General features: G+C 65.3%; 99 protein-coding genes, 7 tRNA genes, 3 rRNA genes and 1 pseudogene (1 of these 110 cut by a window edge). 31 read left to right on the top strand and 79 right to left on the bottom strand.

The window, feature by feature from the left end; translation table 11 throughout:
- The 6 genes from murJ to rplU all read right to left on the bottom strand — a co-directional run.
- On the bottom strand, positions 1-1303 hold the 5' portion of the coding sequence (gene murJ, locus OCT48_RS01610) for a murein biosynthesis integral membrane protein MurJ (RefSeq protein ID WP_263592554.1). The gene continues 221 nt to the left of window position 1, outside the view; 1303 of the gene's 1524 nt are visible here — the first part of the coding sequence; its start codon is at positions 1301-1303; its stop codon lies beyond the left edge, outside the window.
- Between the two features lie 211 nt (positions 1304-1514).
- A complete protein-coding gene (gene rpsT, locus OCT48_RS01605) occupies positions 1515-1781 on the bottom strand; it encodes a 30S ribosomal protein S20 (protein ID WP_263591029.1) in 267 nt (88 codons plus the stop codon).
- Positions 1782-2003: 222 nt separating this feature from the next.
- A complete protein-coding gene (proB, locus tag OCT48_RS01600; RefSeq protein ID WP_263591028.1) occupies positions 2004-3143 on the bottom strand; it encodes a glutamate 5-kinase in 1140 nt (379 codons plus the stop codon).
- Between the two features lie 42 nt (positions 3144-3185).
- Positions 3186-4373 carry an Obg family GTPase CgtA gene (cgtA, locus tag OCT48_RS01595; RefSeq protein ID WP_263591027.1) on the bottom strand — a complete coding sequence of 396 codons (1188 nt, stop codon included), beginning with the start codon at positions 4371-4373 and terminating at the stop codon, positions 3186-3188.
- A gap of 85 nt (positions 4374-4458) precedes the next feature.
- Positions 4459-4716 (bottom strand): 50S ribosomal protein L27, encoded by a 258-nt coding sequence (gene rpmA, locus OCT48_RS01590; protein WP_097790539.1) that lies wholly within the window; start codon positions 4714-4716, stop codon positions 4459-4461.
- 34 nt (positions 4717-4750) lie between these two features.
- Positions 4751-5062 carry a 50S ribosomal protein L21 gene (gene rplU / locus OCT48_RS01585; RefSeq protein WP_183384360.1) on the bottom strand — a complete coding sequence of 104 codons (312 nt, stop codon included), beginning with the start codon at positions 5060-5062 and terminating at the stop codon, positions 4751-4753.
- 305 nt (positions 5063-5367) lie between these two features.
- On the opposite strand from rplU, the gene ispB reads away from it, so the two are divergent.
- From ispB to brxL, 13 genes are all read left to right on the top strand, one after another.
- Positions 5368-6375, top strand: a complete 1008-nt coding sequence (ispB, locus tag OCT48_RS01580; protein ID WP_263591026.1) for an octaprenyl diphosphate synthase — start codon at positions 5368-5370, stop codon at positions 6373-6375.
- An 86-nt stretch (positions 6376-6461) separates the two neighbouring features.
- Positions 6462-6538 (top strand) — tRNA-Pro (locus OCT48_RS01575).
- Positions 6539-7228: 690 nt separating this feature from the next.
- Complete coding sequence (locus tag OCT48_RS01570; RefSeq protein ID WP_263591025.1) at positions 7229-8053, top strand: hypothetical protein; 825 nt, start codon at positions 7229-7231, stop codon at positions 8051-8053.
- The gene (locus tag OCT48_RS01565; protein ID WP_263591024.1) at positions 8040-8591 is read left to right on the top strand and encodes a DUF1788 domain-containing protein; all 552 of its coding nucleotides are present in this window, start codon (positions 8040-8042) and stop codon (positions 8589-8591) included. Before OCT48_RS01570 ends, OCT48_RS01565 begins: the two co-directional genes overlap by 14 nt.
- A gap of 50 nt (positions 8592-8641) precedes the next feature.
- Positions 8642-12076, top strand: coding sequence for a BREX system P-loop protein BrxC (brxC, locus tag OCT48_RS01560; RefSeq protein WP_263591023.1), 3435 nt, complete (start codon positions 8642-8644; stop codon positions 12074-12076).
- Between the two features lie 14 nt (positions 12077-12090).
- Complete coding sequence (locus OCT48_RS01555) at positions 12091-13803, top strand: RNA-binding domain-containing protein (RefSeq protein WP_263591022.1); 1713 nt, start codon at positions 12091-12093, stop codon at positions 13801-13803.
- A 104-nt stretch (positions 13804-13907) separates the two neighbouring features.
- Positions 13908-17378, top strand: coding sequence for a BREX-1 system adenine-specific DNA-methyltransferase PglX (locus tag OCT48_RS01550; RefSeq protein ID WP_263591021.1), 3471 nt, complete (start codon positions 13908-13910; stop codon positions 17376-17378).
- Between the two features lie 35 nt (positions 17379-17413).
- On the top strand, positions 17414-18520 hold the full coding sequence (locus tag OCT48_RS01545) for a hypothetical protein (protein ID WP_263591020.1): 1107 nt from the start codon (positions 17414-17416) through the stop codon (positions 18518-18520).
- A 25-nt stretch (positions 18521-18545) separates the two neighbouring features.
- Complete coding sequence (locus tag OCT48_RS01540) at positions 18546-19787, top strand: hypothetical protein (protein WP_263591019.1); 1242 nt, start codon at positions 18546-18548, stop codon at positions 19785-19787.
- A gap of 1 nt (position 19788) precedes the next feature.
- Positions 19789-21675, top strand: a complete 1887-nt coding sequence (locus tag OCT48_RS01535; protein WP_263591018.1) for an Hsp70 family protein — start codon at positions 19789-19791, stop codon at positions 21673-21675.
- Positions 21676-21816: 141 nt separating this feature from the next.
- Positions 21817-23502: a DUF262 domain-containing protein gene (locus tag OCT48_RS01530; RefSeq protein WP_263591017.1), complete on the top strand. Its 1686-nt coding sequence runs from the start codon at positions 21817-21819 to the stop codon at positions 23500-23502.
- A gap of 3 nt (positions 23503-23505) precedes the next feature.
- Positions 23506-25839 carry a BREX-1 system phosphatase PglZ type B gene (gene pglZ / locus OCT48_RS01525; RefSeq protein WP_263591016.1) on the top strand — a complete coding sequence of 778 codons (2334 nt, stop codon included), beginning with the start codon at positions 23506-23508 and terminating at the stop codon, positions 25837-25839.
- Positions 25840-25867: 28 nt separating this feature from the next.
- Positions 25868-27928, top strand: coding sequence for a BREX system Lon protease-like protein BrxL (gene brxL / locus OCT48_RS01520; protein WP_263591015.1), 2061 nt, complete (start codon positions 25868-25870; stop codon positions 27926-27928).
- Positions 27929-28526: 598 nt separating this feature from the next.
- On the opposite strand, the gene OCT48_RS01515 is transcribed toward brxL, so the two are convergent.
- The 7 genes from OCT48_RS01515 to OCT48_RS01485 all read right to left on the bottom strand — a co-directional run bounded on the left by OCT48_RS01515 (position 28527) and on the right by OCT48_RS01485 (position 35662).
- A complete protein-coding gene (locus OCT48_RS01515) occupies positions 28527-30614 on the bottom strand; it encodes an AAA family ATPase (RefSeq protein WP_263591014.1) in 2088 nt (695 codons plus the stop codon).
- A complete protein-coding gene (locus tag OCT48_RS01510; protein WP_263591013.1) occupies positions 30608-30997 on the bottom strand; it encodes a hypothetical protein in 390 nt (129 codons plus the stop codon). The genes OCT48_RS01515 and OCT48_RS01510 overlap by 7 nt, the downstream gene beginning before the upstream one ends.
- Positions 30994-31317, bottom strand: coding sequence for a hypothetical protein (locus tag OCT48_RS01505; RefSeq protein WP_263591012.1), 324 nt, complete (start codon positions 31315-31317; stop codon positions 30994-30996). Before OCT48_RS01505 ends, OCT48_RS01510 begins: the two co-directional genes overlap by 4 nt.
- 93 nt (positions 31318-31410) lie before the next feature.
- Entirely contained in the window at positions 31411-32118 is a 708-nt protein-coding gene (locus OCT48_RS01500; protein WP_263591011.1) for a hypothetical protein, read from the bottom strand.
- Positions 32119-32189: 71 nt separating this feature from the next.
- Entirely contained in the window at positions 32190-33521 is a 1332-nt protein-coding gene (locus OCT48_RS01495) for a site-specific integrase (protein ID WP_263591010.1), read from the bottom strand.
- A 271-nt stretch (positions 33522-33792) separates the two neighbouring features.
- Entirely contained in the window at positions 33793-34134 is a 342-nt protein-coding gene (locus tag OCT48_RS01490) for a YbjQ family protein (RefSeq protein ID WP_263591009.1), read from the bottom strand.
- A gap of 85 nt (positions 34135-34219) precedes the next feature.
- Complete coding sequence (locus OCT48_RS01485) at positions 34220-35662, bottom strand: sigma-54 interaction domain-containing protein (RefSeq protein WP_263591008.1); 1443 nt, start codon at positions 35660-35662, stop codon at positions 34220-34222.
- A gap of 173 nt (positions 35663-35835) precedes the next feature.
- On the opposite strand from OCT48_RS01485, the gene speB reads away from it, so the two are divergent.
- The 4 genes from speB to OCT48_RS01465 all read left to right on the top strand — a co-directional run bounded on the left by speB (position 35836) and on the right by OCT48_RS01465 (position 41398).
- On the top strand, positions 35836-36786 hold the full coding sequence (gene speB / locus OCT48_RS01480) for an agmatinase (RefSeq protein ID WP_183384366.1): 951 nt from the start codon (positions 35836-35838) through the stop codon (positions 36784-36786).
- A gap of 74 nt (positions 36787-36860) precedes the next feature.
- A complete protein-coding gene (locus OCT48_RS01475) occupies positions 36861-38246 on the top strand; it encodes a YjiH family protein (RefSeq protein ID WP_263591007.1) in 1386 nt (461 codons plus the stop codon).
- A gap of 10 nt (positions 38247-38256) precedes the next feature.
- A complete protein-coding gene (locus OCT48_RS01470) occupies positions 38257-39894 on the top strand; it encodes a 5-guanidino-2-oxopentanoate decarboxylase (RefSeq protein ID WP_263591006.1) in 1638 nt (545 codons plus the stop codon).
- Between the two features lie 55 nt (positions 39895-39949).
- A complete protein-coding gene (locus OCT48_RS01465) occupies positions 39950-41398 on the top strand; it encodes an aldehyde dehydrogenase family protein (protein ID WP_263591005.1) in 1449 nt (482 codons plus the stop codon).
- Between the two features lie 84 nt (positions 41399-41482).
- On the opposite strand, the gene OCT48_RS01460 is transcribed toward OCT48_RS01465, so the two are convergent.
- Positions 41483-41671: a hypothetical protein gene (locus tag OCT48_RS01460; RefSeq protein ID WP_263591004.1), complete on the bottom strand. Its 189-nt coding sequence runs from the start codon at positions 41669-41671 to the stop codon at positions 41483-41485.
- Between the two features lie 314 nt (positions 41672-41985).
- On the opposite strand from OCT48_RS01460, the gene OCT48_RS01455 reads away from it, so the two are divergent.
- Together OCT48_RS01455 and OCT48_RS01450 are read left to right on the top strand one after the other, a co-directional pair.
- A complete protein-coding gene (locus OCT48_RS01455; RefSeq protein WP_263591003.1) occupies positions 41986-43179 on the top strand; it encodes a GAK system CofD-like protein in 1194 nt (397 codons plus the stop codon).
- A 213-nt stretch (positions 43180-43392) separates the two neighbouring features.
- Complete coding sequence (locus OCT48_RS01450; protein ID WP_263591002.1) at positions 43393-44835, top strand: amidase; 1443 nt, start codon at positions 43393-43395, stop codon at positions 44833-44835.
- Positions 44836-45021: 186 nt separating this feature from the next.
- Here the strand turns inward: OCT48_RS01450 and OCT48_RS01445 are convergent, their stop codons facing one another.
- The gene (locus OCT48_RS01445; RefSeq protein ID WP_263591001.1) at positions 45022-45942 is read right to left on the bottom strand and encodes a LysR family transcriptional regulator; all 921 of its coding nucleotides are present in this window, start codon (positions 45940-45942) and stop codon (positions 45022-45024) included.
- A 171-nt stretch (positions 45943-46113) separates the two neighbouring features.
- Here OCT48_RS01445 and OCT48_RS01440 point away from each other — a divergent pair, with 171 nt between their 5' ends.
- Entirely contained in the window at positions 46114-47457 is a 1344-nt protein-coding gene (locus tag OCT48_RS01440; RefSeq protein WP_263591000.1) for an aspartate aminotransferase family protein, read from the top strand.
- Between the two features lie 36 nt (positions 47458-47493).
- The gene (locus OCT48_RS01435) at positions 47494-48984 is read left to right on the top strand and encodes a CoA-acylating methylmalonate-semialdehyde dehydrogenase (protein ID WP_263590999.1); all 1491 of its coding nucleotides are present in this window, start codon (positions 47494-47496) and stop codon (positions 48982-48984) included.
- 152 nt (positions 48985-49136) lie between these two features.
- On the opposite strand, the gene OCT48_RS01430 is transcribed toward OCT48_RS01435, so the two are convergent.
- The 3 genes from OCT48_RS01430 to OCT48_RS01420 all read right to left on the bottom strand — a co-directional run bounded on the left by OCT48_RS01430 (position 49137) and on the right by OCT48_RS01420 (position 51508).
- A complete protein-coding gene (locus OCT48_RS01430) occupies positions 49137-49589 on the bottom strand; it encodes a universal stress protein (protein WP_263590998.1) in 453 nt (150 codons plus the stop codon).
- 127 nt (positions 49590-49716) lie between these two features.
- Positions 49717-51288, bottom strand: coding sequence for a phospholipase D family protein (locus tag OCT48_RS01425; RefSeq protein ID WP_263590997.1), 1572 nt, complete (start codon positions 51286-51288; stop codon positions 49717-49719).
- Positions 51281-51508 carry a hypothetical protein gene (locus OCT48_RS01420; RefSeq protein ID WP_263590996.1) on the bottom strand — a complete coding sequence of 76 codons (228 nt, stop codon included), beginning with the start codon at positions 51506-51508 and terminating at the stop codon, positions 51281-51283. Before OCT48_RS01420 ends, OCT48_RS01425 begins: the two co-directional genes overlap by 8 nt.
- Positions 51509-51626: 118 nt before the next feature.
- On the opposite strand from OCT48_RS01420, the gene OCT48_RS01415 reads away from it, so the two are divergent.
- Entirely contained in the window at positions 51627-52427 is an 801-nt protein-coding gene (locus OCT48_RS01415; protein ID WP_263590995.1) for a TlpA family protein disulfide reductase, read from the top strand.
- 131 nt (positions 52428-52558) lie between these two features.
- On the top strand, positions 52559-55492 hold the full coding sequence (gene rapA / locus OCT48_RS01410; protein WP_263590994.1) for an RNA polymerase-associated protein RapA: 2934 nt from the start codon (positions 52559-52561) through the stop codon (positions 55490-55492).
- 174 nt (positions 55493-55666) lie between these two features.
- On the opposite strand, the gene OCT48_RS01405 is transcribed toward rapA, so the two are convergent.
- Complete coding sequence (locus tag OCT48_RS01405) at positions 55667-56572, bottom strand: TIGR01777 family oxidoreductase (RefSeq protein WP_263590993.1); 906 nt, start codon at positions 56570-56572, stop codon at positions 55667-55669.
- An 89-nt stretch (positions 56573-56661) separates the two neighbouring features.
- Here OCT48_RS01405 and OCT48_RS01400 point away from each other — a divergent pair, with 89 nt between their 5' ends.
- The 6 genes from OCT48_RS01400 to fabB all read left to right on the top strand — a co-directional run bounded on the left by OCT48_RS01400 (position 56662) and on the right by fabB (position 62557).
- Positions 56662-57714, top strand: a complete 1053-nt coding sequence (locus OCT48_RS01400; RefSeq protein ID WP_263590992.1) for an NAD(P)/FAD-dependent oxidoreductase — start codon at positions 56662-56664, stop codon at positions 57712-57714.
- A gap of 1 nt (position 57715) precedes the next feature.
- A complete protein-coding gene (locus OCT48_RS01395) occupies positions 57716-58090 on the top strand; it encodes a sirohydrochlorin chelatase (protein ID WP_263590991.1) in 375 nt (124 codons plus the stop codon).
- A gap of 98 nt (positions 58091-58188) precedes the next feature.
- Positions 58189-59103 (top strand): MerR family transcriptional regulator, encoded by a 915-nt coding sequence (locus OCT48_RS01390; protein WP_263590990.1) that lies wholly within the window; start codon positions 58189-58191, stop codon positions 59101-59103.
- Between the two features lie 13 nt (positions 59104-59116).
- Positions 59117-60535, top strand: a complete 1419-nt coding sequence (phrB, locus tag OCT48_RS01385; RefSeq protein ID WP_263590989.1) for a deoxyribodipyrimidine photo-lyase — start codon at positions 59117-59119, stop codon at positions 60533-60535.
- Between the two features lie 278 nt (positions 60536-60813).
- Complete coding sequence (gene fabA / locus OCT48_RS01380) at positions 60814-61329, top strand: 3-hydroxyacyl-[acyl-carrier-protein] dehydratase FabA (protein ID WP_263590988.1); 516 nt, start codon at positions 60814-60816, stop codon at positions 61327-61329.
- A 13-nt stretch (positions 61330-61342) separates the two neighbouring features.
- Entirely contained in the window at positions 61343-62557 is a 1215-nt protein-coding gene (gene fabB, locus OCT48_RS01375; protein ID WP_263590987.1) for a beta-ketoacyl-ACP synthase I, read from the top strand.
- A gap of 78 nt (positions 62558-62635) precedes the next feature.
- On the opposite strand, the gene OCT48_RS01370 is transcribed toward fabB, so the two are convergent.
- From OCT48_RS01370 to OCT48_RS01355, 4 genes are all read right to left on the bottom strand, one after another.
- Positions 62636-63394 carry a lysophospholipid acyltransferase family protein gene (locus tag OCT48_RS01370; protein WP_263590986.1) on the bottom strand — a complete coding sequence of 253 codons (759 nt, stop codon included), beginning with the start codon at positions 63392-63394 and terminating at the stop codon, positions 62636-62638.
- Complete coding sequence (locus OCT48_RS01365) at positions 63391-64284, bottom strand: sugar nucleotide-binding protein (protein ID WP_263590985.1); 894 nt, start codon at positions 64282-64284, stop codon at positions 63391-63393. Before OCT48_RS01365 ends, OCT48_RS01370 begins: the two co-directional genes overlap by 4 nt.
- 35 nt (positions 64285-64319) lie before the next feature.
- The gene (ssb, locus tag OCT48_RS01360; RefSeq protein ID WP_263590984.1) at positions 64320-64919 is read right to left on the bottom strand and encodes a single-stranded DNA-binding protein; all 600 of its coding nucleotides are present in this window, start codon (positions 64917-64919) and stop codon (positions 64320-64322) included.
- 93 nt (positions 64920-65012) lie between these two features.
- On the bottom strand, positions 65013-66407 hold the full coding sequence (locus OCT48_RS01355; protein ID WP_263590983.1) for an MFS transporter: 1395 nt from the start codon (positions 66405-66407) through the stop codon (positions 65013-65015).
- A 159-nt stretch (positions 66408-66566) separates the two neighbouring features.
- Between OCT48_RS01355 and uvrA the strand changes: the two genes are divergently transcribed.
- Complete coding sequence (gene uvrA, locus OCT48_RS01350; protein ID WP_263590982.1) at positions 66567-69428, top strand: excinuclease ABC subunit UvrA; 2862 nt, start codon at positions 66567-66569, stop codon at positions 69426-69428.
- A 146-nt stretch (positions 69429-69574) separates the two neighbouring features.
- Here the strand turns inward: uvrA and tnpC are convergent, their stop codons facing one another.
- The 56 genes and pseudogenes from tnpC to tyrS all read right to left on the bottom strand — a co-directional run bounded on the left by tnpC (position 69575) and on the right by tyrS (position 113951).
- Entirely contained in the window at positions 69575-71029 is a 1455-nt protein-coding gene (gene tnpC / locus OCT48_RS01345; protein WP_263592553.1) for an IS66 family transposase, read from the bottom strand.
- Positions 71030-71069: 40 nt separating this feature from the next.
- Positions 71070-72211 (bottom strand): annotated as a pseudogene (locus OCT48_RS01340) (IS3 family transposase).
- Positions 72212-72443: 232 nt separating this feature from the next.
- Positions 72444-72779: an IS66 family insertion sequence element accessory protein TnpB gene (gene tnpB, locus OCT48_RS01335; RefSeq protein ID WP_263590981.1), complete on the bottom strand. Its 336-nt coding sequence runs from the start codon at positions 72777-72779 to the stop codon at positions 72444-72446.
- The gene (tnpA, locus tag OCT48_RS01330; RefSeq protein WP_263590980.1) at positions 72779-73144 is read right to left on the bottom strand and encodes an IS66-like element accessory protein TnpA; all 366 of its coding nucleotides are present in this window, start codon (positions 73142-73144) and stop codon (positions 72779-72781) included. The genes tnpB and tnpA overlap by 1 nt, the downstream gene beginning before the upstream one ends.
- A gap of 194 nt (positions 73145-73338) precedes the next feature.
- On the bottom strand, positions 73339-73722 hold the full coding sequence (gene rplQ, locus OCT48_RS01325) for a 50S ribosomal protein L17 (protein WP_183384456.1): 384 nt from the start codon (positions 73720-73722) through the stop codon (positions 73339-73341).
- A gap of 39 nt (positions 73723-73761) precedes the next feature.
- A complete protein-coding gene (locus OCT48_RS01320; protein ID WP_183384457.1) occupies positions 73762-74760 on the bottom strand; it encodes a DNA-directed RNA polymerase subunit alpha in 999 nt (332 codons plus the stop codon).
- A gap of 83 nt (positions 74761-74843) precedes the next feature.
- Positions 74844-75464 (bottom strand): 30S ribosomal protein S4, encoded by a 621-nt coding sequence (gene rpsD / locus OCT48_RS01315; RefSeq protein WP_183384459.1) that lies wholly within the window; start codon positions 75462-75464, stop codon positions 74844-74846.
- 12 nt (positions 75465-75476) lie between these two features.
- A complete protein-coding gene (gene rpsK, locus OCT48_RS01310) occupies positions 75477-75863 on the bottom strand; it encodes a 30S ribosomal protein S11 (RefSeq protein ID WP_013331014.1) in 387 nt (128 codons plus the stop codon).
- A 39-nt stretch (positions 75864-75902) separates the two neighbouring features.
- Positions 75903-76259, bottom strand: coding sequence for a 30S ribosomal protein S13 (gene rpsM, locus OCT48_RS01305; protein ID WP_263590979.1), 357 nt, complete (start codon positions 76257-76259; stop codon positions 75903-75905).
- Positions 76260-76382: 123 nt separating this feature from the next.
- On the bottom strand, positions 76383-76496 hold the full coding sequence (gene rpmJ, locus OCT48_RS01300; RefSeq protein WP_008959154.1) for a 50S ribosomal protein L36: 114 nt from the start codon (positions 76494-76496) through the stop codon (positions 76383-76385).
- 75 nt (positions 76497-76571) lie between these two features.
- Positions 76572-77903 (bottom strand): preprotein translocase subunit SecY, encoded by a 1332-nt coding sequence (gene secY, locus OCT48_RS01295; protein ID WP_263590978.1) that lies wholly within the window; start codon positions 77901-77903, stop codon positions 76572-76574.
- Complete coding sequence (rplO, locus tag OCT48_RS01290) at positions 77904-78338, bottom strand: 50S ribosomal protein L15 (protein WP_126485229.1); 435 nt, start codon at positions 78336-78338, stop codon at positions 77904-77906.
- 3 nt (positions 78339-78341) lie between these two features.
- Entirely contained in the window at positions 78342-78524 is a 183-nt protein-coding gene (rpmD, locus tag OCT48_RS01285) for a 50S ribosomal protein L30 (protein ID WP_263590977.1), read from the bottom strand.
- Between the two features lie 5 nt (positions 78525-78529).
- Positions 78530-79030, bottom strand: coding sequence for a 30S ribosomal protein S5 (rpsE, locus tag OCT48_RS01280; protein WP_126485230.1), 501 nt, complete (start codon positions 79028-79030; stop codon positions 78530-78532).
- Between the two features lie 11 nt (positions 79031-79041).
- Positions 79042-79392 (bottom strand): 50S ribosomal protein L18, encoded by a 351-nt coding sequence (rplR, locus tag OCT48_RS01275; RefSeq protein WP_263590976.1) that lies wholly within the window; start codon positions 79390-79392, stop codon positions 79042-79044.
- Between the two features lie 9 nt (positions 79393-79401).
- Entirely contained in the window at positions 79402-79932 is a 531-nt protein-coding gene (rplF, locus tag OCT48_RS01270; protein WP_263590975.1) for a 50S ribosomal protein L6, read from the bottom strand.
- Positions 79933-79941: 9 nt separating this feature from the next.
- Complete coding sequence (rpsH, locus tag OCT48_RS01265) at positions 79942-80334, bottom strand: 30S ribosomal protein S8 (RefSeq protein ID WP_126485234.1); 393 nt, start codon at positions 80332-80334, stop codon at positions 79942-79944.
- Positions 80335-80366: 32 nt separating this feature from the next.
- A complete protein-coding gene (rpsN, locus tag OCT48_RS01260) occupies positions 80367-80672 on the bottom strand; it encodes a 30S ribosomal protein S14 (protein WP_126485236.1) in 306 nt (101 codons plus the stop codon).
- Positions 80673-80682: 10 nt separating this feature from the next.
- Positions 80683-81222, bottom strand: a complete 540-nt coding sequence (gene rplE, locus OCT48_RS01255; protein WP_183384464.1) for a 50S ribosomal protein L5 — start codon at positions 81220-81222, stop codon at positions 80683-80685.
- 18 nt (positions 81223-81240) lie between these two features.
- Positions 81241-81558, bottom strand: coding sequence for a 50S ribosomal protein L24 (rplX, locus tag OCT48_RS01250; RefSeq protein WP_126485240.1), 318 nt, complete (start codon positions 81556-81558; stop codon positions 81241-81243).
- 14 nt (positions 81559-81572) lie between these two features.
- Positions 81573-81944: a 50S ribosomal protein L14 gene (gene rplN / locus OCT48_RS01245; protein ID WP_075571386.1), complete on the bottom strand. Its 372-nt coding sequence runs from the start codon at positions 81942-81944 to the stop codon at positions 81573-81575.
- Positions 81945-81996: 52 nt separating this feature from the next.
- A complete protein-coding gene (gene rpsQ / locus OCT48_RS01240) occupies positions 81997-82257 on the bottom strand; it encodes a 30S ribosomal protein S17 (RefSeq protein WP_263590974.1) in 261 nt (86 codons plus the stop codon).
- Between the two features lies 1 nt (position 82258).
- Positions 82259-82450, bottom strand: a complete 192-nt coding sequence (gene rpmC, locus OCT48_RS01235; protein WP_013331000.1) for a 50S ribosomal protein L29 — start codon at positions 82448-82450, stop codon at positions 82259-82261.
- Complete coding sequence (gene rplP, locus OCT48_RS01230; RefSeq protein ID WP_071943806.1) at positions 82450-82863, bottom strand: 50S ribosomal protein L16; 414 nt, start codon at positions 82861-82863, stop codon at positions 82450-82452. The genes rpmC and rplP overlap by 1 nt, the downstream gene beginning before the upstream one ends.
- 15 nt (positions 82864-82878) lie before the next feature.
- The gene (rpsC, locus tag OCT48_RS01225) at positions 82879-83577 is read right to left on the bottom strand and encodes a 30S ribosomal protein S3 (protein WP_183384465.1); all 699 of its coding nucleotides are present in this window, start codon (positions 83575-83577) and stop codon (positions 82879-82881) included.
- A gap of 11 nt (positions 83578-83588) precedes the next feature.
- Entirely contained in the window at positions 83589-83921 is a 333-nt protein-coding gene (gene rplV, locus OCT48_RS01220; RefSeq protein ID WP_013330997.1) for a 50S ribosomal protein L22, read from the bottom strand.
- A gap of 17 nt (positions 83922-83938) precedes the next feature.
- Positions 83939-84214 carry a 30S ribosomal protein S19 gene (gene rpsS / locus OCT48_RS01215; protein WP_072824351.1) on the bottom strand — a complete coding sequence of 92 codons (276 nt, stop codon included), beginning with the start codon at positions 84212-84214 and terminating at the stop codon, positions 83939-83941.
- A 33-nt stretch (positions 84215-84247) separates the two neighbouring features.
- On the bottom strand, positions 84248-85078 hold the full coding sequence (gene rplB / locus OCT48_RS01210) for a 50S ribosomal protein L2 (protein ID WP_263590973.1): 831 nt from the start codon (positions 85076-85078) through the stop codon (positions 84248-84250).
- Between the two features lie 17 nt (positions 85079-85095).
- On the bottom strand, positions 85096-85392 hold the full coding sequence (gene rplW, locus OCT48_RS01205) for a 50S ribosomal protein L23 (protein ID WP_097790620.1): 297 nt from the start codon (positions 85390-85392) through the stop codon (positions 85096-85098).
- Positions 85389-85997: a 50S ribosomal protein L4 gene (gene rplD, locus OCT48_RS01200; protein ID WP_263590972.1), complete on the bottom strand. Its 609-nt coding sequence runs from the start codon at positions 85995-85997 to the stop codon at positions 85389-85391. Before rplD ends, rplW begins: the two co-directional genes overlap by 4 nt.
- 14 nt (positions 85998-86011) lie before the next feature.
- Positions 86012-86650, bottom strand: a complete 639-nt coding sequence (rplC, locus tag OCT48_RS01195; RefSeq protein ID WP_263590971.1) for a 50S ribosomal protein L3 — start codon at positions 86648-86650, stop codon at positions 86012-86014.
- A 148-nt stretch (positions 86651-86798) separates the two neighbouring features.
- Positions 86799-87110, bottom strand: a complete 312-nt coding sequence (rpsJ, locus tag OCT48_RS01190) for a 30S ribosomal protein S10 (protein WP_045990862.1) — start codon at positions 87108-87110, stop codon at positions 86799-86801.
- A gap of 164 nt (positions 87111-87274) precedes the next feature.
- Complete coding sequence (gene tuf / locus OCT48_RS01185) at positions 87275-88468, bottom strand: elongation factor Tu (RefSeq protein WP_263590970.1); 1194 nt, start codon at positions 88466-88468, stop codon at positions 87275-87277.
- A gap of 29 nt (positions 88469-88497) precedes the next feature.
- The gene (gene fusA, locus OCT48_RS01180) at positions 88498-90618 is read right to left on the bottom strand and encodes an elongation factor G (RefSeq protein WP_263590969.1); all 2121 of its coding nucleotides are present in this window, start codon (positions 90616-90618) and stop codon (positions 88498-88500) included.
- A 30-nt stretch (positions 90619-90648) separates the two neighbouring features.
- Positions 90649-91119: a 30S ribosomal protein S7 gene (rpsG, locus tag OCT48_RS01175; RefSeq protein WP_138181599.1), complete on the bottom strand. Its 471-nt coding sequence runs from the start codon at positions 91117-91119 to the stop codon at positions 90649-90651.
- 128 nt (positions 91120-91247) lie between these two features.
- The gene (gene rpsL, locus OCT48_RS01170; RefSeq protein ID WP_016856424.1) at positions 91248-91622 is read right to left on the bottom strand and encodes a 30S ribosomal protein S12; all 375 of its coding nucleotides are present in this window, start codon (positions 91620-91622) and stop codon (positions 91248-91250) included.
- A 156-nt stretch (positions 91623-91778) separates the two neighbouring features.
- On the bottom strand, positions 91779-95996 hold the full coding sequence (rpoC, locus tag OCT48_RS01165; RefSeq protein WP_263590968.1) for a DNA-directed RNA polymerase subunit beta': 4218 nt from the start codon (positions 95994-95996) through the stop codon (positions 91779-91781).
- An 87-nt stretch (positions 95997-96083) separates the two neighbouring features.
- Positions 96084-100163 carry a DNA-directed RNA polymerase subunit beta gene (rpoB, locus tag OCT48_RS01160; protein ID WP_263590967.1) on the bottom strand — a complete coding sequence of 1360 codons (4080 nt, stop codon included), beginning with the start codon at positions 100161-100163 and terminating at the stop codon, positions 96084-96086.
- Between the two features lie 232 nt (positions 100164-100395).
- The gene (gene rplL / locus OCT48_RS01155) at positions 100396-100767 is read right to left on the bottom strand and encodes a 50S ribosomal protein L7/L12 (protein ID WP_183384473.1); all 372 of its coding nucleotides are present in this window, start codon (positions 100765-100767) and stop codon (positions 100396-100398) included.
- Between the two features lie 89 nt (positions 100768-100856).
- Entirely contained in the window at positions 100857-101357 is a 501-nt protein-coding gene (rplJ, locus tag OCT48_RS01150) for a 50S ribosomal protein L10 (RefSeq protein WP_263590966.1), read from the bottom strand.
- Positions 101358-101616: 259 nt separating this feature from the next.
- On the bottom strand, positions 101617-102309 hold the full coding sequence (gene rplA / locus OCT48_RS01145; RefSeq protein ID WP_263590965.1) for a 50S ribosomal protein L1: 693 nt from the start codon (positions 102307-102309) through the stop codon (positions 101617-101619).
- A gap of 2 nt (positions 102310-102311) precedes the next feature.
- Positions 102312-102743: a 50S ribosomal protein L11 gene (gene rplK / locus OCT48_RS01140; protein ID WP_126485264.1), complete on the bottom strand. Its 432-nt coding sequence runs from the start codon at positions 102741-102743 to the stop codon at positions 102312-102314.
- Between the two features lie 93 nt (positions 102744-102836).
- Positions 102837-103370 (bottom strand): transcription termination/antitermination protein NusG, encoded by a 534-nt coding sequence (gene nusG, locus OCT48_RS01135; protein ID WP_263590964.1) that lies wholly within the window; start codon positions 103368-103370, stop codon positions 102837-102839.
- Positions 103371-103378: 8 nt separating this feature from the next.
- Complete coding sequence (secE, locus tag OCT48_RS01130) at positions 103379-103747, bottom strand: preprotein translocase subunit SecE (RefSeq protein WP_263590963.1); 369 nt, start codon at positions 103745-103747, stop codon at positions 103379-103381.
- A gap of 72 nt (positions 103748-103819) precedes the next feature.
- Positions 103820-103895, bottom strand: a tRNA-Trp gene (locus OCT48_RS01125).
- 151 nt (positions 103896-104046) lie between these two features.
- Positions 104047-104121 (bottom strand) — tRNA-Thr (locus OCT48_RS01120).
- A 31-nt stretch (positions 104122-104152) separates the two neighbouring features.
- Positions 104153-104226, bottom strand: a tRNA-Gly gene (locus OCT48_RS01115).
- Positions 104227-104274: 48 nt separating this feature from the next.
- Positions 104275-104358, bottom strand: a tRNA-Tyr gene (locus tag OCT48_RS01110).
- Between the two features lie 117 nt (positions 104359-104475).
- On the bottom strand, positions 104476-105315 hold the full coding sequence (locus OCT48_RS01105) for a type III pantothenate kinase (RefSeq protein ID WP_263590962.1): 840 nt from the start codon (positions 105313-105315) through the stop codon (positions 104476-104478).
- On the bottom strand, positions 105312-106295 hold the full coding sequence (locus OCT48_RS01100; RefSeq protein WP_263590961.1) for a biotin--[acetyl-CoA-carboxylase] ligase: 984 nt from the start codon (positions 106293-106295) through the stop codon (positions 105312-105314). The genes OCT48_RS01105 and OCT48_RS01100 overlap by 4 nt, the downstream gene beginning before the upstream one ends.
- A 593-nt stretch (positions 106296-106888) precedes the next feature.
- Positions 106889-107004 (bottom strand): 5S ribosomal RNA (gene rrf / locus OCT48_RS01095).
- An 88-nt stretch (positions 107005-107092) separates the two neighbouring features.
- A 23S ribosomal RNA gene (locus OCT48_RS01090) occupies positions 107093-109980 on the bottom strand.
- Positions 109981-110208: 228 nt separating this feature from the next.
- Positions 110209-110284, bottom strand: a tRNA-Ala gene (locus OCT48_RS01085).
- A gap of 105 nt (positions 110285-110389) precedes the next feature.
- Positions 110390-110466, bottom strand: a tRNA-Ile gene (locus OCT48_RS01080).
- 98 nt (positions 110467-110564) lie between these two features.
- Positions 110565-112102: ribosomal RNA gene (locus OCT48_RS01075) — 16S ribosomal RNA — on the bottom strand.
- The 16S, 23S and 5S rRNA genes sit together here with 2 tRNA genes alongside, the layout of an rRNA operon.
- A gap of 649 nt (positions 112103-112751) precedes the next feature.
- Positions 112752-113951, bottom strand: coding sequence for a tyrosine--tRNA ligase (gene tyrS / locus OCT48_RS01070; RefSeq protein ID WP_263590960.1), 1200 nt, complete (start codon positions 113949-113951; stop codon positions 112752-112754).
- A gap of 113 nt (positions 113952-114064) precedes the next feature.
- Between tyrS and OCT48_RS01065 the strand changes: the two genes are divergently transcribed.
- Positions 114065-115195: an anhydro-N-acetylmuramic acid kinase gene (locus OCT48_RS01065; RefSeq protein ID WP_263590959.1), complete on the top strand. Its 1131-nt coding sequence runs from the start codon at positions 114065-114067 to the stop codon at positions 115193-115195.
- Positions 115196-115343 lie beyond the last annotated feature (148 nt).

The raw sequence follows: 115343 nt of genomic DNA, 5'->3' as shown, positions 1-115343 counted from the left end.
GGAAGACCAGCACGCCCTGCTGGCGCAGCAGGTAGCCCAGCAGGCCGGCGTTGAGGAAGGCCGAGAGCGCGGTGGCCAGCGCCAGGCCGGCATGGGCCAGCGGCCAGATCAGGATCAGGTTGAGGACCATGTTGGCGACCATGGCGATGATGCCGACCTTCACCGGCGTCCTGGTGTCCTGGCGGGCGAAGAATCCCGGCGCCAGCACCTTGATCAGCATGAAGGCCACCAGCCCCACCGCATAGGCGCGCAGGCTCATCGCCGCCATGGCGATGTCGTGGTCGGTCATGGCGCCGTAGTGGAACAGGGTGATCAGCAGCGGCTCGGCCAGCACCACCAGCGCCAGGGCCGCCGGCAGGCCCAGCAGCAGGACGGCGCGCAGCGCCCAGTCGAGCATGGCGGCGAAGTGCTCGCCGGACCGCTCGGCGTGGCGCTTGGACAGCGCCGGCAGGATCACCGTGCCGATGGCGATGCCGAACACCCCCAGCGGCAACTCCACCAGGCGGTCCGAGTAGTACAGCCAGGACACGCTGCCCGCCGCCAGCAGCGAGGCCAGCACGGTGTCCAGCAGCAGGTTGATCTGCGACACCGAGACCCCGAACAGGGCCGGCGCCATCAGGCGCAGGATGCGCCGCACCCCCTCATGGGCGAAGCGCGGCCAGGGGCGCGGCATCAGCCCCAGCCGGGCCAGAAACGGCACCTGGAAGAGCAGCTGGGCCGCCCCGGCGATCAGCACGCCCCAGGCCAGCGCCAGGGCGGGCTCGCTCATCAGCGGCGTCAGCAAGAGGGCCGCGCCGATCAGCGAGAGGTTGAGCAGCACCGGGGTGAAGGCCGGCACCGCGAAGCGGTTCCAGGTGTTGAGCACGCTGCCGGCGAAGGCGGTCAGCGAGATCAGCAACAGGTAGGGGAAGGTCAGGCGCAGCATGTCGGCGGTGAGCGCCAGCTTCTCGGGGTCGCGCCCGAACCCCGGCGCGAAGGCCCACACCAGCCAGGGGGCCGCCAGCATGGCCAGCGCCGTGATCAGCAGCAGCACGGCGGCGAGGCTGCCGGCCACGGCATCGAGCAGTTCGCGCACCTCCTCCCGGGTGCGCCGGGTGGCATACTCCGAGAGCACCGGCACGAAGGCCTGGTTGAAGGCGCCCTCGGCGAACAGCCGGCGCAGGAAGTTGGGGACCTTGAAGGCCACGAAGAAGGCATCCGCGCCCTGGCCGGCCCCGAACAGGGCGGCGATCACCACGTCGCGGGCCAGGCCCATCACCCGGGAGAGCATGGTCATGGCACTGACGATCACCCCCGAGCGCATCAGCCCGCCGCCGCCGGGGGCGACCGCACGGGCCGACTCGTCGCACGTCGCCGGGGGGCTGTCGGAGGCTTGCTGAGGATCGGGGTCGGTCACCGCGCTCTTCCTTGCCAGACCTGTGGGGATGTCATCGGGCACAAAAAAACCGGCCGCAGCCGGTTTTTCGATGGTGTGCCCACGTCAGGCGCAGGCACCCATTAGGCGTCCGACGCGCTTACGCTGCCAGGGCCTTGATGCGCTTGTTCAGGCGGCTCTTCAGGCGTGCGGCCTTCTTCTTGGACAGCACGTCCTTGTCGGCGATACGGTCGATGACCGGCTGCGCCTGCTTGAAGGCATCCATGGCCTGGGCGTGGTCACCGCCCTTGATGGCAGTGATGACGCGCTTGACGTAGGTGCGGACCATGCTGCGCTGGCTCGCCTTCAGGACACGACGGCCTTCTGCCTGACGGGCGCGCTTGCGGGCTTGCTTGCTGTTAGCCACTGACTGTCTCCTTGGAGAAAGTTGTCACCGCCGACTCGGGCGGCTTTTGATAACGGTTTGATCCAACAGGGAAATCGAGAAACCCCCGTCGGCTTGGCCATCCGGCCGACTGCGGCTCGGGGACGCAGTCGCTACGGGCCGTGTCTGAGAGGATGGCGTATCCTATCACGCGACCCGGCGGCTTGCCAGCCTCGCCATGGGCCAGCCCGCGTCACGCCTGGCCTAGAGCACCACCAGGTTGTCGCGATGAATGAGTTCCGGGGCCTCCATGTAGCCGAGGATGGCCTCGATGCGATGACTGGGCTGACCCAGCAGCCGCTGCGCCTCGTCGGCGCCATAGTTGACCAGCCCCTTGGCCACCCGCTGCCCCTGCTCGTCGACGCAGAGCACCATGTCGCCCCTCACGAAGTCGCCGGACAGTGCCTTGACCCCCACCGGCAGCAGGCTCGAGCCGCTGCCGCGCAGCACCTTCACCGCCCCGGCATCCAGGGTCAGGCTGCCGCGCACCTGGAGCTGCCCCGCCAGCCAGCGCTTGCGCGCCGCCATGGGCGCCCGCTCGGGGGTGAGCAACGTGCCCAGGCGCTCGCCATCGGCCAGCCGCTGCAGCACGGCCGACTGGCGGCCACTGGCGATGACGGTGACCGCGCCGGAGCGGGCCGCCAGCCGGGCCGCCCGCACCTTGGTCGCCATGCCGCCTCGCCCCAGCGCCCCGCCCCCGCCGGCCACCGCGGCCAGCCGGGCGTCGTCGGCGCGCCCCTCGGCGATCAGCCGGGCATGCGGGTCGTGGCGCGGATCGGCGTCGAAGAGCCCCTCCTGGTCGGTGAGGATGACCAGGGCGTCGGCCTCCAGCAGGTTGGCCACCAGGGCGCCGAGGGTGTCGTTGTCGCCGAAGCGGATCTCGTCGGTGACCACGGTGTCGTTCTCGTTGACCACCGGCACCACCCGCATGTCCACCAGGGTGCGCAGCGCCGAGCGGGCATTGAGATAGCGCTTGCGGTTCGAGAGGTCGTCATGGGTCAGCAGGACCTGGGCGGTGATCAGGCCGTGGCGGGCGAAGTGGCCCTCATAGCACTCGGTGAGGCCGTTCTGGCCCACCGCGGCGGCGGCCTGCAGGGCGTGCACCGCCGAGGGACGCACCTGCCAGCCCAGCCGTACCATGCCCGCGGCCACGGCGCCGGACGATACCAGCACCACCTCCACGCCGCGCCGGTGCAGCGCGGCGATCTGGTCGACCCAGCCGCCGATGGCGGCCTCGTCGAGGCCACGGCCATCGTTGGTCAGCAGGGCACTGCCGATCTTCACCACGACCCGCCGCATGGCCTTGAGGGCCTCGCGGCCGGGCACCTGCTCGTTGCTCACCATCCTTCCCTCGACTCGACCGTGTCTACCGCTTCCCTTCGACCCTCAAGGGGCGTATTCGACCTCGACATCATAATCATCGTCGTCAAAGTCGTCGTCATCCTCGTCGTCACGCTTGCGCTTGCGACCCAGGCGCGCCTCGGTGCGCGCCACCGCCTCGTCCTCCATGCGATGGCGCATCTCGCGCTCGCGCTCGGCGGCCTCCTCGTCCTCGTTCTCCAGCTGGCGCTGCTCGGTCAGCCAGCGATAGGCCGCCTGCACCAGGGCCTCGGTGCCCTCGCCGCTGATCGCCGAGACACGGAACACCGGGCCTTCCCAGCCCAGGCGCCGCACGATCTCGTCGGCCGCCGCCTCGCGCTCCTCCGCCGGCAGCAGGTCGAGCTTGTTGAGCACCAGCCAGCGCGGTCGCTCGGCCAGCGTCGGCGAGAACTGCCCCAGCTCGTGGACGATGGCCTCGGCGGCTGCCACCGGGTCGGACTCGTCGAAGGGCGCCACGTCGACGACGTGGAACAGCAGCCGGGTGCGGGTCAGGTGTTTGAGGAAGCGCAACCCCAGGCCCGCGCCGTCGGAGGCGCCCTCGATCAACCCGGGGATGTCGGCCATCACGAAGTGCTCATGCTGGCCGATCTTCACCACGCCGAGGTTCGGCACCAGGGTGGTGAAGGGATAGTTGGCCACCTTGGGCTTGGCCGCCGAGACCGAGCGAATCAGCGTCGACTTGCCGGCGTTGGGCAGCCCCAGCAGGCCGACATCGGCCATCACCTTCATCTCGAAGCGCAGGTTGCGCCGCTCGCCCTCGGTGCCCGGCGTGGTGCGTCGCGGCGCGCGGTTGGTGGAGGACTTGAAGTGAATGTTGCCGAGCCCCCGGCGGCCGCCCTGGGCCACCAGCACGACCTGGCCGATCTCGGTGACGTCGGCGATCACCTCGAGGGTGTCCTCGTCGATCACCGTGGTGCCGACGGGCACCTTGACGTGCAGGTCGTCGCCGGCCCGCCCGCTCATCTGCCGGCCCTGGCCGGGCTGGCCATTCTGCGCCTTGTAGAAGCGCTGGTACTTGAAGTCGATGAGGGTATTGAGGGCATCGTCACCGATCAGGTAGACGCTGCCGCCGTGGCCGCCATCCCCGCCGTCGGGACCGCCCTTGGGCACGTACTTCTCGCGGCGGAAGCTCAGGCAGCCGTTGCCGCCCTTGCCGGCTTCCACGATGATCGAGGCTTCGTCGACGAACTGCATCTGTCACTCTCCTGGCGGTGCATGCCGCCATGATACAAGAAGGCCCCGCCATGGCGGGGCCTTCTCGCGACAAGTCGTGGCGGTCTCAGGCGGAGACGACGCTCACGAACTTGCGGTTTTTCGGGCCCTTGGTCTCGAACTTGACCACGCCTTCGTCCAGGGCGAACAGGGTGTGGTCCTTGCCGATACCGACGCCGGTGCCGGCGTGGAACTTGGTGCCACGCTGACGGACGATGATGTTGCCCGGGGTCACGGCCTGACCGCCGAACAGCTTCACGCCAAGGCGCTTGGATTCGGAATCGCGACCGTTACGTGTGGAGCCCGCTGCCTTCTTATGAGCCATTGCAAATACCTCGCTCGTTCAGGGGAACTGACGCTTACGCGGAGATCCCGGTGATCTTGACTTCAGTGAACCACTGGCGGTGGCCCTGACGCTTCATGCTGTGCTTGCGACGACGGAACTTGATGATGGTGACCTTGTCGCCACGGCCGTGGGAGACGACCTCGGCCGCCACCTTGGCACCGTCGACGGTCGGGGCGCCGACCTTGACGTCGTCATCGCTGCCCACCAGCAGGACCTCATCGAACTCGATGGTGTCGCCGGTCGGCACTTCCAGCTTCTCGAGCTTGAGAGTCTGGCCTTCCTGAACGCGGTACTGCTTGCCACCGCTCTTGATAACTGCGTACATGCTTGTCTCTCCGGTACTCATCGGGGTTGGCTCTTCATCGGCCTGCTTCGAGTGGCGCCCCTTCCGGCAACCATCTGACAGGGAGCGAGATGAGTGGGTCGCGGATTATAACCGCACCGCCCCGGCCACACAACCCGCAACCCGCCCCGCTCGCCGGCAGGCCGGCCGGGGCTGACGCCCGGACGGCGCCTGCCTTGACGCCCCCCCGGGGGGCCCATAGCATGACCGGCAACCCCAGGCCGGTGCGACAGGCGAAGACGCCCGTTCCGGCCCCCACCTATTTTCTCTTCGTCGATACCGCCTCCATGCCAGCCACCCCTTCGTCGCCACAGCTAGACGCCGCCATCCCCGCATCGCCCATCCATGCGGTGGTCGCCGAGGACTTCGCCGCGGTCAACCGGACCATCCTGACGCAGCTGGCCTCGCGGGTGCCGCTGGTGGAGACCATCGGGCAATACATCATCGGGAGCGGCGGCAAGCGGCTGCGTCCACTGCTGGTCCTGCTGGCCGCCCGCTCGCTGGGTTACCAGGGCGACCGCCACGTGACGCTCGCCACCCTCATCGAGTTCATGCACACCTCGACCCTGCTCCACGACGACGTGGTGGACGAGTCCCGCATGCGGCGAGGCAAGGCCACCGCCAACAACGCCTGGGGCAATGCCCCCTCGGTGCTGGTCGGCGACTTCCTCTACTCCCGCTCCTTCCAGATGATGGTGGACGTGGGCTCGATGAAGATCATGGAGGTGCTCTCGGCGGCCACCTGCACCATCGCCGAGGGCGAGGTGCAGCAGCTGACCAACGTCGGCAACCCCGACGTCGACGAGGACGCCTACTTCGAGACCATCCAGGGCAAGACCGCCATGCTCTTCGAGGCGGCCTCCCACAGCGGCGCGATCATCGCCGACGCCACGCCGGAGCAGGAGGCCGCCCTGCAGGCCTACGGCCGCTACCTGGGCCTGGCCTTCCAGCTGATCGACGACCTCCTCGACTACCAGGGCGACGCCGAGGCCATGGGCAAGAACGTCGGCGATGACCTGGCCGAGGGCAAACCGACCCTGCCGCTGATCCAGGCCATGGCCGCGGGCACGCCCGACCAGGCCAAGGTGGTGCGCCACGCCATCCGCCAGGGCGGCCTGGAACAACTCGACGCGGTGCTGGCCATCGTCAACGACACCGGCGCGCTCGACTACACCCGTGCCCGGGCCGAGGAGATGTCGGCCAAGGCCCTGGCCCAGCTCGATCTTCTGCCCGAGTCCGCCTTCCGCGACAGCATGGCCGATCTGGCCCGCCTCGCCGTGAATCGGCACAACTGAGGATGCGCGGCGAGCCTGAAACGGGGCTTGCATCACCCCAACGAACACGTATAATGCGTCTCCGTTGAGGCGACAGCCCAACGCATCGGAGTATAGCTCAGCTTGGTAGAGCGCTGCCTTCGGGAGGCAGAGGTCGTAGGTTCGAATCCTGCTACTCCGACCAAGAACATCAGTAAAAACCGCCACTTACGGATCATGCCGGGTGGCGGTTTTTCGTTGTCTACGCGTTAGGTTCCATATAGGTTCCAGGCATCTGCAACATACAGCCACCAGCAGCCACACCACTCGACCCGAACCTGCAACCTCACGACGTTGCGCCAGCGGGCAGCGCACCTGGCTTCGCCCCGTCAGTTCGGAATGGCGCGCTACTTTCCTGCCGGCGTGATGGACCCACCGTTCGCCACCCCCCACGCCTACGCGCCTTGGCAGAAGAGACGCCGAGGGACACTGTAGCGGATTAGGGTGCGCATCCACTTGGCGCTCCAGTCGCATGCCTGAGGCGAAGCAAGTCGGCGACGCCCTCTGGGCCCTGCATCGACTCCCCTAAGCACCTGATAACTGGATACCTTATATCCAGGCTGCGCCCTCCCGAAGGTCACAGAGGGCTCCATTCTCCTGTTGCCGGGGCAGTTTTTCGTGACGCCTGATACTCCGCCAGAGCATCTATAGCCAGTGTTATTCCGTTACAATCGCTCGAACAGGATTTCAATCGCCCTCACCTGACTCAGCGGAGCACCACATATGGAGGAAAAATGGCGTCCTGCCGACGAAGTCGGTACCTCCTTCGGGAGAACCAGCCGCGAGGTGAACGACTCGGTCCGCAACGGTGGTGCCAGCGAAGGCAGCAAATCCGATGCATGACCAGGCCACCCTCAAGCGGCTGGGCTTCATGACCCAGCAGGGCAGCACTCACACCGCTCGCACCATCATGCTCAGCGAGCTGAATACCTTGTTCGACCATGTCGCGGCAGAAGCCAGCAAGGCTGAGTATCTGGCTGCCATCCGTGATGCCAACTGCCTCGGCAAACGCTCCGGCCGCAGCCGGAAGCTGACGGCCAGCCACCTGGCCGAGCTCTATGGCCTCGACCCCGCCAACCCGATCCATGCCGGCCTGCGCTACTTCTGGTCGCGTGACGAGGCCGCACGCCCCCAGCTCGCCCTGCTGGCGGGGGCCGCTCGAGACTCCCTGCTCCGGGATCTCGCCCCGGCCATACTCGCCAAGCCGCTCGGCACCTCGATCACCCGCGAATCGGTCGAGCAGGCCATCGAGCAGCACTGGCCGGGGCGCTTCAGCACTGTCACTCGGGAGTCCATCGCCCAGCGAGTGAACAGCAGCCTGGTACAGGTGGGCTACTTGCTTGGCCCCGTCAAGAAGTTGCGCGTCCACCTGGAGCCTGCGACGGGTGCCGTCGCCTTTGCACTCTATCTTGCGTGGCTGCAGGGTGGCCGGGGCGAGCTGCTGCTGCAGAGCCCCTGGTGCAAGCTGCTGGACGCCAGCCAGGACCGCCTGCTGGAGCTGGCAGCCCAAGCCTCGGCCAAGGGCTGGATGGTGATGCGCCGGGTCGACAACGTGGTGGATCTCGACTTCCCTGCCCTGGCCTCGGTGGTCACCCAGGCCCTGACGTCCACCGAACCCGCGACGGCCTCTCAGCAGGAGATCTTCCATGAGCAAAGTTAAGCGTCTGATCGAGTCCTACGGCCGCTTCATTGCCCTGCCCTGGCGCGACGATGCCGCCGCCGCCCAGCGGGTGATCTTCTGCGTCTACCCGGAAACCGAGGAGCTGCGCGTCCGTGCCAACCTGGGTGAATTCGAGCTGACCACTCGCCAGAACGGCCATGAGTGGATGGCCTTCGACCTCACCGACACCTTCGCCCTGTGGATGGCCGAGCAGAAATATGCCAAAGGGTACTTCAGATCGCCGGCCAAGCTGGCTACGGTGATACATCGCTACCTGGACTGGCTGGAGGCCCGCTTCACCGCCGAGCTGTCCACCCAGGGGGCTGGCGACAACCACGTCGTCATGCTCTACGGCGTGGGCAGCCTGTTCGGCATGCTCAAGGTCAAGGAGGTCGTCGACCGCCTGGCCCCCCACGTCAGTGGACGCCTGGCCGTACTGTTCCCGGGCAGCTTCGAGAACAACAACTACCGGCTGCTGGACGGCTACGACGGCTGGAACTACCTAGCCACGCCCATCACCGCCGACGGCGCTCGCTGAGCCGCCGCACCGCACGAATTCGAATTTCGCTTCCGCAGGGGAAAGGACGCATGCGCAACCGCGATATCTACGCCAAGGATCCAGCCCAGCAACGCCTGGAAAACCAAGGTGTTGCCTACGTCAACGACGACACCAGCAGCCGAGGCCAGAAGGTGCTGCGCTACGAGCTGGAGACCTTCGTCTGCGACGGTCAGTACGCCAGGGGCATGCAGGACATCCTGGACACCTACCTGCGCAACCTGAGCGGCGGTGCCTCACAGCAGCCCGGCGTATGGATCAGCGGTTTCTTCGGTTCGGGCAAGTCGCACATGGCCAAGATGCTGCGCAACCTGTGGGAAGACGTCACCCTCGACGACGGCGCCACCGCCCGAGGCCTCGTTCACTTGCCTCAGGAGATCCAGGACCTGTTCAAGGAGCTCTCCACCCAGGGCAAGCGCCACGGCGGCCTGTTCGCCGCGTCCGGCACGCTGGGGGCGAGCTCTCGCGACAAGAGCGTGCGCCTGGCACTGCTCTCAGTGATTTTCCGCGCCGCCGGCCTTCCCCAGCAGTATCCCGTGGCTCGCTTCGTGATGTGGCTGCGCGACGAGGGCATCCTCGACCAGGTGCGCGACGACGTCACTAGCCGGGGCGACGACTGGCAGGAGGAGCTCGATAACTTCTACGTCGCCGAATCGCTGCACGAGGCCCTGGTCCAGGCCAAGCCGAGGATCTTCAGCAGCGTGGAGTCCTGCGCCGAGACCCTCAGCCACCTCTACCCTCACGTCAACGACATCAGCAGCGACGAGATGCTCAAGGCCATCCGCCAGGCACTGAGTCGCGACGGCAAGATGCCGCTCACCCTGGTGGTGCTGGACGAGGTGCAGCAGTACATCGGCACCGATGGGCAGCGCTCCATCGATGTACAGGAAGCGGTAGAAGCCTGCTGCAAGGAGATCGGCAGCCGGCTGATGTTCATCGGTACCGGCCAGACCGCCATCACCGGCACCAGCAACCTGGCGCGCCTGCAGGGCCGCTTCACCACCCGCATCGAGCTTTCCGATGCCGACGTCGATGCCGTTATCCGTCAGGTGGTGCTGGCCAAGAAGCCCGAAGCCAAGGCGCCCGTCACCGAGGTGATGGAGAGCAACTTGGGCGAGATCTCTCGTCACCTCGCCGAGACCTCCATCGCCCATCGCCATGAGGACACCCGCCACTTCGCCCAGGACTATCCCATCCTGCCGGTGCGTCGCCGCTTCTGGGATGCCGCCCTGCGCGTGCTGGACCAGACTGGTACCGACAGCCAGCTGCGCAACCAGCTCAGCATGATCCACAAGGCGATCCAGACCAACCTGGACGCGCCGCTGGGCAACATCATCCCCGGCGACTACCTCTACTTCGACGCCACCGACAAGCTGCTGCAGTTCCGCATGCTGCCGCGCAAGCTTCACGACGCCACCCAGCAATGGCGGAGTGGAAGCGAAGACGAGCAACTGATGGCCCGGGCCTGCGCCGTGGTGTTCCTGATCAACAAGGTCGCCAGCACCAACACCGAGCTTGGCCTGCACCCCACCCTGGCCAATATTGCCGACCTGCTGGTCGACGACCTCAAGGCCGGCAGCAGCTCGCTGCGCGGACGCCTGCCGGGTCTCCTCGACGAGTGCGAATTCATCATCAAGGTGGAAGACGAATACCGCATCCAGACCGAGGAGAGCGCCGCCTGGAACGATGCCTTCCTCTCCCACAAGAGCACCCTAGGCAACGCTACCCACCAGATCGAGGCCGAGCGCGACGACCTGATCCGCCAGCACTTCGCCAAGCAGGTCGGCAACCTCACGGTGAACCACGGCGAGTCCAAGGTGCCGCGCCCGCTGTCGCCGGTCTTCGACGTGACGCTGCCCAAGGATGCCGCCGAGAGGCTCTACGTGTGGGTGCGCAACGGCTGGTCGGACGACATTAGCCAGGTACGCGCCGACGCGCGCCAGGCAGGGTCGGAGTCCCCCACCCTGTTCGTGTTCATCCCCAAGCGCTCCGCCGATGAGCTACGCAACCAGCTGATCGAGTTCAAGGCCGCCAGCGCTACCCTGGAGACCCGCGGCACTCCCGGCACTCCCGAAGGGGAAGAAGCACGGGCCGCCATGCAGACCACCCGCGATGCCGCCCAGCGGCGCATCCGCGAGCTGCTGGACGAAGCCTTCAACGGCGCCCAGGTGTTCCAGGGCGGCGGTAACGAGATCGTCGGTGCCACCCTGCGTGAGGCCATTCAGGAAGGCGCCGAGAACGCGCTCGCTCGCCTGCATCCCAAGTTTCACCTGGCCGACCACGCCGGCTGGGACAAGGTCTACACCAAGGCCAAGCAGGGCGCTCCCGATGCTCTTAAGGCCGTAGGCTTTGAGGGCGAACCCCAGAGCCACGCCGTCTGCAAGGCGATCCAGAGCTACCTCGGCAACGGCAAGAAGGGCAGCGAGATCCGTGATCACTTCGAGCATGGCGACTACGGCTGGCCCCAGGACGCCATCGATGGCGCCCTGCAGGTGCTGCTGGTCGCCGGCCAGATCCGTACCGCCGATGGCACCGCACCCCAGGAGCTCGAACGCCGCGCCATCGGCAAGACCGAGTTCCGCATCGAGGCCACCACCATCTCGGCGGGGGAGCGCATCAAGATCCGCAAGGTGATGCAGAAGCTTGGTGTGCAGGCCAAGTCTGGCGAGGAGTCGGCCAAGGCGCCGGAGTTTGCCGACAAGCTCCGCTCCCTGGCCGAACAGGCGGGTGGCGAACCGCCGGCTCCGGAGGCCCCCCACCTGGATGCCCTGGAAGCCGTGCGTACCAGCAGTGGCAACGACCAGCTCAAGGCCATCGTCAGCAACCAGGCCGAGCTGCTGGCCGCCATCGACGAGTGGCAGGCCACCGCCGAGAAGATCCAGCAGCGCCGCCCCGCCTGGGCCACGCTCAAGCGCCTGGCCGACCACGCCAGGAGCCTGCCCGACGCCGAGCCGTTGCTGGCCCAGGTCAGCCAGATCCGCGAGCACCGCTCGCTGCTGGATGATCCGGACCCCGTCCAGCCCCTGCTGGCCAACCTCACCCAGCAGTTCCGCGACACCTTCAACGAGCTGCAGCAGCGCTACAACGATGAGCATGCCGCCGGCATGCAGCGCCTGGAGGCGGACGACAACTGGCAGCAGCTCTCGCCGGACCAGCGCCACGACCTGCTGGCCGCCAAGCGCCTGACGGCCCACGACGCCCCCGAGATCACCCTCGGTGGCACCGACCAGGTGCTGGAAACCCTAAACCATGTGCGCCCCGACGCCCTAGCCGACCGCATCGCCGCGCTGTCCAGTCGCTTTGATGAGGTTCTGGTCAAGGCAGCCGAGGAGATGGAGCCCGAGGTGCAGTTCGTCAACCTGCCGCGTCGCACCCTCAAGAGCGAAGCCGACATCGACGCCTGGCTGGAGGACGTTCGCCGTGAGCTACGTGAAGCCCTGCAGGACGGGCCGGTGATCACCCAGTAGGAGCGCAACAGTCCATGAGATCACGCCGTGACATCGAGGCGCTGCTAGAGGAACTCGAGCACTGCATCGCCGATGACCTGGAAGACCAGGACCTGGACTTCAAGCAGTGGGACACCAAGAGCCGAGACAAGGCTGTGAAGAAGGTGGTCGAGATGGCCATCTGCATGGCCAATGGCGGTGGCGGCAGCGTGGTGTTCGGCGTGGCCGACCGTATCGCTGGGCGCGAGCAAGCTGTCCTGGGCGTTCCGCCGGAAGTCGACGTTAATATCCTGAAACGGGCCGTCTACGACCAGACCGACCCGCACATCACCCCGGTATTCGAAGAGCTCCACGTGCCGGAGGGCACCGGTCGCGTACTAATCATGCAGGTTTACCCGGGCATGCCGCCCCATACCGACACCAAGGGTGGCGGCACCATACGTATCGGCAAGGACTGCCAACCGCTCACCGGTACCCAGCGTCGCAAGATCGGCGTGGAGACCGGCGATACCGATTACACCGCCGAGACGCTTGGCCCCGTCGACGATGCCCTGTTCTCGCCCGTTGCCCTGGAGGCACTGCGCAACCTCGCTCAGCGTGAAAGAGCCCCCGACGAACTCCTGCGTCGCTCCGACCGGGAACTGCTCGATACCCTGGGACTGATTCGCAAGGGGCAGGTGACCCGCGCCGCCATCCTGCTGGCCGGTACCGAAGAGGCCCTGCGCGAGCATGTGCCCGGGCACCTGTGGACCTTCCTGCAGATGCGCTCCGATACCGAATACGGCATACGCGAGGACCGCGTCAGCGCCCTGCCGCTATCAGTGCAGCGCATCGAGGAGCTGATGGTGCCCTTCAACCCCATCACCACCGTGCAGCAGGGCATGTTCCACTTCGAGTACCGCACCTGGCCCGAGGTCGCGGTTCGCGAGGCGCTGATGAATGCCTTCTGTCACGGAGACCTGCGCCTTGCCGGCCCCGTGATGGTCAAGCTCTATCCCCATCGCCTGGAGGTCAGCAACAACGGTGGCTTTATCGCTGGGATCAGCGAAAACAACATCCTCCACCACCAGCCAGCCGCCCGTAACCCTCTTCTGGTCGATGCACTGGTCAAGCTGCGCCTTGTCAACCGCAGCAACCTCGGGATCAGCCGCATGTTTGAGGCCATGCTAATGGAAGGCAAGGAGCCCCCGGTGATCCGCGAGATCGGCGACTCCGTCGCGGTGATCTTCCACAAGCGGGAGATCAATGCAGCGTTTCGGCAGTTCGTGGCCGAAGAGAACGAGCGCGGCCGCAGCCTCGGGGTCGATCAGCTGCTGCTGCTGCAGTATTTCCTGCAGCACCCCGAGGTGGATACCGGCACAGCGGCGGGGCTCTGTCAGCGCACCGAGCCGGAAACCCGCGAGCTGCTCGCCGATATGGAGCGACAGGGCTACGTGGAGCATGGCGGTAGCGGCCGTGGGGCCTACTGGAGCATTCACCCAGAGCTCTATGCGCGCCTTCGTGCCGATGGCAATGCGGAAACACGCCGCCGCATCGACTGGGATGCCGCCAAGACCCGGGTACTCAGCATCCTGATCGAACGCGCCAGGCGCGGCGAGGCGGGTCTCACCAACAAGGAAATCCGCCAGATCACCCGCTTCGACCGCAACCACGCCTATCGCTTGATGCGCGAGCTACGGGAAGAGAACCCGCAGATCCAGCCCCCCGGAAAGGGCAAGCACGCCCGTTACGAATACCGCAATACGTAGCGCAATGCGCTGCGCATTAGATTGAGCATTAAACGCCGCCCAATGCGCACAGCAATGCTTACGTGCAAATGGATACGCATTCGCAGGGTTAAAAGGACAGCAGCATGCAGCCACTCGACAAGACACTCCGCAACCGGCTCGACCGCACCGTGCGCAAGGCTCGCCCGGTGGCCGAACAGGCCGCCGAGGCCGCCCTGGAGCAGCTTGGCGTCGGCGAGGAAACCCCGCCCAGCTATCTGAGTGACGACCAGCGCGCCCTGCGCCGCCGACTGCGCGCTCACGCCCGTAGCCTCGGCGACCCCCTCAAGGAGGGCGCCCAGGCGGTCACCCGGCTGATGGGCGAGATCGCCTACGAGCACTGGCACCGCATGCTGTTCGCCCGCTTCCTGGCCGAGAACGAGCTGCTGATGTATGACGGCGTGGCCATCACCCTGGAGGAGTGCGAGGAGCTGGCCGAAGAAGAGGCCGAACAGGGCCAGCGCACCAGCGGCTGGGCCCTGGCCGCCCGGCTGGCCAGCACCATGCTGCCCCAGGTGTTCCGCGTCGACAGCCCGGTGTTCGAGCTGACCCTGGCCGCCGAATACCAGCGAGACCTTGAGGGCCTGCTAATTGACTTGCCCGCGGAGGTCTTCCACGCCAGTGACAGCCTGGGCTGGGTCTACCAGTTCTGGCAGACCGACAACAAGGAGCGCATCAACCGCTCCGAGGTGAAGATCGGCGCCGACGAGCTGCCCGCCGTCACCCAGCTATTCACCGAGCCCTATATGGTCAGCTTCCTGCTGGATAACAGCCTGGGCGCCTGGTGGGCGGCCCGCCGCCTGTCGGACACCGACCTGGCCAGCGCCGAGAGCGAGCAGGAGCTGCGCGACAAGGCCAGCCTGCCCGGCGTGCCGCTGGAGTACCTGCGCTTCGTCAAGGACGAGGAGACCGGCAACTGGATCCCTGCCGCGGGCACCTTCGATGCCTGGCCGCAAAGCCTCGCCGAGCTCAAGACCCTGGACCCCTGCTGCGGCAGCGGCCACTTCCTGGTCGCCGCCCTGCTGATGCTGGTGCCCATGCGCATGGAGCTGGAGGGCCTCAGCGCCCGCGACGCCGTGGATGCCGTGCTGCGCGACAACCTGCACGGCCTGGAGATCGACCAGCGCTGCGTGGAGCTCGCCGTCTTCGCCCTGGCCCTCACCGCCTGGCGCTATCCGGAAGCCGGCGGCTATCGCTCATTGCCCGAGCTGCACCTGGCCTGCTCCGGCCTGCCCATCAGCGTGGCCAAGGAGGAGTGGAAGGCCCTCGGGCTCGGAAAGAAAAACCTCACCATCGCCCTGGACTGGCTCTACGACAGCTTCAAGGATGCCCCCATCCTCGGCAGCCTGCTCGACCCCACCCGCACCAGCGCCGCCAAGATCGCCCAGTGGGACGAGCTCTCCGAAGCGCTGAATCAGGCGCTCTCTCAAGAAAGTGCCCAGGAAAGCAGCGACGAGCAGCATGAAACAGCCGTGACCGCTCAGGGCCTGGCCAAGGCCGCGACTCTGCTAGGGGATCGTTACCACTGGGTAATTACCAATGTGCCTTATCTCTCACGTACTAAGCAGCATCCCAAGCTCAAAACCTTCTGCGCCGACTACTACCCGGCCGCCAAGAATGATCTTGCAACGGTCTTTCTCGATCGCTGCCTGGAGCTCTGCGTGGAGGGCGGCACCACCAGCAATGTGCTGCCGCAGAACTGGCTATTCCTGGCTAGTTACAAAAAATTCCGGGAAAAACTACTTCAGAACGACATTTGGCATTTGATTGCGCGGCTGGGGCCCGGCGCCTTCGAGACCATTAGTGGCGAAGTGGTCAAGGCGATTCTGGTCAATATTAGCAGTGGGAGTGGCACGGGGCAGTCAGTGGGTCTGCTGCACTCGGATTGTCAGGATAACTGGATTCGAGGAGTTGATGTTTCTGAACCTCGGACAGCAGCTGAAAAAGCGGATGGACTGACAACAGATAATGCAAAGAGTGTGGAGCAAAAAAAACAACTGGACAACCCAGATGCTAGATTATCCTTTGACGAGATAAGTGGAGATCTTCTGGAACAATACTCCAGCAACCACCAGGGATTATCCACAGGTGACAACCCTAGATTCAGGAGACTCCACTGGGAAATAAGATATTTTTCAGATGAATGGGTAAAAGAGCAATCAACTGTAAACAGCCATAATCTATTCGGAGGCCGTTCAGGAATATTGCTATGGGAAAATGGCGTGGGCCAACTACACCAATTTGGTCGCGAAAATGTCGCAACTCTTCACAATGTTGACCAGCGCGGAAGAGATGCTTGGGGAAAAAAGGGCATAGGAATTTCTCAGATGCAGCTGCTTCCTGCGAGCTTTTACAGCGGCCATCACTTCGATACAAACGTTGCGACTCTAATTCCTCGCGATCTAAATCATATTCCGGCAATTTGGTGCTTCTGCTCATCTGCCGCATATAACAAAGCAGTGCGTCGAATTGACCAAAAGATGAATGTAACCAATGCCACTTTGGTCAAGGTCCCCTTCGACCTCGAATACTGGACCAAAGTCGCCGAAGAGCAATACCCCCACGGTCTCCCAGAGCCCTACTCCGATGATCCCACCCAGTGGATCTTCCACGGCCACCCTTGCGGCTCGGTGATCTGGGACGAGGTCACCAAATGGACCGCCCATGGTCCGCTGCGCACTGACGATACCGTGCTGCAGGTCGCCGTGGCCCGACTGCTGGGCTATCGCTGGCCGGCGGAACTAGACCCGGAGATGGAGCTGGCCGAGGAGCAGCGCGCGTGGGTCGACCGTTGCGAGACTCTGCTCAGCCATGCCGACCGCGATGGTATCGTCTGCCTGCCCGCCGTTCGCGGCGAGCGCCGCGCCGTGGACCGCCTGGAGGCCTTGCTGGCCGACGCCTACGGCGACCAGTGGTCTGCCACCATCCGCGGCAAGCTGCTGGAGAGCGTCGACCATGCCGGCAAGGACCTGGAGAGCTGGCTGCGCGACAAGTTCTTCGCCCAGCACTGTAAGTTGTTCCAGAATCGACCCTTCATCTGGCATGTGTGGGACGGCCTCAAGGACGGCTTCTCGGCGCTGGTGAACTACCACCGGCTCGACTACAAGGCGCTGGAAACCCTCACCTACACCTACCTGGGCGACTGGATCACCCAGCAGAAGAAGCAGATCAGCGATGGCATCGACGGTGCCGAAGCCCGCCTGGCCGCCGCCGAGGCCCTGCAGAAGAGCCTGGAGCTGATCCTCGAAGGCGAAGAGCCCTACGACATCTTTGTGCGCTGGAAGCCATTGGAAGAGCAGCCCATCGGCTGGCACCCCGACCTCAACGACGGCGTGCGCCTCAATATCCGCCCCTTCCTGTCCGTTCCCGACGCCAAGAAGAAGGGTGCCGGGGTACTCGTCCACAAGCCCAACATCCACTGGAAGAAGGATCGTGGCAAGGACGTGGAATCCGCCCCCTGGTACCACCTCGGCCCCCAGTTGGGAGAGTCCAAGGGCGCCCGGATCAACGACTACCACCTCACGCTGGCGGCGAAGAAGGCGGCGAAAACATCATAAGGACAATGCGGTAACGCGCAGGGAGGCTAACAACGATGGCCAAGATCACCGATGCCATTGACCCCGGCAATGCCGGGGGCAGCGTGCTGATCCCGGAAATTCCAACAATACCCAATCGCCCTATCACCTATCAGTGCGACAAGTGCGGCGAGGTCTTCACGGAGCGTGAGGCTCGACGACAGCACATCTTCGACCACCACCCCTTCAAGCGTCCCCAGCTGCTGGTGGGTAGTCGCATGGTCAAGGAGCGGGGCGAGGTGGTAGCCAGCCCATTCCCACCGGAAGACTGGGTCATCCAGCAGGCAGAGCGCATCGAGATCGATTATCAGGCAGTGACCAGCCGCCAGGCATGCCGGCGGCTCAGCCAGCTCTCCTCGGGCTTCCACGAAGTCACCCTGACCAGCGTCGACTACTCGGTGACCTACCACATCGAATTCGATATCCCCACCGAGGCACAGCTGGCAGCGGTCGAGCAGGCCTTCAACATCTTGATCGTGAACCAGCCGCTGGAGAGCGAACGTATCGCCCAGTTCATCACGGTAGCCAAGCAGGAGGATGGCGCCAGGTACTACATCGAGGGCATCAGCGACTTCCTGTACGGCGTGCTGGCCAAGGACCAGCGTGGTGGCACGAGCCTGAACCGGGATGACTACACGGCCAAGTTCCACGCCGCCCGCGAGTCAATGCGCTTCCTGGACCACCCCCTGGCCAACCTGATCAAGGCGCTGGTCAACTTCAACGACAACGCCTTCAGCGAAGCAGAGGTGCTGGCCCCCGACGGCCAGGTCGCGACCGCCTGCCGGATGCTGAACGGTCTTCGCTCCGGCAAACACTGCCCGGCCCCTGAGACCAGGACCGTGTCCGGCCACAACCTGCCGGTGGATACCCTGACCGCCGAGATCATGCGCTTCTGCAGCCTGCCGCTCGCAGAGCAGCAGGAGCAACTGCCTCAGCTGGCGCATCTGGCCAGCAAGCGCCTGACCACTGACCATGACCGGGTGAAGATCCAGGCACTGGCCATGAATACCTGCTGGGAGGCCGGCGATCATGAGCAGGCTGTCAGCTGGGCCAGGAAGCTGCGCCACAGCCCGCTGTTCGAGGCCCTGGCCAACCGTATCATCGAGGATGTAGAGAATGACTGACTCCACAAAGGACGAGAGCAGGTCCGTGAAGATCGTCAACAAGGCCACCGGCGCTGTTTCCCGAGGTGAGCCGCGTGGCAAGCAGGCCAGCAAACACCAGAGCCGGCCGGAAGCGAAGACGCCTTCACCAGGTGCGACCTCACCGGCATCGCAAGCCCAGAGCAACGCGCAGACCGGTACAATCGACAGAGAACAGGGCAAGGGCAGCGAGCCAGCGCCTGCTGCCACTCGGAACCAGGCGAAGAATAGCAAGGCCGTCACGCGGGTCTTCGATATCATCAAGCGCTTCTATGCGTCCTCGGGTACGCCGAAGAGGATCACCGAGCCTGCTTTGAAGAAGCTGGAGGAGCGCACCATTTCGGCCGCCCAACGTTCGGAGCTGCTCGACCTGGCCCAGCGCGAGGATGCCTCGCTGTCCCGTACCGTGAACCTGGCCTTCGCCGCCTTCGAGATTCACAGCAATCGCAACATCAAGGATCTGCTGCTGAAGTTCGCCGTCGATGCGGGCCGAGAGGGATTCGACCTGGCCATGGAAGGTGTCGATGCCTGGTTGCCTCTCACTGACGATGAACGTCCTCCCGTCAAGGAACTCTTCAGGCGCTACGCCAGCCGAGTGCAGCAGGTGGAGTCCAGCAAGGAGATGCAGGCCAGGGAAAAGAGAGAGCGTAAGGACAAGCTGCGCAACCTGCTGTTCCTGAGCCTGATCTGGCAAGCCAACCAGGGCTGGGCCAGGGAAGACGACATCCTGCGCTTCCTGCGCGCAGATGGGGTCTTTACCACCAGCACCCACTATCCTACCCAGGCGACGGAAGCGCTGCTCAAGGCGGCCTACACCCAGAACGCCGCCGACTTTTCACCACTGGGCTGGCTGTCGCGTCAGATCGAGAACACCAGGGCCAGCCAGGCCAGCGAACTGGAACGGCTGGGGAAAGACGTCGAGCGACTTGCCGCTGAACGCGATCAAGCGCAGCAGGAAATCGCCGCATTGCGCCAGGAGCGCGATACCCTGCTGGGCAAGACCGGTGAGCTTGAGCAGAGGCTTCATCAGGAGAGGCAGAACGCCCAGACCGCCAGCGTTCACCTGGAGGATGACAAGCATCGGCTGCGTTCCCGGGTCACCAAGGTGCTGAGGAGCGAGGTGCCCCGCCTGGAGGAGGCGCTGATCGCACTGCAACGCGACCCGCCCAAGCTGCACATCGTCTCGCCCTATGTGGAAGAGACGCTTGAGCATCTGAAGAAGGTTCTACGCGAAACAGAAGGAGAGTGACATGGAGGTCTTCGGCTTCGATTTCGGTACCACCAACAGCCTGATCAGTCGGGTGGCTGGTGGCCAAACCGTGGTGTTCGACCAGGGAGAGGAACCCTACCCTTCCGTGGTCTGCTACGAGGGCGATAGCGTTATCTGCGGCAGCGAGGCCAAGAAGCGCCTGGCGACCCACGAAATCGGCGTCATCGGCAACGTGGTCCGATCTCCCAAGATGCTGCTGGATCGTGAGCATGTGCACGTCGATGGCATCCCTCGACGTCCCCGCGACATGGTCGCGGATATCGTCAAGCACGTGGTGAACGCTACCGAAGAGGACCCGCGATATAAGCTTGACCGGGGTATCGGTCGCGCCGTTGTCACGATTCCGGTGGACATGGATGGCAGGCAGCGCCGTGAACTGCGGGAGGCCTTTCACCAGGCAGGCCTGGTTATCGAGCAGTTCGTGCATGAGCCCATGGCGGCGCTCTATGGCTACCTACGCACCCATGAAGACCCTGCGAACGAGATTCGTCGCCTGGAGGGGCAGTATCTACTGGTCTTCGACTGGGGCGGCGGCACCCTGGACTTGACGCTGTGTCAGGTCCAGAACGGCATGCTGGTACAAATCCGTAACGATGGCACCAGCGAGCTCGGTGGGGACGTGATGGACGAGGCGATCCGTCGTGAGATCGAGAAGCACGCCGTCGAGGCGGCCGGCATCGAACCCGACGAAGCCGATGTCGATCCGGGCGCCAGCCTGCGTCTGCTGACTCGCGCCGAAGAGGCCAAGATCGCGCTGTCGAAGCGGGAACAGGAGCACATCTTTATCCCAGAGTACTTCCGTAATGACGTCGCGGATCCCGATATCGACACCCTGCTGACCCGTAGCGAGCTGGAAGCGATCATCGGCCAGAAGATCCGCCAGGGGGTGAAGCGGGCCAAGACCCTGATCGACTCAGCCGACCTGACCACTTCCGATATCTCGCTGTGTCTCGCCACCGGCGGCATCGTCAACATGCCGGCAGTCCAGTCGGGGCTGTTTGAGATGTTCGGTGCCACCCGAGTCGAGATCTCCGAGCGTGGTTTCTCCATCATTTCGGAAGGGGCCGCCTGGATCGCCCATGACCGGGCACGCTTGCGCCTGGCCAAGAACATCGAGGTCCATGCAGCACGCAACCAGCATTTCCCGGTCATTGGTGCCGGCTACGAGATGCCGACTGCCGGTGAGGTCAGTGAGGCGGAAACCCTGATGCTCTACTGCATCGACCCTCGCGACGGGGTCGGCAAGATCAGCCTGCTCTCCCCCACCCGTCACGGGCGCCATGTGCAGACCAACGACTCTCGCCAGCCTCTGGCCTGCCTGAACGTCAAGGTCACCCCATCGCTGCCGCAGCTATTCGAGCGGATCATGCTCCATCTGGAGGTGGACGATAACCTGATCCTGCACGCATCGGCAAAATCTGCCATCAGGGGAGACAGCGATAGTGCGGATATCCATTCGCTGGAATTCGGGCTGGACATCATGCAGGGCATCACCGGCCGTTCACTGAACGAACCGCAACAGCAGACAGGTGAGGCCGAGAAATACGCAAAAAAGCCTGATGGCCGTAGCAGTGAAAAACCAAATAGGAAGGGAGACATCATGCTACGGCCAAATGTTGCCATGTTTTTTAAAGAAAAAGACAGGAACAATCATAAGCCAGATGAACAGGCAATACATGAAGCACTCCTTGCATTCGTGCCAGGTGAAGCCCTGATCAGGAAAGAGATGGGCAAGCCTGGCGGCCACTTCACCCGCATCGATGAGCTAAGCCCGATACAACGCGAAGAGCGGGCCTGGTATGTGCCTTGCAGTTATTGCGGAAAGCGCGCCGGTGATCCGAAGTGCCGGTGCTTGTCGGGCCACTGATGCCACGAAGCCGGCTCCTAAAAAATTACGACACGATAAGCAGGTAGCCGTTGGCAAGGCCAGGCGAGTCCATGCACGCACGCATCAACGGCTACCATTTTACGCTGACGGAACAGAAAGATCAGGGAGAAACAGAGAGACATGAGCAAAAAGATCAGCGGTGCGGAGTTCCCGCTTGCCAAGATTTTCAGTTCCGACTTTGAATACCTGATCCCGTCGTATCAGCGCCCCTACGCCTGGACGACCGATCAGGCTTCGGAGCTTTTCGATGATCTATATGACTTCTTCCGCAGCGAGGAGGATGAAGGCTATTTCCTCGGCAGCATCGTGCTCATCAAGGAAGAGGGAAGCCCCAGGGCCGAAGTGATCGATGGGCAGCAGCGCCTGACCACGCTGACGATCCTGCTGGCCGCCATTGCAGCCCAGCTTGTGGGGGAGGACAGGAGCACACTCAGCCAGTACATCACCGAGCCGGGAAACAAGTTCGCAGGCCTGGAGCCAAAGCCGCGTTTGACGCTGCGCGAGAAGGATCGCGAGTTCTTCACCTGTTACGTGCAGGGCTTGGCGTTCAATGACCTCCTGGCCTTGGGGTCCGCGTCGCTTGAAAACGAATCGCAGAAAAACATCCAGGCAAACAGCCAGCTTCTGATCGAGCGGCTCAGGTCGCGCTTCGGTGATGCCTCGGAACGGCTGGGCGACTTCATCAGTTTCCTGCTGCAACGCTGTTTTCTCGTGGCGGTTTCCACGCCCAGCCAGAAGTCCGCTTTTCGCGTGTTCTCCGTTATGAATAGCCGTGGGCTCGACCTCCAGCCGACGGACATCATCAAGGCGGATGTCATCGGCAAGCTTTCAACCACCAGCGAGCAGGAAATCTACAACGAACGCTGGGAGGACATGGAGGTCGACCTGGGCCGCGCCGGCTTCAACGACCTGTTCGCCTATGTACGCATGATCCATGCGAAGGAGAAGTCCAAGCGGGCTTTGCTTGAGGAGTTCCGCAATCACGTCCTGACACAGGTCAGCGATACGCGCACGCTGATCGAAGACGTGCTGGAACCCTATGCTGAGACCCTTTCAGTTCTGCGAGAGTCCCATTACGTTGCCGAGACCGACGCCGACAAGGTCAATCGGTCCTTGCGCTGGCTGAATCGCATCGACAACTCGGACTGGGTCCCGCCCGCTATGGTGTTCCTGGCAGACCACAAGAACGAACCTGCCTATGTGGCGTGGTTCTTCAGGAAACTGGAACGCCTGGCGGCCTACATGCACATTTGTGCGAAAAACGTGAACCAGCGTATCGAGCGCTATGCCCTGCTGATCGCGGCGCTACAGCAGCCGCATGACTACGACAACCCGGTCCGGGCCGTCGAACTGACGGACAAGGAAAAGTCCGACATGCGGCGGGTCCTGCAGGGCGATATCTATACACTGACCGCCCGTCGACGCAACTACCTGATGCTGCGGCTGGATTCATTCGTATCGGATGGTGCAGCAACCTATGACCCGACGGTGCTGACCATCGAGCACGTCTTGCCGCAAACCGTCCCAAGCACCAGTCAGTGGGCCGAATGGTGGCCGGAGCCAGAGATGCGGGAGCAGTGGGTTCATCGCCTGGCCAATCTTGTACCATTGAACAAGCGCCGGAATTCTCAGGCTCATAACTATGACTTCGGGAAGAAGAAGGATGCCTATTTCCGTGGACGTAGCAACGTCTCCTCCTACGCACTCACCAGCCAGGTGCTCGGTGAAGACCAATGGACGCCTGAGGTGGTGCAGAAACGTCAGGCCGATTTGATCGCAGTGCTGGCCGACAAGTGGGAATTCTGAGGCATGGTACTACTCGAAAAGCTGGTTGAGCGGATCCGTCAGGCCGCTTCCTATAACCCCGATGTGCAGGCCGCGCCGGCCTGCATCCTGTGGCCGGACCGCGAGCGGCTGTGGGAGCCGGTGATCGCCCAGATCCAGACCGAACTGCCCGAGCTCCTGGTGCTGGGTGACTACGCCCCCGAGCAGCGCCGCGGCCCCACCATCTGGCTGCGCTGTGCCATCGCCGGCACCGTAGACGGCATCGCGCTGGACGCGGAAACACCGCCGATCCTCTATCTCCCCGGCGTGGGCCGGCAGGACCTGCGCGCCGTCAGCGAGTGTCCGGAAGCGCTCAAGCCGTTGGCCGAACTTCAGTATCGCGGGGTGCTCTGGTCCCAGGTCAACGCCAAGGACTGGACGCCACGGGCGTTCCTCTCTTCACAGCAGGGCGGGCTGGGCCTGGAGGTGGCCGGTGACGCCGCCACACGCCAGGCGCTGCTTGCCGCCCTGCCCCGTCTGCTCAAGGAGGAGATCGCCGATCTACAGGGCCGCCACCTGGACGCCGAGACCTTCAATACCCTGCTCACTGGCGGCGATCCGGTGCGCGACCTGCTGGACTGGCTCAACCAGCCCGAGGCCATGAAGACCAGCTGGCCCCACCACGAATGGCAGGCGTTCTGCCAGGTTTGCCACTCCCGCTATGGCCTTCACCCGGAGCGGCAAAGTGCGCTGGAAGCCGTGGAGCGGCTGACTCAGCGCCAGGGCAACTGGAAGACGGTATGGACGCGTTTCACCGAGGCCCCCCGCCGCTACCCGCAGCTGATCGAGCAGATTCGCCAGCTCACGCCGCCTACCCTGGATTTCTTCCCGGAACCCGAGCAAATGGAGATCTGGCCACAGCTCAACCGCCAGGAGGAGGAGCGGCTCTATCACGACCTGTGCGCGCTCGGCAGCCTGCCGGCCCACCAGGCCCGTGAGCGGCTGGAAGCGCTGGAGAGCGAACACGGTGTGCGCCGCGATTGGGTGTGGGCGGAGCTGGGCGAAAGTCCGCTGGCCATGGCCCTGGCCCCCCTCGCCGAGCTGGGGCGGGTGACTCGGCGCAGCCTGGCGGGTGGGTACGCCGAGGATATGCGCCAGGCGTACCTCAGCGAGGGCTGGAAGGCCGATGATGCCCTGCTCAGGGCACTGGAGAAGATCACCGGCCAGCGCGAGCAGGAGGCGATCTTTACCGCGGCTCGCACGGTGTATCTGCGCTGGGCCGATGAGGCCGCTCGCCACCTTCAGCAGGTGTGGCAGCCCGGCGTGGATGGCCTCAAGCGCGGCGAGGCGTCTCCCAACGCCCTTCGCGGCGAGTGCGTGCTGTTCGTGGATGGGCTGCGGCTGGATTGCGGAAAGCGATTGTCCCATCGCCTGATTGCCCAGGGCCTGGAAGTCGCCGAGCACAGCACCTGGGCGGCGCTGCCCAGCGTGACCGGCACCGGCAAGTACGCGGTGGCGCCGATCCTCGGCAGCGATGGCATCCACGAGGAGCCTGACGGCTACCAGTTCACGCCCATCACTCGCCACCTGTTCCAGAAGCTGCTGCGCGAGAATGGCTGGCAGGTGCTGGAGCGCCGCCAGGTAGAGCAGTTGCACAAGGAGACCCTGGATACCTCCAAGCCGGCGTGGTGCGAGTTCGGCGATATCGATCACGCCGGCCATGAGCGTGGCTGGAAGCTGGCTCAGCACGTCGATGACATGCTGGGGGAAGTCGCCGAGCGTATCCAGGCGTTGCTGGCCCAGGGCTGGTCGCAGGTGCGCGTGGTCACCGATCACGGCTGGCTACTGCTGCCGGGCGAGCTGCCCAAGACCGAGCTGCCGGCCAGCCTGGTGGAGACCAAGTGGGGGCGCTGTGCGGCGCTCAAGCCGGGCGCGCATACGGAGGCGGCGCGCTTCCCCTGGTACTGGAACGAGCAGGTATACTTCGCCCTGGCGGAGAGCATTCACTGCTTCAAGGCGGGTGAGACCTACACCCATGGCGGCCTGAGCCTGCAGGAGTGCGTGACGCCGGAGCTCGTCGTCACCGGCAGCGCCGGCGCCAAGCCCTCGGTGTTGATCGATGACCTGGTGTGGAAGGGGCTGCGCTGTACCTTTGTGGTGGAAGGCGAGAGCGACGGACTGACGCTGGACATCCGACGCCATGCCGGCGACCCGGCCAGCAGCCTGGTGCTCTCGCCCAAGCCGTTCAAGGCCGGCGGCAAGGCCTCGGTGGTGGTCGAGGATGACGACCTCGAAGGGGACACCGCCTACGCCGTGGTGCTGGATGACAGTGGTCAGGTGGTCGCCCAGCGCTCCACCACCATCGGCGGCAATGCATAGTCCTTGATGACAGACACAGGGAGACGTCATGGAACTCGATGACCTGGATCGCAAGGCGGCCGAGCTGCTGGACGGCTACCTGGTGCGCAAGGATCTGGTGCGCACCTTCGCCCGCCAGTTCCCGGTGCCTACCTACGTGGTGGAGTTCCTGCTCGGGCGCTACTGTGCCAGCACCGATCCGGAGGAGATCGAGGAGGGCCTGGAGGTGGTACAGCGACAGCTCAAGTCGCGCACCATCAAGGCCGGCGAGGAGGAGCTGTTCAAGGCCCGTGCCCGCGAGAAGGGCGAGATCAAGATCATCGATCTGATCCAGGCACGCCTGGATACCAAGAACGACACCTACATGGCCAGCCTGCCCAGCCTGCGCCTGACCGACGTGCGGATTCCCGACGAGCTGGTCAGTGAGCACGAGCGCATGCTGACCGGCGGCTTCTACGCCGAACTGACCCTGGAATACGACGCCAGCATCGCCCAGGAGCAGGGCGGGCGCCCCTTCGGCATCCGTGCCCTGCGCGAGATCCAGCTCTCCAAGCGCGACGTGCTCGACGAGCTGGCTCGCGCCCGCCAGCACTTCACCACCGAGGAGTGGAAGGCCTTCCTGCTGCGCTCCACTGGCATCGAGCCAGCGGGCCTCACCGAACGCCAGAAGGACGCCATGCTGCTGCGCATGGTGCCCTTCGTGGAGCGCAACTATAACGTCGTCGAGCTCGGCCCCCGCGGTACCGGAAAGAGCCACCTCTTCCAGCAGGTATCGCCCTACGCGCATCTGATCTCCGGCGGCAAGGCCACCGTGGCCAAGATGTTCGTGGATAACAATTCGGGCCGCAGAGGCCTGGTGTGCCAGTACGACGTGGTCTGCTTCGACGAGGTGTCCGGCATCTCATTCGACAACAAGGACGGCGTCAACATCATGAAGGGCTACATGGAGAGCGGCGAGTTCTCTCGCGGCAAGGAGAGCATCCGCGCCGACGGCTCCATCGTGCTGGTCGGCAACTTCGACGTGGACGTGGAGCACCAGCAGCGCATCGGCCACCTGTTCGGTCCGCTGCCGGAGGAGATGCGCCACGATACCGCCTTCATGGACCGCATCCACGCCTTTCTGCCCGGCTGGGACGTGCCCAAGGTCAGCAAGGAGCTGCTCACCGACCACTTCGGCCTGGTCAGCGACTTCCTCTCGGAGTGTTGGAGCCAGCTACGCAGCCAGAGCCGCGTCTCGCAGTGGCAGGGCCGCGTCTTCTTCGGCGGCGCCCTCTCCGGACGCGACACCAATGCCGTCAACAAGACCGCCAGCGGCCTGCTGAAGCTGCTCTACCCCGGCGATGACCTCTCGCCCAGCGACGACGACCTGGAATGGGCCATCCATATCGCCATGGAGGCGCGCCGGCGGGTCAAGGAGCAGCAGAAGCGCATCGGCGCCGCCGAGTTCCGCAACACCCACTTCAGCTACACCATGGGCGAGGATGGCGTGGAAAAGTTCGTCGCCACCCCGGAGCTGCAGAGCGACAACAGCATCGGCAACGACCCGCTGGAACCAGGCCAGGTATGGAGCATCAGCCCCGGGGGGCAGGCCAGCAACGGCCAGGAGGAACATCCCGGCCTGTTCCGCATCGAGGTCAACGAGGGCCCTGGCACCGGCGTCAAGATCCTCAACAAGCCGGTGCCGCCGGCCTTTCGCGAGAGCATCGGCTACGCCGAGCAGAACCTTTACACCCGCGCCGGCCAGCTGGTCGGCGACAAGGAACCTCGCCAGCATGAGTTCACCGTGCAGCTGCGCGCCTTCGATGCCGCCAAGGCCGGCACCAAGTTGGGAGTCGCGGCGCTGATCGCCATGAGCTCGGCACTGCTCAAGCGAAGCCTGCGCGGCGGCCTGATCGTGGTCGGCGAGATCAACCTCGGCGGCTCCATCGAACCGATCCACAATCCAGTCACCCTGGTGGAGATCGCCGTGGAGAAAGGCGCCACGGCCATCCTGATGCCGGTGACCTGCCGCAAGCTGCTATTCGACCTCTCCGACGAGATGGCCACCAAAGTGGACATCCAGTTCTACCTGGATGCCCGGGATGCGCTGCTGAAGTCGCTGGGAGAGTAAACAGGTTGAATCTGCAAAATACCCACAGCCGGTTCCTCGGATCATTAGTGAACTCAAATTCCCGAACACTTCATTTCGTTAACCTGGAGTGATGGCGCAACAGAATCCCGGTCTGATGAATTGGCCAGACAAGACGTTTATTAGCTTTTTTTCATACTCTATAATGCCACGCTCTGCGTCCCTCGTGGGGTCAAAAGGCTCCAGGAAGGACCCGTGACCGATGTGACCCGTCCATTACGGACAAAAACTCTATTTTCAGCCCTCCCCCTGGCTAACGAAAAGCAGACAATCAATAGCGGCATTCATGCTATCTGCCGCATTTGATGGCTGAATACAAACCTCCTCTGTAGTCAGGCGCTGCACCGTGCTCTTCCTTAAGGGGGGGGGGGTGAAAAAACCTTCCCCCTTTAGGGGAGAAAACCACCCGTCCTCATGCCAGGTATCATGCGGGTTTGAACCGGGTAGTCGGGTGATTTGATCTTCACCCGTGAACTTCCATCAAAATGCCCTGTAATGGGGGTTGATGACGGGTAGGTGGCCCGAGTCGGGTGATTCACCCGGCACCCGGCCAGCCGGCTGGCTGGCTGGCTAGAAAAAGCTACCAGGTATGCAACGTCCCATTGTCACGCAGGAACACCTCACCTTCATCAATGGCACGATTGACGATAGTGCGGAGACTTTGGTCCCCCACACCAAACAGTCCTTCAGTTCCTGCGTAGTCGCGCAAGCCATTGCGAGTAATAGGGCGCCCTTCACTATCCTTCTTCTGGATGAATTCTAGTAGCTTGGGAAGAGTAGCCTGGAAGCGTTGTTCGCCTTTATCCGCCACTTTGCTGTATTCCTGAAGGGGCGGAATCATTTCGAGAACACCCCCGATGCCCCGACGCATCCAGAAGGTATCCGTTTCCGTGCGGTAATTCGATTTTACGACATTGAAACGGACATGTGCTCTCCGGCTCTGCTCATCCATGCCCAATTTCTTGGCCATCTCTGCGTCAGGTACGGCTAGGGTAGCCGCAAAACGCACTGCATCCACGAAGGCAGATGCACCCCGGATATCATCCGCACTATCACCCTTGCTACCTTTACGGCTGTGATGAGCACACAGAACAGTAACACCCGTCTCTCGGCGGATAAGCTCAAGTGCTTCCACAAAGCGGGTACCATCTTCACTGGCATTCTCATCACCGCTGCGGAACCGGCTGACGGGGTCGAGGATAATCAGACGCAAATCCGGGATGGCTTGGGCTGCCTTGATGACCTCCGTGATCAGCGTCTTATTGTGCACGGTATTCCCCTCTGCCTTCAACGTCAGCCGGTTATCGCAGCCTAGTCGAGAAACGGGGTAGAAGTTTTCCCCCAGCTTGGCCATGTCAAGGCGGTTGCCGACGGATTCGCTGGCCCTAATGATGCTATGCAGACGACGCCCCATCTCGTCGCGGTTATCCTCTGCACCAAGCATCAGCACACCCCCAGGCTTTGCAATGGGCAATTCAAAGAACGGGACGCCCGTTGCCACACATACGGCCAGTTGCATCAGCCAGAAGGATTTTCCAGTAGAGCCAGGCGCAACAATGACTGCAGCGACTGGCTCGGGGATCAGTCCCTCAATGACATAGCTCTGCGGGGGCGGTTCCACGTTTAACAGGTATTTTGCCTTGTTCAATTCCAAGGCATCGACCAGTGCAGTTTCTCTCTCCGCGGCATCATCGAGACTTCCTGAAAGCCCATCCTCGTCATTGAAATCCAACTCTTCCGGATCAACCTCATACCTTGGGATCTCGCGAGAGGGCGAGCTTGCCCAAGCGTTATTCAGGGTCCGGATAACTTCGGGAGAATTCAATCCAGCTCCGATAGCAGCGCGATACAGGATATTCCGCACAGCACCCTCTTCCAGTTGCCCTCCCTTCACGAATCCGAACAACCCGAATGCCTCGCGATTGAGCGTGTCGTTCCGACATCCCTCGGGCGCACTCAGGACGGCCGTTGAGGCACTTTCCAATGCCCGGCAGACATAGGGGTGAGTCTCGTCAGAAAGAAACTCCATCGGAGCCTTGTCGCTTGACTCAACGACACTCGGGATGAACGGGGCAATCGTCCGGCGTACAGTTTCGGCGTCGACATCCTCGCCAATGGCTAGGATCCGGATAAGGGAGGGGTCTGACTTGCAGTGGAAGAATCCAGGAAGCCGCATCACACGGGGAAGGTCATTGATGGATTGATCTCCCCCCAGCCAAGTGGCAAGCCCCCTTTGTAGCGGCTTGAACTCCTCAAGCGACAGACCGGGAGCCCGCCAGTAAGCGTGATGCTTTCCAGGTGATGATTCCACAAGCAAAGAAGGAGGAAAGTCGGTCAACACCTCACTCAGAACGTTCGGTCGCTCAGGTTCAGGAGTGTCGAAGTCAACAAATACCGCACGAACCTCGTTCACGTTCTCGGCACGGAGACCTTCCCCATCCGTGCCATTGATCGTCACGAATACACCAGCTCCTCGCTGATTAAGAGCATCAAGCGCTTTCCAGTGCTCCTCCAGCGTACCCCGAAAGGTACGCACCAGATCCCTACGATTGAGCTTGGTATCATCAAATGTCCGGAAATCGAAAACGGCTCCCGGCGCCAGCCAGTCCAGAAACTGCTGAGTTACCTGTTGGCGCTCATTGTCTTCAGGGGCATCGGATGTCAGCATCGCCGGAGCCTCCAACTCAGAGGTTCGCCCAGCAGTTGCATGTCAACCCCTCCTATCCCTGCAAGATTAGCCAGTAGCGCATCCCTTTCAATTTCACTCAAGAGCCGAATGCTCTTGACAGAATCGAGAAGCACCATGGCAGCATCCCAAACCATACCCAGAAAAAAACGGGCCTTTTTAGGATAATCGCCATTATCAAGTGCAACGGGAGGATGTTCACGAACGTCCGGCCAACTTCCGCGAAACGTCCAGATAGCATAATTTTCTTGCGACGTCTCCCCAATAACAGCAGCAGCCTCATCCATGCATTGGTAGATTTTCTCCAAGCGATCCCACATTTGAATAATTTCAATGTCACTCGGTTCGCGCAATGAAGAACTCATGACTGCGTCTCCCGAGCAACTGAGGATGAGAAGGTGGAGATTTCTGCAGTCGATCGATACTCTTCTGCATTGGCTAACCAATCCAGTACATCCTTGAGGCGGTAACGAATCGAGCGGCCACGACGAACGAAGCGCGGCGCGGGCATCCCCAACAGAAGCCCCGTCACACGACTCTTGCGCGCGGTAGCAGGGCTAGCAGAAATAAGGCCAGGAAAGACGGCTCCCTCAGGGAGCTCAATCAGTGACGGATCAAAGCCAGCGTCGTAAGACGCCAAGGCCGCCTTGAGGATGGCAGGATAGTCTTGTCGCTTGAAAGGCATGGAGGCATCTCCTTGTGGATGACGCCCCCATGGTCAGGCTTCGTTTTAAAGCGATGTCCCAAATGAGAAGGTCGTCAATCTCATTTGAGATGCTCAGCTCGTCTCGCGGACCTCCTCGATAATTTTCGCCAGAGTATTTTCTGACAGGTGATCACCACGCTGCTGCAACATTGCCTGAAGAACAGCAGCTGCCTGGTAAGGCCCTTCTGGAAGATCCAAGCCACCATCTACCAAAAACATACTGAGCAACTTCACATAACTATTTTTTTGCCGAGGATGCACTGGGAGTTCTCGCCCCTGCGCCACCTCCTCACCTATCCCCTTTGCTTTACAAATAAAAGCATAAAGATCACAACGCCTGACAAAAAATTCTGAAAGCTCCGGCTCTTCATCCCATTCTAAACCGTCATCCTCAGCATACCTACACAGCCTATAGGCCACATTTTCATCATCAACATCTCTTACCACCCACAGGTTTAAATCTGCCAGCGGATGCTCGAACCCGATGGACTCGTAAATGAGGAGCAATCGGAACCCAGTACATTTAGAATCAATGTGATACATCCCATCTAATCTCAAATAGTCCTCATGCGGGACCGGCTCCTTCACGTCACGCTCCGCAAGCTGGAAGCCCAGCATGACGCTTAGTTTGAGCGAACCGTGCAATGCATATTCATACAAATCCTTGATCGTTATTTCTTCCTCTAGCTCGGCAGCCAACACCTTGGCGGCATCTTCTAACCGACAATAATCTTTAAACCTAGACAGACTGGTCCTTGAGGTTGATTTTTTCCTTTTCACAACAATTCCTTACACCTTGGAAAATTTATTCAGAAGACAAACCAAACCCTTCCAGCGATTGCACGGAGGCTTCAAGAAACAGCATTTTCGATAAAGAATTGCGTACTCGATTTCCGTTGCTTGGCAAACGCCTCCACAGCCTCTCGTGTATGATCGGGGCGCAGGTGAGCATAATGTTGAATAGTGGTCTGAATATCGCTATGAGCCATCAGCCTCGAGACGGTCAATAGGTCAACGCCGGCCATGACTAATTGACTAGCGAAGTTGTGACGTAGGCTATAGAGCAGTAGATCGTCGGGAAGGCCGGCCAGCTTGCGCACGGTCGCCCAGGGTTTCTGCATGGCAGTCCTGTCCATGCGCTTACCATTGCGGTGTGAGGGGAACACAAGGCCGGTCTTTGGCTCCCCTTTTTGCTTGTGCCAAGCCGTGAGCACCTCAACGACCGCAGAAGACAGTGGGAAGGTCATTGGCTCCGGGCGATGGTGAGCCGACTTCTCGATAACTTTGCGGGCGGTACGAAAGGTCAGGTTGATATGCTCCCAGCGCAGGCCGGTAATATCACCGGGCCGGAAGCCGGTGTAGTACATGGTCAGGATCCATGGCTTGACATGATCCACGAACATGACGCTATCGAGATCGGGCAGGTACGCCTTGCCGTGAGCCCGGCTGAGTCGCCGCTGCTCACGTTTCAGCTCCTGATAGGCATCGAGGCCAGAGAAAAGTGCTTCGACCTCATCGTGCTCCAGATAACGACGCTGGGCCGCTTGCTCGGCCATATCGTCTTCCGACATCGCCGGGCGCTGCAGTGCGACCCCAACCAACGGGTTATCGGGTATGAAATTGCGCTGAGCAGCATGCCCCAGCAGGGTCTTGAGCGCCCCCAGGTGACGTTTGCTGGTGCTGTACGCCTCTCCCTTGCTTTCACGCTCCCCCTGCCAACGCTCCACGTCGGCGCGAGTGAAACTGCTCATCGGCCGGTCCAGCCAGCTTTCGAAGGCACGACGAATACGCCGCAAGGTGGCCAAACCATCTTTCTTGCGACGTTGCGCCACCGCATAGGGGCCATCGAGATAAGCCCTGAGGGTCTGCTCCTGCTGACGTCGGGCCTCGTTCTGGGCCTCTACTTCCACCGCACGCGGGTCACCGCCCTGAGCGATCACGGCCAACGCCTCCTTGGCGGCCTCGCGTCCCTGTGCAGCTGTCAACTTCCCATATTGCCCAAGGGTAACCACTCGGCGTTGGCCGATGTGGTTGTAGTAGGAAAGACGAAGGGATAGGCCTCGCTTACCTGCTCGCACATGGAAGCCTGACAGGTCCGTATCCCACACCTCGCCGCTGGTCATCTCCTTCTTCAGCCGGTCGAGCGTCCGCGTCGTCAGCTTGTCGGTGGTCTTCCCTGACATGGCTGGCCCCTTTCCAGGTTCCAAATAGGTTCCATGGAGACGCTACTCGAGGCCACCACGAGAAGCAAGCAGAAACATCAAAATCTGATAACAACTTATTGTTTTTAAAACAACTTTTAGTTGATTCTTGCTTCCGGACGTAGCTGCTGAAATACGATAAAAACGCCTTCGGGAGGCAGAGGTCGTAGGTTCGAATCCTGCTACTCCGACCATCGGATTCCAAGGGCCCCGCGAGTGATCGCGGGGCCCTTCTCGTTGTACGCTCCCTCGCTCAGGCCCGCGCCACCTTCACGGCGGTGCCCGTGGCCACCAGGAACAGCATCGACTTGCCGCCCCCGGAGATCTCGCTGTAGTCGAGATCCACCGCGATCACGGCGTTGGCGCCCATCGCCTCGGCCTCCCGGCGCAGCTCGTCCAGGCAGGCGACCCTGGCATCGCGCAGCGCATCCTGGGACGACTTGTTGCGGCCGCCGAAGAAGTCGCGAAAGCCCGCGAACATGTCCTTGAGCACGTTCATGCCGAACACGCATTCGGCGGAGACGATGTCGAGATGTTCGATGACGCGATAACCCTCGAGATGGGAGGAGGTGGTCAGCAACAGGCGATCGGACATGAGCGCTTCCTTCTGGTCAGCCTTGGCATGGGGCCGATGCCCCTCATCAAGGTAGGCGGCGCGCGCGGCCCCGTACAGCGACCGGCTAGTTGTCCCCGGACGAGGCCTCCCGGCCGATCCGCAGGCCGTGCTGGCGGAGCTTGCGCACCACGCTGGGCTGGCTGATGCCGAGGCGCTCGGCGATGGCGTAGGTCGAGGTCCGCTCGCCGCACAGCTCGGCCAGGATGGCCCGCTCGGTGCGCGAGAGCGCCGCCTTGAGCGTCTCCCCGTCGCGCAACCCCGCGCCGTCGGGCGCCGTGGCCGTCACGCCACTGGCGCCCGCCCCTGTCGGGGCGCGCGGATGCCCGGTGCCGGCGTGGCCGTCGGCGCGGATCACGTCATCCGCCGCCGACAGCCAGGCCCGCTCGAGCCAGTTCTCCAGCTCGCGTACGTTGCCGGGCCAGTCCCGGCCCATCAGTTGCTGCCAGACATCCCGGGCCATGATCTTGTCGCGGCCATAGCGACCATTGAGGCGCTTGAGCTGGCGCTCGACCAGCCCGGGAATATCCTCGCGGCGCTCGCGCAGCGGCGGCAGCGTCACGGGAATGACATTGAGGCGATAGTAGAGGTCCAGGCGGAACCGGCCGGTCTCCACGAGGCGCGCCAGGTCCTGGTTGGTCGCCACCACCAGGCGGAAGTCGACGCATCGCGGCCGGGTATCGCCGAGCCGCGTGACGCTGCTGTCCTGGATGACCTTGAGCAGCTTGGTCTGCATCGCCAGGGGCAACTCGCCGATCTCGTCGAGGAACAGCGTGCCGCCCTCGGCCTGTTCCATCAGGCCCGCCTTGCCCCCCGGCGCGGCGCCGCTGAAGGCCCCGTGCCGATAGCCGAACATCTCCGACTCGAACAGGTTCTCCGGGATCGCCCCGCAGTTGACGTCGATGAAGGGGCCGGCCTGGCGCGGGCTCCAGCGATGCAGTTGCCGCGCGAAGGCGGTCTTGCCGACCCCGGACTCGCCGAGCATCAGCACCGTGGCTGCGGTGGGCGCCACCCGCTTGAGCAGCAGGGCAACCTCGCGCATCACCCCGCTGCGCACCTCCAGGTCGTCCAGCTCGGCCTCGAGTCCCGGCTCGTCGGCGACGCCGCTGCGCCGCAGGTGGTCGCTGAAGCGCCGCTGCAACAGGGCATATTCCTCCTGCAGCAGCTGCAGGTCGGTCAGGTCCATGGAGCGGCTGACCACGGCGGCCAGCTTGCCGTCCCGGAAGACCGGGTGGGCCTGGGCGACGACCCGCCGGCCGGTACCGGTCTCCTGCATCAGTTGGGCGGGCTTGCCGGTGCGCATCACCTCCAGGCTGACCGAGGGCCTGAGCACCCCCTGGGCCTCGAGGGCCTGGACGGTGGTTCGGCACAGGTCCTCCCGGGACATGCCGTAGACCGCCGCCGCCGCCGGACTCACGTCCAGAACGCGGCCGCTGGCATCGACCACGAAGAAGTGGTCATGGGCGGTGTCGATGATGGTGCGCAGGATATCGCTGTCGATGTCGCCCATGGGGCCCTACCGATACACAAGTGGATCATTGATGCAGCAGTGTATCACTGCGGGCGCGGCAATGATCCACTTCTGCATCATGTCGACAGGAACCACTTCCATATCAATATCTTAAAACATGGCACGCTTCCTGCTTTGTCACTCCTGACACCCATTGCGAGACGGAGCCTTTCGTGAGCGACTTCAATCAGCCCCTGGGCGGCAACGAGATGCCGCGCTTCGGCGGCCCCGCCACCATGATGCGCCTGCCCACCCAGGCCGATGCCGCCGGCCTGGATGCCGCCTTCATCGGCGTGCCCATGGACATCGGCACCTCCAACCGCCCCGGTACCCGCCTCGGGCCGCGCCAGATCCGCGACGAGTCGCGCATGCTGCGCCCCTACAACATGGCCACCCGCGCCGCGCCCTTCGACAGCCTGCAGGTCGCCGATATCGGTGATGTGCCGATCAACACCTTCAACCTGCCGAAGAACCTCGACATCATCACCCGCTACTACGACGAGGTGTTGTCCCATGGCTGCGTGCCGCTGACGCTGGGCGGCGACCACACCCTGACCTGGCCGTTGCTGCGGGCGATCGCCCGGAAGCACGGCCCGGTCGGGCTGATCCATATCGACGCCCACGCCGACGTCAACGAGCACATGTTCGGCGAGGAGGTCGCCCACGGCTGTCCCTTCCGCCGCGCCCAGGAGGAGGGCCTGCTGGACAGCCAGCGCGTGGTGCAGATCGGCCTGCGCGGCACCGGTTACGCCGCCGACGACTTCGACTGGTGCCGCGATCAGGGCTTCCGGGTCGTCACCGCCGAGCAGTGCTGGTACAAGTCGTTGGCCCCGTTGATGGCCGAGGTACGCGAGCAGATGGGCGACGCCCCGGTCTACATCTCCTTCGACATCGATGGCCTGGACCCCTCGGTGGCCCCCGGCACCGGCACCGTCGAGATGGGTGGGCTCACCGGCCAGCAGGGCCTGGAGATCGTGCGCGGCGCCTGGGGCCTCAACGTGGTCGGCGGCGACCTGGTGGAAGTCGCGCCGCCCTACGACCCCAGCGGCAACACCGCGCTGATGGGCGCCACCCTGCTCTACGAGATGCTCTGCGTGCTGCCCGGTGTCCGGCGCCGTGACTAGGCCCGAGACCCCCTCGTGACACCCCGGCCCCCGGGCCGGGTTCGACGATTACAATGCCAACAAGGGTAACTGCCATGCCGTCCCCTCTCGATTCCGCCTCGGCCATCGCGTCCGAGACCACCCGGCTCAGCCGCCACGGGCTGCTGAAGTTCCTGATCCCCTCGCTGCTCGGCGTGGGCCTCTTCCTGGTGCCCTTCTCCACGGGCGACACCATCAATATCGGCATGGGCCTGATGGCCGATGGCCTCAAGGCCCTGCTCGGCGAGGCGCTGCCCGCCATCGCCACCCTGGTGCTTTGCCTGTCGGTGCTGTTGACCGGCATCGTCAAGCTCACCCGGCCCGAATGGGCCCGGGAGGGCATGCTGCGCGAGCTGTTCGACGTCGCCCCCCTGTGGGTCATCATGCGCTCGCTCGGCGCCCTCTTCGCGCTGATGACCTATTTCCAGGTCGGCCCGACGGTGATCACCGCCTCCTTCACCGGCGGCGTGATGCTCAACGACCTGGCACCGGTGCTGCTGACCTTCTTCTTCTTCGCCGCCATCCTGCTGCCCTTCCTGGTCGACTTCGGCTTCATGGAGTTCATCGGCAGCCTGGTGCGTACGCCCTTCCGCATCATCTTCGGACTGCCGGGGCGCAGCGCCATCGATGCCACGGCCTCCTGGATGGGCTCGGGCACCGTCGGCGTGCTGATCACCACCCAGCAGTACGAACAGGGCTTCTACAACCGTCGCGAGGCCTCGGCGATCGCCACCAACTTCTCGATCGTCTCGATCGCCTTCGCGCTGCTGGTGACCAGCTTCATCGGCATCAACCACCTGTTCGTGCCCTTCTACCTCACCGTGGTCGTCGCCGGCCTCGTCGCCGCCGTGATCGTGCCGCGGCTGCCGCCGTTGTCGCGCAAGCCGAACAGCTACTACGAGCCGGCCGGCTGCCAGATCCAGGAAGAGAACACCGGCAACCAGAACCTGCTTCGCTACAGCCTGGGCGTCGCGGTGGCCCGCGCCGAGCAGGCCCCCGGCCCGCGCCAACTGCTGCGTCACGCCCTGTTCAACGTCGCCGACATCTTCTTCGGCCTGCTGCCCCTGGTGATCGCCATCGGCACCGTGGCCCTGATGCTGGCCGAGTTCACACCGCTGTTCACCTGGCTGTCCTATCCCATGGTGCCGGTGCTGGAGTGGATGCAGGTGCCCGAGGCCGAGGCGGCTGCCCCGGCGACCCTGGTCGGCTTCGCCGACATGTTCCTGCCGGCGGTGCTGGCCAGCGACATCGAGAGCGAGCTGACGCGTTTCGTGATCGCCTGCCTGTCGCTGACCCAACTGATCTACATGTCGGAGATCGGCGCCCTGCTGCTCAAGTCGAAGATCCCGCTCAAGCTCTGGGAGCTGGTGGCCATCTTCCTGCTGCGCACCGCCATCACCCTGCCGATCATCGTGCTCATGGGCCACTGGCTGGTGGGCTGAGGGAACCTCAATGCCACTGAACGGAGAGACACCGATGACCTGCGCCGAGCTGCTGATCCGCCTGCTGCGCGACACCTACGGCACCGACACCGTGTTCGGCATTCCCGGCGTGCACACCGTCGAGCTCTACCGCGGCCTGGCGGGCGGCGAGGCGAGCGGCATCCGCCACGTGACGCCCCGCCACGAGCAGGGCGCAGGCTTCATGGCCGACGGCTACGCCCGGGCCACCGGCCGGCCCGGGGTGTGCTTCATCATCACCGGCCCCGGCATGACCAACATCGCCACCGCCATGGGCCAGGCGCTGGCCGATTCGGTCCCGATGCTGGTGATCTCCAGCGTCAGCCGCCGCGACACCCTGGGCCGTGGCCAGGGCCGGCTGCACGAGTTGCCGAGTCAGCAGCAGCTGATCGCCGGGGTCGCCCGCTTCAGCCAGACGTTGCTCGACCCCGACGCCCTGCCGGAGACCCTGGCCCGGGCCTCCGCGGTGTTCGAGGGGGCCCGCCCGGGGCCGGTGCATATCGAGATCCCCATCGACCTGTTCGATGCCCCGGTGCGCGCCCCTCGCACCTGGCACCGCCGCCCCCTGGCGCCATCCGCCCCGGCCGAGGCGGCGCTGGCCCAGGCCGCCGACTGGCTCGGCGCGGCCGCCCGCCCGCTGGTGCTGCTCGGTGGCGGCTGCGTGGATGCGCCCGGGGCCGCCAGGTCCCTGGTCGAGGCCCTGGACGCGCCCGCCGTCACCACCATCAACGCCAAGGGCCTGCTCGGCCGCGACCACCCCCTGGATCTGGGCGCCAATGCCTCGCTGCCGGCGGTGCGCGCGCTGGCCCGGGAAGCCGACGTGGTGCTGGCCATCGGCACCGAGCTCGGCGAGACCGACTACGACGTGGTCTTCGACGACGGCTTCCGCCTGGACGGCCGACTGATCCGGGTGGATGTCGACCCCCAGCAGCTCGCCCGCAACCAGGCCGCGGACCTGGCCCTGGTGGCGGACGCCGGCCAGACCCTGGAAGGCCTGGCGGCGCGCTTCGCCGGCGTGCGCCTGGCCCGCGACGGAGCCGCCCGCACCCACGCCGCCCTCGCGACCCTGGACCTGCCCCGGGATCCGGCCTTCGCCGCCTATGTGCCGCTGTTCGCGACCCTGCGCGAGGCCCTGCCCGAGGCGATCCTGGTCGGCGATTCCTGCGCCACCACCTACGCCGCCAACCACCTGGTCGCCCAGCCGACCCCGCGCCGTTTCTTCAACGCCTCCACTGGTTACGGCACGCTCGGCTACGGCCTGCCGGCGGCCCTGGGCGCCAGCATCGCCCGGCCCGACCTGCCGGTGGTCGCGCTGGTCGGCGACGGCGGCATCATGTTCACCCTCAGCGAGCTGGCCTGCGCGGTGGAGGAGGGGCTGCCGGTGGTGATCCTGCTCTGGCACAACCAGGGCTTTGATGAGATCCGCCGCTTCATGGACGACGCCGGCGTCACTCGCCTGGGCGTCGACATCCGGGCCCCGGACTTCCTGACCGTGGCCCAGGGCTTCGGCTGTCTGGCCACCCGCGTCGGCGCTCCCGCCGAACTGGCCCACGCCCTGGCCACCCGACCCTCCGACGGCCCCTTGCTGATCGAGATCGATGCCGCCGCCTGGCTGGCCGCCATCGACTGATTCCGCCCCTTTCCCCGTGACCGGCCCCACCGGTCGGTCCCACCGGAGCCTTGCCGTGCAACGACTGACCAAGCAGTTTATCGACAATCAATGGATCACCTCCCGGGGGACGCGCTCCCTGGCGGTGACCGACCCCTATCGCCAGGTGCCGATCGCCGAGCTCACCGCCGGCGAGGCGGCCGACGTGGACGCCGCGGTGGCCGCCGCCCGCCGCGCCCTGCCCGCCTGGCAGGCCCTGGGCGGCGAGCGCCGGGCCGAATACCTCGAGGCCTTCGCCGAGGGGCTCGAGACCCGGCGCGAGGCGCTGATGCGGCTGTCGGCGACCAACAACGGCAAGGCGCTGGCCGAGGCCGGCATCGACCTGGACGATGCCATCGCCTGCTACCGCTATTACGCCGGCCAGGCCCGGGCGCTGGAGGCGCGCCAGGGACGCCTCGTCGAGCACGGCATGGACGGCATCGAGGCCCGTAGCTACGAGGATCCCGCGGGGGTCGTGGGCCTGATCACCCCCTGGAACTTCCCGCTGGTGACCAGCGCCTGGAAGATCGCCCCGGCGCTGGCCGCCGGCTGCACGGTGGTCTTCAAGCCCTCCGAGGTGACGCCGCTACCCGAGCAGGCGCTGGCGGAGATCGCCCTCGAGATCGGCCTGCCGGCCGGGGTGCTCAACCTGGTGCACGGTGACGGCGAGGGCATCGGCGCGCCGCTCACCGCCCATCCCGGCATCGACAAGCTATCCTTCACCGGCAGCAATGCCGTGGGCGAGAAGGTCATGCGCGCCGCCGCCGAGGGCGTGCGCGGGGTGTCGCTGGAACTCGGTGGCAAGTCGCCGATCCTGGTGCTCGACGATGCCGGCCTCGAGGCGGCCGCCGACTGGGTGATGGCCGGTATCTACTTCAACTCCGGCCAGATCTGCTCGGCCACCTCGCGGCTGATCGTCCATGCGTCGCTGGCCGAGGCGCTCTACGCGGCCCTGGCCACGCGCATCGACGCCATCCGCCTGGGCGACCCGCTGGACGAGGCCACCGACATGGGGCCCATGACCAGCGCCCGCCAGCGGAAGGCCGTGGAGGGCTACCTGGCCATCGCCGCCGAGGAGGGCCTCGTCGCGGTGCGCGACGCCCGCCATCGGGACTTGCCCACCCAGGGCGAGTTCATCGCCCCGACCCTGTTTCGCGACGTGCCCACCGCGAGCCGCCTGTGGCGGGAGGAGATCTTCGGCCCGGTGCTCTGCGCCCGCAGCGTCGAGAGCGATGCCGAGGCCATCGCGCTGGCCAACGATTCCGCCTTCGGCCTCGCCGCCACCGTGATCTCGGGGGATTCGGAACGTGCTCGGCGCGTCGGCCGCGCGCTACGCGCCGGCAGCATCTGGGTCAACAGCGAGCAACTGGTGATGCCGGAGGCCGGCTGGGGCGGCTTCGGGATCAGCGGCATCGGCCGCGAGCTCGGCCCCTGGGGACTCTCCGCCTACCTGGAGGTCAAGCACCTGATCGGTCCGGCGGACTAGGCCCGCCTCGACTCGCGATGCCGCACCCCGGCGACTCGACCGGGGCACACTCGTGCCGGCCCAGGACTGCCGATGGGTTCGGCCTCACGACAACTGGCGCGGCGTGACGAGTTCCACCAGGCGTCCCGAACCTTGGCCGACCGACGACCAGGACCCGTCGAGCTCGACTAGCACCAAGCTGGCGGTGGGCAACAGCCAGACCAGCAAGGCCTCGAGGCCGGGATTGTAGCCGACCACCATCAGGCGCGAAACCGTGGCGGGGCAACGCGACACCGCCCGCGCCAGCGCCTCGGGCCTACGGCAGCGTCCATCGCCATGGCATCCCCTGCACCGGCATATCGCGTGTTTTTCCGCCAGGCGTGTCGCCTCTTCCCGTAGCATTCGCCCGCTCGGTGCCGGCATCCCGTCTCGGGCGGGTCGGCCCTGGCATACGGGTGCCACTTCTCGCCATCTTCGCGGTCCAATCCTGCCACAACGACATGACCTGTCCGCATGCGACGGGCCGACCGGGCATCGTCAGGCGACAATGCCGGCACAACGAGATCACGTCGCCAGCCAGGCAGGCACCAAGCCGAAGGAAGGGATGCATGATGGATATTCGGCCACCTCGCACCGACCAGAAACCCGACCCGCTGCGGGTCCGACGCTACCGGCAGGCCCCGGAACGGGGCCCCAGGCTACTCTTCTTCAGCGGGGGGTCGGCGCTCGAGGGCGTCTCGCGCCAGCTGCAACGCTACAGCCACAACACCATCCACCTGGTGACCCCCTTCGATTCCGGCGGCAGCTCGGCCACGTTGCGCGATGCCTTCGGCATGCCGGCCCTCGGCGACCTGCGCAGCCGCCTGCTGGCCCTGGCGGACGAGACCACCCCGGGCCACCCCCAGATCCAGCGACTCTTCACCCATCGCCTGCCGAGGGAAGCCGAGCCGGAGGCCCAGCGGGCCACCCTGGAGGCACTCGCCAGCGGTCGGCATGCCCTGATGGTCGATCTCGCTCCCCCCCTGCGCCGGCCGATCTGCCACCTGTTCGACGTCTTCCGGGCGGCCATGCCCGCGACCTTCGACCTGCGCGGTGCCTGCATCGGCAACCTGATCCTGGCCGGTGGCTACCTGGACGGCCGACGGCAGCTCGATACGGTGGTCCAACAGGCCGCCGAGCTGGTGAAGGTGCGTGGCACCGTCCGCGCGGTGGTCGACCATGACTACCACCTGGCGGCCACCCTGGCGGATGGTCGTCGGGTGCTCGGCCAGCACCGCATCACCGGCAAGGAGGTCCCGCCGCTGGACACCCCCATCGCGCGGATCGACCTCTCCGCCAGCGGCGAGGCGCATGTCCCGGCCACGCCCCCCCTGCCCGAGGGAAGCCGACGGCTCATCGCCTCTGCCGACCTGATCTGCTACCCCCCCGGCAGCTTCTATTCCAGCGTGCTCGCCAACCTCCTGCCCGCCGGGGTCGGCCGGGCCATCCGCGGCAACCCCTGCCCGAAGGTGTTCATCCCCAACCCGGGGCATGACCCCGAACAGGTCGGCCAAGACCTGCCCGGCCTGGTCACGGCCCTGCTCGAGACCCTGCGCCGCGACACCGGCGAGGACTGTCCCGCCGCCGGCCTGCTCGACATCATCCTCATCGACAGCCGGCACGGCGACTATGTCGGGCACCTCGATGCCGACTTCCTGGCCGAGCTCGGGGTGACGCTGATCGACATCCCCCTGGTCAGCGAGGTAAGCGCCCCACACTTCGACGATGACCGCCTGGTCGCCGCCCTGATGTCGCTCGCCTGACTCAGTGCCCGGCGGCGTCGCGGTCCCGGGGGACATCCAGCTCCAGCATGGTGCGGCTCCCGTCGCAGGGGAATCCCCCCAGCATGGACCCGACGGCACAGACATGCCGGAGACGCGCCCCATCGTCCACACTGATGGGGCGACGCCGTCCCGGCAGACTTGGAGGGGCCGGAGCGGCATCACCGAACGTCACCAACGCCGAGGAGTGCCACCATGTCCTCCCTCTCCTCCCTCCGGCCGGCCGAAGACCTCGCCTCCCTCACCGCCACGGAGGCCTTGTTCCGTTTCCGCCGCGGCGCCCTCTCGCCGCTGGCACTGGTCGATGACTGCCTGGCCCGCATCGAGCGCGAGAACCCCGCGATCAATGCCTTCGCCCATGTGGCTGCGGCATCGGCGCGCGCGGCGGCCCGGGCGTCCGAGGCACGCTGGCGGGCCGGGACGCCTTGCGGCCCCCTGGACGGGATCCCGGTCACCCTCAAGGACATGACCCGCACCGCGGGCATGCCGACCCGGCTGGGCTCGCTCACCACTCCGGCGGAGGGCCCCTGGCGGGACGACGCCCCCATCGCGGTGCAGCTGCACGCGGCAGGAGCGGTGCTCCTCGGCAAGACCACCACCCCGGAATACGGCTGGAAGGCCGTCACCGACTCGCCGTTGACCGGCGTGACCCGCAACCCCTGGGACACGCGGCTCACGCCGGGCGGCTCCTCGGGCGGGGCGGCGGCCGCGGCGGCGCTCAACCTCGGCCTGCTGCACCAGGGCAGTGATGCCGGCGGCTCGATCCGCATCCCCTGCGCCTTCACCGGCACCGTCGGCCTCAAGCCGACCTTCGGCTGGGTGCCCCAATGGCCGGCCAGCGCCATGGGCATCCTGTCGCACCTGGGCCCGATCGCCCGCCGCGTCGAGGACGTCGCCCTGATGCTGGAGACCCTGGGCCGGCCCGATCCCCGGGACGGCTACCTGGGCAATCCTCACCGTCCCGACTGGCTGACGCCGCCGCCTCCCGACCTGCGAGGCTGGCGGGTCGCCCTGAGTCTCGACCTGGGCTACGTCGAGGTGGCACCGGACATCGCCGCGCGTGTCCGGGAGGCGGCGGAACGGCTCCGGGAACTCGGCGCCCGTGTCGAGGAGGTGACGCCTGGGTTCGCCTGCCCCCTGGAGACCTTCAACACCCTGTGGTTCGCCGGCGCCTCCCAGCTGCTCGCTTCCTGGAGCGAGGCCCAGCGAAGGCTGCTGGACCCAGGACTGCTCGATATCGCCCTGCGCGGCGCCGCCCTCACCCTCGCCGACTACCTCGCCGCCTGCCGGGCCCGGGAGCGGCTGACCGCGCAGCTGGCAGACTTCCACCGGCGCTTCGACCTGCTGGTCACGCCCAGCCTGCCGCTCTCGCCCTTCACCGCGGGCAGCGACGTGCCTCCCGGCGGCCCCTATCGGGAGTGGATGGAATGGACGCCCTTCAGTTACCCCTTCAACCTCACCCAGCAACCGGCCATCTCGCTACCCTGTGGCCTCGATGACCGTGGCCTGCCAGTTGGCCTGCAACTGGTCGGCGCCCGGTTCGACGACCTGCGGGTGATCCAGGCCGCCCGCCTGCTGGAGGCCCGACTGCCGAGGCAGTTCCCCGAGACGGCCCGCCGGGCGGCCAAGGACGAATAGCCCGGGGAGACCTTGCTCCGTGGCGTCCAGGCAGGCCTCCCCTCCCCACCCTGTGGATGACGGGGTTCGGCGACGCTCTCCGGAGCCTCGTGCGTGTGGCGATGATCCGCGCCTCCTTGTCACGCGGCTTCCCAGCGAGCATCGGCGAGCGCCTGCCACAGGGCCTGGCAGTCGCCAAGGCTCGAGTCAGCCCCCCACCAGCTGGCCCAGCGCCTCGAGATAACTTTCCAGGACCCGATTGGGTGGGGCCCCCTTGCGGGTGATGGCGCTGTAGCGGGTGACATAGCGGCAGGAGCCCGGGTTCAGGGCACGCAGCCTACCGTCCCGCACCCAGCGCTCGGCGAAATGGGTCGGCAGGTAGCCGATAAAGCGGCCGGTGAGGATCAGGAAGGCGATGCCCTCCCGGTCCGTGGCCGAGGCGGTGGCCTTGAGGGGTTCATGCCGGGCCTTGATCTCCGGACTCTGGGCATAGGCCGGCGTCACCGCATCGCTGCTGGCCAGTTGCTCATCCGTCACGGCCTCGGCGTCGAACAGCGGATGGCCGCCGGCGCAGTAGAGCTGCGACGTCTCCTCGTAGAGCGAGAGGTAGTCAAGCCCGGGCAGGGTCTTGATCGCGGGGACGACCCCGGTATGCAGGCGGCCATCCAGCACGGCGAGCTCGATATCGTGGGGCGGGATCATGCGGATGTTGATGCGCACGTCGGGGCCGCGCTCCTTCAGCGCGCTGAGCGCATCGGTGATGTGCATCTGAGGCATGGTCACCAGGTTGTCGGTGATGCCGATGTTCAGCTCGCCCTTGAGCCAGGCATGCAGGCTGTTGACGCGGGTACGGAACCCCTCCGTCGCCGCCAGCAGCTGCAGGGTGGCTTCAAAGACCTCGGCCCCCTCGTCGGTCAGCGCGAACCCGCTGCGGCCGCGTTGGCATAGCCGCACCCCCAGCCGCGTCTCCAGGTCGCTCATCGCCATGCTGATGGCGGCACGGCTGATGTTCAGCGCCACCTCGGCGGCGGAGAAGCCACCGCATTCCACGACCGTGCGATAGATACGCAGCAGCCGCAGGTCCGCATCGCCGAGCTGTCCCGTCAGGGCCTCCTTGCGGCGTGTCATGGCCTCTCCCTCGCGGTGATGTGTCTCCCGCAGCCTATGCCGGGGGCGCAATAAAGTTAAGCTGGCGCTTACATGAAATTCAACAAGACCAGATTTAACTTAGCGCCCCCCCCCTGAGCCACGCTTCCCTGCACAGCCACCAACTAGACGATGACCACAGAGGGTGCTGCCATGTCAGATCGTTCTCCCCAGCAGACCGCGGGCCTGACCGCCGAGCAGCTGGATGCCTACTGGATGCCCTACTCCGGCAACCGCCAGTTCAAGCGCGACCCGCGGATCATCGTCAGCGCCGAGGGCAGCTACTACACCGCGGCCGACGGTCGCCGGATCTACGATGGCCTCTCCGGCCTGTGGACCTGCGGCGTCGGCCATGGCCGTCCCGAGATCGCCGAGGCGGTCAGCCAGCAACTCGCCCAGCTGGACTATGCCCCCGCCTTCCAGTACGGCCACCCCAAGGCCTTCGAGTTGGCTCACCGGATCCGCCAGTTGACCCCGAAGGGCCTCGACTACGTGTTCTACACCGGCTCCGGCTCCGAGAGCGCCGATACCTCGCTGAAGATCGCCCGCGCCTACTGGCGCAAGAAGGGCAAGCCCACCAAGACCAAGCTGATCGGCCGGTCCAAGGGCTATCACGGGGTCAACTTCGGCGGCATCAGCCTGGGCGGCATCGGCGCCAACCGCGTCCTGTTCGGCCAAGGCGTCGACGCCGACCACCTGCCGCATACCCTGCTCGAGGAGAATGCCTTCACCCGTGGCATGCCCGAGCACGGGGCCGAACGCGCCGACGAGCTGCTGGAGCTGATCGCCCTGCACGATGCCTCCAACATCGCCGCGGTGATCGTCGAGCCCCTGGCCGGCTCGGCCGGGGTGATCCCGCCGCCCCGGGGCTACCTCCAGCGCCTGCGCCAGATCTGTGATGCCCACGACATCCTGCTGATCTTCGACGAGGTCATCACCGGCTTCGGCCGCATGGGTGCGATGACCGGTGCCGAGGAGTTCGGCGTGGTACCGGACATCATGAACGTCGCCAAGCAGCTGACCAACGGGGCCGTGCCCATGGGCGGGGTCATCGTGCAGGGGGAGATCTACCACACCTTCATGGAGCAGGGCGGTCCCGACTACATGATGGAGCTGCCCCATGGCTACACCTACTCGGGGCACCCGGTGGCCTGTGCCGCGGCCCTGGCCACCCTGGACGTGCTCGAGAACGACCGCCTGGTCGGCCGCGTCCGGGAGATGGCGCCGATCTTCGAGGACGCCCTGCACGGCCTCAAGGGCAGCCGTTATATCAGCGATATCCGCAACTACGGCCTCGCCGGCGCCCTGCAGATCGAGCCCTGCCCCGGCGAGCCGGCACGGCGGCCCTTCGAGATCGCCATGAAGTGCTGGGAGAAGGGCGTCTACGTGCGCTACGGCGGTGACACCATCCAGCTCGGCCTGCCCTTCATCGTCGAGCGCGAGGAGATCGACCGCCTCGTCAACGTTCTCGGCGAGGCCATCGGCGAGCTGGACTGAACTCAACTTGTACTCGTTTCTTCTAGAGGTATTGCAATGACCACTCTTGGCCACCTGATCAACGGCACCCGCGTCGACGACAACGCGCGTGCCCAGGACATCTTCAACCCCTCCACCGGTGAGGTCGGCGGCCAGGTGAGCCTGGCCAGCAAGGCCACCGTCGAGGCGGCCATCGCCGCCGCCCAGGCCGCCTACCCGGCCTGGCGCGACACCCCGCCCGCCAAGCGCGCCCGTGTCATGTTCCGCTTCAAGCAGTTGCTGGAAGAGCATACCGACGAGATCTGCCGACTGATCGGCCAGGAACACGGCAAGATCGTCCACGACGCCAGGGGCGAGCTCACGCGCGGCATCGAGAACGTGGAGTACGCCTGCGGCGTGCCGGAGCTGCTCAAGGGCGAGTACAGCAAGAACGTCGGTCCCGGCATCGATTCCTGGAGCGACTTCCAGCCGCTGGGCGTGGTCGCCGGCATCACGCCGTTCAACTTCCCGGCCATGGTCCCGCTGTGGATGTACCCGATGGCCATCGCCACCGGCAATACCTTCGTGCTCAAGCCCTCCGAGCGCAACCCGACCTCGACGCTGTACATCGCCGAGCTGGCGCTGGAAGCCGGCCTGCCCACCGGCGTGCTGAACGTCGTCAACGGTGACAAGGAAGCCGTCGACACCCTGCTCGACGACCCGCGCGTGAAGGCCGTGAGCTTCGTCGGTTCCACGCCGGTCGCCGAGTATATCTACAGCCGCGCCAGCGCCAGCGGCAAGCGCTGCCAGGCGCTGGGCGGCGCCAAGAACCACGCCATCGTGATGCCCGACGCCGACATGGGCAACGTGGTCAACTCCCTGACCGGGGCGGCCTTCGGCTCCTCCGGCGAGCGCTGCATGGCGCTGTCCGTGGCCGTGGCCGTGGGCGACGCGGCCGCCGACGCCCTGATCGCCAAGATGCAGGCGCAGATGCAGACCCTCAAGGTCGGCCCCTTCCATGACACCGAAAACGACTTCGGCCCGGTGATCACCAGGGCCCACCAGGAGAAGGTCTGCGGCTACATCGACAGCGCCGAGCAGCAGGGCGCCGAGATCGTCGTCGACGGCCGCGGCGTCCGGGTGCCGGGCTTTGAAAACGGCTTCTATGTCGGCGGCACCCTGATCGACCGCGTGACCCCCGAGATGACCTGCTACCTCGAGGAGATCTTCGGCCCGGTGCTGCTGGTGGTCCGTGCCGGCTCCATGGAAGAGGCCATGCGGCTGGTCGACGATCACGAGTACGGCAACGGTACCTGCATCTACACCCGCGACGGCGAGGCGGCCCGCTACTTCAGCGACCGCATCCAGGTGGGCATGGTCGGCATCAACGTGCCGCTGCCGGTGCCGGTGTCCTACCACAGCTTCGGCGGCTGGAAGCGCTCGCTGTTCGGTGACCTCGCCGCCTACGGCCCGGATGCGGTGCGCTTCTACACCAAGCGCAAGACCGTCACCCAGCGCTGGCCGTCGGCCGGGGTACGCGAAGGCGCGCAGTTCTCCTTCCCCTCCTGATGCCATGACCGGCAGTCACGTCCTGGCCGACGACACGGCCGAACCAGGTTGCCTGGTTCGGCCGTGTCGTTGGGGACCGTCGGGGGGAGGTCCAGAGTGGCGAGGCGGGCCACGGGCTTCCGCCGGATAGGCGTCATGCGCGTGCCCGGGCATCAGGCCACGGTGATGACCGTGCACTCGGCGACATGGCTGACCTTGTGGGAGGTGCTGCCGAAGAGCATGCCGTGTATGTCGCTGACCCCGCGGCTGCCCATCACGATGACGTCGACGCCGCGATGCCTGGCCTCCTTGAGGATGCTCTCGGCCGGCGTGCCCTGGCGGATCACCTCCTCCACCTCGATACCCTGCAGGTCGACACTGTCCCGGACCTTCCTCAGGGCCGCCTCGGCGTCCTGCTCGAGGGAGTCGGCCACCTTGCCCCAGTCCTCCGCGGTGAAGGGTTCGGGGGTGCCTCCGGTGAACAGCCCCATGTTGCCGGGCGGATACTCGGCCACGGTCAGTAGGGTAAGGGACGCGGACGAGGCCCGCGCCAGCTGGGCCGCGACGCCCAGCGCCTTGGCGGAATGCTCGGAGCCGTCGACGGGCGCGAGGATCGACGTGTACATGGTGTCACCCCCTGGCAGGATGCGATGGGAAGGGCCCGGCATGAGCCTTGCTTATAGAAGCTTAGTCGCTTCCGCCTCGCCGGCAACGCCGGCCGCCGCCGGCTTGACCGGGATCAAGCCGGCGGCACTAGAGCCAGATCTCGAGGCCCAACAGGCGACTCAACCAGGAGCCCAGCCGCTGCTTCAGGGGGCCGGGCTCCCGGTCGAGGCGAACCAGCCGGTCGTCGAGCTCCGTGAGCCAGTAGAGGCGCCCCTCGCCATCGAGGCCGGGCAGGTAGCTCAGCGACGGGGTCATGCCCGCCTCGGCGAACTCGAGGAACTCGGCCACCAGGGGCTCGCTCTCGACCAGCACCCCGATCTCGGTGTTCCAGATGACCGAGCGCGGGTCGGCGTTGAAGGAGCCGATGAACACCAGGTCGTCGTCGAAGCTCACCACCTTGCTGTGCAGCGAGGAGAGCGAGGTGCCGGGAATGCCGATCTCGGCTTCCTCGCCGCGCTGCTGGCGGCCGCGCAGCTCGTGGAGCCGCACGCCGCTTTCCAGCAGCGCCCGGCGACGCCCGGCATAGGCGCCGTGGACCAGGGACAGGTCGATGGCCTCCAGGGAGTTGGTGATCACCTCGACCCGGATGCCCGACTCGGCCAGCCGCGTCAGCAGCGTCGTTCCCCGCTCGGCGGGCACGAAGTAGGCCGAGACGATCACCAACCGCGACTCCAGCGCCGGGAGCTGGTCGAGCAGGGCCCCGAACAGGGTCCGCTCCAGCGGCGAGCGCTCACTCCCGGCGACCTTGCCCGGCGGGTCCCACAGGGCCTGGCCCGGAGCCCAGTGCAGGTCGCGGAACAGCTTGTTTTCGGCGGCCGCCCCGTAGCGGGCCCGCAGGGAGACGAAGTAGGGGGAGTCGCCGTCGCGCTGCTCGGCCAGCTGGCGCGCCAGCGTCGCGGCCAGCTCACGCCACGCCTCGGGCGCGGCGGTGTGGTAGCGCGCGAGGGGCTGGCTGAGGAAGTGGTTCCAGTAGAGGTCGAAGCTCAGCGACAGGGCATCGACCACGTCGCCCACCGCCAGCAGGTCGACATCGGCGAAGTTGCGGGGCTCGCTGGCGTTGAAGTACTCGTCGTCCAGGTTGCGCCCGCCGGTGATGGCCACGGCGTTGTCGACGATCCAGGTCTTGTTGTGCATGCGCCGATGCTGGCGGGCCAGGGCGGGCAGTGACAGCAGCACCCGGCTGACCAGGTGATCGCGCCCGAGGGGCCAGGGATTGAAGACCCTGACCTGGATGTTCGGATGACTGTCCAGCGCCGCCAGCTGGTCGCCCTGGCCCGCCGCCGTGAGGTCGTCGAGCAGCAGGCGCACCTCGACGCCGCGCTGGGCCGCACCGATCATGCGATGCAGCAGGACCTGGACCGTCTGCCCCTCCCCCAGCAGGTAGGTCTGGACGTCCAGGCGCTTGCTGGCCTGTTCGGCCAGGTTGGCGCGCAGGGCGAAGGCCTCCTCGCCCTTGGCCAGCAGGGCAAAGCCGCTCAGGCCGGCATGGTCGGCGGCGGCCTGACGGGCCCACTGGCCCAGCCAGGTGCTGCGGATCTCGGCATCGCGCAGCGCCAGCCCGTGCTCCCGGGGGACGGCCGGGCCGGCACAGCCGGCGAGCAGGGCCAGCACCAGCCATGCGGCCAGCGCCAGGGGGCCCCGCCGGGCGAGCCTAGTCATCGCTGCGCTGTCGCGCCCAGGCCTTGCGCGCCTTGTTGCGCCGGTACAGGCGCACCAGGGCGATCCACAGGGCCGCCACCACCATGGCGGCCAGGGTCCAGCCCTGCCAGGGACGAGCGGCGTCGCCCATGAGGGTTTCCAGGGTGATGATGAGGATGAAGCCCAGGGCCTGGCTGGCGATGGCCAGGGCCCGCAGAGTATCGAAGGCCGGTCTTGCCATGAATGCTCCTGGATGACAGCCCCGCCCACCGGCAGTAGGCTTGGCGAAACGAATGCATCCAGTGTAACCGGTCCGGCGCAGGTCGCCGAACCCGACTCTCGGGAGAGCCCATCACGACATGGACGCCATCGCCCTGGGGCCCGTGCTCATTCCCCTGCCACGCCTCTATGCCCTCGCCGCCGCGCTGCTGCTGCTGGCGGCCAGTGCCTTCCTGCTCGGCCTGCCCAGGCGGCGCCACGTCCGCTGGTTCAATGGCCTGGTGGTCGCCTGGCTCGCCGGGGCCCGGGTCGGCCACGTGGCCACGCACCTGCCCAGCTATCTGGACGCGCCCCTGGATGCCCTCAAGCTCTGGCAACCGGGCTTCCATGCCCTCTGGGGCCTGCTGGCGGCGCTGGCCTGGAGCGCCTGGACGCTGCGTCAGCGCCTCGGCGCCCTGCTCGGCGCCCTGGGGCTGACGCTGGGCGCCTCGCTGCTGTGGCTGGCGCTGGTGGCCCTGGCGCCGCTGGGCGGCGGCATGGCCCTGCGCGAGCTCCCCGAGCTGACCCTGGACAACCTCGAGGGCGAACCGGTGGCGCTGGCCTCCCTCACCGGCCAGACCGTGGTGATCAACCTCTGGGCGACCTGGTGCCCGCCGTGCCGGCGCGAGATGCCGCTGCTGGCCGAGGCCGATGCCCGGGACGACGTCACCGTGGTGGTGATCAACCAGGGCGAGGACCTGCTGCCGGTGGTGCGCTACCTCGACGACCAAGGGCTCGCCTTCGAGCATGCCCTGCTCGACCCGCGCCAGTCGATGCTGGTGGCGAGTGGCGCCCCGGGGCTGCCCACCACCCTGCTGTTCGATGCCGAGGGCCGCGGCCTCGAACAGCACGTGGGCGAGCTGACCCGGGCGACCCTCGACGCCTGGCTCGACGCAGAGTGAGCGCCGGGGGATAAAGGCGCTCCAGGCCCTTAAGCCGCGGCGGGGTTTGCTGTAAGATACCGCGCCCTGTCGCCGCAGGGCCGGGCGTGGCCAGCGGCGCGAGAACCGATCCCCAGCATCCCCGAGGCACCATGAGCGACTTCTCTCCCGGCCAGCGCTGGATCAGCGATGGCGAGGCCGAACTCGGCCTGGGCACCATCCTCAACTGCGACCCCCGCAGCGTCACCGTCCTCTTCGGCGCCAGCCAGGAAACCCGTACCTACAGCAGCCAGCACGCCCCCCTGACCCGGGTCATCTTCGGCAGCGGCGACCGCATCGAGTGCGCCGAGGGCTGGCAGATGACCGTCGACGACAGCAAGGAGGTCGGCGGGCTGATCGTCTACATCGGCGAGAGCGATGCCGGCGAGCTGTGCGAGCTGCCCGAGGCGAAGCTCGCCGACACCATGCAGTTCGACCAGGCCCGCGACCGGCTGCTGACCGGCCAGGTGGACCGCAACGACTGGTTCGACCTGCGCTTCCGCACCCTGCATCACCATCACCGGGTCGAGCAGAATCCGGCGCTGGGCCTGGCCGGTCCGCGCATCGACCTGATCCCGCACCAGCTCTACATCGCCGACGAGGTCGCCCGCCGCCATGCCCCGCGGGTGCTGCTGGCCGACGAGGTGGGCCTGGGCAAGACCATCGAGGCGGGCCTGATCCTGCACCGGCTGCTGCTCACCGGACGCGGCGAGCGGGCGCTGATCCTGGTGCCGGCGAGCCTGACCCACCAGTGGCTGGTGGAACTGCTGCGCCGCTTCTCGCTGGAGGTCACCCTGCTCGACGAGCAGCAGAGCCTGGCCCACGGCGGCGGCAACCCCTTCGAGGCCGGTCAGCTGGTGCTGGCGAGCCAGGACTGGCTGTTCGCCAACCCCCATCGCCAGGCCCAGGCCGAGGCCTGTGACTGGGACCTGCTGATCGTCGACGAGGCCCATCACCTGGAGTGGTCGGCCGAGGCGGTCGGCCCCGGCTACGGCTGCGTGGAGCGCCTGGCCGCCACGGCCCCCGGGCTGCTGTTGCTCACGGCGACGCCGGAGCAGATGGGCCAGGAGAGCCACTTCGCCCGGCTGCGCCTGCTCGACCCGGACCGCTACCGGAGCCTCGCCGCCTTCCAGGAGGAGGAGCGCCACTACGTCGAGGTGGCCGCCGCCATCGATGCCCTGGAACGCCTGCCCGGCGAGGCGGCCGACCGCGAGACCGTCGCCGCCGTGATCGACGACCCCGACAGCCTCGCCCTGCTGGACACCCTCGCCGATGCGGAGGGCGCCGCCGGGCAGCACGGCGCGGCCCGGGACCAGCTGCGCGACCAGCTGCTGGACCGCCACGGCACCGGCCGGGTGATGTTCCGTAACAGTCGCCGCCACGTGGGCGGCTTTCCCGAGCGTCGGTTGCAGGTCGCCCGCCTCGAGCTGCCCTCCTCCTACCGCCGGGTACTGCGCCGCCTGGCGCGGGACGAGGACTACCTGGACGAGCTGCTGATCGAGACCGGCCTCGACCACCCCGAGGTGCTGGTCTACCTGGACACCATGTACCGGGCGCTCGCCGACGACCCCCTGAACACCGAGCCCTGGTGGCAGTTCGACCCGCGGGTGACCTGGCTGCTCGAGCGACTCACCGAGCTCGGCGACGACAAGGTGCTGGTGATCGCCCACGACCGGGAGACGGCCCTGGGCCTGGCCGAGGGCCTGCGGGTGCTGGGCGGCATGCACGCCCCGGTGTTCCACGAGGGCCTGTCGCTGGTCGAGCGCGACCGGGCGGCGGCGGCCTTCGCCGACGAGGAGGACGGCTGCCAGGTGCTGGTGTGCTCGGAGATCGGCTCGGAGGGCCGCAACTTCCAGTTCTGCCGTCACCTGGTGATGTTCGACCTGCCGCTGCACCCGGACCAGCTGGAACAGCGCATCGGCCGCCTCGATCGCATCGGCCAGCGCCACGCCATCGAGCTGCACGTGCCGGTGTTCACGGGCAGCCCCGGCGAGCAGCTGCTGCGCTGGTACCACGAGGGCATGGAGGCCTTCAGCGCGCCCCACGGCCTGGGCAGCGAGATCTTCGAGGCCTTCGGCGATGCCCTGGCCGACGCCCTGCTCGACGACGAGAGCCTCGACGAGGTGATCGGCGAGACCCGCGAGCTGTTCGACAGCCGCCTGGCGGAACGCGACGCCGGCCGCAACCGCCTGCTGGAGCTCAACGCCTGCCGCACGGAGCGCGCCGAGGCGACCATCGCCGCGGTCCGCGAGCTGGATGCCGACAAGGCGCTGACCCGCTACCTGGATCAGGCCCTGGACATCTTCGGGGTCGACAGCCAGGACCTCGGCGGGGGCATCCTGCACCTGCAGCCGAGCCCGCAGATGCTCGACGGCCTGCCGGGGCTGGTGAAGGGCGAGGAGGGCTTCTCGGCCACCTTCTCCCGGGAGCGCGCCCTGGCCCGGGACGACGTCCAGCGGCTGTCCTGGGAGCACCCCCTGACCCGGGAGATGATGGGACGCATCCTCGACGGCACCATGGGCAACACCGCCCTGGCCCTGCTCAGGCATCCCTCGATTCCCGGCGGCCGACTGATGGCCGAGCTGGTCTTCCGCACCCACTGCCCGGCGCCGAAGCGCCTGCACCTCAATCGCTTCCTGCCGCCCACCGCGGTGCGGGTGCTGCTCGACGAATCGGGCGCCAACCTGACCGCCAAGGTCTCCTTCACCGGCTTGTCGAAGAACCTGCAGAAGGTCAAGAAGGCGGTGGCCCGGGAGCTGATCAAGAGCCGCCACGACCAGCTCCGCGAGTTGCTCGACCGGGCCGAGGCGGAGGCCGAGCGCGAGCTGCCGAGCATCGTCGAGGCCGCCCAGTCCCGCATGCGCGACGAGCTCGACGCCGAGCTGACCCGCCTGGAGGCCCTGGCCCGGCGCAACCCCGCGGTGCGCGAGGACGAACTGGCCGCGCTGCGCGAGGAACGCGCCGCCCTGGATGCGGCCATCGAGGGCACGCGGCTGCGCCTTGACGCCGTGCGGGTCATCGTCACCGTGGACGAGACCACCCGCTAACACCATCGCCCCCAGCCAGTGGCATCGCTTTATACGGCGCCACTAGGGGCTGACCCGGCGACAGGTCTGCGAGGGGGCGCTGTGAACCCCTCCCTGGGCGCTACCGATTCCATCCATGGAATCGGACCCCCTCTCCAACCTGTCCCCGGCGCCCCTGGGAGATGAGCGGGCATATCAGCCCAGGATATCGTCCAGGGCCTCGTCCAGGGTCGGGAAGCGGAACACGAAGCCGGCCTCCTCGAACCGCCGGGGGCGCATGTCCGCCCCGGTCAGCAGCAGCCGCGACATCTCGCCGAAGGCGCTCTCCAGCACCAGGGCCGGCACCGGCAGCACCGCCGGCCGGTGCAGGTGGCGCGCCAGGGTGCGGGTGAACTCGGCGTTGGTCACCGGGTTCGGCGCGCTGCCGTTGAAGGGGCCATCCAGGTCGTCCCGCTCGATCAGAAAGAGGATCATGCTGACCAGGTCCTGGCGATGCACCCAGGGCATGTACTGGTGGCCGTGGCCGAAGCGCCCCCCCAGGCCCAGCTTGAAGGGCGGCAGCATCTTCTGCAGGGTGCCGCCGCCGGCATCCAGCACCAGCCCGAGGCGCAGGATCGCCAGCCGGGTGCCGAAGGTGGCGACCTCGCCGGCCACCTCTTCCCAGCGCGCACACAGTCGGTGGGCGAACTCGTCGTGGGGCGGCGTGTCCTCGGTGACCAGGCGCTCCCCCTGGTCGCCGTAGAAGCCCATGGCGGAGGCCGAGACCATCACCGCCGGCGCGTGTCCCCGCGTCGCCTTGAGCTGCTCGCAGAGCATCGCCAGATCACGGGTGATGTTGACCCGCGAATCGATCAGCCGCTCCTTCTGGGCATCGCTCCAGCGCCGGGCGGCGATGGACTCGCCGGCCAGGTTGACCAGGGCATCGGGGGGCGTATCGACGAAGTCGAGCACCGAGCGGCGGATGTCCGTGCCTGCCGGCAGGCGATCGCGGACCCGGTCCGGATCGCGGGACACCACCAATAAGCGGTGGCCGGCTTCCTCGAGTCGCCGGCACAGCGCCTGGCCGACGAACCCACTGCCTCCGGTGATCAATACACGCATTCGACGCCTCCCCTGCATCTTCGTGTTATACAGCTGTTGTACACGTCTGCTAGTCTAGCGGTAAATCCCGATCACTGCATGAGATTGCCATGATACCGCACCCCGACTCCACCGCCGTCATCGGTGCCGGCATCGCCGGCCTGGCCTGCGCCCGGGCGCTCGCCGACGCCGGTCGTCCGGTGACGGTCTTCGAGAAGGGCCGCGGCCCGGGCGGCCGGATGTCCAGCCGTCACCTGACCGGCGCGGTGGTCGAGCTGGGCGCCCAGCACTTCAGCGTGCGCGACGCGACCTTCCGCGAGCGGGTGGCGGGCTGGCAGCGGGCCGGCGTGGTGGCGCCCTGGCCGGCGGCCGTCTGGCGGCTGGCGGCCGGCGATGCCACCCGGCGGGTCGACGACCAGCCCCGCTTCACCGGCGCCCCTCGCATGAGCGCCCTGCTGCGTCACCTGGCCGACGACCTGCCCCTGCACACCGCGACCCGGATCGTCGCCCTGGAGAACGCCGCCGATGGCTGGCGCCTGGTCAGCGAGGCGGGGACCCGACACGGCCCCTTCCGGGCGGTCGTGCTGGCCCTGCCCACGCCCCAGGCGGAGGCCCTGGCCGCCCCCCACGACGCCGACCTGGCCGAGGCCTGTCGCGGCATTCCCCAGCGCGCCTGCTGGGCCGGCTGGGCCCAGTTCGATGCGCCCCTGCCGGCGCTGCCGGGGCTCGCGGCCGACTGGCAGGCGCTGGAACCGGCCGAAGGCCCGCTGCGGCTGGTCACCCGTAACCAGACCAAGCCGGGCCGCGAGACCCAGGGCGAGAGCCTCACCCTGCTGGCCCGCCTGGCCTGGAGCGAGCAACACCTGGAGGAGGACGCCGGCAGCGTGACCGCTCGCCTGCTCGATGCCCTGCAGGCGGCCCTGCCCGAGGGCATCACCCTGCCCATGCCGCGCCACAGCGGCGCCCACCGCTGGCGCTTCGCCCAGCCGGCGCCGCCGACCGAACGCGGCGCCCTCGACTTTCGCCTCGGCGAGGGCGGCCTGGCCCTGTGCGGCGACGCCTGGCGCGACGCCCGCGTCGAGGATGCCTGGCTCTCCGGCCATCACCTGGGCCTGGCCCTGACCCGTCGCCACCCCACTCCCCACCCAACGGAGACCGCCTGACATGCGCAGCGCCCTGATCCTGCTGGCCCACGGCTCCAGCGACGCCAACTGGCGAGCCCCCTTCGAGAACCTGGCCACGGCCCTGGCCGACCGGCTGACCACCCCGCTGCGCCTGGCCTACATGGAGCTCTGCGAGCCGTCGCTGGAGACCACCGTGGCGGAGCTGGAGACCGTCGGCATCGAGCGGGCCGAGATCCTGCCGCTGTTCTTCGCCGCCGGCCGCCACCTGCGCAAGGATGTCCCCGGCCAGGTGGCCGCCCTGGGCGAGGCCCATCCGGGACTGGCCCTGACGCTGCTGCCGCCGGTGGGCGAACACCCGGCCTTCGTCGAGGCCCTGGCGGCGGTGATCGCCGAGCAGGCGGGAGAAGCGAGCTGACGGACGCGTTGTACATCGCCACTTTTTTGTACAAAATCGTCCCATCACGGCCGCGGCAGCCACCGGCCCCGATCCCCACCACCGAGGCACAGGCGCGCATGAGCGATCAGGCGAACCATCCGACCGATACGCCGCTCTATCCGATTCGCGAGGTCTCCCGCCTGACCGGCGTCAACGCGGTGACCCTGCGCGCCTGGGAGCGCCGTTATGGCCTGATTCGCCCGCGACGCACGCCCAAGGGACACCGCCTCTATGCTCGGGAGGACATCGAACGGGTCGAGCGAATCCTGCAGTGGCTCAACCGCGGCGTGCCGGTCAGCCAGGTCCGCGAGCTGCTCGAGCAGCCGGACACCGTGGAGGCGCCGCCGCCCGCCGCGGGGGACTGGGAGAGTCAGCGTCGCCAGCTGATCGCCGCCGCCGAGGCCCTGGACCTGACCCGCCTGGAGGCGCTGTTCAACCAGGGGCTGTCGCTCTACCCGGTGGCGACCTGCATCGATGAGCTCTGGCAGCCGGTGATCCGCGAGCTGGAGGAAGGCTGGGACGACCGGCTCGGCGCCGACCTGCAGCGCCGCGCCCTGGAGGCCTTCCTGCGCACCCGCATCGGCACCCGGCTCTACCATGCCAACCCGCTGGCCACCGGGCCGCTGCTGCTGGTCGTGCCGATGCCCGACGACGGCGGCCCCCTCTGGGGGCTGCTCGCCGCCCTCGCCGCCAGCGACCGGGGCTACCGGGTCCAGCTCCTCGATGCCCCCCTGCCGGTGCAGGAGCTGCCGCTGGCCGTGGAGCGCTTTCACGCCGACGCCCTGCTGCTGGCCAGCGGCAAGGCCGAGAAGGCCGACCTGGTGCGCCGCCAGCTGCCACGGCTGGCCGAGCAGCTCGATGTGCCCCTGACCCTGTGCGGCCCCGTCGCGCGGATCCGCGCGGCCGAGCTGGACGGCACCGGGGTGGAGGCCCTCGGCGACGACCTGCCCCGGGCCATGACCCGCCTGCAATCCCTCACCCAGGCCGCCTGACCGGGAGCGTCCCATGACCCCCACCCTGGTCTGGTTCCGCAGCGACCTGCGCATCCACGACAATACCGCCCTGGCCACGGCCACCCGCCGGGGCCCGGTGGTGGCCGTCTTCCTGCGCAGCACCGCCCAGTGGCGCACCCATGGCCACGGCGCCAACAAGCTGGACTTCTGGCACCGCGGCGTCGCCGCCCTGGCCGAGGCCCTGGCCGGCCTGAACATCCCCCTGCTGCACCGGGAGGCCGAGACCTTCGCGGACGTCCCCGAGACGCTGCTTGCCGTGGCCCGGGAGGTCGGCGCCGGGGCGCTGCACTTCAACCGCGAATACCCCCTCAACGAGGCCCGCCGCGATGCCCGGGTGATCGAGGCCTTCACCGCCGCCGGCCTGTCCGCCACCGGCCACCACGACGCCGTGGCCTTCGCCCCCGGCGAGTTGCTCACCGGCAAGGGCGACGTCTATGGGGTCTTCACGCCCTTCGCCAGGGCCTGGCACCGCCAGGTCACCGCCGAGCGCCTGGCCCTGCGCGATACGCCCGCTCCCCAGGCACGCCTGGCCATCGCCGCCGAGCCGCTGCCGGCACCGCCCGAGGCGGCGGACACGCCGGTGGACGGCCGCCGCTGGCCCGCCGGCGAGGGGCCGGCCGCCGACCGCCTGGAGCGCTTCCTGCGCTTTCGCGGCCGCCACTACGCCGACCAGCGCGACTTCCCGGCCATTCGCGGCACCAGCGAGCTGTCGCCCTACCTGGCGCTGGGCATGCTCTCGCACCGCCAGTGCCTGCAGGCGGTGCTCGCCGAGAACGACGGCGCCCTGGCCGACGGCGATGCCGGCCTCCAGGCCTGGGTCGGCGAGCTGATCTGGCGGGAGTTCTACCAGCACGTGGCGGTGGGCTTTCCCCGCGTCTGTCGCCATCGCGCCTTCCAGGCCCACACCGAGGCGCTGCCCTGGCGGGACGACGAGCCGGGCTTCCGCGCCTGGTGCGAGGGGCGCACCGGCTACCCCATCGTCGACGCCGCCATGCGCCAGCTGGTGGCCACCGGCTGGATGCACAACCGCCTGCGCATGGTCACCGCCATGTTCCTCGCCAAGCACCTGCTGATCGACTGGCGGCGCGGCGAGGCCTTCTTCCTGCGCCACCTGGTGGACGGCGAATTCGCCGCCAACAATGGCGGCTGGCAATGGGCGGCCTCAACCGGCACCGACGCCGCCCCCTACTTCCGGATCTTCAACCCCACCACCCAGTCGCAGCGCTTCGACCCCGAGGGCCGCTTCCTGGCCGAGTGGCTGCCCGAGCTGGCCGGGCTGCCGGCCAGGGCGCGCCATGCCCCCGGCCGAGACCGGCTGCCCCGCCTCGACTATCCCGCGCCCATCGTCGAGCACAAGGTGGCGCGGGCCCGGGCGCTGGCGGCCTTCAAGGGCCTCTCCCCCGAGCGCTGAGCTCCCCATCACCGAGGATCGCCCCATGAGCCGGGCCCCGTCCCTGGAGGCCTTCTGCGCCTTCTACAGGATGAGGTCGCGGTCGGTCGGGGAGCGAGGACTGTCGAGCCGCTATCGGCCGTCACGGCAGGCACTATCCCCCGAACCGGGGCCGGCGCCCCCCGAGAACCGCCCTCGGCGTGCATTCGCCGGACGCGAACAGTAGACTAGGCAGGGCCGCCTGGGCGGTCGCATGCCGTTTCCCGGCATACAATCATCTCGACACTCGGAACGATTCAGTGACCAAGCAACATTCCTTTGATCGCGAAGCACTGCTGGCATGCAGCCGTGGCGAGCTGTTCGGCCCCGGCAACGCCCAACTGCCGGCACCCAACATGCTGATGCTCGATCGCATCACGCACATCCATGAAGAGGGTGGCGACCACGGCAAGGGCGAACTGATCGCCGAGCTCGACATCCATCCGGACCTCTGGTTCTTCGACTGTCACTTCCCCGGCGACCCGGTGATGCCGGGCTGCCTGGGTCTGGACGCCATGTGGCAGCTGGTCGGCTTCTACCTCGGCTGGCTCGGACACCCCGGCCGCGGCCGCGCCCTGGGCTGCGGCGAGGTCAAGTTCACCGGCCAGATCCTGCCCGAGGCCAGCACGGTCACCTATCGTATCAACATCAAGCGCATCATCACCCGGCGCCTGATCCTGGGCATGGCCGACGGCACGGTATCCGTGGATGGCCGCGAGATCTACCAGGCCAACGATCTGCGCGTTGGCCTGTTCACCTCCACCGCGAATTTCTGAACAGGAGGCTCCCATGCGACGAGTGGTAGTCACCGGCCTGGGCATCGTGTCCTGCCTGGGCAACGACGCAACACAGGTACTCGAGGCACTGCGGAACGGGCGCTCAGGCATTCGCTTCAAGGAAGACTATGCCGAGCGTGGATTCCGCAGCCAGGTGGCCGGGGTGGTCGACATCGACCTGGAAGCCCTGGTCGATCGCAAGCTGCGTCGCTTCATGGGCGACGCCGCCGCCTACGCCTATGTCTCCATGGCCCAGGCCATCGAGGATGCCGGCCTGTCCCCGGAACAGGTGTCCAACGAGCGTACCGGCCTGATCGCCGGGTCCGGCGGCGCCTCCAGCGCCAACCAGGTGGAGGCCGCCGACGTGATGCGCGAGAAGGGCCTGCGCCGCGTGGGACCCTACCGGGTCACCCGCACCATGGGCAGCACCGTCTCCGCCTGCCTGGCCACCCCCTTCCGGATCAAGGGCGTCAACTACTCCATCTCCTCGGCCTGCGCCACCTCGGCCCACTGCATCGGCAGCGCCATGGAGCAGATCCAGATGGGCAAGCAGGACGTGGTCTTCGCCGGCGGCGGCGAGGAGGAACACTGGACCCTGTCCTGCCTGTTCGACGCCATGGGCGCGCTGTCGACCCAGTACAACGAGACCCCAGAAAAGGCCTCACGACCCTATGACCAGGCTCGCGACGGCTTCGTCATCGCCGGCGGCGGGGGCATGCTGGTGCTCGAGGAGCTGGAGCACGCCAAGGCCCGCGGCGCCAGGATCTATGCCGAGCTGGTCGGCTACGGCGCCACCTCCGACGGCTACGACATGGTCGCCCCGTCCGGCGAGGGGGCGGTGCGCTGCATGCGCCAGGCGCTGGCCACGGTCGACGGCGACATCGACTACATCAACACCCATGGCACCTCCACCCCGGTGGGCGATGTGGCCGAGCTGAAGGCGGTCCGCGAGGTCTTCGGCAACACCACGCCGGCCATGAGCTCGACCAAGTCGCTGACCGGCCACTCCCTGGGCGCGACCGGCGTGCAGGAGACCATCTACTCGCTGTTGATGATGGAGAACGACTTCATCGCCGCCTCCGCCAACGTGGAGCAGCTGGATGAGCAGGCCGACGGCTTCGACATCGTCACCGAGAAGCGTGATGCCAAGGTCGAGCGGGTGCTGTCCAATAGCTTCGGCTTCGGCGGCACCAACGCCTGCCTGGTGTTGCAGAAGTACCGCGGCTGACGACGACGCACCGCCGTGCAACGCGAGGAGGCGCCCCCGGGGGCGCCTCCTCGCGTTTCGGGCCTGTCAGTTCCGGACTCAGCCGCTGACGGTCTCGCGGCCGACGGGCGCCTGGCGGGGACGCGGCACCTCGGAGATCTCGTCGAGCCGGGCCTCGATCCAGGCCTCGGTCTCGGCCAGCACCTCCTCGGCACTGCGGCCGACCGTCTCGATGGGCTCGCCGACCACCAGGGACAGCCGGCCCGGCCGCTTGACCCAATGGCGTCCGGGCCAGCGCTCACCGGCGTTGTGGGCCACCGGCACCACCGGCATGCCGGCCCGGCAGGCGATCACCGCGCCGCTCTTGTTGTAGCGACGCCGCTCGCCCGGCGCCACGCGCGTGCCCTCGGGGAAGATCAGCACCGAGAGGCCTTCCTCCAGCCGGCGCTTGCCCTGGGTCAGCACCTGCTTCATCGCCCGGGCCGGCCGGGAGCGGTCGAGGGCGATGGGATGCAGCAGTCGCAGTCCCCAGCCGAAGATCGGAATGTTGAGCAGCTCCTTCTTGAGCACCGTGCACACCGGCGGCTTGAGCAGCTGCAGGTAGACGGTCTCCCACTCGCACTGGTGGTTCGACAGGATCACGCAGGGCCCCTCGGGGAGCCGCTCGCGACCGCGGATGTCGTAGCGCACGCCACACACCAGGCCGAACCAGGCGATGATGAAGTGGTTGTAGAGGTTGAGCAGCCGATAGCGGGACTTCAGCGGCAGGAAGGGCGACGGCGGCAGGAACAGCAGGCCGCACACCAGCATGGCCAGGACGTAGCCGAGATAGAAGATGACGCTGCGGATCGGGTTCATGCCTGGTCGGCCTCCTTGCTCGCCGCGGGGTCGCCGTCGCGGGCCAGGCACCAGGCATCCAGCATGCGGCCGACCTCGAGCCGCCAGGGCTTCTGGTGCACCCCGAAGACGTTCAACACCCGCCGGCAGTTGAGCACCCGGCGCAACGGCTGGTCATGGTGGTGGCTGAGCGCCTTGACCCCGCCCAGGGCGACCGTCTCGCCGCGGCCCTCGAGCCGCGTGGCCAGTTGGGTGCGCACCATGGACACGAAGGTATAGGCGCTGACCGGCTCGGTGCCGGCCAGGTGATAGCTGCCCCACGCCTCGGCACCGCAGTGCTGCTGCTGCAGCATGCCGATCAGCGCCATGGCCACCGCATCGGCGGAGGTCGGGCAGAAGATCACGTCGGATTCCGCCCGCAGGTCGTCGCCCGCCACCAGGGTGTCGAGCAGCTCGCCCAGCCAGGCATGGCCGCCCTCCAGGGCGAACAGCGGCCCCAGGCGCACGATGAGATGGCGAGGCAGCTCGGCCCGGATCCGGTCGCCGGCCGCCACCAGCCGCCGCAGGCCCTCGTCCCGCGGCTCGGGAATCACGTGCTCGTCGATGGGGCTGTCGAAGCCATCCTCGTAGAGCTGGTCCGACACGCACCAGGTCAGCGGGACATCCCGCGACCGGCAGGCCGCCATGCAGGCCATGACGGCCTCGGCATGGGCCGTCACGGACGCCGGGTCGGCGGTCAGCGGGCGCGACAGCGGCGGGATCACCAGCGCATCCGGACGCACCTCGTCGAGGCGTTCCGAGGTCAGCGCCAGCCCCGGCTCGATCAACAACTCGACATCGCTGCGGCGATTGGCCTCTCGGGCCAGCGCCAGGCTCAGGCAATGCCCGGCATCCAGGATCAACAGCTTCACGGCGACTCCTAACGGCTAGCCGAGGACAGGCTCGATCAGAACGGGATCTCGTCGTCGAAGTCGTCGAAGCTGCCCGGGTCCGGCGCCCCATAGTTGCCCCCCTGCTGCTGGCCACCGCCCTGGTTGGGCGCCGGCTGGGGAGCCGGGCGCTGGGGCTGGCCGCCGCCGTAGTTGCCGCCCTGCTGCTGGCCACCGAAACCGCCAGCCTGTTGCTGGCCGCCGAAGCCGCCACCCTGCGGGGGCTGGCCAGCGAAGTTGCCGCCCTGCTGGGGCATGCCGCCGCCCATCTCGCCGCCGCTGCGGGAGTCGAGCATCTGCATGTCGTTGGCGACGATCTCGGTGCTGTACTTGTCCTGGCCGTTCTGGTCCTGCCACTTGCGGGTCTGCAGGCGACCCTCGACGTAGACCCGCGAGCCCTTGCGCAGGTACTGCTGGGAGATCTCGGCGAGCTTGTTGAACATCACCACCCGGTGCCACTCGGTGCGCTCCTGGCGCTGGCCGCTCTGGCGATCGGTCCAGGTGTCGGTGGTCGCGAGGTTGAGGTTGGCCACCGCGGTGCCGGACGGCGTGAAGCGCACTTCCGGGTCCTGGCCGAGGTTGCCGATGAGAATGACCTTGTTGACGCCACGGGCCATGGTTGACTCCTTCTCGAATGCATGAAGCTGCTGAATCGGCGAGGCCGGCAGGCCGCCCTCGCCATCGTGTCAGGGTCTCGCGACCCGGCGGGATCAGGGACCGTCCCGCTCCTTGCCCGGGGCCACCAGCTCCGCCAGGGCCCGCTCGTCGAGGCGCTGGCGATCGACCTTGAGGTAGGCCAGCCGCTCCTCGGGCACCACCATCACGTCCTCGACGCCGGCCACGTCGGCGAAGCGCGCCATCAGGGTGTCCAGGGCATCATCATGATGGCTTTCGTCCAGCGCGACCACCTCGCTGGACAGATGCCGCGGTGGTGTCATGCCGACCATCAGCCCCAGCCAGGCCACCCCCAGCATGGCACAGCCGATGAACACCGCCGAGAGCCCCCACAGCTGGGACAGGGCCCCGCCCAGCAGGCCGCCCAGGAAGGCCCCCAGGAACTGGCTGGTGGAGTAGAGGCCCATGGCCGTGCCCTTGGCCCCGGCCGGGGCGAGCTTGCTGAGCATGGAGGGCAGGGTCGCCTCCAGCAGGTTGAAGGCGGTGAAGAATACCAGCAGCCAGCCCATCAGCGCCCAGAAGCCAGCGGCGAGCTCCGCCAGCCCGGCGAGGCTCAGGGTGATGGCCCCGATCGCCCCCAGGCACATGACCTTCATGCGGCGGCGCGTCTCGGCAACGATCACCAGCGGCACCATCGCCACGAAGGCCAGGGCCATGATGCCCAGGTAGACCCAGCCATGCTGCTCGATGTCGATGCCCGCCTCGACCAGCCGGAAGGGCACGGCAACGAAGATCGCCATCAGGATCAGGTGCAGGGCGAAGATCGAGGCATCCATGCGCCACAGGTCGAGGCGCCCCAGGATCGCCCCCAGCTGGCCACGGTCGAGCCCCACGTCGCGGTGCCGGGCGCGGCGCGGCGCCGGCGGCACCAGCCGCCACAGCACGGCGAGGCCCACCAGGGACAGGCCGGCGGTGAACCAGAAGATGCCCGCCAGCCCGTAGCGCGCCGAGACCAGCGGTCCCAGCACCATGGCCACGGCGAAGGCCACGCCGATGGACAGGCCGATGGTGGCCATGGCGGCGGTGCGTACCTGCTCACGGGTCTGGTCGGCCAGCAGGGCCATGATCGCCGCCGCCACGGCGCCGCTGCCCTGCAGGCAGCGCCCCAGGATCACCCCGCCGATGCTGTCGGCCAGCGCCGCCACCACGCTGCCGAGCAGGAACAGCGCCAGGCCGCCGGCGATCACCGGCTTGCGGCCGATGCGATCGGAGAGCAGGCCGAAGGGAATCTGCAGCACCGCCTGGGTCAAGCCGTAGACGCCCAGGGCCAGACCCAGCAGCAGTGGGGTGGCGCCGGCCAGGTCGTCGGCATGCAGGGCCAGCACCGGCAGCACCATGAACAGCCCCAGCATGCGCGAGGCATAGAGCCCGGCCAGGCCGGTGATGGCGCGGCGCTCCGAGGCTAACAGCAGTCCTGAGACCTTTCGCATAGGGGATGACGTTCCGTGGGTAAAGGCTGGCGAACCGGAATGGACCGCATATTCTAGCGGCTCGCCACCCCCCAGGGAAAGCCGGCACCGGGCAGGGCTTTGCCGGGGCCGCGCGGGGCCACGTATAATCGACCTTTTGCCGTGTCTCGCGAGGTGGGAATGGACAGGATTCTGGTCAGGGGTGCCCGCACCCACAACCTCAAGCAGATCGACGTCGAGCTGCCCCGGGACAAGCTGATCGTGGTCACCGGCCTGTCGGGGTCGGGCAAGTCCTCGCTGGCCTTCGACACCCTCTACGCGGAGGGCCAGCGCCGCTACGTGGAGTCGCTCTCCACCTATGCCCGGCAGTTCCTGTCGATGATGGAGAAGCCCGACGTCGACCATATCGAGGGCCTGTCACCGGCGATCTCCATCGAGCAGAAGTCCACGTCCCACAACCCGCGCTCCACCGTGGGCACCATCACCGAGATCTACGACTACCTGCGCCTGCTCTATGCCCGGGCCGGCACGCCGCGCTGCCCCGAGCACGGCGAGGACCTCGAGGCCCAGACCATCTCGCAGATGGTCGATCAGGTGCTGGCGCTGCCCGAGGGCAGCAAGCTGATGCTGCTGGCCCCGGTGGTCAAGGGCCGCAAGGGCGAACACCTGCAGCTGCTGGCCGAGTTGCGCGCCCAGGGCTTCGTGCGCGCCATGGTCGACGGCCAGGTGCTCGAGCTCGACGACATCGCCCCGCTGGACAAGAACAGGAAGCACGACATCAGCGTGGTGGTGGACCGCATCAAGGTCCGCGAGGGCCTGGCCCAGCGCCTGGCGGAATCCTTCGAGACCGCCCTGGGGCTGGCCGACGGCATCGCGCTGGTCCACTTCATGGACGGCGAGGCCGAGGACATCGCCTTCTCGGCGCGCTTCGCCTGCCCGGTCTGCGGCTACTCCATCGCCGAGCTCGAGCCGCGGATGTTCTCCTTCAATAACCCCGCCGGGGCCTGCAGCACCTGCGACGGTCTCGGCGTCCAGCAGTACTTCGACCCGGACAAGCTGATCAGCCACCCCGCGCTGTCGCTGGCCGAGGGCGTGATCAAGGGCTGGGACCGACGCAGCGTCTACTACTTCAACCAGCTGCAGGCGGTAGCCGACCACTACCGCTTCACCCTGGAGACCCCCTGGCAGGACCTGGCCCGCCACGAGCGCGAGGTCATCCTCCACGGCAGCGGCCACGACGCCATCGCCTTCCACTATGTCAACGACCGGGGCCGCAAGGTGACCCGCGAGCACCCCTTCGAGGGCGTGCTGCCCAACATGCAGCGCCGCTACCGGGAGACCGAGTCCAGTGCGGTGCGCGAGGAGCTGGCCCGCTATATCGCGACCCAGGCTTGTCCGGCCTGCGAGGGCAGTCGATTGCGCAAGGAGGCGCGCCACGTCTATATCGACGACCGCCCGCTGCCCCAGCTGGTCCACCTGCCCATTGGCGAGGCCCTGGCCTACTTCCAGGCCCTGGCCCTGCCCGGCCGGCGCGGCGAGATCGCCGAGAAGATCATCAAGGAGATCCAGGCGCGCCTGGAGTTCCTGGTCAACGTGGGCCTGGACTACCTCAACCTGGAACGCAGCGCCGAGACGCTGTCCGGCGGCGAGGCCCAGCGCATCCGCCTGGCCAGCCAGATCGGCGCCGGCCTGGTCGGGGTGATGTACATCCTCGACGAGCCCTCCATCGGCCTTCACCAGCGCGACAACGACCGCCTGCTCAAGACCCTCGAGCACCTGCGCGACCTGGGCAACACGGTGATCGTGGTCGAGCACGACGAGGAGGCCATCCACGCCGCCGACCACGTCCTCGACATCGGCCCGGGCGCGGGCGTCCACGGCGGCCGGGTGGTGGCCCAGGGCACGCCCGAGCAGATCATGGCCACCCCGGAGTCCCTCACCGGCCAGTACCTCTCCGGCGAGCGGCGCATCGAGGTGCCGCCCTGGCGGATCCCCGGCAACCCCGAGAAGCAGGTGGTACTGAGCGGCGCCCGCGGCAACAACCTCCAGGACGTGACCCTGACGCTGCCGCTGGGGCTGTTCGTCTGCGTGACCGGGGTCTCGGGCTCGGGCAAGTCGACGCTGATCAACGCGACGCTGATGCCCATCGCCGCCCGGGAACTCAACCGGGCCACGGCGCTGACGCCGGCAGCCCATGAGGCGATCGCCGGGCTCGATCACCTCGACAAGGTCATCGACATCGACCAGAGCCCCATCGGTCGTACCCCGCGCTCCAACCCCGCCACCTACACCGGCATCTTCACGCCGATCCGCGAGTTGTTCGCCGGCACCCAGGAGGCGCGCTCCCGTGGCTACAAGCCCGGGCGCTTCTCGTTCAACGTCAAGGGCGGGCGCTGCGAGGCCTGCCAGGGCGAGGGCATGATCAAGGTGGAGATGCACTTCCTGCCGGACATCTACGTGCCCTGCGACGTCTGCAAGGGCAAGCGCTACAACCGCGAGACCCTGGAGATCGCCTACAAGGGCAAGAGCATCCACGAAGTGCTGGAGATGACCGTGGAGGAGGCCCTGGCGTTCTTCGGCCCGGTGCCGGCCATCGCCCGTCGGCTGCAGACACTGATGGACGTGGGGCTGTCCTACATCCGCCTGGGCCAGAGCGCCACCACGCTCTCCGGGGGCGAGGCCCAGCGGGTCAAGCTGGCCCGCGAGCTGGCCAAGCGCGACACCGGCAAGACCCTGTACATCCTCGACGAGCCCACCACCGGCCTGCACTTCGAGGACATCCGCCAGCTGCTGACGGTGCTCCACCGGCTGCGCGACCACGGCAATACCATCGTGGTCATCGAGCACAACCTGGACGTGATCAAGACCGCCGACTGGCTCATCGACCTGGGCCCCGAGGGCGGCTCCGGCGGCGGGCGGATCATCGCCGAGGGCACCCCGGAACAGGTCGCCCGCCAGGAAGACTCCCATACCGGGCGCTTCCTGCGGCCGCTGCTGGAACGCGCCACGGCCGCCAAGGCCGAGACGGAGGCCGCCTCTTGAGGCGTGAGGCGTGAGGCGTGAGGCGTGAGGCGTGAGGCGTGAGGCGTGAGGCGTGAGGCCATCACCATCGCCCCTGCCGGCTGTGCTCACAACCCGCGTGATCGGCACCGCGCCGTAAGCGTTCGGGCATCACCGCCGGCACATGATCAGGCGGTTTTTTGCCAGTTCTGCGGCAGGAGTTCGTGGACCTGGCTGGCCTTTTGCGTCGGCAGCCGTTCCAGCACGTCCTTCAGGTAGGCGTAGGGTTCGTGGCCGTTCAGCTTGGCGCACTGAATCAGGCTCATGATGTTGGCGGCACGCTGGCCGCTGCGCAGTGATCCGGCGAATAGCCAGTTGCTGCGTCCCAATGCCCAGGGGCGAATCAGGTTCTCGACCCGGTTGTTGTCGATCGGCAGCCCGCCGTCATCCAGGTAGCGTGTCAGCGCCGCCCAGCGTTTCAGGCTGTAGTCCAGCGCTTTGGCCGTCGCCGAGCCGTTCGGCACTTTCTCCCGGTGAGCCAGCATCCAGCGGTGTAGCGCGTCGGCAATCGGTCTCGCCCCTGTATCGCGTAACTGCTGGCGTTCTTCCGTGGTCAGTGACTGGGCCTCGCGCTCCACCTGGTAGAGCTGGCCGATGAGTTCGATGGCCTGTTCGGCGATCTGGCTCTTGCCGGCCACGTGCAGGTCGATGAACTTGCGTCTTGCATGTGCCATGCAGCCGATCTCGGTGACGCCGTTGGCGAAGCTCTGCTTGTAGCCGCTGTAGTCGTCGCAGATCAGCTTGCCCCGCCACTCGCCGAGGAAGTCGCGGGCATGCTGGCCGCCGCGACCGGCGGCGAAGTCGTAGATGACCGCCTTCAGCCCGGCGTAAGGCGTGGTGGCGTAGGCCCAGAGGTAGGCCCTGTGGGTCTTCTTCTTGCCCGGGGCCAGCATTGGCACCGGCGTCTCGTCGGCATGCAGTACCGGCTCACTGAGCAGCAGGTCACGTAAGGCATCGATCAGCGGCTGAAGCCGCACGCCACAGATGCCGACCCACTCGGCCAGGGTCGAGCGCGGAATCGGTACGCCGGCTCGCGCAAAGATCTGCTCCTGGCGATAGAGCGGCAGATGATCGGCGTATTTGGCGATCAGCACCTGGGCCAGCAGGCCGGCGGTGGGGATGCCCTTGTCGATGATCTGCGCCGGCATCGGCGCCTGGGTCAGCGTCTCGCACTGATCGCAGACCCACTTGCCGCGGATATGGCGCTCGACGTGGAACACGCCCGGCGTGTAGTCGAGCTTCTCGCTGATCTCCTCGCCGATCCGTCGCAGCTGGCAGCCGCACGGGCAGTGCTCGCTCTCCAGGTCGTGGCGGATCTCGATGCGCAGCAGATCCTTGGGTAGCGGGGCGCGCTTGGGGGTCTTCTTCACCGCCGGCGCGGCGGGGGTGAGGTTCAGCGCCTCCAGCTCGGCCTCGATGGCGGCGATGTCGGCATCCACCACCTCGTCCAGCAGGCTGATCTGCAGGACGTTGAGCTGTTCGCTGCGCTTGCCGAAGGCGTGACGCTTGAGCAACGCCAGTTCATAGGTCAGCTTCTGGTTGACCTGCTCGGTGTGTCGCAGCGTTTTCTGACTCTGCGCCAGAACCTGCTCTTGTTCTGGTCAAGTCAGAGCGGACACATTTTCAAGCTGCCGCTGCCAGTTCGATCTCCCTCGGCGACTGGTAGCCGAGAGTCGAGTGGAGCCGGCAACTGTTGTACTCCATCTCGATATATTCGACGACGTCACGCCGTGCTGCCTGGCGGCTCCCGTAGCGCTGGTCAGCCAGCCACTCGCTCTTCAGTGAGCCGAAGAAGCGCTCCATGACGGCATTGTCCCAGCAGTTCCCCTTGCGGCTCATCGAGGCCTGGAACTCGTGCCGATCCAGCGTGGCGCGGTAATCACGTGACGCGTACTGACTGCCGCGGTCGCTGTGATGGATCAACCCGCTCTCGGGCTGCCGGCGACCCACGGCCATCTCCAAGGCGTCCAGGACCAACTGCGTGCGCATGTGGTCCGCCATTGCCCAGCCCACCAGCTGCCGGTCGTGGAGGTCGAGCACCGCCGCCAGATAGAGCCATCCTTCCAGCGTCCAGATCGCCGTGATATCGGCCACCCAGGCCCGGTTCGGTGCCGCCACCGTGAACTGGCGGTTCAGCAGGTTAGGCGCCACCGGCAGGGTGTGCTGACTGTCGGTCGTATGGCGCCAGCGGCGGCGCTGCCGTGACTCTACGCCTGCTTCCCGCATCAGGCTGCGGGCCTGGTAACGACCGACCTGGTAGCCACGGCGTCGCAGCTCTCTGGCCATGCGGCGGCTGCCGTAGCTGCCGCGCTTACGACGATGGATCTCTCTGACCTCGCGGTGCCGGGCCTGGCGATGGTCATCAGGGCCACGCCGTCGCCAGGCATAGAAACCGCTCCGGCTGACCCGCATGACTCGACACAACACGGCCACGGGATAGGTGGCCTTCTCCGACTCGATGAACTGGTATCTCAGCTCGACTCTTTGGCGAAGAAGGCCGCCGCCTTTTTTAAAATATCCTTTTCAATCTGAAGCTTACGAACTTCTTCGCGGAGCTTCTTGATCTCGGCGTCGCGATCATCCGCTTGCCGGCTCGAGGTGTCTGAAGCCTGTTGACGGTACTTGCGGCACCAACGATCCAACAGGCTACGGTCAACCCCCAGGCGCCGGGCGGCCTCGGATACGGAATACCCCTGCTCGGTCACCAGGCTCACCGCATCCGCCTTGAATTCATCGGAATACCGACGTCGAGTCTTCTTGGTCATGAACACCTCCATTGCCCCCATTATGAGGCTTATCGGGGTGTCCGCTCCAATTGGACCACTTCATCTTGCTGCTCGACCTGCGTCATCAGCGTTGCCGCCAAGTGGCGGAGCTGATCGGGAGAGAGCTGGGACAGATCGGGCGGCGTCTTCATCCGCTGAGTATGCCAGCCCTCGGGCGGGAGCGGGATTAGCGCATCCGCGAATAGCCTGGCCATCGCGTCTGTGCCGCTCCTCACACGACCGAGATCACGCCGCCGGCGCCGAGGCGTTGCCAGGGCAATCCCTGCACCAGGGCGCTGACCTGCTCGGCAGAGAACTCGACCCGATCGCCGTGCCAGTTTCCGGCCCAGTGGAACTTGCCCTGGTTCAGACGCCGGGCGCACAGCCAGACCCCCAGGCCATCGTGAACCAGCACCTTCATGCGGTTGCCGCGCCGGTTGGCGAACAGATAGGCGCAGTGAGGCCGGGCGGCACCGAATACCTTGACCACCCTGGCCAGCGCCGTATCGGGGCCGGCGCGCATGTCCAGCGGCTCGGTGGCCAGCCAGATCTCGTCGATGCGGATCATCACAGCAGTCCCTTCAACCACTGCACGCACTGGGCCGCCTCGGTGATCGGCCAATGCACGGTGATCGTGCCTCGCGCCGAGGGCAGCTCGATGCGGATCTCCCCGGCGATGGTGGTCGGCGCTGGCAGGTCACCCGCTGCTGGCGGCACCGGGAGTGGCACGAAGTCCGGCACGGCCGGCAACTGGCTCTGGCGCTTGGCCTTGCGGATCCAGGTCTGGACGAGGTTGGTGTTGAGCCCGTGCTGCAGGGCGACTTGGGCAATCGAGGCATCGCCCTGCAGGCAGGCCGCGACGATCTTGGCCTTGAATGAAGGGGCGTAGCGACGACGGCGGCGGATCTCACGCTCGGTGCTTGGCGTAGTCATGAATAGGTACCCACGTAACAATAGATGGGCACCTAATGTCGCCGGCCATGGCCTTCCGCGTAAGGTGTGTTCACCGGGCGGTTACACCGCGCCTCCTTACCCCTCACTCCTTACCCCTCGCCCCTGACATAAAAAAACCGGCTCCCTGGGGAGCCGGTTTGCGCTGCCGGACCTCGGCGGTCACCGGGCGAGGATCACTCCTCGGCGGCTTCCTCGACGACCGGACGGTCGACCAGTTCGACGTAGGCCATGGGGGCGTTGTCGCCGGTGCGGTAACCGCACTTGAGGATACGGACGTAACCGCCCGGACGCTCGGCGTAACGCGGACCCAGCTCGTTGAAGAGCTTGCCGACCGCTTCCTTGGAACGGGTACGGCTGAAGGCCAGACGACGGTTGGCGACGCTGTCCTGCTTGGCCAGGGTGATCAGCGGCTCGATGACGCGACGCAGCTCCTTGGCCTTGGGCAGGGTTGTCTTGATCACTTCGTGCTCGACCAGCGACACGCTCATGTTCTTGAACATGGCCTGGCGGTGCGAGCTGGTACGATTCAGGTGACGACCACTCTTACGATGACGCATGGTTGTGATTCCTTACCAAACTGGGACTCGAGTCGACGCTCACGCGGAGGCCTTGTCGTCCTTCAGGCTAGCCGGCGGCCAGTTCTCCAGCCGCATGCCAAGGGACAGACCGCGGGCGGCCAACACGTCCTTGATCTCATTCAGGGACTTCTTGCCGAGATTCGGGGTCTTCAGCAGCTCCACCTCGGTGCGCTGAATCAGGTCCCCGATGTAGTAGATGTTCTCGGCCTTCAGGCAGTTGGCACTGCGGACGGTCAACTCGAGATCGTCTACGGGGCGCAGCAGGATCGGATCGATGTGATCCTCTTCCTCCTCCACTTCCTGTTCCTTGTCGGCTTCCAGATCGACGAACGCGGCCAGCTGCTCCTGCAGGATGGTCGCGCTGCGACGGATCGCCTCTTCCGGATCCAGGGTGCCGTCGGTTTCCAGGTTGATGATCAGCTTGTCGAGGTCGGTGCGCTGTTCGACACGCGCGGCCTCGACGGAGTAGGAAACCCGACGCACGGGGCTGAAGGTCGCATCCAGCTGCAGGCGGCCGATGGCACGAGACTCGTCGTCCGCCTCGCCACGAACGTCCGCCGGCTCGTAGCCACGGCCGCGGGCGATCTTGAGCTGCATCTTCAGCTCGGCGCCCTCGTTGACGTGCGCGATGACGTGCTCGGGGTTGACGATCTCGACATCATGGTCGAGGGCGATATCACCCGCGGTCACGACGGCCGGGCCCTGCTTGTTCAGCGAGAGCACCGCCTCGTCGCGGCTGTGCATCTTGAGCGCCACGTCCTTGAGGTTCAGGAGGATTTCGATGACATCTTCCTGGACGCCCTCGATCGCGCTGTACTCGTGGTCGACCCCCGCGATCTCGGCTTCCACCACGGCGCAGCCGGGCATGGACGAGAGCAGGATGCGACGCAGTGCATTCCCCAGGGTGTGGCCGAAACCACGCTCGAAGGGCTCCAGCACGATCTTCGCGTGGTGTGCGCTGATCTCTTCGACCTTGATGTCGCGAGGACGGAGAAACTCTGTCACTGAACGCTGCATTATGAATACCTTTCAGGCTGCCAAACGGATACTCGGTACTGAAGGCCGCTCCCCGTCGCCGGGGAGCGCCGCGGCAGGGCCGCTTACTTCGAGTACAGCTCGACGATCAGGTTTTCGTTGATGTCGGCAGACAGGTCACCGCGTTCAGGCAGAGCCTTGAAAGTGCCTTCCATCTTCTTGGCATCGATCTCGATCCAGGCCACATCGCCACGGTTGGCGGCGATGCCCAGGGCGTTCTGGATACGCGCCTGGTTCTTGGCCTTCTCGCGGACGGAGACCACGTCACCCGGCTTGACCTGGTAGGACGCCACGTTGACGGTCTTGCCGTTGACGGCGATCGCCTTGTGGCTGACCAGCTGACGCGCCTCGGAACGCGTGGCGCCGAAGCCCATGCGGTAGACGACGTTGTCCAGTCGGGATTCGAGCAGTTGCAGCAACAGCTCACCGGTCGCGCCCTTCAGGCGGGCCGCTTCCTTGTAGTAGTTGCGAAACTGCTTCTCGAGCACGCCGTACATGCGACGTACTTTCTGCTTCTCGCGAAGCTGCAAGCCGTAGTCGGAAATACGCTGACGACGCTGGCCGTGCACACCCGGGATCTGCTCGGATTTGCACTTCTTCTCGAAGGGAGTGACACCGCTCTTGAGGAAGAGGTCGGTGCCTTCACGACGAGACAGTTTGCACTTCGGTCCAATATAACGAGCCATGAATCTGTCTCCTTAAACGCGGCGTTTCTTCGGCGGACGGCAGCCATTGTGGGGAATGGGCGTCGCGTCGGTGATGCTTTGCACGCGGAAGCCGGCGGCATTCAGTGCACGCACGGCGGATTCACGACCCGGACCGGGGCCTTTGACCAGCACGTCGACGTTTTTCACACCATACTCGGCTGCAGCGGTCGCTGCACGTTCGCTTGCCACTTGAGCAGCGAACGGGGTGCTCTTGCGAGAACCACGAAAACCCGAACCACCGGCTGTCGCCCAAGAGAGAGCGTTGCCCTGGCGGTCTGTGATCGTAATGATCGTGTTGTTAAAAGAGGCGTGGATATGCGCGACGGCATCCACGACCTGCTTTTTAACCTTCTTACGGTTGCTACGCGGGTTAGCCATGTTGATGTCTATTCCTGTCGTTACGCCAGAACGTGCGTGTTATTTGCGGATCGGCTTGCGCGGGCCCTTACGGGTGCGCGCATTGGTCTTGGTACGCTGACCATTCAGCGGAAGACCACGACGATGACGCAGACCACGATAGCAACCCAGGTCCATGAGACGCTTGATATTCAGCGTCACATCACGACGAAGATCGCCTTCAACGGTGTACTTGCCGACTTCACTACGCAGGGTGTCCACTTCCTCAGAGGACAGGTCCTGGATCTTGGTGGTCGACGCGATGCCGGCCGCGACACAGATGTCCTGCGCGCGAGTACGGCCAATCCCGAAGATATAGGTCAGCGAGATCGCCGCATGCTTGTTGTCCGGGATATTGACGCCTGCAATACGGGCCATCAGCTTACTCCGAAATTTGAGCGGCTTGCTCGTTGGATCATCTACAAAAGGCGCAACAGCATACCCCTTTCCCTGACAAAGGGCAAGGGGCATGCCGGCGCCGGTTCAGTACAGCGTCAGGAATCAGCCCTGGCGCTGCTTGTGCCGCGGCTCGCTGCAGATGACGCGCACGGCGCCATTGCGACGAATGATCTTGCAGTTGCGGCACATTTTCTTCACGGAAGCTCGAACTTTCATCGTTCCATCTCCATAGTTGGCTCGCGCCGCGAGCCAACGGTTCAGCTCGCGGCGCGCCAATTCGCCAGCGGCGCCTCAGCGCATCATGCCGCCGCTACCGTAGCCTTTCAGGTTGGACTTCTTCATCACCGAGTCATACTGGTGCGACATGAGGTGCGACTGCACCTGGGCCATGAAGTCCATGATCACCACCACCACGATCAGCAGCGAGGTACCGCCGAAGAAGAACGGCACGTTCCAGGCCACGATCAGGAACTGGGGCATCAGGGAAACCGCGGTGATGTAGAGGGCACCGAACAGGGTCAGACGGGTCATGACCTTGTCGACATAGCGAGCGGTCTGCTCGCCGGGGCGGATGCCCGGCAGGAAGGCCCCCGACTTCTTGAGGTTGTCGGCGACATCCTTGGGGTTGAAGACCAGCGCTGTGTAAAAGAAGCAGAAGAATACCACCGCCGCAGCGAAAAGCAAGATGTACAGCGGCTGTCCCGGCCCCAGGGCCTGGGATGCGCGCTGCAGCCATTCCATGCCGTCCCCGGCACCGACCCACTGCCCCAGCGAGGCCGGGAACAGCAGGATGCTCGAGGCGAAGATCGCCGGAATCACGCCCGCCATGTTCACCTTGAGCGGCAGGTAGCTGCTCTGCCCGGCATACATCTTGTTGCCGACCTGGCGACGCGGGTAGTTCACCGTGATGCGGCGCTGACCGCGCTCGATGAACACCACGAAGGCCACGGTGGCGATGCCCAGGATAGACAGCGCCAGCAGCGGCAGCACGTTCCAGGCACCCTCGTTGCGGGCCAGCTCGAAGGCCTGGCCCACGGCACCGGGCAGACCGGCGACGATCCCCGAGAAGATCAGCAGCGAGATGCCGTTGCCGATGCCCTTCTCGGTGATCTGCTCGCCCAGCCACATCAGGAACACCGCCCCGGACACGAAGGTCACGACGGCGGTGAAATAGAAACTGAAGTCGGCCGTGTAGGCGATGCCCTGACTGGCCAGGCCCACCGACATGCCGGTGGCCTGGATGAAGGCCAGGAGCACGGTACCGTAGCGCGTGTATTGGCTGATCTTGCGACGGCCGGCCTCACCCTCCTTCTTCAGCTGCTCGAGCTGAGGCGAGACCGCGGTCAGCAGCTGCATGATGATCGACGCCGAGATGTAAGGCATGATGCCCAGGGCGAGGATACTCATGCGCTCCAGGGCACCGCCCGAGAACATGTTGAACATGCCCAGGATGGTGCCCTGCTGCTCCCTGAACAAGGCAGCAAGCTGGTCAGGATTGATACCGGGAACGGGAATGTGGGCACCAATACGGTAGACCACGATGGCGAGGAGCACGAAGCGCAGACGCGCCCAGAGTTCACTCAGACCGCTGCCCATCGCCGGCATGTTTCCTGACTTGGCCATTTAGTCCTCTACCTTGCCGCCGGCGGCTTCGATCGCGGCACGGGCACCCTTGGTGACCTTGATGCCGCGCACGGTGACCGCCTTGTTCAGATCGCCGGAAAGGATCACCTTGGCATGCTGCGTGGCGTCCTTGAGCACGTTGGCCTGCTTGAGGGTGTCCAGGGTGACCTCGTCACCTTCGACCCGGGCCAGTTCGGCCAGGCGGACTTCCTCGGAGACCAGCGACTTGGCGGAGGTGAAACCGAACTTCGGCAGACGACGCTGCAGGGGCATCTGACCGCCCTCGAAGCCGGGCTTCACGCTGCCGCCGCTGCGCGACTTGAGGCCCTTGTGGCCACGGCCGCCGGTCTTGCCCAGACCGGAGCCGATGCCACGGCCGACGCGCTTCTCGGCGTGCTTGGAGCCCGGGGCCGGGCTCAGGCTATTGAGTTTCATGGATTACTCTCCCTCAACACGCACAAGGTAGTTGACCTTGTGGATCATGCCGCGGACGGCAGGGGTGTCTTCCAGTTCGACCGTGTGACCGATGCGACGCAGGCCGAGGCCCTTCATGGTGGCCTTGTGCTTGGCCAACACGCCGATGGTGCTGCGGGTCTGGGTAACCTTGAGTGTTGCTGACATGGACCTTACCCCGTGATCGCTTCGACGGACAGACCGCGCTTGGCGGCCACGTCTTCCGGCGACTGCAGGGAGGCCAGACCATTGACGGTCGCCCGCACCACGTTCACCGGGTTGGTGGAGCCGTAGCACTTGGCCAGGACGTCATGGACGCCGGCCAGTTCGAGCACGGAGCGCATGGCACCGCCGGCGATGATCCCGGTACCCTCGGAGGCCGGCTGCATGTACACCTTGGAGGCGCCATGACGGGCCTTGACCGGGTACTGCAGGGTGCCGCCGGTCAGGTTGACCTTGACCATGTTGCGACGCGCCTGGTCCATGGCCTTCTGGATCGCGACCGGCACTTCGCGTGCCTTGCCGCGGCCGAAGCCGACACGACCGTTACCGTCGCCGACGACGGTCAGAGCGGTGAAGCCGAAGATCCGACCCCCCTTGACCACCTTGGCGACACGGTTGACCTGCACGAGCTTCTCCTGCAGATCTCCGCTTTGCTGTTCGTTCTTCGCCATCGTAAAACCCTTTAGAATTCCAGGCCGCCTTCACGAGCGGCGTCGGCCAGGGCCTTGACTCGGCCGTGGTACTTGAAACCGGCACGATCGAAGGCCACCTGGGTGATGCCAGCCTGCTTGGCGCGTTCGGCAATCAGCGCGCCCACCTTGGAGGCGGCGTCGACGTTGCCGGTCGTACCCTCGCGCAGGGCCTTGTCCAGCGTGGAAGCGCTGGCCAGGACCTTGCCACCATCCGGCGAGATGATCTGCGCGTAGATGTGGCGCGGGGTACGGTTGACGCACAGGCGATACACGCCCAGCTCGCGGATCTTGGCGCGAGCGCGGCGGGCACGACGGAGACGAGATTCTTTCTTCGCGTTCATAACCCTGCCTTACTTCTTCTTGGCTTCTTTGCGGCGGACCTGCTCGTCGCCGTACCGGATACCCTTGCCCTTGTAGGGCTCGGGCGGACGGAAGGCGCGGATTTCCGCGGCAACCTGGCCGAGCTTCTGCTTGTCCGCGCTCTTCAGCACGATGGTGGTGTTCTTCGGCGTTTCCGCCGTGACACCCTCAGGCAGTTCGTAGTCGACCGGGTGGGAGAAGCCCAGTGTCAGGTTGAGCGTCTGGCCCTTGGCCTGGGCACGATAACCGACGCCGTTGATTTCGAGGCTCCGGGAGAAGCCTTCGGACACACCGGTGACCAGGTTCTGGACCAGGGCACGGGTGGTGCCGACCATCGCCCAGCTCTTGGCGGATTCGCTCGGCTGGAAGGTCAGCTGACCCTCCTCCTGAGCGACCACCACGTCGGGGTGGACGGTCATGGACAGCGTGCCCTGGCTGCCCTTGACGGACAGCTGGTCACCGTCGAGCTTGAACTCGACGCCGCTGGGCAGTTTAACCGGATATTTGGCTACGCGGGACATTCCAAACTCCTAGAATACGGTGCAGATGACTTCACCACCGACACCAGCCTGGCGAGCCGCGCGGTCGGTCATCACCCCCTTGGAGGTGGTGACGATCGCGATCCCCAGGCCCTCGGCAACCTTGGGCAGGGAGTCCTTGCCCTTGTAGCTGCGCAGTGACGGCTTGGAGGCCCGCTGCAGGTGCTCGATGACCGGCTTGCCTTCGAAGTACTTGAGGATCACGGTCAGCTCGGGCTTGGCCACGTCGCTGACGCTGTAGTCGGTGACATAACCCTCTTCCTTCAGCACGCGGGCCACCTCGACCTTGAGCTTGGAGGACGGCATGGAAACCGTCTCCTTGGTGGCCATCTGCGCATTGCGGATACGGGTGAACATATCCGCCAGAGTGTCTTGCATGCTCATTTACGTTGCGCTCCTGATGATTCTACGTGGCGTTACCAGCTGGACTTCTTGAGTCCGGGCACATCGCCACGCATGGCGGCTTCACGCAGCTTGTTGCGGCCGAGGCCGAACTTGTTGTAGTAGCCGTGCGGACGGCCGGTGACGCGGCAGCGGTTGCGCTTGCGCACCGGGCTGGAGTCACGCGGCAGCTGCTGCAGCTTGAGCTGCGCGTCGAAGCGCTCTTCGTCGGAAGCGTTCACGTCCTGGATGATCGCCTTGAGCTCGGCGCGCTTGGCGGCATACTTCGCCACCAGCTTCGCGCGCTTCGCTTCACGCTCTACCATGCTTTTCTTTGCCATGATCCCACCCTTATTTCTTGAACGGGAAGTTCAATGCGCTCAGCAGCGCACGACCTTCTTCATCGGTGTTGGCGGTGGTGGTGATGGTGACATCCAGACCACGAATCCGGTCGATCTTATCATACTCGATCTCCGGGAAGATGATCTGCTCACGCACCCCCATGGAGTAGTTGCCACGACCGTCGAAGGACTTCGGGTTGAGACCACGGAAGTCACGAACGCGGGGGATCGCGATATTCACCAGGCGATCGAGGAAGTCCCACATGCGCTCGGAGCGCAGGGTCACCTTGATCCCGATCGGCCAGCCTTCACGCACCTTGAAGCCCGCGACGGACTTGCGTGCCTTGGTCACCAGCGGCTTCTGACCGGAGAGCTTCTCCAGGTCACCGATGGCGTTGTCGATCAGCTTCTTGTCGCTGGTCGCCTCGCCGATACCCATGTTCAGAGTCACCTTGGTGACCCGGGGTACCTGCATCACGTTGGCGTAGCTGAACTGCTCTTTGAGTTGAGCCACCACCTCGTTCTGATAACGTTCTTTCAAGTTCGCCATTTTGCTACCCGACTCGCGTTAGGCGTCGATCTGCGCTTGCGTCGACTTGTAGATACGTACCTTGGTACCGTCTTCCTTAACCTGGAAGCCGACGCGATCCGCCTTACCGGTCTCCTGATTGAAGATGGCAACATTGGACGCGTGAATCGGAGCCTCGCGCTCGACGATACCGCCCTGATTACCCGCCATGGGATTGGGCTTGGTGTGACGCTTGATCATGTTCACACCGGACACGATGTAGCGGTCGTCCTTGAGGACGCGCTTGATCGTGCCACGCTTGCCCTTGTCCTTCCCGGCGATGACGACCACTTCGTCGTCACGTTTGATCTTTTGCATATCCGCCTCGCTCCTTACAGCACTTCAGGCGCCAAGGAAATGATCTTCATGAACTTCTCGTTACGAAGCTCACGGGTCACCGGCCCGAAGATACGGGTACCGATCGGCTGCTCGTTGGTGTTGTTCAACAGAACCGCCGCATTTCCATCGAAGCGGATCAGCGAACCGTCGTTACGACGGACGCCACTACGGGTGCGAACCACCACCGCCTTGAGGACCTGGCCCTTCTTGACCTTGCCACGCGGGATGGCTTCCTTCACCGTGACTTTGATGATGTCGCCGACGCGGGCGTAGCGACGGTGTGAACCGCCCAGCACCTTGATGCACTGCACCCGGCGCGCCCCGCTGTTGTCTGCGACATCCAGCATTGTCTGAGTCTGAATCATCGGTTTTCTCCAAACCTAATCTGACTGCACTGATTGGATCGGCCTCGACCGATCAACCCTTGGCCTGCTCGACGACTTCGACCAGGGTCCAGGCCTTCTTCTTGGACAGCGGACGGCATTCCTCGATGGATACCGTGTCACCGGCCTTGGCCTGGTTCGCCTCGTCATGGGCGTGCAGCTTGGAGGAGCGCTTTACGTACTTGCCGTAGATCGGGTGGCGCTCACGACGCTCGATCATCACGACGATGGACTTGTCCATCTTGTCGCTCACCACCTTGCCAGTGAGCGTACGGGCTTTGTTTTCTTCGGCCATCTCAGACACCTGCCTTCTCGTTGAGCACAGTCTTCACGCGGGCGATATCCCGACGAACCTGCTTGAGCAGATGAGTCTGGCTCAGTTGGCCGGTGGCCTTCTGCATGCGCAGGTTGAACTGCTCGCGGAGGAGTTCGAAGAGCTGCTCCTGGAGCTGCTCGGCTGACTTTTCACGAATTTCCTGGGCTTTCATCACATCACCGTCCGTTTCACAAAGGTGGTGGAGACCGGGAACTTCTGGGCGGCCAAGGCGAATGCCTCGCGAGCCAGCTCCTCGGAAACGCCTTCGATCTCGTACAGGACACGGCCGGGCTGGATCTGTGCGACCCAGTACTCGACGGAGCCCTTACCCTTACCCATCCGGACTTCCAGCGGCTTCTTGGAAATCGGCTTGTCCGGGAAGACACGGATCCAGATCTTGCCGCCACGCTTGACGTGACGGGTGATCGCACGACGACCGGCTTCGATCTGGCGGGCGGTGACGCGGCCGCGGCCGGTGGCCTTGAGGCCATACTCGCCGAAGCTCACCTTGCTGCCGCGATGCGCCAGGCCACGGTTGCGGCCCTTCTGCACCTTGCGGAACTTCATACGCTTGGGTTGTAACATCGACTCGCTCTCCCCTTACCTGGAACCTTTCTTCTTGGAGGGCGCACTCTGCGGCTGCTTGGCCTTGGCGCGGACCTCCTCGATGCCCCCGAGGATTTCACCCTTGAAGACCCAGACCTTGACACCGATGATGCCGTAGGTGGTCTTGGCCTCGTAGGTGGCGTAGTCGATGTCCGCACGCAGGGTGTGCAGCGGAACGCGACCCTCGCGGTACCACTCGGTGCGGGCGATCTCGGCGCCGCCGAGGCGACCGGAGAGCTGCACCTTGATACCACCGGCGCCCAGGCGCATGGCGTTCTGGACGGCGCGCTTCATGGCGCGACGGAACATGACACGACGCTCGAGCTGGCCGGCGATGTTCTGCGCGACGAGCTGGGCATCCAGCTCCGGCTTGCGAACTTCCTCGATGTTGACGTGCACCGGCACGCCCATCATCGCGGTGACGTCGCGACGCAGCTTGTCGACGTCCTCGCCCTTCTTGCCGATCACGATGCCCGGACGGGCAGTGTGAATGGTGATACGGGCGTTGTTGGCCGGACGCTCGATGGTGATGCGGCTCACGGACGCATTCTTCAGGCGCTCCTCGAGGAAGCGACGCACTTCGAGATCGTTGTTCAGCTTGTCGGCATAGGCGCCGCGCTCGGCATACCAGACCGAGGCATGGTCCTTGACGATACCCAGGCGGATGCCTGTCGGATTGACTTTTTGACCCATCTGGTCGACTCCTACTTCTCGGCTACCTTGACGGTGATGTGGCAGGTGCGCTTCAGGATACGGTCCGCGCGGCCCTTGGCGCGCGGCCGGATGCGCTTGAGCGTCATGCCCTCATCGACGCAGATGGTCGAGACACGCAGCTCGTCGATATCCATGCCGTTGTTTTCTTCCGCATTCGCGATGGCGGACTGCAGCACCTTCTTGACCAGCTTGGAGGCCTTCTTCGGGGAGAAGGTCAGCAGGTCGAGCGCCTCGGCGACCGGCTTACCGCGCACCTGGTCAGCCACCAAACGGGCCTTCTGGGCGGATAAACGAGCGCCACGCAGCTTTGCTGTGACTTCCATCTCTAATCCTCTCTGGCTTACCGTTTGGCTTTCTTGTCCGCCGCATGACCGCGATAGGTGCGGGTGGCAGCGAATTCGCCCAGCTTGTGGCCAACCATTTCCTCGGAGACGTGCACCGGGACGTGTTGGCGACCGTTATGGACTGCAATGGTGAGCCCGACCATGTTGGGCAGGATCATCGAACGACGCGACCAGGTCTTGATCGGTTTGCGGTCGTTCTTCTCCACTGCAGTCTCAACCTTCTTCAGCAGATGAAGGTCAATAAAAGGACCTTTCTTCAGTGAACGTGGCACAGCCGTTACCTCTTGATGTCTTGGCGTTGGATCTTACTTCCGGGCCTTGCGGCGACGGACGATCAGCTTGTCGGTGCGCTTGTTCTTGCGGGTCTTGTGGCCCTTGGTGGGCATACCCCACGGAGACACCGGGTGACGACCACCGCTGGTGCGGCCTTCACCACCGCCGTGCGGGTGATCCACCGGGTTCATGGCCACGCCGCGAACCGTCGGGCGCACGCCTCTCCAGCGCTTCGCACCGGCCTTGCCAAGCTGACGCAGGCTGTGCTCGGAGTTGCTCACTTCACCCAGGGTCGCGCGGCATTCCGCCAGCACCTTGCGCATCTCGCCGGAGCGCAGACGCAGGGTGGCGTAGTTGCCTTCACGGGCGACCAGCTGAGCGCTGGTACCGGCGCTGCGGGCGAGCTGGGCGCCCTTGCCGGGCTTGAGCTCGATGCAGTGCACGGTGGAACCCAGCGGGATGTTGCGCAGCGGCAGGGCGTTACCCTTCTTGATCGCTGCGTTCACGCCGGACTCGAGACGGTCGCCGGCACTCACGCCACGCGGGGCGATGATGTAGCGACGCTCGCCGTCCATGTACTTCAGCAGCGCGATGTGGGCGCTACGGTTCGGGTCATGCTCCAGGCGCTCGACGACGGCGGGAACGCCATCCTTGGTGCGCTTGAAGTCGATGACACGGTAGTGATGACGGTGACCACCGCCCACGTGGCGGGTGGTGATGCGACCGTTGTTGTTACGGCCACCGGACTTGGACTGCTTCTCGAGCAGCGGCGCGTAGGCGCGGCCCTTGTACAGTTCCTCGCCGACGATCTTGACGACGTGGCGACGACCGGCGGATGTGGGTTTAGTCTTGACGATTGCCATGATCCGTGCTCCTGCCCTTATTCGGCGCCAGAGAAGTCTTCAAGCGTCTCGCCGGCGGCCAGTGTCACGTACGCCTTGCGATAACCCTTGCGCTGACCAGTCCCATGCGCGGTGCGCTTGGTCTTGCCCTTCACGTTCAGCACCTGAACGCGGTCGACCTTCTTGCCGAACAGCTCCTGCACGGCGGTCTTGATCTCGGGCTTGGTCGCGTCGCTTGCCACCTTGAACACGTACTGGTTGCGCTCGGCGGCCATGGCGGCCTTCTCGGTCACGTGCGGACCCAGCAGCACCTTGAATACACGTTCCTGGTTCATGCCAGCTTCTCCTCGAATTTGCGCAGAGCGGAGACGGTGGCCAGCACCTTGTCGAAGGCGACCAGGCTCACCGGATCGGCGGCAGCGACGTCCACCACATCCACGTTGGGGATGTTGCGGGCGGCGAGGTACAGGTTCTCGTCGACCTCTTCGGTGACGATCAGCACCTTCTCCAGACCCAGCTCATCGAGCTTGGCGACCAGCTGCTTGGTCTTGGGGGTCTCGACGGCGAAGGCATCCACGGCCACCAGGCGCTCCTGGCGAACCAGCTCGGAAAGGATCGAGCGCATGGCCGCGCGGTACATCTTGCGGTTGACCTTCTGGGTGTAGTCCTGCGGACGGGCCGCGAAGGTCACGCCGCCGCTGCGCCAGATCGGCGAGCGGATGGTACCGGCACGGGCACGACCGGTGCCCTTCTGGCGCCACGGCTTCTTGCCGCCGCCACGCACGTCGGAACGGTTCTTCTGGGCGCGGGTGCCCTGGCGACCACCGGCCAGATAGGCGGTGACGACCTGGTGCACGAGCGCTTCGTTGAATTCTTTGCCAAAGGTGGCGTCGGACAGCTCGACGGTACCGGCGCCTGCACCTGCAAGATTCAGATTCATCGGTAAACTCCCCTTCAGCCTGCTTTGACGGCGCTGCGCACGATCACATCACTGCCGGTGGCGCCGGGCACGGCACCCTTGATCAGCAGCAGGTTGCGATCGGCATCGACGCGGACGATTTCCAGGCTCTGGACGGTGCAGCGGACGTTGCCCAGCTGGCCGGCCATCTTCTTGCCCTTGAACACGCGGCCCGGGGTCTGGCACATGCCGATGGAACCCGGTGCACGGTGGGCCAGGGAGTTGCCGTGGCTGTTGTCCTGGGTGCGGAAGTTCCAGCGCTTCACGGCGCCCTGGAAGCCCTTGCCCTTGGAGGTGCCGGTCACGTCGACGCTCTGACCAGCTTCGAAGAGGGATACGGTGAGTTCGCCGCCCACTTCCGGAGCCTCGGCGCCATCGTCCAGGCGGAACTCCATCAGCGAACGACCGGCCTCGACACCTGCCTTGGCGTACTGCCCGGCCTGGGCTTTCGACAGATGCTTGGCCTTGCGGGAACCGGTTGTGACCTGCACCGCCGCGTAGCCGTCGGACTCGACAGACTTCACGCGAGTGACGCGGTTAGGCTCAACCTCGATAACGGTCACGGGCACGGAAGCGCCGTCTTCGGTGAAGACACGGGTCATCCCGGCCTTCTTGCCGACTAAACCGATAGTCATTCTCAGTCTCCTATAGTGTACGGGGCTATCACCCGCTATGGCTGCCCTTTCCAGAGCATTCCACTAGCACGTTGTGTAGCGCCATCCCGGCGCGGCGGCTGCTGGACACCCTGGAGTGAACGCTGGGCCGCGAGTGTCTAGTGTGGTATCAGTCGAGCTTGATCTGCACGTCCACGCCGGCGGCGAGGTCGAGCTTCATCAGGGCATCGACGGTCTTCTCGGTGGGCTCGACGATATCGAGCACCCGCTTGTGGGTACGAATCTCGTACTGGTCACGAGCGTCCTTGTTCACGTGCGGAGACACCAGCACGGTGTAGCGCTCGCGATTGGTCGGCAGAGGAATCGGACCCCGAACCTGGGCGCCGGTACGCTTGGCGGTTTCAACGATCTCCGCGGCGGACTGGTCGATCAGGCGATGGTCGAAAGCCTTCAACCGAATGCGAATCTTCTGGTTCTGCATTTGCCCTAAACTCCAATGGATCTTGACGGCGCGAGCCGTCAACCCACGCATTCAAAGGATGCGCATTATAGGCGCGCCGCCAACGAGAGTCAAACCCCTCGTGACGGTGCGCAGAAAGGGGGCCCCTTGCGGAGCCCCCTTCGATCTCTCGAGTCGCGTGACGCTTACTCGACGATCTTGGCCACGACGCCGGCGCCGACGGTACGACCGCCTTCGCGAACGGCGAAACGCAGGCCTTCGTCCATGGCGACCGGGGCGATCAGGCTGACGACCATCTTGACGTTGTCGCCCGGCATGACCATCTCGACGCCTTCCGGCAGCTCACAGGTACCGGTGATGTCGGTGGTACGGAAGTAGAACTGCGGACGGTAGCCCTTGAAGAACGGAGTGTGACGACCACCCTCGTCCTTGGACAGCACGTAGACCTCGGCCTCGAACTTGGTGTGCGGGGTGATGGTGCCCGGCTTGGCCAGGACCTGACCACGCTCCACGTCGTCACGCTTGGTGCCGCGCAGCAGGGCGCCGACGTTCTCACCGGCACGACCTTCGTCGAGCAGCTTGCGGAACATCTCGACACCGGTGACGGTGGTCTTGGTGGTGTCCTTGATGCCGACGATCTCGACTTCCTCGCCGGCCTTGATGACACCGCGCTCGACACGACCGGTGACCACGGTACCGCGACCGGAGATGGAGAACACGTCCTCAATCGGCATCAGGAACGGCTGGTCGATGGCACGCTCCGGCTCCGGGATGTACTCGTCCAGGGCCTTGATCAGGTTGGCAACGGCGGTGGTGCCCATGCCGTTGTCGTCCTTGCCTTCCAGGGCCATCAGGGCGGAACCGGTGATGATCGGGGTGTCGTCACCCGGGAAGTCGTACTCGCTCAGGAGTTCGCGAACCTCCATCTCGACCAGCTCGAGCAGCTCCTCGTCGTCGACCATGTCGGCCTTGTTCAGGAACACGACGATGTACGGCACGCCGACCTGGCGAGACAGCAGGATGTGCTCGCGAGTCTGCGGCATGGGGCCGTCGGCGGCGGACACCACCAGGATGGCACCGTCCATCTGGGCCGCACCGGTGATCATGTTCTTGACGTAGTCAGCGTGCCCCGGGCAGTCGACGTGCGCGTAGTGACGCACTTCGGACTGGTACTCGACGTGGGCGGTGGCGATGGTGATGCCGCGCTCACGCTCTTCCGGAGCGTTGTCGATGGAGTCGAACGCGCGAGCGTCGCCACCGAAGACTTCCGCGGAAACGCGAGTCAGGGCCGCAGTCAGCGTGGTCTTGCCGTGGTCGACGTGACCGATGGTGCCGACGTTGACGTGCGGTTTGGAACGTTCAAATTTTTCCTTAGCCACTGCTATGACCTCTTTACGTTAGCTAACGGTTAACCGTTCTGGTTGATGACGGCTTCAACGACGCTGGACGGCGCCTCTTCGTAATCCGCAAACTCCATGGTGTAGCTTGCGCGGCCCTGGGTCTGAGAACGCAGGTCGGTTGCGTAACCGAACATCTCAGCCAGCGGAACGGTGGCGCGGATGACCTTGCCCATGGAGGAGTCATCCATACCCTGGACCAGGCCCCGACGACGGTTCAGGTCGCCCATGACATCGCCCATGAATTCCTCGGGTGTCACGACCTCGACCTTCATCACCGGCTCGAGCAGCACGGCCTTGGCCTTGGGTGCGCCTTCCTTGATCGCCATGGAAGAGGCGACCTTGAACGCGGTCTCGTTCGAGTCCACGTCATGGTAGGAACCGTCGAACAGCGTAACCTTGACGTCAATCATCGGGTAGCCCGCGATGACACCGTTCTGGAGCTGCTCATAGGCCCCTTTCTCGACGGCCGGCACGTATTCCTTGGGAACCACGCCGCCGACGATTTCAGAAGCGAATTTGAAGTGCATGTCTTCATCTTCGCCCTTGTCCTCGGCCGTCAACGGTTCGATGCGCAGATGCACGTGACCGTACTGACCGCGGCCACCGGACTGGCGCACGAACTTGCCTTCCTGCTCGACGCTCTTGCGGATGGTCTCGCGGTAGGCGACCTGCGGCTTGCCGATGTTGGCGTCCACCTTGAACTCGCGACGCATGCGGTCGACGATGATGTCCAGGTGCAGCTCGCCCATGCCGGAGATGATGGTCTGACCGGTTTCCTCGTCGGTCTTGACCTGGAAGGACGGGTCCTCCTGGGCCAGCTTGCCCAGCGCCACGCCCATCTTCTCCTGGTCGGCCTTGGACTTCGGCTCCACGGCCACGGAGATCACCGGGTCCGGGAACTCCATGCGCTCCAGGACGATCTTGTCGTTCAGGTCGCACAGGGTGTCACCGGTGGTGACGTCCTTCAGGCCGATGCAGGCGGCGATGTCGCCGGCCAGCACTTCCTTGATCTCCTCGCGGGAGTTGGAGTGCATCTGCACGATACGGCCGACGCGCTCCTTCTTCTGCTTGACGGAGTTGTAGACGCTGTCGCCGGACTTCAGCACGCCGGAGTAGACGCGGATGAAGGTCAGGGTGCCGACGAAGGGGTCGGTGGCGATCTTGAACGCCAGCGCGGCGAAGGGCGCATTGTCGTCCGCCTCGCGAGTGGCGATGGTGCCGTCCTTGTCGTCCAGCTCACCCTCGATGGCCTTGACCTCGGTGGGTGACGGCATGTACTCGATGACGCCATCGAGCACGGCCTGCACGCCCTTGTTCTTGAACGCGGAGCCACAGGTGACCAGCACGATCTCGTTGTCGAGGGTACGACGACGCAGGCCGGCCTTGATGTCCTCGACAGGCAGGTCGCCTTCCTCGAGGTACTTGTCCATCAGCTCCTCGGAGGCCTCGGCGGCCGCCTCGACCATCTGCTCGCGGTACGTCTCGGCGGTTTCCTGGAGCTCGGCCGGGATGTCGACGAGGTCGTAGTTCATGCCGAAGTTGGCCTCATCCCAGAGGATGGCCTTCATCTGGATCAGGTCGACGACGCCCTTGAAGTCGTCCTCGGCGCCCCAGTTGATCTGGATCGGCACGACATTGGCGCCCAGGCGGGTCTTCAGCTGGTCCACGACCATGAAGAAGTCGGCGCCGGCACGGTCCATCTTGTTGACGAACACCATGCGCGGGACTTCGTACTTGTTGGCCTGACGCCAGACGGTCTCGGTCTGCGGCTGCACGCCGGAGCTGCCGCAAAGCACCACCACGGCCCCGTCGAGAACACGCAGGGAACGCTCCACCTCGATGGTGAAGTCGACGTGCCCGGGGGTGTCGATGATGTTGATGCGGTGCTCATCGAACTGCTTGTTCATGCCCTGCCAGAAGCAGGTGGTCGCCGCAGAGGTGATCGTGATGCCACGCTCCTGCTCCTGCTCCATCCAGTCCATGGTGGCGGCGCCCTCATGGACCTCGCCGACCTTGTGGGACAGACCGGTATAGAACAGGACGCGCTCGGTAGTGGTCGTCTTACCGGCGTCGACGTGGGCTACGATACCGATATTGCGGTAACGCTTAAGCGGAGTCTTGCGAGCCACGATGTAACTCCCGTTGGTTGGCGATGCGGTTTAGAAGCGGTAGTGAGAGAAGGCCTTGTTGGCCTCTGCCATGCGATGCACGTCTTCACGCTTCTTGACGGCCGAACCCTTACCTTCGGCGGCATCCAGCATCTCGCCCGCCAGACGCTGCACCATGGTCTTCTCCCCGCGACGACGGGCGGCGTCCACCAGCCAGCGCATGGCCAGCGCCTGGCGGCGGGACGGGCGCACCTCGACCGGCACCTGATAGGTCGCGCCGCCGACGCGGCGGGACTTGACCTCGACCATGGGCTGGATGGTTTCCAGCGCCTTGTCGAAGATCTCCAGCGGCTCTTCCTTGCTACGCTCGGCAACCCTGTCCAGCGCACCGTAGACGATGCGCTCAGCTACGGACTTCTTGCCGCTGACCATCAGGTGGTTCATGAACTTCGCCAGGCGCTCGCTTCCGAACTTGGGATCCGGCAGGATCTCGCGCTTGGCCGCAACTCTTCTTCTAGGCATGATAAGCCCTCTATCGAAGGGTCCTTCAGGTAAACCCGAGACGACCCGACGGGCGCTCGACCTTACTCTTATCAGACCGTGACAATGATGTGTTCGTTAATGGCCGCAGCCGATACGGGTCCCGGCGCTTAGGCCTTCGGACGCTTGGTACCGTACTTGGAACGACCCTGCTTACGGTTCTGGACGCCAGAGGTATCCAGGGCACCGCGGACGGTGTGATAACGCACACCCGGAAGGTCCTTCACTCGGCCGCCACGGATCAGGACCACGGAGTGCTCCTGGAGGTTGTGGCCTTCGCCGCCGATGTAGGAGGACACCTCGAAGCCGTTGGTCAGGCGCACGCGGCAGACCTTACGCAGGGCCGAGTTCGGCTTCTTCGGGGTGGTGGTGTAGACGCGGGTGCAGACGCCGCGCTTCTGCGGGCAGGCCTGCAGCGCCGGCACGTCGCTCTTGGCGGCCTGGCGCTTGCGCGGCTTGCGCACGAGCTGATTGATCGTTGCCATGGTGTGTAGCTGACTCCAATGGGTTGCCTTGCCTTTCCCAGTGGCGCGGGCGCACCCGCCCCACTGTTAAAGGCTGCGCATTCTAATGGCTGACGCCGCCGGCCGTCAAGCACGGCGCCCGCCGGGAGGCGGCGCGCCGTGCAGCCGGGGACGGCGTCAGATCTCGTCGTCGTCCGAGTCGAGCGCGGTCAGCTGGGCGCCCAGCTCCTGCTCGACGTCGTAGGCCGACGGGTGGAGCATGCGTTCGGCGTCTTCACGCTTGCGGCGACGCTCCGCGTGGTGGGTCAGGCCGGTACCGGCCGGGATCAGGCGTCCCACCACCACGTTCTCCTTCAGGCCGCGCAGGTAGTCGCGCTTGCCGGTGACCGCCGCCTCGGTCAGCACCCGCGTGGTCTCCTGGAAGGAGGCCGCGGAGATGAACGACTCGGTGGCCAGGCTGGCCTTGGTGATGCCCAGCAGCAGGCGCTGGCACTTCGCCGGGAACTTGTCCTCCTTCTCCAGGCGCGCGTTCTCCTCGAGCACGCGGACCAGCTCGACCTGGTCGCCGGGGATGAAGTCGGAATCGCCGGCGTCGGTGATCTCCACCTTGCGCAGCATCTGACGCACGATCACCTCGATGTGCTTGTCGTTGATGCCCACGCCCTGCAGGCGGTAGACGTCCTGCACCTCGGCGACGATGTACTTGGCCAGTTCGGCGATGCCCAGCAGGCGCAGGATGTCGTGCGGGTTGCTCGGGCCGTCGGAGATGACCTCGCCCTTCTCGACGGTCTCGCCCTCGAACACCGCGATCTGGCGCCATTTCGGGATCAGCATCTCGAACGGATCGCCGTCTTCCGGGGTGATCGTCAGGCGACGCTTGCCCTTGGTCTCCTTGCCGAAGCTGATCGTGCCGCTGATCTCGGCGAGGATCGCCGGCTCCTTCGGCTTGCGGGCCTCGAACAGATCGGCGACCCGCGGCAGACCGCCGGTGATGTCCTTGTTGCCGGTCGCCTCGACCGGGATACGGGCCACCACCTCGCCGACGCCGATGTGCGAGCCGTTGTCGACGGTGACGATCGCCTTGCCGGGCAGCAGGTACTGCACCGGGGTATCGGACCCGGACACGGTGACCGGCTTGCCGCTCTCGTCGGCCAGCAGGATCATCGGGCGCTTGTCGCGACCGGCCATGGGGCGGGCCGCCGACTCGATGACCTCGATGGAGGACAGGCCGGTCATCTCGTCCACGCTGCGGTGGATGGTGACGCCCTCGTCCATGTCGGCGTACTGCACCTGGCCCTCGGCCTCGGCGATGATCGGGTGGGTGTGCGGATCCCACTTGGCCACCGCCTGGCCGGCGTCGACCGCCTCGCCGTCCTTGACGGAGAGCTCGGCGCCGTAGGGCAGCTTGTAGTACTCGCGCTCGCGGCCGTGATCGTCGGCCACCGCCAGGGCACTGGAGCGGGAGACCACCACCAGCTTGCCGTCGCTGCGCTCGACGTGCTTGATGTTGTGCAGACGCACCCGGCCGCCGTGCTTGACCTGAACGCTGTCCACCGCGGAGGCCCGGGAGGCCGCCCCGCCGATGTGGAAGGTCCGCATGGTCAGCTGGGTGCCCGGCTCGCCGATGGACTGGGCGGCGATGACGCCCACGGACTCGCCGATGTTGACCTGGTGACCGCGCGCCAGGTCGCGACCGTAGCAGGACGAGCAGACCCCGTGGCTGGTCGCGCAGGTGATCGTCGAGCGCACCACGATCTCGTCGACACCCATGGTGTCGAGCTCGGCGCACCAGGCCTCGTCGAGCAGGGTGTCGCGCGGGATCAGCACTTCCTCGGTGGCCGGATCGATGACGTCCTGGGCGACCACGCGGCCCAGCACCCGCTGCGCCAGGGAGACGATGATGTCGCCGCCCTCGATGACCGGGTGCAGGGTCAGGCCGTTCTCGGTGCCGCAGTCGGCCTCGGTGATGACCATGTCCTGGGCCACGTCGACCAGGCGGCGGGTCAGGTAACCGGAGTTGGCGGTCTTGAGTGCCGTATCCGCCAGCCCCTTGCGCGCGCCGTGGGTCGAGATGAAGTACTGCAGGACGTTCAGGCCTTCACGGAAGTTGGCGACGATCGGGGTCTCGATGATCGAGCCGTCCGGCTTGGCCATCAGGCCACGCATGCCCGCCAACTGACGGATCTGGGCGGCACTACCCCGGGCGCCGGAGTCGGCCATGATGAAGACGCTGTTGAAGGAGTCCTGCTCGACCGTGTTGCCCTCGCGATCGACCACGCTCTCCTTGGAGATGCCGGCCATCATCGCCTTGGCGACCTGGTCGTTGGCCCGCGCCCAGATGTCGATGACCTTGTTGTACTTCTCGCCGGCAGTGACGAGACCGGAGGAGAACTGATCCTCGATCTCCTTGACCTCGTCCTCGGCCGCATCGACGATCTCGGCCTTGGCATCGGGGATGACGAAGTCGTTGACGCCGATGGAGGCGCCGGACCAGGTGGCCATGCGGAAGCCGGTGTACATCAGCTGGTCGGCGAAGATCACCGCCGGCTTGAGGCCGGCACGGCGATACACCTCGTTGATCAGCCTGGAGATGGCCTTCTTCTTCATCGGCTGGTCGATCAGCTCGAAGGGCACGCCATCCGGCAGGATGCGGAACAGCAGCGCGCGACCCACGGTGGTGTCATAGATCGTGCGGCTGTGGCTCTGCTCGCCGCTCTCCTCGTCGATCGCCACCTCGTCGAGGCGGACCTTGACGCGGGCGTGCAGCGCCACGCTCTGGGTGCCGAAGGCGCGCTCGACCTCGTTGAGGTCGGCGAACACCATGCCCTCGCCCTTGGCATTGATCTTCTCGCGGGTCATGTAGTACAGGCCCAGCACCACGTCCTGGGACGGCACGATGATCGGCTCGCCGTTGGCCGGTGACAGCACGTTGTTGGTGGCCATCATCAGCGCACGGGCTTCCAGCTGCGCCTCCAGGGTCAGCGGCACGTGGACCGCCATCTGGTCACCGTCGAAGTCGGCGTTGTAGGCGGCACACACCAGCGGGTGCAACTGGATCGCCTTGCCCTCGATCAGCAGCGGCTCGAAGGCCTGGATGCCCAGGCGGTGCAGGGTCGGGGCGCGGTTGAGCAGCACCGGGTGCTCGCGGATGACATCGGCGAGGATGTCCCACACCTCGGGCAGTTCGCGCTCGACCATCTTCTTGGCGGCCTTGATGGTGGACGCGTGGCCGAGGCTCTGCAGCTTGGAGTAGATGAACGGCTTGAACAGCTCCAGCGCCATCTTCTTGGGCAGGCCGCACTGGTGCAGGCGCAGGGTCGGGCCCACGGTGATCACCGAGCGGCCGGAGTAGTCGACGCGCTTGCCCAGCAGGTTCTGGCGGAAGCGGCCCTGCTTGCCCTTGATCATGTCGGCCAGCGACTTCAGCGGACGCTTGTTGGAGCCGGTGATGGCCCGGCCACGGCGGCCGTTGTCGAGCAGGGCGTCGACCGCCTCCTGCAGCATGCGCTTCTCGTTGCGCACGATGATGTCAGGCGCGTTGAGGTCGAGCAGCCGCTTGAGGCGGTTGTTGCGGTTGATCACGCGACGGTACAGATCGTTGAGATCCGAGGTCGCGAAGCGGCCACCGTCCAGCGGCACCAGCGGCCGCAGGTCCGGCGGCAGCACCGGCAGCACTTCCATGACCATCCAGGCCGGGTCGTTGCCGGAGCCCTGGAAGGCCTCGAGCAGCTTCAGGCGCTTGGACAGCTTCTTGATCTTGGTCTCGGAGTTGGTCTGCGGGATTTCCTCGCGCAGCCGCTCGATCTCCTCCTCGAGATCGATGTCCTTGAGCATGGCCTGGACGGCCTCGGCGCCCATCCGGGCATCGAAGTCGTCACCGAACTCCTCGAGGGCCTCGAAGTACTGCTCGTCGTTGAGCAGCTGGCCACGCTCGAGGGTGGTCATGCCCGGGTCGACGACCATGAAGCTCTCGAAGTAGAGCACGCGCTCGATGTCGCGCAGGGTCATGTCGAGGAACATGCCGATGCGCGACGGCAGCGACTTGAGGAACCAGATATGGGCGACCGGGCTGGCCAGCTCGATGTGGCCCATGCGCTCGCGGCGCACGGCGGCCTTGGTGACCTCCACGCCGCACTTCTCGCAGATGATGCCGCGGTGCTTCATGCGCTTGTACTTGCCGCACAGGCACTCGTAGTCCTTGACCGGGCCGAAGATCTTGGCGCAGAACAGGCCGTCGCGCTCCGGCTTGAAGGTCCGGTAGTTGATGGTCTCGGGCTTCTTGACCTCGCCGAAGGACCAGCTGCGAATCATGTCCGGCGACGCCAGGGTAATCTTGATCGCGTCGAACTCGTCGGACTGAGACTGCGATTTGAGGACTTTCACCAAATCTTTCATGGGGTCGGCTCCGCTGCGGAGTTGTCATGGGCGGGGGCACCTTCGCCCCCGCGGACCGTCATTCTGTGAAGCGCCGTCGCGGCAGCCTCAGCTCTCCAGTTCGATATCGATGCCCAGCGAGCGGATTTCCTTCACCAGCACGTTGAAGGATTCCGGCATGCCCGCCTGCATGGTGTGGTCGCCGTCCACGATGCTCTTGTACATCTTGGTGCGACCCTCCACGTCGTCGGACTTGACGGTGAGCATCTCCTGGAGGGTGTAGGCCGCGCCATAGGCTTCCAGGGCCCAGACCTCCATTTCCCCGAAACGCTGACCACCGAACTGGGCCTTGCCGCCCAGCGGCTGCTGGGTGACCAGCGAGTAGGAGCCCGTGGAACGTGCGTGCATCTTGTCGTCCACCAGGTGGTTGAGCTTCAGCATGTACATGTAACCCACGGTGACCGGGCGGTCGAAGGCATCGCCGGTACGCCCGTCATAGAGGGTCATCTGACCGGAGTCCGGCAGGTCGGCCAGGCTCAGCAGGTGCTTGATCTCGCCCTCGCGGGCACCGTCGAACACCGGCGTGGCCATGGGCACGCCCGCCTTGAGGTTCTTCGCCAGGGCGATGACCTCGTCGTCGGTCAGCGAGTCGAGGTCCTCGACCCGGGTGCTCGAGTCGGTATTGTAGACCTTGCTCAGGAACTCGCGGATCTCGCCGACCTGCTGCTCGCGGGCATTGCGCAGCATGTGCTCGATCTTCACCCCGAGGCCGCGGGCGGCCATGCCCAGGTGGGTCTCGAGGATCTGGCCGACGTTCATCCGCGACGGCACGCCCAGCGGGTTGAGCACCACGTCGATGGGCTCGCCGTTGTCGTCGAAGGGCATGTCCTCGATCGGCATGATCGCCGAGATGACACCCTTGTTGCCGTGACGGCCGGCCATCTTGTCGCCCGGCTGCAGACGGCGCTTGATCGCCAGGTAGACCTTGACGATCTTCAGCACGCCCGGCGCCAGGTCGTCGCCCTGGGTGAGCTTGCGCTTCTTGTCCTCGAAGCGCTCGTCCATCTCCTTGCGACGGTTCTCCAGCTGCTCGTCGGCCTGGGCCAGCAGCTCGTTGAGCGACTCGTCCTGCATGCGCAGCTTGAACCACTGCTGGCGCGGCAGCTCCTCGAGGTAGTCGTCGGTGAGCACGTCGCCCTTCTTGAGCTTGGGGCCACCGTTGACGGCCTGGCCGACGAGGGTGCGCTGCAGGCGCTCGAAAGTCGCATCCTCGGCGATGCGGTAGGTCTCCTGGAGATCCTTGCGCACCTCGTCGAGCTGCATCTGCTCGATGGACAGCGCCCGGGAATCCTTCTCCACGCCGTCACGGGTGAACACCTGGACGTCGATGACGGTACCCTTCATGCCGGTCGGGGCGCGCAGCGAGGTATCCTTCACGTCGGAGGCCTTCTCGCCGAAGATCGCGCGCAGCAGCTTCTCCTCCGGGGTCAGCTGGGTCTCGCCCTTGGGCGTGACCTTGCCGACCAGGATGTCGCCCGCACCGACTTCCGCACCGATGTAGACCACGCCTGCCTCGTCCAGCTTGGACAGCGCCGACTCGCCGACATTGGGGATGTCCGAGGTGATCTCCTCGGCGCCCAGCTTGGTGTCGCGGGAGACGCAGGTCAGCTCCTGGATGTGGATGGTGGTGAACCGGTCCTCCTGGACCGCCCGCTCGGAGAGCAGGATGGAGTCCTCGAAGTTGAAGCCGTTCCACGGCATGAAGGCGATGCGCATGTTCTGGCCCAGGGCCAGGTCGCCCATGTCGACGGACGGGCCGTCGGCCAGGATGTCGCCCCGCGCCACGCTGTCCCCCGGGCGCACGATCGGGCGCTGGTTCTGACAGGTGTTCTGGTTGGAGCGCAGGTACTTGGTCAGGTTGTAGATGTCGACGCCGGCCTCGCCGCCGATGATCTCGTCCTCGTTGACCCGCACCACGATGCGCTTGGCGTCGACCGAGTCGATGACGCCGCCACGCCGGGCCACGGCGCAGACGCCGGAGTCGCGAGCCACGAAGCGCTCCATGCCGGTGCCCACCAGGGGCTTCTCGGCACGCAGGGTCGGCACGGCCTGGCGCTGCATGTTCGCCCCCATCAGGGCGCGGTTGGCGTCATCGTGCTCAAGGAAGGGGATCAGGGCCGCGGCCACGGACACCACCTGGCGCGGCGACACGTCCATCAGGGTGACCTGCTCGGGGCGCATGAAGGTGGTCTCGCCCTTGTGGCGGACCTGCACCAGGTCGTCGACCAGCTTGCCGCCCTCGTCCACGGTGGCAGAGGCCTGGGCGATGACGAAGTCGCCCTCCTCGATGGCGGAGAGGTGCACCACGTCGTCGGTCACCTGGCTGCCCACGACCTTGCGGTACGGCGTCTCGAGGAAGCCGTAGCTGTTGGTGTGGCTGTAGGTGGCGAGCGAGTTGATCAGGCCGATGTTCGGCCCTTCCGGGGTCTCGATGGGGCACAGCCGGCCGTAGTGGGTGGCGTGGACGTCACGCACCTCGAAACCGGCCCGCTCGCGGGTCAGGCCGCCCGGGCCGAGGGCGGAGACGCGGCGCTTGTGCGTGACCTCGGACAGCGGGTTGTTCTGGTCCATGAACTGGGACAGCTGGCTGGAGCCGAAGAACTCCTTGACCGCGGCCGCCACCGGCTTGGCATTGATCAGGTCCTGGGGCATCAGGCCTTCGCTCTCGGCCATGGACAGGCGTTCCTTGACCGCGCGCTCGACGCGCACCAGGCCGACGCGGAACTGGTTCTCGGCCATCTCGCCGACGCAGCGGATGCGGCGGTTGCCCAGGTGGTCGATGTCGTCGACGTCGCCGAAGCCGTTACGGATGCTGATCAGCTCGCCCAGCACGTCGAGGATGTCGCGGCGGTCGAGCACGCCGGCCCCGGTGTCGCTGTCGCGACGCAGGCGGCGGTTGAACTTCATGCGACCGACGCCGGACAGGTCGTAACGGTCCTCGGTGAAGAACAGGTTGTTGAACAGCGTCTCGGCGGCTTCCTTGGTGGGCGGCTCGCCGGGGCGCATCATGCGGTAGATCTCGACCAGCGCCTCGAGCTGGGAGCCGGTGGTGTCCAGCTTGAGGGTGTCGGAGATGAAGGGGCCACAGTCGAGATCGTTGGTGTACAGGGTCTCGAGGGTGGTGATGCCCGCCTGGCCGATGCCTTCCAGCAGCTCCGGGGTGATCGCGGTGTTGCAGGGGCAGATCAGCTCGCCGGTGGCGGGGTTGATCTGGTCCTTGGCCAGGGTCTTGCCGAACAGGTAGTCCATCGGCACCTCGAGACGCTCGAGGCCGGCCTTCTCCAGCTGGCGGATGTGCTTCTGGGTGACACGACGGCCTTCCTCGACGATGACGTTGCCGTCACCATCCTTGATGTCGAAGGTCGCGGTCTCGCCGCGCAAGCGCGACGGCACCAGGTCCACGGAGAAGCCGGACTTCTCGATGTGGAAGGTGCTGGTCTCGAAGAACTCGTCGAGGATCTCCTCGGCACTCATGCCCAGCGCGCGCAGCAGCACGGACGCCGGCAGCTTGCGACGACGGTCGATGCGCACGAAGACGTTGTCCTTCGGGTCGAACTCGAAGTCCAGCCAGGAGCCGCGGTAAGGAATCACCCGGGCGGAATACAGCAGCTTGCCGGAGGAGTGGCTCTTGCCCTTGTCGTGATCGAAGAACACGCCCGGCGAGCGGTGTAGCTGGGAGACGATGACGCGCTCGGTGCCGTTGACGACGAAGGTGCCGTTCTCGGTCATCAGGGGGATCTCCCCCATGTAGACTTCCTGCTCCTTGATGTCCTTGATCGCCTTGTTCGACGAGTCCTTGTCGTAGATGATCAGACGGACCTTGACGCGCAGGGGAGCCGAGTAGGTGACGCCACGCAGCTGGCACTCCTTGACATCGAACGCCGGAGTACCGAAACGATAACTGACGTACTCCAGGGCGGCGTTGCCGGAGAAGCTCTCGATCGGGAACACGGAGCGGAAGGCGGCATGCAGGCCGATCTCGAGGCGCTCTTCGGGTGAGCGATCCTGCTGGAGAAAGTCGTAGTAGGAATCAAGCTGGATGGCCAGCAGGTAAGGCACATCCATCACTTGGGGCAGTTTGCCGAAATCCTTGCGGATGCGTTTTTTCTCAGTGTATGAGTAAGCCATCTGTATTCCCCAGCTTGTTCACCATGGGTGACCGATGCGTGTCGGCGCCACCCGACGGGCGCGGCTCCGTCAGGCGCTGACGGCAAGCCTCCACATGGAGACTCGCCGTCGGAATTCGGCTAGCGGTGGCCCAGGGGGCGACCGGCTAGTAACAACAGAAAAAGGCCGGCAGCGGGCGTCCCGCCACCAGCCGTGGAAGCTTACGCAGCGCGTGAAGCCGTGGGCACAAGGATTACTTGAGCTCCACGCTCGCGCCGGCTTCTTCCAGCTTGGTCTTGGCTGCTTCGGCGTCGTCCTTGGACATCGCTTCCTTGATGGTCGCCGGCGCGCCGTCGACGGCACCCTTGGCTTCCTTCAGGCCCAGGCCGGTGATCTCGCGGACGGCCTTGATGACGTTGACCTTCTTCTCGCCGGCGCCGGTCAGCACCAGGTCGAACTCGGTCTGCTCTTCCTCGACAGCGGCTTCACCGCCACCCGGGCCGGCCACGACGGCCGCCGCGGCGGTCACGCCGAACTTCTCTTCCATCGCTTCGATCAGCTCGGCGACTTCCATCACGGACATGTCGGCGACGGCGTTGATGATGTCTTCTTTGGTCAGTGCCATTTTCACGTTCCTAACTTTGCGGGAGTCTCGGCGCACCGATGACTCGCTGATTCAATGTTCGATTCTCGCTGCGGGCTCGAGTTCGCCGTTCAGGCGGCCTCTTCCTTCTGGTCACGCAGCGCGGCGAGGGTACGGACCAGCTTGCCGGCAGACGCTTCCTTCATGACGGACATCAGCTTGGCGATTGCCTCGTCATAGGTCGGCAGCGTCGCCAGGCGATCGAGATCGCTCGCCGGGATGAACTCGCCTTCGTAGGCCAGCGCCTTGACTTCGAAGCTCTTCTCGTCCTTGCCGAACTCCTTGAACAGGCGGGCGGCAGCGCCCGGATGCTCGGTGGAGAAGGCCAGGAGGGTCGGACCCACGAAGCTTTCGTTCAGGCATTCCCACTGGGTGCCTGCCAGGGCGCGGCGTGCCAGGGTGTTGCGCACAACACGGATCTGCACGCCATTCTCGCGGGCCTGCTTGCGCAGGTCGGTCATCTTGCTGACCGCGACGCCACGAGAATCGGCAACGACGACGGAGAGAGCATCCTTGGCCGCCTCACTGACCTCGGCAACAATGGCCTTCTTGCCTTCGAGTGCTAGTGGCACGGTGATCACTCCTTCGTGCCGGAATCTCACAAGAGAGTTCCGGTGGTTACCATCTCTCCCGGTCGGGAACCGGGAGTCCTGGGTGATGGTGCTCACCAGACATCTGGCGGCCACACCATCTGCGCAGGCCTCCTCGAGGGATGATTAAGCCGCCTCTGCGAGCGAGGCGGCACCTGCGGTCTTTGACGGTGCCCCGCCGGCTCTTGTCGAGACCGTGCACGGGGACCGCAAAGTTCTTGCTCGGTTGTCGGACTCGGCGTTACACGAACGCGGAGTGGTCGACGGTCAGGCCCGGGCCCATGGTGGTGGACAGGGAGACCTTCTTGAAATACACACCCTTGGAGGTGCTCGGCTTGAGCTTCTTGAGGTCGGCGATCAGCGCCTCCAGGTTGCCCTGGATGGAGGCGGCGTCGAAATCGACCTTGCCGAGGGTGGTGTGGATGATGCCGTTCTTGTCGGTACGGAAGCGCACCTGGCCGGCCTTGGCGTTCTTGACCGCGGTGGCGACGTCCGGGGTCACGGTGCCGACCTTGGGGTTGGGCATCAGGCCACGCGGGCCGAGGATCTGACCCAGCTGGCCGACGACGCGCATGGCGTCCGGCGAGGCGATGACCACGTCGAAGTCGAGCTGGCCCTTCTTGACCTGCTCGGCCAGGTCGTCCATGCCGACGATGTCGGCACCGGCTTCCTTGGCGGCGTCGGCGTTGGCACCCTGGGTGAAGACGGCGACACGCACGTCCTTGCCGGTACCGTTGGGCATGACGGTGGCGCCACGCACGACCTGGTCGGATTTGCGCGGATCGACGCCCAGGTTGATGGCGACGTCCAGGGACTCCTTGAACTTGACGGTGGACAGCTCGGAGAGCAGGGCCACGGCCTCTTCCAGGGAGTACGCCTTGTTCGGGTCGACTTTCTCGCGAATCTGCGTCGCGCGCTTGCTGAGCTTAGCCATGATCAGAGACCCTCCACGTTCAGGCCCATGCTGCGGGCACTACCGGCAATGGTACGCACCGCGGCGTCGAGATCGGCAGCCGTCAGGTCCGGCTCCTTGGTCTTGGCGATCTCTTCGAGCTGTTCGCGGGTCACGGTACCGACCTTGGTCTTGTTCGGCTCACCGGAGCCGGACTTGATGCCGGCGGCCTTCTTCAGCAGGACCGCTGCGGGCGGGGTCTTGGTGACGAAGGTGAAGCTGCGGTCGGAATAGACGGTGATCACCACGGGAGTCGGCAGACCCGGCTCGATGTCCTGGGTCTCGGCGTTGAACGCCTTGCAGAACTCCATGATGTTGACGCCGTGCTGGCCCAGCGCGGGGCCCACGGGGGGACTCGGGTTGGCTTTACCGGCTGCGACCTGCAGCTTGATGTAAGCCTGGACTTTCTTGGCCATGATGAACTCCAGATGGGTAGTAGCGCCTTGCGGCTCCCCGGGTTACGCGGCCGCCTCGGCGACCGCCACGAAAACGCGCCCGGACGAGAGGGCTTATTCCTTCTCGACCTGGGCAAACTCCAGCTCGACCGGCGTGGACCGGCCGAAGATCAGCACGCTGACCTGCACACGGCTCTTGTCGTAGTTGACTTCCTCGACCACGCCGTTGAAGTCGGCGAAGGGGCCGTCGATGACGCGCACGGACTGGCCCGGCTCGAACACGGTCTTCGGCCGCGGCTTGTCGGTGCCGTCCTTGACCCGGCTGAGAATGGCATCCGCCTCACGCTGGGTGATGGGGGCCGGCTTCTCCTTGGTGCCACCGATGAACCCCATCACGCGGGGGGTCTCGTTGACCAGGTGCCAGGTCTCGTCGTCCATCTCCATCTCGACCAGCACGTAGCCGGGATAGAACTTGCGCTCACTCTTGCGGCGCTTGCCGTCACGCATCTCGACGACTTCTTCGGTGGGCACCAGGATCTCGCCGAAACGGTCCTCCATGCCATACATCTTCACGCGCTCGTTGAGCGAGCGCATGACATGCTTCTCGAAGCCGGAGTAGGCGTGAACGACGTACCAACGCTTGGACATGAAGACTCCTAACCAATGACGCCGGACATCGCCCAGCCAAGAAGAGTGTCGATGAGCCACAGCATCAGCCCCACCACCAGCACGGCCACCAGCACGATGGCGGTGGTCTGCACGGTTTCGGGACGGGTCGGCCAGACCACGCGCTGAATTTCCTTCTTCGCGCTGCGGGCCAGCTCGAGCAGCTCACGCCCCTTCGTGGTGGTCAACGCCGCCAGCGCCGCCACCACGCTGAGGGCGACGACACCGAGCACACGATAGAGAAGCGCCTGATCGGCAAAATAGGTATTGCCGACGACGGCAAGAACCAGCAGAGTGACGACAACCGCCCACTTGAGCCCGTCGTGGCGCGACTCCTGCACCTCGGCGTTATGCTTCATGAAAACGAGACTCCTCAGGGTGCGGCAATCGAAACATGAAAGTATATGGGATCTCGCCAGCCTGGGGAAGACTGGCAGGCCAGGAGGGAATCGAACCCCCAACCTGCGGTTTTGGAGACCGCTGCTCTGCCAATTGAGCTACTGGCCTGTATCTGCTTCCGCGACCGCCCTTTGCAAGCGACCTGAGCGACAGCGGGCGCCATCATAGCGGAAGCCGCTTTGCCTGGCAACCCCTTCTCCGGCATTCAGCCACGCCGGGAAGAAAGAGAAAAGGCGAGCCTCGGCTCGCCTTTTCGATGTGGAGCTCATGGACGGATTTGAACCGTCGACCTCACCCTTACCAAGGGTGTGCTCTACCCCTGAGCTACATGAGCGTTACCGCTCGGCACTGAGTGCCGTCAAACCTGGAGCGGGCAGCGGGGATCGAACCCGCATCATCAGCTTGGAAGGCTGAGGTTCTACCATTGAACTATGCCCGCCTGCCCACTCTCTTTTCCACCTCCGCACCGGCGAGGGCGGCGAAAATCTGGTGGAGGGGGAAGGATTCGAACCTTCGAAGCTTTCGCGGCAGATTTACAGTCTGCTCCCTTTGGCCACTCGGGAACCCCTCCAACTGGCGGTGTATTCTACCGCCTCGGCTCTCGGTGTCAAGTGATTGTTTTCTCAATCTTCCTGACCGGACTTGACCGCCGTGGCGGCCCCGCCTCTCCGGAACGCGGCGCATTGTGTCAAAGCAGCATGGAGAATGCAAGCCCGGCACGGATCTTTTCCAGCGACACCGGCCGCGGCACCAGCGGCGCCCCGGCCATGCGCCCGGCCCGCTCGGCGGCGGTCAGCGGAAAACTGGCCTCAAGCCCACCGTAGACCATGTCCGGCCAGACCGCATGAGGCACCTGGATGCCCCTCGAGACCACTCGCGCATCGCCGCCGGTGAGCAGCATCGGCAGGGCCACGTTCTCGCGATCGCAGACCTCGCTGTAGATCCGGTTCACGGCACTCACCGCGGCCATGTAGATGCCGTGATTGACCGCCTCCACGGTGCGCGTGCCGGGGGCCAGCAGCTCGTCGGCCTCGCTGTCGGGGTCGATGGCCACGTTGCGGGTGCCGAGCTTGAGGCTCTCCTTCATCAGCCGCAGGCCCGGCAGGATGTAGCCGCCCAGATGCCGACCGCCGGGCAGCACGAAGTCCACGGTGATGGCGCTGCCGCAGTCCACACTGCAGCAGCCGCCGGCGAGCTGATAGCCCGCCAGCACTCCCATCCAGCGGTCCACCCCCAGCCGTCCTGGCTCCCGATAGCCGTTGGTCACCCCCAGCGCCTCGGGGCGCGAGCGGGCCACGTGCACCCCCCCCACCCGGCTCTGCAGCAGGGTCACGGTCTGGGCCAGCACGGCCTGGCGGGCCACGCTGGAGATCCGCACCGCCTCGACCACGTCCAGGTCAGGGATATCCGCCCCGGGCCGCCATTCCTCCCGAGTCCACACCGCCCCCCGTGAGCGAATCTCGCTGCTGTCCGCATCCTTGAGGCGCCACTTCGACAGGGTGTTGCCGATGTCGAGATCCAGGATCATCCATGCCCCCGTATGCTGATCTCTCCCCCGGCGAGCCGTTCATGTCCCCCGGCACTGCGCACCCAGAGGTTACCCGAGGCGTCCACGGACTCGGCGACTGCCGGCTCCCGGCGCTCACCGCGAATGACGTCCACCTCTCGCCCGGCAAAGGCGTGCCGGCGGTTCCACTCTTCCTGCCAGGCCGCGAAGCCCTGCTGCTCGAAGGTGGCCATCAGCGGCATCAGCACGTCCAGCAACTCGACGGCCAGCCGGTTGCGGGAGAGGCCCGGCGCCTGGTCATGAACCGCCCCCACCGGCTGCTCGATGGTCTCGCGGAAGGCCGCAGGAAGATCGACATTGATCCCCATGCCGACCACCACCTCGCAGGGACCGGCGGCATCCCCGCTCATCTCCACCAGGATGCCCGCCAGCTTGCCCAGCCGTCCGGCCTCCGCCTCGAGCAGCACATCATTGGGCCACTTGAGTCGCGGCCTGACACCGTGCGCCTCAAGCACCCTGGCCAGGGCCACACCGACCGCCAGGCTGAGCCCCTCCAGGGCCGCCACACCGGACTCGAAGCGCCACCCTACCGAGAGCATCAGGGTCCGCCCCCAGGGCGTCACCCAGGTGCGCCCCCGCCGCCCCTTGCCGGCGCTCTGCTGCTCCACCAGGCAGACCTCGCCGTGCCCCGCCCCCTGGGCGAAGCGCTCACGCAGGAACTGGTTGCTCGACGGCAGCGTCTCCTCGACGAACAGCCGGGTCACGTGCTGACGCACGCCCCGGGACAGGCCGGCCACGATGACGCCACCGTCCAGGAGCTCCAGGGGCTCGGCCAACCGGTAGCCCTGGCCCTTGACCGCTTCCATGGGGATGCCCAGGGCCTCGAGCTTGCGCAGCTGCTTCCATACCGCGGCGCGCGAGACCCCCAGGCGCTCGCCCAGCTGCTCGCCGGAATGGAACTCGCCGTCACTCAACAGGCGGATCAGGTCACCGATGGTCATGCGCATGCCCCAGACGGGAAAAAGCCATATTCTATCGGAACAGACGCAAGCCCGGAAATCCGGGTGCTCGGCGCCAATCGCAATCCCCCTTTGGTCGCCATGCGCCCCTCCCCCTGGCACGCGTCTCGCCGCCTTACCAGCGCCCACGTTCTCGCGGTCGTACACCACCGGACCCAGAGCGGCTCACAGGGGCCATGCGAGGCGCTGACGACGTCGCCCTACCCTCCCCGTTCACGGCCGAGCCCAGGGCCTTCGCTGGAGCTCTCGCGACCAGGGTCGGTAGGCCCTACGAGCCCGCTGAAGCGGTTCCCGTTCGCTCACGGCCAACGGGCTCGGGGAGACCCTTGTCGCGGGTATCGTACCGACATGAAAACACCCCGAGCTCAATAAGCTCGGGGGATTGTCTCGGAGTAGGTGCCTGAACGTAAAAAAGCCCCGACCTCTTTCGAGGCCGGGGCTTTTCCGGAATAAGTGCCTGACGATGATTCGGCCGGCGCTCCGGGACTCTCCATGGGGAGCCCCTTGCCGGTGCTATCGGCCCAACATGAAAAACCCCCGGCAGCTGTCGCGACCGGGGGTTTCTCGGAATAAGTGCCTGACGATGACCTACTCTCGCATGGGGAGACCCCACACTACCATCGGCGCTGAGCGGTTTCACTGCTGAGTTCGGCAAGGGATCAGGTGGTTCCCGCACGCTATGGTCGTCAGGCGAAAAAGGATGCGAATCATGCTGACGCGAGTCGTCTCGTCGTACCCGGCCCTTGTCGGCTGTCATCGACAGACCGCTTGGGTGTTATATGGTCAAGCCTCACGGACAATTAGTATCGGTTAGCTCAACGCCTTGCAGCGCTTCCACATCCGACCTATCAACCAGCTGGTCTTGCTGGGTCCTTCAGGAGGCTCGAGGCCTCGGGGAGATCTCATCTTGAAGGGGGCTTCCCGCTTAGATGCTTTCAGCGGTTATCCCGTCCGTACTTAGCTACCCGGCAGTGCCATTGGCATGACAACCGGAACACCAGAGGTACGTCCACTCCGGTCCTCTCGTACTAGGAGCAGCGCTTCTCAAATCTCCAACGCCCACGGCAGATAGGGACCGAACTGTCTCACGACGTTCTAAACCCAGCTCGCGTACCACTTTAAATGGCGAACAGCCATACCCTTGGGACCGACTTCAGCCCCAGGATGTGATGAGCCGACATCGAGGTGCCAAACACCGCCGTCGATGTGAACTCTTGGGCGGTATCAGCCTGTTATCCCCGGAGTACCTTTTATCCGTTGAGCGATGGCCCTTCCATACAGAACCACCGGATCACTAGAACCTACTTTCGTACCTGCTCGACGTGTCTGTCTCGCAGTTAAGCACCCTTATGCTCTTGCACTCATTGCACGATTTCCAACCGTGCTGAGGGTACCTTCGTGCTCCTCCGTTACGCTTTGGGAGGAGACCGCCCCAGTCAAACTACCCACCACACACGGTCCTCGATCCGGATCACGGACCTGAGTTAGAACGCCAATGATGCCAGGCTGGTATTTCAAGGTCGGCTCCACCCGAACTGGCGTCCGGGTTTCCAAGCCTCCCAGCTATCCTACACAAGCAACATCAGCGTCCAGTGTGAAGCTGTAGTAAAGGTTCACGGGGTCTTTCCGTCTAGCCGCGGGTACACAGCATCTTCACTGCGATTTCAATTTCACTGAGTCTCGGGTGGAGACAGCGTGGCCATCATTACGCCATTCGTGCAGGTCGGAACTTACCCGACAAGGAATTTCGCTACCTTAGGACCGTTATAGTTACGGCCGCCGTTTACCGGGGCTTCGATCAGGAGCTTCGCCGAAGCTAACACCATCAATTAACCTTCCGGCACCGGGCAGGCGTCATACCCTATACGTCCGCTTACGCGTTTGCAGAGTACTGTGTTTTTAATAAACAGTTGCAGCCACCTGGTATCTTCGACCGCGTCGGGCTCCGGTCGCGAGGACCCTCACCCTAATGCGGCGTGCCTTCTCCCGAAGTTACGGCACCATTTTGCCTAGTTCCTTCACCCGAGTTCTCTCAAGCGCCTTGGTATTCTCTACCTGACCACCTGTGTCGGTTTGGGGTACGGTCCCACAGTATCTGAAGCTTAGAGGCTTTTCCTGGAAGCGTGGCATCGATGACTTCCAGACCGTAGTCTGTTCGTCTCGTCTCTCGGCCTTAGGGATCCGGATTTGCCTGAATCCCCAGCCTACTGACTTTCACCAGGACAACCAACGCCTGGCTCACCTAGCCTTCTTCGTCCCCCCATCGCAATACTGTGAGGTACGGGAATATTGACCCGTTTCCCATCGGCTACGCCTTTCGGCCTCACCTTAGGGGCCGACTCACTCTGCTCCGATTAGCGTCGAACAGAAACCCTTGGTCTTCCGGCGGGGGAGTTTTTCACTCCCCTTGTCGTTACTCATGTCAGCATTCGCACTCGTGATACCTCCAGCCTGCCTCTCGACAGACCTTCGTCGGCGTACACGACGCTCCTCTACCGCGCGTCATTCGACGCACCCGTAGCTTCGGTACCTGGTTTGAGCCCCGTTACATCTTCCGCGCAGGCCGACTCGACTAGTGAGCTATTACGCTTTCTTTAAAGGATGGCTGCTTCTAAGCCAACCTCCTAGCTGTCTAAGCCTTCCCACATCGTTTCCCACTTAACCAGGATTTCGGGACCTTAGCTGACGGTCTGGGTTGTTTCCCTTTTCACAACGGACGTTAGCACCCGCTGTGTGTCTCCCACGCTGCCACTCACCGGTATTCGGAGTTTGCCTCGGGTTGGTAAGTCGGGATGACCCCCTAGCCGAAACAGTGCTCTACCCCCGGCGGTGATACGTGAGGCGCTACCTAAATAGCTTTCGAGGAGAACCAGCTATCTCCGGGCTTGATTAGCCTTTCACTCCGATCCACAAGTCATCCAAATCTTTTTCAACAGATCCTGGTTCGGTCCTCCAGTTGATGTTACTCAACCTTCAACCTGCTCATGGATAGATCGCCCGGTTTCGGGTCTATTTCCAGCGACTGGTCGCCCAGTTAAGACTCGGTTTCCCTACGCCTCCCCTATACGGTTAAGCTCGCCACTGAAAATAAGTCGCTGACCCATTATACAAAAGGTACGCGGTCACCGAACGAATCGGCTCCCACTGCTTGTACGCATACGGTTTCAGGATCTATTTCACTCCCCTCTCCGGGGTTCTTTTCGCCTTTCCCTCACGGTACTGGTTCACTATCGGTCAGCCAGGAGTATTTAGCCTTGGAGGATGGTCCCCCCGTCTTCAGTCAAGGTTTCACGTGCCCCGACCTACTCGATTTCACAGGATCAGATTTTCGGCTACGGGACTATCACCCGGTATCGTTGAGCTTCCCAGCTCATTCGCCTAATCAGTCACCTGCTTAAGGGCTGGTCCCCGTTCGCTCGCCGCTACTGGGGGAATCTCGGTTGATTTCTTTTCCTCGGGGTACTTAGATGTTTCAGTTCCCCCGGTTCGCCTCCCACACCTATGGATTCAGTGTGGGATACCCAGGTTACCCTGGGTGGGTTTCCCCATTCGGAAATGTCCGGGTCACAGGTTGTTTGCCACCTCGCCGAACCTTATCGCAGGCTTCCACGTCCTTCATCGCCTCTGGCTGCCTAGGCATCCACCGTATGCGCTTCATCGCTTGACCATATAACCCCAAGGGGTCTGATCCGCGATGACAACACGACAATTGCCGGATACGCTTGAGACGTATCTCGTGTCCTTTCTTTCGAAAGAACGTTGTCAGCATGATTCACATTGTTAAAGAGCATTTAAAGCTGGAAGCTTTAAGCTGGAAGCTGTAAGTGAACCCCGTCATCGAGGCGACACATTCAGCGTCTAGCTTAAAACTTCAAGGACTGTCGGGGGTTGAGAGTGGTGGAGCCTAGCGGGATCGAACCGCTGACCTCCTGCGTGCAAGGCAGGCGCTCTCCCAGCTGAGCTAAGGCCCCTCTGACTTCCCGTTGCCTATAGGGAAATTTGTGCAAGACGAGGCGCTTTTCGCCGACGTGTAGCCTGCTACACGAGGTGGAAAGCAACGACGTATTGCGCAAATTTGGTGGGTCTGGGCAGACTTGAACTGCCGACCTCACCCTTATCAGGGGTGCGCTCTAACCAACTGAGCTACAGACCCGGCGACTAACCACTGGGTCCGCGACCCAAACAGTCTTTGCTCTGGCCGATCAGGTAATTCATTGTGGACACTTGCCGAGTGCCGGCGACGTCGTCGATTAAGGAGGTGATCCAGCCGCAGGTTCCCCTACGGCTACCTTGTTACGACTTCACCCCAGTCATGAACCACACCGTGGTGATCGCCCTCCGAAGTTAGGCTAACCACTTCTGGTGCAGTCCACTCCCATGGTGTGACGGGCGGTGTGTACAAGGCCCGGGAACGTATTCACCGTGACATTCTGATTCACGATTACTAGCGATTCCGACTTCACGGAGTCGAGTTGCAGACTCCGATCCGGACTGAGACCGGCTTTATGGGATTAGCTCCACCTCGCGGCTTTGCAACCCATTGTACCGGCCATTGTAGCACGTGTGTAGCCCTACCCGTAAGGGCCATGATGACTTGACGTCGTCCCCACCTTCCTCCGGTTTGTCACCGGCAGTCTCCCTAGAGTTCCCGACCGAATCGCTGGCAAATAGGGACAAGGGTTGCGCTCGTTACGGGACTTAACCCAACATTTCACAACACGAGCTGACGACAGCCATGCAGCACCTGTCTGTGCGCTCCCGAAGGCACCAAGGTATCTCTACCAAGTTCGCACGATGTCAAGGGTAGGTAAGGTTCTTCGCGTTGCATCGAATTAAACCACATGCTCCACCGCTTGTGCGGGCCCCCGTCAATTCATTTGAGTTTTAACCTTGCGGCCGTACTCCCCAGGCGGTCGACTTATCGCGTTAACTGCGCCACAAAGGTCTCAAGGACCCCAACGGCTAGTCGACATCGTTTACGGCGTGGACTACCAGGGTATCTAATCCTGTTTGCTACCCACGCTTTCGCACCTCAGCGTCAGTGTCAGTCCAGAAGGCCGCCTTCGCCACTGGTATTCCTCCCGATCTCTACGCATTTCACCGCTACACCGGGAATTCTACCTTCCTCTCCTGCACTCTAGCCTGACAGTTCCGGATGCCGTTCCCAGGTTGAGCCCGGGGCTTTCACAACCGGCTTATCACGCCGCCTACGCGCGCTTTACGCCCAGTAATTCCGATTAACGCTCGCACCCTCCGTATTACCGCGGCTGCTGGCACGGAGTTAGCCGGTGCTTCTTCTGTGAGTGATGTCCTTCCTCCGGGGTATTAACCCGAAGGCGTTCTTCCTCACTGAAAGTGCTTTACAACCCGAGGGCCTTCTTCACACACGCGGCATGGCTGGATCAGGCTTTCGCCCATTGTCCAATATTCCCCACTGCTGCCTCCCGTAGGAGTTCGGGCCGTGTCTCAGTCCCGATGTGGCTGATCATCCTCTCAGACCAGCTACGGATCGTCGCCTTGGTGAGCCATTACCTCACCAACCAGCTAATCCGACATAGGCTCATCCGATAGCGCAAGGTCCGAAGAGCCCCTGCTTTCCCCCGTAGGGCGTATGCGGTATTAGCCTGAGTTTCCTCAGGTTATCCCCCACTACCGGGCAGATTCCTATGCATTACTCACCCGTCCGCCGCTCGACGCCTGGAAGCAAGCTTCCATCGTTTCCGCTCGACTTGCATGTGTTAGGCCTGCCGCCAGCGTTCAATCTGAGCCATGATCAAACTCTTCAGTTTCAAAGCTTGATAGTGCATTGAGTGCACCAAACTTGGCTCAAGGTTCAAACGTCTCGTTTGACGAGTCGCTTGCCTTGATATTCAGTGACTGGTCACCGACATCTCGACAAGCGCCCACATGAATTACCTGATCGATTGTTAAAGAGCATCTTGCGTTGCCGTGCCGACCAAACTGGCCGTCTTGCCCGGCGCCCTGCAAGGAAGGCGTATTCTACGTGATCGGCGTTTCGCGTCAAGCCCTTTTCGACGGCTTCCGAGGAAGCGATCCGGGCGACCGAAGCGTCATTCCGTCGTGGAGTGACTGCCGATCGAGTGGCGTGCATTCTACCGCTTCCGGCGAACCTGTCAACCGATTCTTCTCAAAAACCCTTGAAGAAACAAGCACTTCTGCCACTCATCACCGCCTGCAACGTTGCCCGTCGCCGGCAGCGGATGCGTACTTTACGGATTCTCCGGGGAGGACGCAAGCCCTGCGGCGAAAAAGTTTCCGCCGCGTGTCGAGGGCATGAAGAGGCGATGACAACCACACCCGGAACCTGCTATCCACAGCCGGTTTCGGCCGCCACCCGTTGTGGATATGTCATGCCTGCCGCCACAGACACGAACGCCCGCACGGGGCGGGCGTTCAGCGACATCGAAAGCGGCGATATCAGGCGATCGTCACCCGGGCATAGCGCTTCTTGCCGGCCTGGATGACATAACTGCGCCCCCCCTCGAGCATGTGGTCCCGGGCCACCACCTGGCCATCGACCTTGACCCGACCGTTGCCGAGCATGTCCTTGGCCTGGGCACTGTTCCTGGTCAGCCCGGCCCGGTTGAGCACCGCGGCGATGGGCGCCTGGGCGTTGCCCTCGAAGTCGACTTCCACCTCCGGCAGGTCTTCCGGCAGCTCGCCCTCGGCCAGCTGGTTGCCGGCACTGCGGTGGGCATTCGCCGCGGCCTCTTCGCCGTGGTAGCGACCGATCAGCTCCCGGGCGAGCTCCATCTTGATGTCGCGAGGGTTGGCGCCGCCCTCGACGTCGCGCTTCAGGGCATCGATCTCCTCGTTGCTCTTCAGGGACAGCAGTTCAAAGTAGCGCCACATCAGGCTGTCGGGCATGGAGACCAGCTTGTTGAACATGGTGCCCGGCGCCTCGTCGACGCCCACATAGTTATCGAGCGACTTGGACATCTTCTGCACGCCATCGAGGCCCTCGAGCAGCGGCATGGTGATGACCACCTGAGACTCCTGACCGAAGTGCTTCTGGATCTCGCGGCCCATCAGCAGGTTGAATTTCTGGTCGGTGCCACCCAGCTCGACGTCGGCCTCCAGCGCCACGGAGTCGTAGCCCTGCACCAGCGGGTAGAGGAACTCGTGGATGGAGATGGACTGCCCGGACCTGTAGCGCTTCTCGAAGTCGTCGCGCTCCAGCATGCGGGCGACGGTACTCTGCCCGGCCAGCTCGATCATGTCGGCGGCGCTCATCGCGGAGAACCACTCGGCGTTGAAGCGCACCTCGGTCTTGTCGCGATCGAGGATCTTGAACACCTGCTCCTTGTAGGTCTCGGCATTGGCCTTGACCTCGGCCTCGGTGAGCGGCTTGCGGGTGACGTTCTTGCCGGTGGGATCCCCGATACGCCCGGTGAAATCGCCGATCAGGAAGATCACCTCATGGCCGAGATCCTGGAACTGGCGCATCTTGGTGAGCAGCACGCTGTGCCCAAGGTGCAGGTCGGGGGCGGTGGGATCGAAGCCCGCCTTGATGCGCAGCTTGCGGCCGGAGGCCAGTTTCTTCTCCAGCTCGTCCTCGAGCAGGATCTCGTGGGTACCACGCTTGAGCAACGCTAGCGCGTCGGCGACATCGGACATGCTCTCCTCTCCACTCGGCAGGGCGGCCCGTGTTGGGGCGGCGATGGACTATGGGAATGGTGGGGAATGTTATCATGCCAGCCATCGACGGTTGAGCCCTTCGGGAGTCCCCCATGCCCCTGTTCATCGGCCTGATGTCCGGCACCAGCCTGGATGGCATCGATGCCGCCCTGGTCGACATCGCCGCAGACACCCCGCCCCGCCTGGTGGCCACCCATGGCGCGGCGATGCCGACCACGCTGCGCGACGCCCTGTGGCAGCTGTGCCATGCCGAGCGCGTGAGCTTCGCCGAGCTCGCCGCCGCCGAGCAGGCCTTCTGCGAGCTGCAGGCCGAGGCGGTGGCGGGGCTGCTGGCCGCCAGCGACACCACCGCCTCGGCGATCGCCGCCATCGGCAGCCATGGCCAGACCATCGAGCATGCCCCCTGGGGCCATGGCGCGGGGCCGGCCTACACGCTGCAGCTCGACAACCCCAGCCTGCTGGCCGAGCTCACCGGCTGCCGGGTGGTCGCCGACTTCCGCCGCCGCGATCTGGCCGCCGGTGGCCAGGCCGCCCCGCTGGCACCGGCCTTCCATGAGGCGCTGTTCCGCTCCGCCGACGAGTGGCGACTGGTGCTCAACCTGGGCGGCTTCGCCAACCTGACCCTGCTACCCCCGGCCGGGGACGAGCGCCCGCCGCTGGGCTTCGACACCGGACCGGCCAACGCCCTGCTGGATGCCTGGCACGCTCGCCATCGGGGCGGACGCTTCGATGAGGGCGGCGCCTGGGCGGCCTCGGGGCGGGTCGACGAGGCGCTGCTCGAGCGTCTGCTCGGCGACCCCTTCTTCCACCGCCCGCCGCCGCGCAGCACCGGCCGGGAGGTGTTCCACCTGGACTGGCTGGCGTCGCGGCTGTCGGGCGGGGAGGCGCCGGCGGATGTCCAGGCGACCCTGGCCGAGCTGACCGCCGTCAGCGTGGCCATGGGCATCGAGATGGCGCGGGAGTCACTGGCGGCGCCTGCCGCCGGCCGCCTGATCCCCTGCGGCGGCGGGGCCCACAACCCCGACCTGCTGTCGCGCCTGGCGCGCCGGCTCCCCGAGACGCCCCTGGAGGACAGCCGCAACCTGGGCTGGCCCGCCGACTGGCTCGAGGCCGCGGCCTTCGCCTGGCTGGCCTGGCGCCGCCTCGAGGGCCTGCCGGGCAACCTGCCCTCGGTCACCGGTGCCACCGGGCCGCGGGTACTGGGCGGCGTCTACGCCCCCTGAGACGCCGCGCCGAATGTCCTAAAGCATTTCTCGACACTTGATAGCAATGGGCGCTGGGGACAAGGCGAAGCGAGGGTCCTACGCCAAGGGTGAGGAGCACGGCTCCGAACGGACTGGCCATGGATGGCCAGCACCGGACCTGCAAGCT

Source organism: Halomonas sp. M4R1S46, from assembly GCF_025725685.1.
Classification (GTDB): Bacteria; Pseudomonadota; Gammaproteobacteria; order Pseudomonadales; family Halomonadaceae; genus Halomonas.
The sequence above is the reverse complement of the archived record's forward strand: the minus strand, read 5'-3'. Positions and strand labels throughout refer to the sequence as shown.

Coding starts and splice junctions, on each gene's coding strand:
- OCT48_RS01505 (WP_263591012.1), bottom strand. CDS start 31,317: ATGCCTTTCAAGCGACAAGACTATCCTGCCATCCTCAAGGCGGCCTTG.
- rplF (WP_263590975.1), bottom strand. CDS start 79,932: ATGTCCCGCGTAGCCAAATATCCGGTTAAACTGCCCAGCGGCGTCGAG.
- rplP (WP_071943806.1), bottom strand. CDS start 82,863: ATGTTACAACCCAAGCGTATGAAGTTCCGCAAGGTGCAGAAGGGCCGC.
- phrB (WP_263590989.1), top strand. CDS start 59,117: ATGACCCCCACCCTGGTCTGGTTCCGCAGCGACCTGCGCATCCACGAC.
- tnpA (WP_263590980.1), bottom strand. CDS start 73,144: ATGACTACGCCAAGCACCGAGCGTGAGATCCGCCGCCGTCGTCGCTAC.
- OCT48_RS01455 (WP_263591003.1), top strand. CDS start 41,986: ATGATGGATATTCGGCCACCTCGCACCGACCAGAAACCCGACCCGCTG.
- rpsJ (WP_045990862.1), bottom strand. CDS start 87,110: ATGCAGAACCAGAAGATTCGCATTCGGTTGAAGGCTTTCGACCATCGC.
- rplO (WP_126485229.1), bottom strand. CDS start 78,338: ATGAAACTCAATAGCCTGAGCCCGGCCCCGGGCTCCAAGCACGCCGAG.
- ispB (WP_263591026.1), top strand. CDS start 5,368: ATGCCAGCCACCCCTTCGTCGCCACAGCTAGACGCCGCCATCCCCGCA.
- OCT48_RS01405 (WP_263590993.1), bottom strand. CDS start 56,572: ATGCGTGTATTGATCACCGGAGGCAGTGGGTTCGTCGGCCAGGCGCTG.
- rpoC (WP_263590968.1), bottom strand. CDS start 95,996: ATGAAAGATTTGGTGAAAGTCCTCAAATCGCAGTCTCAGTCCGACGAG.
- OCT48_RS01475 (WP_263591007.1), top strand. CDS start 36,861: ATGCCGTCCCCTCTCGATTCCGCCTCGGCCATCGCGTCCGAGACCACC.
- rpsL (WP_016856424.1), bottom strand. CDS start 91,622: ATGGCAACGATCAATCAGCTCGTGCGCAAGCCGCGCAAGCGCCAGGCC.
- OCT48_RS01495 (WP_263591010.1), bottom strand. CDS start 33,521: ATGTCAGGGAAGACCACCGACAAGCTGACGACGCGGACGCTCGACCGG.
- tyrS (WP_263590960.1), bottom strand. CDS start 113,951: ATGTCCGATGTCGCCGACGCGCTAGCGTTGCTCAAGCGTGGTACCCAC.
- rpsE (WP_126485230.1), bottom strand. CDS start 79,030: ATGGCGAAGAACGAACAGCAAAGCGGAGATCTGCAGGAGAAGCTCGTG.
- secE (WP_263590963.1), bottom strand. CDS start 103,747: ATGAAGCATAACGCCGAGGTGCAGGAGTCGCGCCACGACGGGCTCAAG.
- brxC (WP_263591023.1), top strand. CDS start 8,642: ATGCGCAACCGCGATATCTACGCCAAGGATCCAGCCCAGCAACGCCTG.
- rplR (WP_263590976.1), bottom strand. CDS start 79,392: ATGAACGCGAAGAAAGAATCTCGTCTCCGTCGTGCCCGCCGCGCTCGC.
- rpmC (WP_013331000.1), bottom strand. CDS start 82,450: ATGAAAGCCCAGGAAATTCGTGAAAAGTCAGCCGAGCAGCTCCAGGAG.
- rpsN (WP_126485236.1), bottom strand. CDS start 80,672: ATGGCAAAGAAAAGCATGGTAGAGCGTGAAGCGAAGCGCGCGAAGCTG.
- OCT48_RS01400 (WP_263590992.1), top strand. CDS start 56,662: ATGATACCGCACCCCGACTCCACCGCCGTCATCGGTGCCGGCATCGCC.
- nusG (WP_263590964.1), bottom strand. CDS start 103,370: ATGTCCAAGCGTTGGTACGTCGTTCACGCCTACTCCGGCTTCGAGAAG.
- OCT48_RS01545 (WP_263591020.1), top strand. CDS start 17,414: ATGGCCAAGATCACCGATGCCATTGACCCCGGCAATGCCGGGGGCAGC.
- rplA (WP_263590965.1), bottom strand. CDS start 102,309: ATGGCTAAGCTCAGCAAGCGCGCGACGCAGATTCGCGAGAAAGTCGAC.
- rplE (WP_183384464.1), bottom strand. CDS start 81,222: ATGGCGAACTTGAAAGAACGTTATCAGAACGAGGTGGTGGCTCAACTC.
- pglZ (WP_263591016.1), top strand. CDS start 23,506: ATGGTACTACTCGAAAAGCTGGTTGAGCGGATCCGTCAGGCCGCTTCC.
- OCT48_RS01440 (WP_263591000.1), top strand. CDS start 46,114: ATGTCAGATCGTTCTCCCCAGCAGACCGCGGGCCTGACCGCCGAGCAG.
- OCT48_RS01515 (WP_263591014.1), bottom strand. CDS start 30,614: ATGCTGACATCCGATGCCCCTGAAGACAATGAGCGCCAACAGGTAACT.
- rpmD (WP_263590977.1), bottom strand. CDS start 78,524: ATGTCAGCAACACTCAAGGTTACCCAGACCCGCAGCACCATCGGCGTG.
- OCT48_RS01490 (WP_263591009.1), bottom strand. CDS start 34,134: ATGTCCGATCGCCTGTTGCTGACCACCTCCTCCCATCTCGAGGGTTAT.
- OCT48_RS01425 (WP_263590997.1), bottom strand. CDS start 51,288: ATGACTAGGCTCGCCCGGCGGGGCCCCCTGGCGCTGGCCGCATGGCTG.
- OCT48_RS01530 (WP_263591017.1), top strand. CDS start 21,817: ATGAGCAAAAAGATCAGCGGTGCGGAGTTCCCGCTTGCCAAGATTTTC.
- rpoB (WP_263590967.1), bottom strand. CDS start 100,163: ATGGCTTACTCATACACTGAGAAAAAACGCATCCGCAAGGATTTCGGC.
- brxL (WP_263591015.1), top strand. CDS start 25,868: ATGGAACTCGATGACCTGGATCGCAAGGCGGCCGAGCTGCTGGACGGC.
- rplW (WP_097790620.1), bottom strand. CDS start 85,392: ATGAACCAGGAACGTGTATTCAAGGTGCTGCTGGGTCCGCACGTGACC.
- OCT48_RS01105 (WP_263590962.1), bottom strand. CDS start 105,315: ATGATCCTGGATCTCGACATCGGCAACACCCTGTCGAAGTGGCGCCTC.
- tnpB (WP_263590981.1), bottom strand. CDS start 72,779: ATGATCCGCATCGACGAGATCTGGCTGGCCACCGAGCCGCTGGACATG.
- OCT48_RS01485 (WP_263591008.1), bottom strand. CDS start 35,662: ATGGGCGACATCGACAGCGATATCCTGCGCACCATCATCGACACCGCC.
- proB (WP_263591028.1), bottom strand. CDS start 3,143: ATGGTGAGCAACGAGCAGGTGCCCGGCCGCGAGGCCCTCAAGGCCATG.
- uvrA (WP_263590982.1), top strand. CDS start 66,567: ATGGACAGGATTCTGGTCAGGGGTGCCCGCACCCACAACCTCAAGCAG.
- rpmJ (WP_008959154.1), bottom strand. CDS start 76,496: ATGAAAGTTCGAGCTTCCGTGAAGAAAATGTGCCGCAACTGCAAGATC.
- rplD (WP_263590972.1), bottom strand. CDS start 85,997: ATGAATCTGAATCTTGCAGGTGCAGGCGCCGGTACCGTCGAGCTGTCC.
- OCT48_RS01570 (WP_263591025.1), top strand. CDS start 7,229: ATGCATGACCAGGCCACCCTCAAGCGGCTGGGCTTCATGACCCAGCAG.
- rpsD (WP_183384459.1), bottom strand. CDS start 75,464: ATGGCTCGTTATATTGGACCGAAGTGCAAACTGTCTCGTCGTGAAGGC.
- OCT48_RS01555 (WP_263591022.1), top strand. CDS start 12,091: ATGAGATCACGCCGTGACATCGAGGCGCTGCTAGAGGAACTCGAGCAC.
- cgtA (WP_263591027.1), bottom strand. CDS start 4,373: ATGCAGTTCGTCGACGAAGCCTCGATCATCGTGGAAGCCGGCAAGGGC.
- rpsQ (WP_263590974.1), bottom strand. CDS start 82,257: ATGGCCGAAGAAAACAAAGCCCGTACGCTCACTGGCAAGGTGGTGAGC.
- OCT48_RS01395 (WP_263590991.1), top strand. CDS start 57,716: ATGCGCAGCGCCCTGATCCTGCTGGCCCACGGCTCCAGCGACGCCAAC.
- rplC (WP_263590971.1), bottom strand. CDS start 86,650: ATGACTATCGGTTTAGTCGGCAAGAAGGCCGGGATGACCCGTGTCTTC.
- OCT48_RS01450 (WP_263591002.1), top strand. CDS start 43,393: ATGTCCTCCCTCTCCTCCCTCCGGCCGGCCGAAGACCTCGCCTCCCTC.
- fabB (WP_263590987.1), top strand. CDS start 61,343: ATGCGACGAGTGGTAGTCACCGGCCTGGGCATCGTGTCCTGCCTGGGC.
- rpsG (WP_138181599.1), bottom strand. CDS start 91,119: ATGCCTAGAAGAAGAGTTGCGGCCAAGCGCGAGATCCTGCCGGATCCC.
- rplN (WP_075571386.1), bottom strand. CDS start 81,944: ATGATTCAGACTCAGACAATGCTGGATGTCGCAGACAACAGCGGGGCG.
- OCT48_RS01320 (WP_183384457.1), bottom strand. CDS start 74,760: ATGCAGCGTTCAGTGACAGAGTTTCTCCGTCCTCGCGACATCAAGGTC.
- rpsH (WP_126485234.1), bottom strand. CDS start 80,334: ATGAGCATGCAAGACACTCTGGCGGATATGTTCACCCGTATCCGCAAT.
- rplL (WP_183384473.1), bottom strand. CDS start 100,767: ATGGCACTGACCAAAGAAGACATCATCAACGCCGTCGCCGACATGTCC.
- secY (WP_263590978.1), bottom strand. CDS start 77,903: ATGGCCAAGTCAGGAAACATGCCGGCGATGGGCAGCGGTCTGAGTGAA.
- rpsK (WP_013331014.1), bottom strand. CDS start 75,863: ATGGCTAACCCGCGTAGCAACCGTAAGAAGGTTAAAAAGCAGGTCGTG.
- rplU (WP_183384360.1), bottom strand. CDS start 5,062: ATGTACGCAGTTATCAAGAGCGGTGGCAAGCAGTACCGCGTTCAGGAA.
- OCT48_RS01470 (WP_263591006.1), top strand. CDS start 38,257: ATGCCACTGAACGGAGAGACACCGATGACCTGCGCCGAGCTGCTGATC.
- rplX (WP_126485240.1), bottom strand. CDS start 81,558: ATGCAAAAGATCAAACGTGACGACGAAGTGGTCGTCATCGCCGGGAAG.
- OCT48_RS01510 (WP_263591013.1), bottom strand. CDS start 30,997: ATGAGTTCTTCATTGCGCGAACCGAGTGACATTGAAATTATTCAAATG.
- rplK (WP_126485264.1), bottom strand. CDS start 102,743: ATGGCCAAGAAAGTCCAGGCTTACATCAAGCTGCAGGTCGCAGCCGGT.
- OCT48_RS01535 (WP_263591018.1), top strand. CDS start 19,789: ATGGAGGTCTTCGGCTTCGATTTCGGTACCACCAACAGCCTGATCAGT.
- OCT48_RS01550 (WP_263591021.1), top strand. CDS start 13,908: ATGCAGCCACTCGACAAGACACTCCGCAACCGGCTCGACCGCACCGTG.
- OCT48_RS01065 (WP_263590959.1), top strand. CDS start 114,065: ATGCCCCTGTTCATCGGCCTGATGTCCGGCACCAGCCTGGATGGCATC.
- OCT48_RS01370 (WP_263590986.1), bottom strand. CDS start 63,394: ATGAACCCGATCCGCAGCGTCATCTTCTATCTCGGCTACGTCCTGGCC.
- rplV (WP_013330997.1), bottom strand. CDS start 83,921: ATGGAAGTCACAGCAAAGCTGCGTGGCGCTCGTTTATCCGCCCAGAAG.
- rapA (WP_263590994.1), top strand. CDS start 52,559: ATGAGCGACTTCTCTCCCGGCCAGCGCTGGATCAGCGATGGCGAGGCC.
- OCT48_RS01100 (WP_263590961.1), bottom strand. CDS start 106,295: ATGACCATCGGTGACCTGATCCGCCTGTTGAGTGACGGCGAGTTCCAT.
- rpsC (WP_183384465.1), bottom strand. CDS start 83,577: ATGGGTCAAAAAGTCAATCCGACAGGCATCCGCCTGGGTATCGTCAAG.
- OCT48_RS01420 (WP_263590996.1), bottom strand. CDS start 51,508: ATGGCAAGACCGGCCTTCGATACTCTGCGGGCCCTGGCCATCGCCAGC.
- OCT48_RS01415 (WP_263590995.1), top strand. CDS start 51,627: ATGGACGCCATCGCCCTGGGGCCCGTGCTCATTCCCCTGCCACGCCTC.
- rpmA (WP_097790539.1), bottom strand. CDS start 4,716: ATGGCTCATAAGAAGGCAGCGGGCTCCACACGTAACGGTCGCGATTCC.
- ssb (WP_263590984.1), bottom strand. CDS start 64,919: ATGGCCCGTGGCGTCAACAAGGTCATTCTCATCGGCAACCTCGGCCAG.
- rplB (WP_263590973.1), bottom strand. CDS start 85,078: ATGGCAATCGTCAAGACTAAACCCACATCCGCCGGTCGTCGCCACGTC.
- OCT48_RS01445 (WP_263591001.1), bottom strand. CDS start 45,942: ATGACACGCCGCAAGGAGGCCCTGACGGGACAGCTCGGCGATGCGGAC.
- rpsM (WP_263590979.1), bottom strand. CDS start 76,259: ATGGCCCGTATTGCAGGCGTCAATATCCCGGACAACAAGCATGCGGCG.
- OCT48_RS01355 (WP_263590983.1), bottom strand. CDS start 66,407: ATGCGAAAGGTCTCAGGACTGCTGTTAGCCTCGGAGCGCCGCGCCATC.
- OCT48_RS01390 (WP_263590990.1), top strand. CDS start 58,189: ATGAGCGATCAGGCGAACCATCCGACCGATACGCCGCTCTATCCGATT.
- rplQ (WP_183384456.1), bottom strand. CDS start 73,722: ATGCGTCATCGTAAGAGTGGTCGTCACCTGAATCGTACCAGCTCGCAC.
- OCT48_RS01430 (WP_263590998.1), bottom strand. CDS start 49,589: ATGTACACGTCGATCCTCGCGCCCGTCGACGGCTCCGAGCATTCCGCC.
- OCT48_RS01565 (WP_263591024.1), top strand. CDS start 8,040: ATGAGCAAAGTTAAGCGTCTGATCGAGTCCTACGGCCGCTTCATTGCC.
- OCT48_RS01435 (WP_263590999.1), top strand. CDS start 47,494: ATGACCACTCTTGGCCACCTGATCAACGGCACCCGCGTCGACGACAAC.